The 115,343-nt window shown below is 52.8% G+C and carries 103 protein-coding genes and 3 tRNA genes (2 of these 106 cut by a window edge); 42 read left to right on the forward strand and 64 right to left on the reverse strand.

All coding sequences use genetic code 11. The annotated features are described in order from the left end of the window. The 4 genes from KK078_RS02805 to KK078_RS02820 form a co-directional block, all read right to left on the reverse strand. Window positions 1-137: the 5' portion of a hypothetical protein gene (locus tag KK078_RS02805; protein WP_254088720.1), read on the reverse strand. Its footprint begins 571 nt before the window's first position; the window shows 137 of its 708 coding nt (coding positions 1-137); its start codon is at window positions 135-137; the stop codon falls past the left edge of the window. Between the two features lie 12 nt (window positions 138-149). After that, a complete protein-coding gene (locus tag KK078_RS02810) occupies window positions 150-449 on the reverse strand; it encodes a DUF1330 domain-containing protein (protein WP_254088721.1) in 300 nt (99 codons plus the stop codon). Further along, window positions 446-1,624, reverse strand: coding sequence for a DNA methyltransferase (locus KK078_RS02815; protein WP_254088722.1), 1,179 nt, complete (start codon window positions 1,622-1,624; stop codon window positions 446-448). Before KK078_RS02815 ends, KK078_RS02810 begins: the two co-directional genes overlap by 4 nt. A 96-nt stretch (window positions 1,625-1,720) precedes the next feature. Continuing rightward, window positions 1,721-4,072: an ABC transporter permease gene (locus KK078_RS02820; RefSeq protein WP_254088723.1), complete on the reverse strand. Its 2,352-nt coding sequence runs from the start codon at window positions 4,070-4,072 to the stop codon at window positions 1,721-1,723. Between the two features lie 200 nt (window positions 4,073-4,272). Here KK078_RS02820 and KK078_RS02825 point away from each other — a divergent pair, with 200 nt between their 5' ends. Then, on the forward strand, window positions 4,273-5,310 hold the full coding sequence (locus tag KK078_RS02825) for a carboxylesterase family protein (RefSeq protein WP_254088724.1): 1,038 nt from the start codon (window positions 4,273-4,275) through the stop codon (window positions 5,308-5,310). A 33-nt stretch (window positions 5,311-5,343) separates the two neighbouring features. Then, complete coding sequence (locus KK078_RS02830; protein WP_254088725.1) at window positions 5,344-6,003, forward strand: RluA family pseudouridine synthase; 660 nt, start codon at window positions 5,344-5,346, stop codon at window positions 6,001-6,003. Window positions 6,004-6,006: 3 nt separating this feature from the next. Here KK078_RS02830 and KK078_RS02835 read toward each other — a convergent pair whose 3' ends face one another. Further along, window positions 6,007-7,146: a helix-turn-helix domain-containing protein gene (locus KK078_RS02835; RefSeq protein WP_254088726.1), complete on the reverse strand. Its 1,140-nt coding sequence runs from the start codon at window positions 7,144-7,146 to the stop codon at window positions 6,007-6,009. 138 nt (window positions 7,147-7,284) lie between these two features. Between KK078_RS02835 and KK078_RS02840 the strand changes: the two genes are divergently transcribed. Beyond that, window positions 7,285-9,741 (forward strand): TonB-dependent receptor domain-containing protein, encoded by a 2,457-nt coding sequence (locus KK078_RS02840; RefSeq protein WP_254088727.1) that lies wholly within the window; start codon window positions 7,285-7,287, stop codon window positions 9,739-9,741. A gap of 91 nt (window positions 9,742-9,832) precedes the next feature. Beyond that, window positions 9,833-10,468, forward strand: a complete 636-nt coding sequence (locus KK078_RS02845; RefSeq protein WP_254088728.1) for a DUF4136 domain-containing protein — start codon at window positions 9,833-9,835, stop codon at window positions 10,466-10,468. A 4-nt stretch (window positions 10,469-10,472) separates the two neighbouring features. Here KK078_RS02845 and KK078_RS02850 read toward each other — a convergent pair whose 3' ends face one another. Together KK078_RS02850 and KK078_RS02855 are read right to left on the reverse strand one after the other, a co-directional pair. Next, window positions 10,473-11,402 (reverse strand): TerC family protein, encoded by a 930-nt coding sequence (locus KK078_RS02850; RefSeq protein ID WP_254088729.1) that lies wholly within the window; start codon window positions 11,400-11,402, stop codon window positions 10,473-10,475. A gap of 225 nt (window positions 11,403-11,627) precedes the next feature. Continuing rightward, window positions 11,628-12,668: an NAD(P)-dependent alcohol dehydrogenase gene (locus KK078_RS02855; RefSeq protein ID WP_254088730.1), complete on the reverse strand. Its 1,041-nt coding sequence runs from the start codon at window positions 12,666-12,668 to the stop codon at window positions 11,628-11,630. Window positions 12,669-13,228: 560 nt separating this feature from the next. Here KK078_RS02855 and KK078_RS02860 point away from each other — a divergent pair. From KK078_RS02860 to KK078_RS02875, 4 genes are all read left to right on the forward strand, one after another. After that, on the forward strand, window positions 13,229-14,056 hold the full coding sequence (locus KK078_RS02860) for a helix-turn-helix domain-containing protein (protein ID WP_254088731.1): 828 nt from the start codon (window positions 13,229-13,231) through the stop codon (window positions 14,054-14,056). Window positions 14,057-14,302: 246 nt separating this feature from the next. Beyond that, window positions 14,303-14,812 (forward strand): hypothetical protein, encoded by a 510-nt coding sequence (locus KK078_RS02865; RefSeq protein ID WP_254088732.1) that lies wholly within the window; start codon window positions 14,303-14,305, stop codon window positions 14,810-14,812. A gap of 244 nt (window positions 14,813-15,056) precedes the next feature. Beyond that, entirely contained in the window at window positions 15,057-16,289 is a 1,233-nt protein-coding gene (locus KK078_RS02870) for a vanadium-dependent haloperoxidase (RefSeq protein WP_254088733.1), read from the forward strand. Window positions 16,290-16,294: 5 nt separating this feature from the next. Then, window positions 16,295-17,095 (forward strand): DoxX family membrane protein, encoded by an 801-nt coding sequence (locus KK078_RS02875; protein WP_254088734.1) that lies wholly within the window; start codon window positions 16,295-16,297, stop codon window positions 17,093-17,095. Window positions 17,096-17,232: 137 nt separating this feature from the next. Here KK078_RS02875 and KK078_RS02880 read toward each other — a convergent pair whose 3' ends face one another. After that, window positions 17,233-17,949, reverse strand: coding sequence for an outer membrane beta-barrel protein (locus KK078_RS02880; RefSeq protein WP_254088735.1), 717 nt, complete (start codon window positions 17,947-17,949; stop codon window positions 17,233-17,235). A gap of 130 nt (window positions 17,950-18,079) precedes the next feature. Here KK078_RS02880 and KK078_RS02885 point away from each other — a divergent pair. Both KK078_RS02885 and KK078_RS02890 read left to right on the forward strand, forming a co-directional pair. Beyond that, window positions 18,080-18,153: transfer RNA gene (locus KK078_RS02885), tRNA-Arg, on the forward strand. Window positions 18,154-18,964: 811 nt separating this feature from the next. Beyond that, a complete protein-coding gene (locus tag KK078_RS02890) occupies window positions 18,965-20,320 on the forward strand; it encodes a hypothetical protein (protein WP_254088736.1) in 1,356 nt (451 codons plus the stop codon). Between the two features lie 45 nt (window positions 20,321-20,365). On the opposite strand, the gene KK078_RS02895 is transcribed toward KK078_RS02890, so the two are convergent. Then, window positions 20,366-21,376 carry a Kelch repeat-containing protein gene (locus KK078_RS02895; RefSeq protein ID WP_254088737.1) on the reverse strand — a complete coding sequence of 337 codons (1,011 nt, stop codon included), beginning with the start codon at window positions 21,374-21,376 and terminating at the stop codon, window positions 20,366-20,368. 63 nt (window positions 21,377-21,439) lie between these two features. Further along, complete coding sequence (locus KK078_RS02900; protein ID WP_254088738.1) at window positions 21,440-22,063, reverse strand: dioxygenase family protein; 624 nt, start codon at window positions 22,061-22,063, stop codon at window positions 21,440-21,442. A 144-nt stretch (window positions 22,064-22,207) separates the two neighbouring features. Here KK078_RS02900 and KK078_RS02905 point away from each other — a divergent pair, with 144 nt between their 5' ends. Both KK078_RS02905 and KK078_RS02910 read left to right on the forward strand, forming a co-directional pair. Continuing rightward, window positions 22,208-23,227, forward strand: coding sequence for a sensor histidine kinase (locus KK078_RS02905; RefSeq protein ID WP_254088739.1), 1,020 nt, complete (start codon window positions 22,208-22,210; stop codon window positions 23,225-23,227). 2 nt (window positions 23,228-23,229) lie between these two features. Beyond that, complete coding sequence (locus KK078_RS02910) at window positions 23,230-23,952, forward strand: LytR/AlgR family response regulator transcription factor (RefSeq protein WP_254088740.1); 723 nt, start codon at window positions 23,230-23,232, stop codon at window positions 23,950-23,952. A gap of 1,814 nt (window positions 23,953-25,766) precedes the next feature. Here the strand turns inward: KK078_RS02910 and KK078_RS02915 are convergent. From KK078_RS02915 to KK078_RS02935, 5 genes are all read right to left on the reverse strand, one after another. Beyond that, window positions 25,767-26,765, reverse strand: a complete 999-nt coding sequence (locus tag KK078_RS02915; protein WP_254088741.1) for an outer membrane protein assembly factor BamB family protein — start codon at window positions 26,763-26,765, stop codon at window positions 25,767-25,769. A 293-nt stretch (window positions 26,766-27,058) separates the two neighbouring features. Next, the gene (locus KK078_RS02920) at window positions 27,059-28,957 is read right to left on the reverse strand and encodes a T9SS type A sorting domain-containing protein (RefSeq protein WP_254088742.1); all 1,899 of its coding nucleotides are present in this window, start codon (window positions 28,955-28,957) and stop codon (window positions 27,059-27,061) included. 145 nt (window positions 28,958-29,102) lie between these two features. After that, window positions 29,103-29,387 carry a DUF6520 family protein gene (locus tag KK078_RS02925; RefSeq protein WP_254088743.1) on the reverse strand — a complete coding sequence of 95 codons (285 nt, stop codon included), beginning with the start codon at window positions 29,385-29,387 and terminating at the stop codon, window positions 29,103-29,105. A gap of 28 nt (window positions 29,388-29,415) precedes the next feature. Beyond that, window positions 29,416-30,519: a hypothetical protein gene (locus tag KK078_RS02930; protein WP_254088744.1), complete on the reverse strand. Its 1,104-nt coding sequence runs from the start codon at window positions 30,517-30,519 to the stop codon at window positions 29,416-29,418. Window positions 30,520-30,524: 5 nt separating this feature from the next. Beyond that, window positions 30,525-30,956: a MauE/DoxX family redox-associated membrane protein gene (locus KK078_RS02935; protein WP_254088745.1), complete on the reverse strand. Its 432-nt coding sequence runs from the start codon at window positions 30,954-30,956 to the stop codon at window positions 30,525-30,527. A gap of 819 nt (window positions 30,957-31,775) precedes the next feature. On the opposite strand from KK078_RS02935, the gene KK078_RS02940 reads away from it, so the two are divergent. Then, entirely contained in the window at window positions 31,776-32,006 is a 231-nt protein-coding gene (locus KK078_RS02940; RefSeq protein ID WP_254088746.1) for a hypothetical protein, read from the forward strand. Window positions 32,007-32,141: 135 nt separating this feature from the next. Here the strand turns inward: KK078_RS02940 and KK078_RS02945 are convergent, their stop codons facing one another. From KK078_RS02945 to KK078_RS02955, 3 genes are all read right to left on the reverse strand, one after another. Then, a complete protein-coding gene (locus KK078_RS02945; RefSeq protein ID WP_254088747.1) occupies window positions 32,142-32,537 on the reverse strand; it encodes a toxin-antitoxin system YwqK family antitoxin in 396 nt (131 codons plus the stop codon). Between the two features lie 417 nt (window positions 32,538-32,954). Then, window positions 32,955-34,292, reverse strand: a complete 1,338-nt coding sequence (locus KK078_RS02950; protein ID WP_254088748.1) for a sigma-54-dependent transcriptional regulator — start codon at window positions 34,290-34,292, stop codon at window positions 32,955-32,957. After that, window positions 34,289-35,398 carry a sensor histidine kinase gene (locus KK078_RS02955; protein ID WP_254088749.1) on the reverse strand — a complete coding sequence of 370 codons (1,110 nt, stop codon included), beginning with the start codon at window positions 35,396-35,398 and terminating at the stop codon, window positions 34,289-34,291. The genes KK078_RS02950 and KK078_RS02955 overlap by 4 nt, the downstream gene beginning before the upstream one ends. A gap of 202 nt (window positions 35,399-35,600) precedes the next feature. Between KK078_RS02955 and rnk the strand changes: the two genes are divergently transcribed. Then, window positions 35,601-36,005: a nucleoside diphosphate kinase regulator gene (rnk, locus tag KK078_RS02960; protein WP_254088750.1), complete on the forward strand. Its 405-nt coding sequence runs from the start codon at window positions 35,601-35,603 to the stop codon at window positions 36,003-36,005. Window positions 36,006-36,038: 33 nt separating this feature from the next. Here rnk and KK078_RS02965 read toward each other — a convergent pair whose 3' ends face one another. The 7 genes from KK078_RS02965 to KK078_RS02995 all read right to left on the reverse strand — a co-directional run bounded on the left by KK078_RS02965 (window position 36,039) and on the right by KK078_RS02995 (window position 43,220). Continuing rightward, a complete protein-coding gene (locus tag KK078_RS02965; protein WP_254088751.1) occupies window positions 36,039-37,259 on the reverse strand; it encodes an alkaline phosphatase family protein in 1,221 nt (406 codons plus the stop codon). A gap of 124 nt (window positions 37,260-37,383) precedes the next feature. Beyond that, complete coding sequence (locus KK078_RS02970; protein ID WP_254088752.1) at window positions 37,384-37,608, reverse strand: hypothetical protein; 225 nt, start codon at window positions 37,606-37,608, stop codon at window positions 37,384-37,386. A 25-nt stretch (window positions 37,609-37,633) separates the two neighbouring features. Further along, window positions 37,634-38,833, reverse strand: coding sequence for a FecR family protein (locus tag KK078_RS02975; protein WP_254088753.1), 1,200 nt, complete (start codon window positions 38,831-38,833; stop codon window positions 37,634-37,636). Between the two features lie 181 nt (window positions 38,834-39,014). Continuing rightward, window positions 39,015-40,646 (reverse strand): acyl-CoA carboxylase subunit beta, encoded by a 1,632-nt coding sequence (locus KK078_RS02980; RefSeq protein WP_254088754.1) that lies wholly within the window; start codon window positions 40,644-40,646, stop codon window positions 39,015-39,017. An 89-nt stretch (window positions 40,647-40,735) separates the two neighbouring features. Further along, the gene (locus KK078_RS02985; RefSeq protein WP_254088755.1) at window positions 40,736-41,383 is read right to left on the reverse strand and encodes a DUF7691 family protein; all 648 of its coding nucleotides are present in this window, start codon (window positions 41,381-41,383) and stop codon (window positions 40,736-40,738) included. A 61-nt stretch (window positions 41,384-41,444) separates the two neighbouring features. After that, entirely contained in the window at window positions 41,445-42,416 is a 972-nt protein-coding gene (locus tag KK078_RS02990) for an MlaD family protein (protein WP_254088756.1), read from the reverse strand. A gap of 66 nt (window positions 42,417-42,482) precedes the next feature. After that, the gene (locus KK078_RS02995; RefSeq protein ID WP_254088757.1) at window positions 42,483-43,220 is read right to left on the reverse strand and encodes an N-acetylmuramoyl-L-alanine amidase family protein; all 738 of its coding nucleotides are present in this window, start codon (window positions 43,218-43,220) and stop codon (window positions 42,483-42,485) included. 100 nt (window positions 43,221-43,320) lie between these two features. On the opposite strand from KK078_RS02995, the gene KK078_RS03000 reads away from it, so the two are divergent. Further along, the gene (locus KK078_RS03000; protein WP_254088758.1) at window positions 43,321-46,107 is read left to right on the forward strand and encodes a putative LPS assembly protein LptD; all 2,787 of its coding nucleotides are present in this window, start codon (window positions 43,321-43,323) and stop codon (window positions 46,105-46,107) included. 249 nt (window positions 46,108-46,356) lie between these two features. Here KK078_RS03000 and lysS read toward each other — a convergent pair whose 3' ends face one another. Next, the gene (gene lysS / locus KK078_RS03005; protein WP_254088759.1) at window positions 46,357-48,084 is read right to left on the reverse strand and encodes a lysine--tRNA ligase; all 1,728 of its coding nucleotides are present in this window, start codon (window positions 48,082-48,084) and stop codon (window positions 46,357-46,359) included. 62 nt (window positions 48,085-48,146) lie between these two features. Beyond that, window positions 48,147-49,331, reverse strand: a complete 1,185-nt coding sequence (locus KK078_RS03010) for a proline dehydrogenase family protein (protein ID WP_254088760.1) — start codon at window positions 49,329-49,331, stop codon at window positions 48,147-48,149. 110 nt (window positions 49,332-49,441) lie between these two features. Between KK078_RS03010 and aroB the strand changes: the two genes are divergently transcribed. Both aroB and KK078_RS03020 read left to right on the forward strand, forming a co-directional pair. Then, on the forward strand, window positions 49,442-50,485 hold the full coding sequence (gene aroB / locus KK078_RS03015) for a 3-dehydroquinate synthase (protein WP_254088761.1): 1,044 nt from the start codon (window positions 49,442-49,444) through the stop codon (window positions 50,483-50,485). 274 nt (window positions 50,486-50,759) lie between these two features. Then, window positions 50,760-51,980 (forward strand): 3-phosphoshikimate 1-carboxyvinyltransferase, encoded by a 1,221-nt coding sequence (locus tag KK078_RS03020; protein WP_254088762.1) that lies wholly within the window; start codon window positions 50,760-50,762, stop codon window positions 51,978-51,980. Here the strand turns inward: KK078_RS03020 and KK078_RS03025 are convergent. The 6 genes from KK078_RS03025 to pafA all read right to left on the reverse strand — a co-directional run bounded on the left by KK078_RS03025 (window position 51,967) and on the right by pafA (window position 58,161). Then, entirely contained in the window at window positions 51,967-52,740 is a 774-nt protein-coding gene (locus tag KK078_RS03025) for an ABC transporter substrate-binding protein (protein WP_254088763.1), read from the reverse strand. The two genes, KK078_RS03020 and KK078_RS03025, sit on opposite strands and share 14 nt — an antisense overlap. Before the next feature lie 253 nt (window positions 52,741-52,993). Then, the gene (locus KK078_RS03030) at window positions 52,994-54,058 is read right to left on the reverse strand and encodes a sensor histidine kinase (RefSeq protein ID WP_254088764.1); all 1,065 of its coding nucleotides are present in this window, start codon (window positions 54,056-54,058) and stop codon (window positions 52,994-52,996) included. A gap of 42 nt (window positions 54,059-54,100) precedes the next feature. Next, window positions 54,101-54,613 (reverse strand): YfiR family protein, encoded by a 513-nt coding sequence (locus KK078_RS03035; protein ID WP_254088765.1) that lies wholly within the window; start codon window positions 54,611-54,613, stop codon window positions 54,101-54,103. Window positions 54,614-54,705: 92 nt separating this feature from the next. Continuing rightward, window positions 54,706-55,221, reverse strand: a complete 516-nt coding sequence (locus KK078_RS03040; RefSeq protein WP_254088766.1) for a YfiR family protein — start codon at window positions 55,219-55,221, stop codon at window positions 54,706-54,708. A 105-nt stretch (window positions 55,222-55,326) separates the two neighbouring features. Then, a complete protein-coding gene (locus KK078_RS03045; protein ID WP_254088767.1) occupies window positions 55,327-56,397 on the reverse strand; it encodes a M42 family metallopeptidase in 1,071 nt (356 codons plus the stop codon). Window positions 56,398-56,517: 120 nt separating this feature from the next. Then, window positions 56,518-58,161 carry an alkaline phosphatase PafA gene (gene pafA, locus KK078_RS03050; RefSeq protein ID WP_254088768.1) on the reverse strand — a complete coding sequence of 548 codons (1,644 nt, stop codon included), beginning with the start codon at window positions 58,159-58,161 and terminating at the stop codon, window positions 56,518-56,520. Between the two features lie 650 nt (window positions 58,162-58,811). Between pafA and KK078_RS03055 the strand changes: the two genes are divergently transcribed. Continuing rightward, complete coding sequence (locus KK078_RS03055; protein WP_254088769.1) at window positions 58,812-59,741, forward strand: S1C family serine protease; 930 nt, start codon at window positions 58,812-58,814, stop codon at window positions 59,739-59,741. A 66-nt stretch (window positions 59,742-59,807) separates the two neighbouring features. Here the strand turns inward: KK078_RS03055 and KK078_RS03060 are convergent, their stop codons facing one another. From KK078_RS03060 to KK078_RS03080, 5 genes are all read right to left on the reverse strand, one after another. Further along, on the reverse strand, window positions 59,808-61,520 hold the full coding sequence (locus KK078_RS03060) for a DEAD/DEAH box helicase (RefSeq protein WP_254088770.1): 1,713 nt from the start codon (window positions 61,518-61,520) through the stop codon (window positions 59,808-59,810). Between the two features lie 175 nt (window positions 61,521-61,695). Then, window positions 61,696-61,769, reverse strand: a tRNA-Ala gene (locus KK078_RS03065). A 78-nt stretch (window positions 61,770-61,847) separates the two neighbouring features. Continuing rightward, window positions 61,848-62,582, reverse strand: coding sequence for a hypothetical protein (locus KK078_RS03070; protein WP_254088771.1), 735 nt, complete (start codon window positions 62,580-62,582; stop codon window positions 61,848-61,850). A gap of 268 nt (window positions 62,583-62,850) precedes the next feature. Next, on the reverse strand, window positions 62,851-63,585 hold the full coding sequence (locus KK078_RS03075) for a LytR/AlgR family response regulator transcription factor (protein ID WP_254088772.1): 735 nt from the start codon (window positions 63,583-63,585) through the stop codon (window positions 62,851-62,853). Then, on the reverse strand, window positions 63,582-64,625 hold the full coding sequence (locus KK078_RS03080) for a sensor histidine kinase (RefSeq protein ID WP_254088773.1): 1,044 nt from the start codon (window positions 64,623-64,625) through the stop codon (window positions 63,582-63,584). The genes KK078_RS03075 and KK078_RS03080 overlap by 4 nt, the downstream gene beginning before the upstream one ends. Before the next feature lie 271 nt (window positions 64,626-64,896). Here KK078_RS03080 and KK078_RS03085 point away from each other — a divergent pair, with 271 nt between their 5' ends. Further along, on the forward strand, window positions 64,897-67,827 hold the full coding sequence (locus KK078_RS03085) for a TonB-dependent receptor domain-containing protein (protein WP_254088774.1): 2,931 nt from the start codon (window positions 64,897-64,899) through the stop codon (window positions 67,825-67,827). A 151-nt stretch (window positions 67,828-67,978) separates the two neighbouring features. On the opposite strand, the gene KK078_RS03090 is transcribed toward KK078_RS03085, so the two are convergent. The 3 genes from KK078_RS03090 to KK078_RS03100 form a co-directional block, all read right to left on the reverse strand. Beyond that, window positions 67,979-68,719, reverse strand: coding sequence for a copper homeostasis protein CutC (locus tag KK078_RS03090; protein ID WP_254088775.1), 741 nt, complete (start codon window positions 68,717-68,719; stop codon window positions 67,979-67,981). 232 nt (window positions 68,720-68,951) lie between these two features. Beyond that, the gene (locus tag KK078_RS03095) at window positions 68,952-69,914 is read right to left on the reverse strand and encodes an isoaspartyl peptidase/L-asparaginase family protein (RefSeq protein ID WP_254088776.1); all 963 of its coding nucleotides are present in this window, start codon (window positions 69,912-69,914) and stop codon (window positions 68,952-68,954) included. A 62-nt stretch (window positions 69,915-69,976) separates the two neighbouring features. Further along, window positions 69,977-71,548 carry an acyl-CoA carboxylase subunit beta gene (locus KK078_RS03100; RefSeq protein ID WP_254088777.1) on the reverse strand — a complete coding sequence of 524 codons (1,572 nt, stop codon included), beginning with the start codon at window positions 71,546-71,548 and terminating at the stop codon, window positions 69,977-69,979. A gap of 90 nt (window positions 71,549-71,638) precedes the next feature. Between KK078_RS03100 and KK078_RS03105 the strand changes: the two genes are divergently transcribed. After that, window positions 71,639-72,580, forward strand: coding sequence for a Ppx/GppA phosphatase family protein (locus KK078_RS03105; RefSeq protein ID WP_254088778.1), 942 nt, complete (start codon window positions 71,639-71,641; stop codon window positions 72,578-72,580). A gap of 15 nt (window positions 72,581-72,595) precedes the next feature. Here KK078_RS03105 and KK078_RS03110 read toward each other — a convergent pair whose 3' ends face one another. From KK078_RS03110 to KK078_RS03150, 9 genes are all read right to left on the reverse strand, one after another. Next, window positions 72,596-72,967, reverse strand: coding sequence for a hypothetical protein (locus tag KK078_RS03110; RefSeq protein WP_254088779.1), 372 nt, complete (start codon window positions 72,965-72,967; stop codon window positions 72,596-72,598). Then, entirely contained in the window at window positions 72,967-73,236 is a 270-nt protein-coding gene (locus tag KK078_RS03115; RefSeq protein ID WP_254088780.1) for a hypothetical protein, read from the reverse strand. Before KK078_RS03115 ends, KK078_RS03110 begins: the two co-directional genes overlap by 1 nt. Window positions 73,237-73,298: 62 nt before the next feature. Then, the gene (locus tag KK078_RS03120) at window positions 73,299-73,862 is read right to left on the reverse strand and encodes a DedA family protein (protein WP_254088781.1); all 564 of its coding nucleotides are present in this window, start codon (window positions 73,860-73,862) and stop codon (window positions 73,299-73,301) included. 1 nt (window position 73,863) lies between these two features. Further along, complete coding sequence (locus KK078_RS03125) at window positions 73,864-74,835, reverse strand: succinylglutamate desuccinylase/aspartoacylase family protein (protein ID WP_254088782.1); 972 nt, start codon at window positions 74,833-74,835, stop codon at window positions 73,864-73,866. Window positions 74,836-74,888: 53 nt separating this feature from the next. After that, window positions 74,889-75,800, reverse strand: a complete 912-nt coding sequence (gene rimK / locus KK078_RS03130; protein ID WP_254088783.1) for a 30S ribosomal protein S6--L-glutamate ligase — start codon at window positions 75,798-75,800, stop codon at window positions 74,889-74,891. Between the two features lie 26 nt (window positions 75,801-75,826). Then, window positions 75,827-76,279, reverse strand: a complete 453-nt coding sequence (locus KK078_RS03135) for an ATP-dependent zinc protease family protein (RefSeq protein ID WP_254088784.1) — start codon at window positions 76,277-76,279, stop codon at window positions 75,827-75,829. Between the two features lie 104 nt (window positions 76,280-76,383). After that, on the reverse strand, window positions 76,384-76,887 hold the full coding sequence (locus KK078_RS03140) for a DUF2911 domain-containing protein (protein WP_254088785.1): 504 nt from the start codon (window positions 76,885-76,887) through the stop codon (window positions 76,384-76,386). Between the two features lie 201 nt (window positions 76,888-77,088). Continuing rightward, window positions 77,089-78,420 carry a signal recognition particle protein gene (gene ffh / locus KK078_RS03145; RefSeq protein ID WP_254088786.1) on the reverse strand — a complete coding sequence of 444 codons (1,332 nt, stop codon included), beginning with the start codon at window positions 78,418-78,420 and terminating at the stop codon, window positions 77,089-77,091. 62 nt (window positions 78,421-78,482) lie between these two features. Then, window positions 78,483-79,676 (reverse strand): molybdopterin molybdotransferase MoeA, encoded by a 1,194-nt coding sequence (locus tag KK078_RS03150; protein WP_254088787.1) that lies wholly within the window; start codon window positions 79,674-79,676, stop codon window positions 78,483-78,485. 39 nt (window positions 79,677-79,715) lie between these two features. On the opposite strand from KK078_RS03150, the gene moaC reads away from it, so the two are divergent. Continuing rightward, the gene (gene moaC, locus KK078_RS03155; RefSeq protein ID WP_254088788.1) at window positions 79,716-80,192 is read left to right on the forward strand and encodes a cyclic pyranopterin monophosphate synthase MoaC; all 477 of its coding nucleotides are present in this window, start codon (window positions 79,716-79,718) and stop codon (window positions 80,190-80,192) included. A 594-nt stretch (window positions 80,193-80,786) separates the two neighbouring features. On the opposite strand, the gene KK078_RS03160 is transcribed toward moaC, so the two are convergent. After that, on the reverse strand, window positions 80,787-81,197 hold the full coding sequence (locus KK078_RS03160; protein ID WP_254088789.1) for a molybdenum cofactor biosynthesis protein MoaE: 411 nt from the start codon (window positions 81,195-81,197) through the stop codon (window positions 80,787-80,789). A 97-nt stretch (window positions 81,198-81,294) separates the two neighbouring features. Here KK078_RS03160 and KK078_RS03165 point away from each other — a divergent pair, with 97 nt between their 5' ends. Next, complete coding sequence (locus KK078_RS03165; protein ID WP_254088790.1) at window positions 81,295-81,495, forward strand: hypothetical protein; 201 nt, start codon at window positions 81,295-81,297, stop codon at window positions 81,493-81,495. A gap of 77 nt (window positions 81,496-81,572) precedes the next feature. Continuing rightward, on the forward strand, window positions 81,573-82,181 hold the full coding sequence (locus tag KK078_RS03170) for an AAA family ATPase (RefSeq protein WP_254088791.1): 609 nt from the start codon (window positions 81,573-81,575) through the stop codon (window positions 82,179-82,181). A 20-nt stretch (window positions 82,182-82,201) separates the two neighbouring features. On the opposite strand, the gene KK078_RS03175 is transcribed toward KK078_RS03170, so the two are convergent. After that, window positions 82,202-82,444 carry a MoaD/ThiS family protein gene (locus tag KK078_RS03175; protein ID WP_254088792.1) on the reverse strand — a complete coding sequence of 81 codons (243 nt, stop codon included), beginning with the start codon at window positions 82,442-82,444 and terminating at the stop codon, window positions 82,202-82,204. Between the two features lie 114 nt (window positions 82,445-82,558). On the opposite strand from KK078_RS03175, the gene moaA reads away from it, so the two are divergent. After that, window positions 82,559-83,551, forward strand: a complete 993-nt coding sequence (gene moaA, locus KK078_RS03180) for a GTP 3',8-cyclase MoaA (RefSeq protein ID WP_254088874.1) — start codon at window positions 82,559-82,561, stop codon at window positions 83,549-83,551. An 8-nt stretch (window positions 83,552-83,559) separates the two neighbouring features. Continuing rightward, window positions 83,560-84,315 carry a sulfite exporter TauE/SafE family protein gene (locus KK078_RS03185; RefSeq protein WP_254088793.1) on the forward strand — a complete coding sequence of 252 codons (756 nt, stop codon included), beginning with the start codon at window positions 83,560-83,562 and terminating at the stop codon, window positions 84,313-84,315. Between the two features lie 16 nt (window positions 84,316-84,331). Here KK078_RS03185 and KK078_RS03190 read toward each other — a convergent pair whose 3' ends face one another. From KK078_RS03190 to KK078_RS03200, 3 genes are read right to left on the reverse strand one after another with little or no spacing between them, the layout of a single operon-like run. Further along, on the reverse strand, window positions 84,332-85,642 hold the full coding sequence (locus KK078_RS03190) for a 2OG-Fe(II) oxygenase family protein (protein WP_254088794.1): 1,311 nt from the start codon (window positions 85,640-85,642) through the stop codon (window positions 84,332-84,334). A 10-nt stretch (window positions 85,643-85,652) separates the two neighbouring features. Then, entirely contained in the window at window positions 85,653-85,949 is a 297-nt protein-coding gene (locus KK078_RS03195) for a hypothetical protein (RefSeq protein ID WP_254088795.1), read from the reverse strand. 32 nt (window positions 85,950-85,981) lie between these two features. Continuing rightward, entirely contained in the window at window positions 85,982-86,317 is a 336-nt protein-coding gene (locus tag KK078_RS03200) for a hypothetical protein (RefSeq protein WP_254088796.1), read from the reverse strand. Between the two features lie 141 nt (window positions 86,318-86,458). Between KK078_RS03200 and KK078_RS03205 the strand changes: the two genes are divergently transcribed. Then, window positions 86,459-88,897, forward strand: a complete 2,439-nt coding sequence (locus tag KK078_RS03205; RefSeq protein ID WP_254088797.1) for a YfhO family protein — start codon at window positions 86,459-86,461, stop codon at window positions 88,895-88,897. A 198-nt stretch (window positions 88,898-89,095) separates the two neighbouring features. Continuing rightward, window positions 89,096-89,530: a hypothetical protein gene (locus tag KK078_RS03210; protein ID WP_254088798.1), complete on the forward strand. Its 435-nt coding sequence runs from the start codon at window positions 89,096-89,098 to the stop codon at window positions 89,528-89,530. Between the two features lie 106 nt (window positions 89,531-89,636). Here the strand turns inward: KK078_RS03210 and mdh are convergent, their stop codons facing one another. Together mdh and tilS are read right to left on the reverse strand one after the other, a co-directional pair. Then, complete coding sequence (gene mdh / locus KK078_RS03215; RefSeq protein WP_254088799.1) at window positions 89,637-90,566, reverse strand: malate dehydrogenase; 930 nt, start codon at window positions 90,564-90,566, stop codon at window positions 89,637-89,639. A gap of 184 nt (window positions 90,567-90,750) precedes the next feature. Beyond that, entirely contained in the window at window positions 90,751-92,076 is a 1,326-nt protein-coding gene (gene tilS / locus KK078_RS03220) for a tRNA lysidine(34) synthetase TilS (protein WP_254088800.1), read from the reverse strand. A 65-nt stretch (window positions 92,077-92,141) separates the two neighbouring features. On the opposite strand from tilS, the gene KK078_RS03225 reads away from it, so the two are divergent. From KK078_RS03225 to recN, 8 genes are all read left to right on the forward strand, one after another. Further along, window positions 92,142-93,896 carry an OstA-like protein gene (locus KK078_RS03225; protein WP_254088801.1) on the forward strand — a complete coding sequence of 585 codons (1,755 nt, stop codon included), beginning with the start codon at window positions 92,142-92,144 and terminating at the stop codon, window positions 93,894-93,896. 90 nt (window positions 93,897-93,986) lie between these two features. Further along, on the forward strand, window positions 93,987-94,694 hold the full coding sequence (locus KK078_RS03230) for a T9SS type A sorting domain-containing protein (protein WP_254088802.1): 708 nt from the start codon (window positions 93,987-93,989) through the stop codon (window positions 94,692-94,694). Window positions 94,695-95,162: 468 nt separating this feature from the next. Next, the gene (locus tag KK078_RS03235) at window positions 95,163-95,975 is read left to right on the forward strand and encodes an outer membrane protein assembly factor BamD (RefSeq protein WP_254088803.1); all 813 of its coding nucleotides are present in this window, start codon (window positions 95,163-95,165) and stop codon (window positions 95,973-95,975) included. A 4-nt stretch (window positions 95,976-95,979) separates the two neighbouring features. Beyond that, window positions 95,980-96,303, forward strand: coding sequence for a DNA-directed RNA polymerase subunit omega (locus KK078_RS03240; RefSeq protein ID WP_254088804.1), 324 nt, complete (start codon window positions 95,980-95,982; stop codon window positions 96,301-96,303). An 86-nt stretch (window positions 96,304-96,389) separates the two neighbouring features. Continuing rightward, window positions 96,390-97,589 carry a bifunctional phosphopantothenoylcysteine decarboxylase/phosphopantothenate--cysteine ligase CoaBC gene (gene coaBC / locus KK078_RS03245; RefSeq protein ID WP_254088805.1) on the forward strand — a complete coding sequence of 400 codons (1,200 nt, stop codon included), beginning with the start codon at window positions 96,390-96,392 and terminating at the stop codon, window positions 97,587-97,589. Further along, window positions 97,582-98,481 carry a type IX secretion system protein PorD gene (porD, locus tag KK078_RS03250; protein WP_254088806.1) on the forward strand — a complete coding sequence of 300 codons (900 nt, stop codon included), beginning with the start codon at window positions 97,582-97,584 and terminating at the stop codon, window positions 98,479-98,481. The genes coaBC and porD overlap by 8 nt, the downstream gene beginning before the upstream one ends. A gap of 19 nt (window positions 98,482-98,500) precedes the next feature. Next, window positions 98,501-98,725, forward strand: coding sequence for a hypothetical protein (locus KK078_RS03255; RefSeq protein WP_254088807.1), 225 nt, complete (start codon window positions 98,501-98,503; stop codon window positions 98,723-98,725). After that, entirely contained in the window at window positions 98,725-100,380 is a 1,656-nt protein-coding gene (gene recN / locus KK078_RS03260; protein WP_254088808.1) for a DNA repair protein RecN, read from the forward strand. The genes KK078_RS03255 and recN overlap by 1 nt, the downstream gene beginning before the upstream one ends. Before the next feature lie 138 nt (window positions 100,381-100,518). On the opposite strand, the gene KK078_RS03265 is transcribed toward recN, so the two are convergent. The 5 genes from KK078_RS03265 to KK078_RS03285 are packed head-to-tail and all read right to left on the reverse strand — an operon-like array spanning window position 100,519 to window position 107,025. Further along, a complete protein-coding gene (locus KK078_RS03265) occupies window positions 100,519-101,205 on the reverse strand; it encodes a YdcF family protein (protein WP_254088809.1) in 687 nt (228 codons plus the stop codon). A 17-nt stretch (window positions 101,206-101,222) separates the two neighbouring features. Beyond that, window positions 101,223-103,133: a RecQ family ATP-dependent DNA helicase gene (locus KK078_RS30605; protein WP_254088810.1), complete on the reverse strand. Its 1,911-nt coding sequence runs from the start codon at window positions 103,131-103,133 to the stop codon at window positions 101,223-101,225. A 33-nt stretch (window positions 103,134-103,166) separates the two neighbouring features. After that, window positions 103,167-103,943: an enoyl-CoA hydratase/isomerase family protein gene (locus KK078_RS03275; protein ID WP_254088811.1), complete on the reverse strand. Its 777-nt coding sequence runs from the start codon at window positions 103,941-103,943 to the stop codon at window positions 103,167-103,169. A gap of 19 nt (window positions 103,944-103,962) precedes the next feature. Next, the gene (locus KK078_RS03280; RefSeq protein ID WP_254088812.1) at window positions 103,963-106,041 is read right to left on the reverse strand and encodes a ComEC/Rec2 family competence protein; all 2,079 of its coding nucleotides are present in this window, start codon (window positions 106,039-106,041) and stop codon (window positions 103,963-103,965) included. Between the two features lie 24 nt (window positions 106,042-106,065). After that, on the reverse strand, window positions 106,066-107,025 hold the full coding sequence (locus KK078_RS03285) for a PhoH family protein (protein WP_254088813.1): 960 nt from the start codon (window positions 107,023-107,025) through the stop codon (window positions 106,066-106,068). Between the two features lie 126 nt (window positions 107,026-107,151). Here KK078_RS03285 and KK078_RS03290 point away from each other — a divergent pair, with 126 nt between their 5' ends. The 4 genes from KK078_RS03290 (at window position 107,152) to KK078_RS03305 (ending at window position 109,428) form a co-directional block, all read left to right on the forward strand. Beyond that, on the forward strand, window positions 107,152-107,925 hold the full coding sequence (locus KK078_RS03290) for an SAM hydrolase/SAM-dependent halogenase family protein (protein WP_254088814.1): 774 nt from the start codon (window positions 107,152-107,154) through the stop codon (window positions 107,923-107,925). Between the two features lie 17 nt (window positions 107,926-107,942). Beyond that, window positions 107,943-108,236: a putative quinol monooxygenase gene (locus tag KK078_RS03295; protein ID WP_254088815.1), complete on the forward strand. Its 294-nt coding sequence runs from the start codon at window positions 107,943-107,945 to the stop codon at window positions 108,234-108,236. 95 nt (window positions 108,237-108,331) lie between these two features. Then, window positions 108,332-108,416, forward strand: a tRNA-Leu gene (locus KK078_RS03300). Window positions 108,417-108,657: 241 nt separating this feature from the next. After that, entirely contained in the window at window positions 108,658-109,428 is a 771-nt protein-coding gene (locus tag KK078_RS03305) for an alpha/beta fold hydrolase (RefSeq protein WP_254088816.1), read from the forward strand. A gap of 180 nt (window positions 109,429-109,608) precedes the next feature. On the opposite strand, the gene KK078_RS03310 is transcribed toward KK078_RS03305, so the two are convergent. Then, complete coding sequence (locus KK078_RS03310) at window positions 109,609-110,508, reverse strand: archaemetzincin (protein ID WP_254088817.1); 900 nt, start codon at window positions 110,506-110,508, stop codon at window positions 109,609-109,611. Between the two features lie 555 nt (window positions 110,509-111,063). Here KK078_RS03310 and KK078_RS03315 point away from each other — a divergent pair. The 3 genes from KK078_RS03315 to KK078_RS03325 are packed head-to-tail and all read left to right on the forward strand — an operon-like array spanning window position 111,064 to window position 114,890. After that, a complete protein-coding gene (locus tag KK078_RS03315) occupies window positions 111,064-112,221 on the forward strand; it encodes an FIST signal transduction protein (protein ID WP_254088818.1) in 1,158 nt (385 codons plus the stop codon). Window position 112,222: 1 nt separating this feature from the next. Further along, on the forward strand, window positions 112,223-114,022 hold the full coding sequence (locus KK078_RS03320) for a response regulator (RefSeq protein WP_254088819.1): 1,800 nt from the start codon (window positions 112,223-112,225) through the stop codon (window positions 114,020-114,022). A gap of 49 nt (window positions 114,023-114,071) precedes the next feature. After that, window positions 114,072-114,890: a hypothetical protein gene (locus KK078_RS03325; protein ID WP_254088820.1), complete on the forward strand. Its 819-nt coding sequence runs from the start codon at window positions 114,072-114,074 to the stop codon at window positions 114,888-114,890. Window positions 114,891-114,995: 105 nt separating this feature from the next. Here KK078_RS03325 and KK078_RS03330 read toward each other — a convergent pair whose 3' ends face one another. Next, on the reverse strand, window positions 114,996-115,343 hold the final stretch of the coding sequence (locus KK078_RS03330; protein ID WP_254088821.1) for a hypothetical protein. The gene runs 1,113 nt beyond the window's last position; the window shows 348 of its 1,461 coding nt (coding positions 1,114-1,461); its start codon lies beyond the right edge, outside the window; its stop codon occupies window positions 114,996-114,998.

Genomic DNA, 115,343 nt, shown 5'->3' on the forward strand with positions numbered 1-115,343 from the left:
AGGCAGATGATAATCACGTAATGCTGGGCTTTCTGGCTACCGGGATAATGTATGGTGCGACAGAACAGATAGATGGTAAGGATGGTTGTCAGGGCAAAGATCCAGGGAACGTAGGTGGGGATTTGTGGAAGGAACATAAAATAATGGTATTACTGTATACCCTGCGCCTGGATGACCCGGCTTACCGAGGCTTGCTTTAAGTGCAAAACCTGCTCGCGGGTCTTGTCTTGTTTGAAGGCGTCAAGGTCCGCTTGGGTTGGGAAACTCACGAAATGGATCTCATACGGCAACCCGAGCGAACCACTGATGTAGGTCTCGGACGTAGGGCGGATGCGAAGGTGTAGGGTGCCGTTGTATTTCTCGATCAGCGGCATCGCGATGTCTTCAAATTGATGGAAGGCTTGCTCCTGGCCTTCATGCAGGTAGACGAGTTGGGTGATGTAAATCATGGGCCATACGATTCAAGCGTGAAGTTGTATTGGATCCCGTCGATGTCTTTGCCTTCGCGCAGGTTGGCGAGGCGCCGGGTAATGATTTCGATGGCTTCGGCACCGCTGTCGCCGGTGATGCAGGAGCGTTTCATTTTAATGGCCCGGGCGAGCGTGGTGCCGCTGCCGCCGTAGAAGTCGCCGACGAGGTCGTTTTCCCGGGTGGTGATCGACAGGATATATTCGAGCAACTGCTCCGGTTTTTTGGAGTCTTTGAAGTCGATGCCCGCTCCGCCTTCTTTGTAGATGTTCGGAACGATCTCCGTAAAATCGAGGTCGTTGGTGGGCAGCACGGGGCGACCCGCAGTAAGGGTCGATTGAAAGTATACGCCGCTGCTGCGCTTGGCCGTTTGTGTCTGGAACCAGCGGTATCCCAGGCCTTCATTTTCCAACCCCGGTACGCGCACAAGCAGGTTGTCGCCCAGCGGGCGTAAGTAGCTTTCGAAAAATTCTCCCGACCAGTTTGCCGTGGCCAGCTTTCCGGCGATGATATACCGGCGCAGGTTGTGCGCTGCGGGCGCTTCGCGGTGTATCTTATATTGACCCGGTCGGTATATCTCCACTTCCTTGCCCTGAATGATCCGTCGCTCGGGTTGGTCCGTCAGGGTCTCGATGCGATGGTCAAACTTTTCGAGGCGGGGATGTTTCTGGTCGGTATAAAAGCGGGTCTGTTTGTCTTTGCGGTAAAACAGCAAATACTCATAAACGTCGTGATAGGTGGCATTGATCATCAGCTGCCGTTCGCTATGCCGGATCTTGACAGGAAACAGACCGATAAAACATTCGGAGCCGAACACCGTGTCGCAGATGTGTTTGAGATTAAACAGCTCCATCTGGTTGATCGACAGCGCGAGGAATCCCTGCCGGCGGAGCAATTTATAGGTATTGCTTACCACCTCGTGGAGCTGCTCCGACCAGCGGGCGGACCGGTCACGGTAGTGTTTTCGCGAACCGCGTGACCGCCTGGTGTTATAGGGCGGGTCGAGGTAAATAAGTTGAAACGCCTCCGGGTAGTCGGCTATCAGGTGGTGTGTCAGGCTGGCGGCTTCCCGCTGGAAAAGTTTGTAGCGGTTCCCTTCAGTCGGTGGCGCCTCCCGGACTGCCGATCGTTGCTCCTGTATAACGTTGTCAATCACGACTGCTATTGCTGGTTGAGGTGATTGACGAAATTAACAGTTTATTTGTTACCGACAAGCTTTTGCTCAGCCTGTCCGTGGAAGCGACGGTTTGTGTTACTCGTCGCGCAGCGTGTCGACAGGGTTTATACGGGCCAGGTGCCAGGCTTTGTACCCGACGGTCAGCCAGGCGATGAGCAATAGCAAACCGATACCGACCCCATAGGTCACGATGTTCGCCGCCTGGTAATATTTCCAGATCGCGCGCATGATGACGTTGGTCCACGTGGCGCTTGCCAGGCCGCCCAGCAGGGAGGCGACGAGTAAAATTATAGCGAACTCGGTATTTACCATGCGGCTGATGGACATTGTCGAGGCGCCCAGGATCTTACGGATGCCCAGCTCCTTGGTGCGCTTGATGATGTTGAGCGACAGCAGTGTAAACAGGCCGGTGGCGGAAAGAAGCATGGCGACAATGCCCAGGAACGCATACGAGTACATAATGCTGACATTCAGCCGGTCGACTTGCTGCAGGGACGACACAAGCATACGGCCGGGGTAAAGCCGGTGGGGGAATACTTCATTCCACTGGCCGGCCAGGTAGGTGTTAACCTTCGCTACACTGCCGGCGCCGGCACTGACAACAAGTTGTTTATAGTCATCGGCTTTTACGTATCGGATCATCATCGGTTCCATTTCGTGCCACAGGCCGTGCGTGTATACATCTTTCACCACACCGACGACCGTCAGGCGAATGGTGTCGCGCCAGAGGATCTCCTTGCCGATGGGATCCGTCCATTTAAACCGGTCAGCGAATTTACGCGTGATGATAACGGACTCTTTCAGGTCTGTTTGCGAGTCTTTGCGGAAGTCACGCCCCTCCTCCAGCTTCACGTCCATGGCTTGCAGGTAATTGTCGCCTACTTCGATGATGTCGGCTTCTATGGGAAGCGTTTCATGGCGAACCGGCTCGTGCGTGTGTTCGGAGAAGATGCCGGTCCTCGCGCCCGCTATCGCCAGGATGTCTGGGTTTCCCTGCAGCGCATTGCGGTAGGTCTCAAATTCCGACTGGTCATTTACCGGAACCACGATGGCACCGCGCACGTCAAAGCCCAGGTCGTAGGCGCGCTGATACTGCGCGTTTTGCATGAACGCCACCGCGCTGATGACGGCAATGAGTGAAATGGTGAACTGCAGGCCCAGCAAGGTGCGTGTGAAATAGTTCGTGCCGGCAAACCGTAGCTTCCCCTTCAGGATCGTGACGGGCTCGAAGCGGCTGATATAAAATGCCGGATAGCTTCCGGCGACGATGCCGGTTGTCAGCAAGATAGAAACCAGAAAACCAATAAACGCCGGGTTTTGCAGGTAGTGGTTGGTCAGGTGAATGTTGTTATCGGTCATGATGTTCCATCCCTCGATCAACATATCCGTTATGCCCAGGGAAAGCATCAACGCAAGGAAGCATATGCAGGTGGTCTCGCCGATAAATTGTACGATCAGCTGTATGCGTAAGCTGCCCATCACTTTCCGCAATCCGATCTCTTTCAGGCGGCCGGTGGAAATAGCGATCGCAGTATTGGTCAGGTTAAAGCAAGCAATGAGCAGGATCAGGATCGCCATGATCACGGACCCTATGATCGCGGCGAGGGGCGGCGCAGCCCAGGTAGCGGCACGAACCTGTTCGTCGCGGTCGTCGTAGGCCAGCGTTGCGAAGGGATCGAGTACAAATTCGTGGATCCGAAAGTCTTCGCGTACGCGGTTATTGTTTTCCGTATAGGGTTGCAGCTGTTTTTGTACGCCGGCGACGCGGCCCGGGTCTGTGATCTGTACATAGAGGGTGGTTTCGTAGCGCCAATCATCGGCCCGAATGTCTTTGTACTCGTCGCGGAAGCTTTCTGCATTCATGTAGGCAGAGCCGTCGCGGCGGTGAAAGCTGGAGTTGGCGGCAGGCTCGCGAAAGATGCCCGAGATCTTTACTTCTTTGAGCTCGCCGCCGTAGACCTGCGTGATAGTCTTACCAAAGGCTTCCGACGGTGTACGGAACAATCGCACGGCCATGGACTCGCTGATAAAAACGCTGGCCTTGTCGCGTAAATCGGCAGGATGGCCCGCGATAAAGTCGAAGGAGAACATTTCAAAGAAGGCAGGATCGACGTAGGCAAGGTTTGCCGCAAAGAGGTCATTGTCACGTTTGAAGTTAGAGCCCGAGTATAAATAGCGTGTGGTGCGGCTGACATCGGGTATTGTTTTATCGATCACGTCGCCCAGCGGCAGCGGGGCATACCCCACCCGCGTGAGCTCGTTTTCGAAAGTCTGGACGGAGCTGACGCGGTAGATGCTTGTCCGATCCCGATGTATGGCATCAAAGGTGGTGTCGTATTCGAGAGCGAGGAAGGATATAATGCAACAAGCGAGGGCTATACTCAAGCCGCAGACGTTGATGATGATGAATACTTTGTTCTTCATCATGCTGCGGAGGGTTATGAGGAGGTAGGTTTTTATCATGTAGGTGGCCATGACAACAAATATGCCAGTGGACCAATGGCTAATTTAACCAGATTTATCCGCTTTTGCTTACGCAGCTTGTTCGGTGGCGAACGGGGTTGTTCGTCGGTGAACGGGAAAAATAAATTCGTACTTTATAGCACTACACGTCTAATTCCATTCCTATGTACGCTATGATCACCCGCCCGCTTTCCAACGTCCTTTTTGTGTTTACCGTCTTCATGTCCCTGGCCTTTTCCGTACAGGGGCAGGGCCTCCGCCGGCCGTATGCCGGTTATCGCGAGCATCGGCACGAGGGACTGCGGTATGGTCTTTTCATGCCGGCGGGGTACGACGCTTCGAAGCCTTATCCGCTGGTGGTATACCTGCATGGCGCGAACGACACGCTTTCGCGTGAATTAACATTGTATCGCGCGCCGGTCCAGCGTGAGCATCCGTGTTTCATACTGACTCCTAAAAGTTTGAATCCCAACGTAGGATGGGGCGATGCCTGGCACGATGCGCACAGCCCGGATATGGTGAAGGTATTGGCCGTTGTCGATTCCCTTGTGCGTGTTTATCCGATCGACAAGAACCGGCTATACCTCTATGGTATCTCCATGGGCGGGTTTGGAACCTTCTCTGTCTTGTCTAAAGAGCCCGGCAAGTTTGCCGCGGGGTATGCCGTTTGCGGCGGTGCGAGTGTGGAGGCGGCCCCACGTCTTTTACAAACGCCGCTTTGGATCTTTCATGGCACCGACGATGACATTGTGCTGGTGCGTTACTCGCGCGACGTATACCACGCGATGATCAAGCTCGGGGGTAACTATGTGCGCTATACCGAATACCCGGGCGTGAAGCACAACAGCTGGGAAAATGTAGCCCGGGAGAAGAGCTTGCTGAAATGGCTCTTTCTACAGGAGAAGGGCCGTACGCACGGCATCCCCGACGCGGTTCAGAAACTTACCGGTACTTCAACGGCTGCCGGCGTTCAACTGGATTGGCGCGCCAACACGGCGGCTGTGCCGGTGGATAAGGACGTGTGGTTTTATCGCGTGTTTCGCGACGGCGCGCAGATCGACGAAGTGGCCGGCGATGCCACGCGGTACCTGGACACAAAAGCGACTGCCGGACAAAAGCATACCTATCATGTTATAGCCGTCAATTATTTCTTTCAACCCTCGGCGGCGTCGTTGCCCGTAACGGTTGGGAGGTCCAACTGATTTTCCGTAAACTAGCGGCCACATTGACATGATATGTCCTTTCAGATCGACGTACGGCAACACCTTCTTTATGAAGACGAGCACATCCTGGTGTTGTATAAACCCGCAGGCCTGATGGTGGAGCCCGACCGTAACGGCCACCCCAACCTGTTACACCAGGTACGTCGTTATCTAAAAAGCCTTGTTCCGAAAGGCGAACCGGTCTATGCACAGCACCTTCACCGGTTGGACCGCCCCGTGAGCGGCATCGTGCTTTTTGCCAGGCGACGGGAGGTGCTGCATACGCTCAGCGATCAGTTCGCGCAGCGCACGGTGAAGAAATATTATCAGGCGCTGACCTCACACGCACCCACAGAACCTGCGGGTACGCTGGTGCACTGGCACCGAAAGGAAAAGAAAAAAGCGGTGATCGAAAATGTCGAAGCTCCGGGAATGGAACCGGTACGGCTCGACTATTCGGTGAAGCCGTATGGCGATGATCGCTTCTTGTGGGACATCACGCTGCACACCGGCAAGTTTCACCAGATCCGTGCGCAGCTGGCGCATGTCGGCTGCCCTATTATCGGCGACAGCCTCTATGGCGCTGCGCTTGCCTTTAAGCCCGATGCTATCGCGTTACACGCCTGTCGGCTACAATTCACACATCCTGTTACGGGCCTGGCATCGCTCGTCGACTCGCCGCATCCATTTTGATCATTACACCTTCTCAGGCATAAGATCCTTGCGATACTCCGTCGGCGTCTGCCCCGTGAAGCGTTTGAAGATGAGGTTAAATGTCGACTTGGATTTGAACCCCGCTTCCAGCGCCAACCCCAGGAGACTGAGGTTCTGCACATCCGGATCGGCCATGAGCCGTTTGACCTCCTCCACACGGTATTGGTTTACGAAATCATAGAAATTATCGCCGGTACCGTCGTTGATCACCTGCGACAACTGGCTGCGGCTCATGCCGATGTGTTTGGACAGCGTACTGAGCGTCAGGTCCGCATCGAGGTACGGCTTCCGTTCTTGCATGTATGTACGCACGCGGGTTATGAGTGCGGGGTCTGGCTTCAGCGAGGGTGTGGGGCCGGTGGTAGCCACGATGGGTTTCTCCGCGAGAGGCAGCGTATTAAAGATGTCGCGTTGCAGAATGCCTTTAAAGCTCAAGGCAAAGATGGACAGCGAGAATACCCCGGCCGTTGCGCTTTGCAGCCAGCCGCGGCACATATCAAACTGGATAACGGCAAACAGGCTGAAAAGAAAGAACACGTTGATAAGCATGAATACGATCAGGAAGAATCTGACCCATGCGATATTTACATCTTCTGTATTGGACAGCTCCTGGCGCATGAGCTTTTGGTGCGCGAGCCAATGCGTGTGCGTAGCATAGAGGTAGCCGGAGAACTGGATCACTACCAGTAACCAGAAGGCGGTGTGCAACAGGCGATGGTGCCCGGTGGCGATCGTCTTCCAGCCGTCGGGACGAAGCACACCGATTGTCAGCGAGAGTATGACCAGCGCAACAAAGGGTGCGAAATGCAGGAGGCCGGCGGGCGTGAACGCTACACGGCGGCCAGTGAGCTCGATGGCGTAAAACCGCAACAACGGAGCGATGAGGAAAAAAGCAGGGTCGCCGAGGGCGTACACATTGTCGGCCAGGTAGCCGGTGAAACGACCCAGGTAAAGGATCTGGGCAATGCTGAGTGTCATGGCCACCAGGAGGATAGACAGAAAAAGATTGGCGCGGCTCTTCTGCACGCTTTTATGGTTTAGCAACAGCACGACAAAGAGGCCCTGGGCCATGCCGCCATACACGAGGATTACCGAGAGCTGGTGTTTAAATTCTTCCCACATTCTGTTGGGTGCTTACGCTGAGAATATACGGACAAAAATAGTCCAGCGCCGTGTAAATCGCGTCCACAGGGGTATTAATGGACGCTTTTGGACGGCGCGGGGCCTACTTTGGGAGTGTTTTCAGCGTAAGACTTCGACATGAAAATCTTCTTTGTATGTTTTTTATGCCTGGTGGTGCAAGGCGCCCTGGGACAGATATCCGGTACCCTCACTACGTCCGGGGGTGAGCCCGTGGCCTTTGCCACCGTCCTTGTGCTGCACGCCGCCGATAGCACGATGGCAAAAGGCGCGATGACGACGGAATCGGGCGCGTTTGGGATTGCCGGGGTGGCCGAAGGGCGCTATTTTGTAAGGTATAGCGCCATCGGCTACCAACCCGTTGATACGCCACCGTTTATGTTGACGGCGGCAAACCCGGCTTACGACCTGGGCACGCAGGTGCTGGCCGAAGATGCACAAACGCTGGGCGAGGTGGTTGTACAAGGAGAGCAGCCGTTGTTTGAGCAAACGCTGGACCGGACGATCGTAAACGTGCAAAGCAGCGTATTGACGCAGGGCAGCACGGCGCTGCAAGTGCTGGAACGGTCGCCCGGCGTATATGTGGACGGGCGCAATCAAAGTCTTTCGCTGAACGGAAAAAGCAACGTGCTCGTCATGCTAAATGGCAAGCCGTTGCGGGTGCCCGGCGCGCAGGTCATGGCGCTGCTAAACGGCATGAACGGCGGCGACATTGAAAAGATCGAGCTGCTCACCACGCCGCCAGCACAGTACGATGCCGACGGGAGCGGCGGCATGATCAACATTGTCTTGAAAAAACAACAGGACACCGGCACCACGGGTTCGGTATCGGCTTCGGCGGGTTATGGTTGGGGCGAAAAGGGGAACGTCAGCGCAGGCCTCTCCCACCGCACCACGCGTCTGAACGTCTACGGCTCGTACGCTTTTTCGCACGACCGTCGTCAGGATGGTTGGGCCGCGGTAAGCACCGACAACATGCCCACCTTTGGCGGCGAGCTGCTGGTGGATGTTTCCAGTACGGAAGAAGCGACTGCCAACAACCATACGGCTACAGCAGGATTGGACATCGATCTGCCCCGGGGCAAGATGGGCGGAAGTGTTACCTTCAACAGCAGCCGCGTTTCGCGTCATATAACGAACCCCGGCACCTACACGTTGATCGCGTCGGATTCTATACTGGGGATGGATGCCCGCATCGATGGAGAGAACCGCTGGAACAACGTCGTTACAAATCTATATATCGAACGGCCGCTGCGCGCGGGCGAACAAATAAGCGTCGACCTGGACTATCTCTACTACGATCAGAACAGTCCAACGTTCGGTCGTACTACGTTCTATGATCGCGCCGGCAACGAGGGCGTGCCGCCGGGCAGTATCTTTTCCGGGCAGCAACGGGGCACGTCACATTCGCCGATCCACGTGGGGGTGATCAAGACGGACTATACCCGGGCGCTGGGCAAGGACGCGCGCGTAGAATCTGGTATCAAAGGAACGCTCACCCGCACGACCAGCCTTTCGCGTATCGAGACGCTCGTCGATGGCACCTGGACCACCAGCGCCCGGTATCGAAACGATGTGGATATGGTCGAGCGCATCGGTGCAGCCTATACATCCGTACATTGGCAGGCTGCGCCACGGTTGAATCTCGTTACCGGCGTGCGGTATGAATATTCTTATACCCGTGCTGATGCCGACAAGGAAGAGAATACGATACACCGCACCCTGGGCAAGCTCTTTCCGAGTGTGTTCGTATCGCAAAAGCTTACGGAGGACGCCGCCCTGCAATTTTCGTATACGAAACGCATCGGCCGTCCTTCTTACAACGATCTTACTTCTTACCTGCAATATAACGACCCTATGTCGGTATCGACCGGCAATCCTTCCCTGAAACCTACGGTAACACACAATCTTAAAACCGGGTTGACGTGGAAAGATCATTCCCTTTCCCTGACGGCCAGCCGCGATATTCACCCCATCGTCTATAACCAACAAAAGGAGAGCCCCGCACGGGACCTGATGTATCTCGCCCCACAAAACATGGCTTATCAGAATAGTTTGATGTTACAGGCGACACTGCCCTTTACGGTCACTTCGTTCTGGACGATGAACTACAGCCTGAGTAGCGGCTTGCGGCAGTTCAAGCTCGACCATACCCGGGAGAAACTTCGGAAGAATTACGTTGCCTATACACTCCATGGCAACCAGACCTTTTTGTTGCCGTGGAATTTATCCCTGGAAGTCTCGGGGTGGTATAACTCGTTGCAATATGAAGGATCTAAAAGGATCAAGCCGTTTGGTGTTCTGAATACCGGGATAAAGAAAACGCTGGCGGGAAATGGCGGCAGCTTTCAGTTGGCCGTCAGCGATCTGTTTCAATCCATGAAAGTGCGGGGTGCCTTTGGTACGCTGACCGAAGAGGCCTTTGCGCTGCTGGCGAACTATGTGTACCGGGCGGAGTCGGCACGGGCGCGGATCGTAAAGATCTCGTATACGCGGGTGTTTGGTAATATAACGTTGGGACAACGGTCAAGGGCGGTGGTATCAAAGGATGAGCGTGAACGGATCCGAAAGGAGTAAGTTGTCCATTTCGTTACACAATTGTGCATGATTGGGATGTCGTTGGCCTAATTTTTTTACTGTTACCCGGTAGATCAAAGACATCCTGATTATGAAAAAGCTCTTGTTTATATATTTCGTGCTGGCAGCCGGTGTTTTCTCCTGTGCGCCGGCAACGCAGGTGACGGGTTCGTGGAAAAACGATAAAGCCCCGAGTGAAAAGATCCAAAGTATTATGGTGACAGCCCTTACCGGCCGTGCGAATGCCCGACAGACTGTAGAGAACGATCTGGCAAGTGCATTGGAAAAAGATGGTTACAAGGCGGTAAAAAGTTTTGATGTGATCCCTCCTACCTTCACACAGGGAAAGTCGCCTGACAAGGAAGCCTTGCTGGCGAAGATCAAAGGCACCGATGTAGACGCGATCCTGACGGTAGCGCTGATCGACCAGGAGACTGAAAACCGGTATGTGCCGGGCAGCTATGGCTATGCGCCGATGACACGCTTTGGTTATTACGGTCGGTTCTGGGGATATTATAACACCTGGTATCCTACGCTTTATTCCCCGGGGTATTACACCGAAGACAAAATATACTTTCTCGAAACCAACCTCTACGATGCCAGGACCGAAGAGCTGCTGTGGTCGGCTCAATCAGAGACCTATAACCCTGGCAGCCTGACAGAGTTCTCGAAAGAATTTTCGTCGGTCGTGCTCGCGAAAATGGAAAAGGACGGTGCGCTGAAATAACGCGCTACTCCTGATGACGTTCGCGGCGGCGGGTGACGAGCGTCGATGCCAGCATGGAGATGACCAGCACGCCGATGATGATGCCGAGTGATAGTTCTATCGGTATCTTGATAAGATCGACGAAGGCCATTTTCGCACCTACAAATACGAGTATCACGGACAAGCCATATTTCAGGTAAATAAAATATTGCTCAATGCCGGCCAACGCGAAGTATAGCGAGCGCAGACCCAGGATGGCGAAGACATTGGAGGTGTAGACAATGAAGGGATCTTCGGAGATCGCCAGGATGGCGGGGATAGAGTCTACCGCAAAGATCAGATCGGTGGCCTCGATCAATATGACCACCAGGAACAGCGGTGTGATCCAGCGACGGCCCTCTATGCGCACGAAGAAACGGTCACCGACAAACGACGTGGTGACGGGAAAGATGGCGCTGATGATCTTAATAAACCGATTGTTTTCAGGATCGATCTTCGACTCCTTGGCCGTCAGCATGCGAATGCCCGTGAAGATCAGGAAGCCCCCGAATACATACATGAGCCAGTGAAAGCGGTGTATGAGCTCGATGCCGGCAAATATAAAGGCGGCGCGCATGAGCAACGCCCCGATGATCCCATAAAAGAGCACCTTGTGCTGGTATGCTTTTGGCACGTCAAATACGCTGAAGATCATGACCATGACAAAGATGTTGTCGACACTCAAAGACTTCTCCAGGACATATCCGGTAAAGAACTCTACGGCGAGCTCGCGGTCAAAGTGCAGGTAGATAAAGAGGTTGAACAACATGGCAAGCGTAATCCAGACGGCTGTCCAGAGAAGGGCTTCGCGTACACTTACCTCATGCGACTTGCGATTGAATACGCCCAGGTCGAGGGCGAGCATAGCAATGATAAAAACGTGAAAAAGAAGCCAGAGGAGTGTTGACTCGTTCATATAATGACGATCGGGGGGTTTGGGCGAAGATACAAATTTAATGCCGACCTCCGATACGTTCGACACATAGGTCCCACCCTTCTATAGTCGAGAACACCTCCGTCCCGTCACGGCGATATAGATTCGCGGCTTTTACGGGATGTTAGAAAGGGATTAAATTTTAAGGCCATCGCCCGCCGGGCGTACACCCGGCGAAGATCTATCGCCAGGTGTATGGGCCGGCGGTTATAAGGTCTTCATGTCGATGACAAACCGGTAGCGCACATCGCCGCGAAGCATTCGTTCGAACGCGGTGTTGATGTCTTGCATGTCTACAAGCTCAATGTCGGCTACGATATTCTTTTCGGCACAGAAGTCGAGCATCTCCTGTGTTTCGGGCAGTCCGCCGGCGCCCGAGCCGGCCACTACCTTGTTGCCGGCGGCCAGGGTGAACGACGGCACCTGGAACGGTTGCACGGGCATGCCGACATTTACATATACTCCGTTGGTACGAAGGGTTGCCAGGTAGGGATTGATATCGTGGTCGGCTGCCACGGTGTCAATGATAAAATCGAATGTACGCTGTACGGCTTTCATCTGTTCTTCGTCTCGGGTCACTACCAGGCGGCTCGCGCCCAGGCGCCGGGCGGCCTCCGCTTTGTTTGGCGAGGTGCTCAATACCGTTACGTCCGCACCAAAGGCTGCGCCGAACTTTACGGCCATATGCCCCAGGCCCCCCAAGCCGACAACGGCCAGTGTATGCCCCTTGCCGACGTTCCACCGGCGCAGTGGCGAGTACGTGGTAATGCCGGCGCACAGCAGGGGCGCCACGCCGGCCAGGTCGAGCTTTTCCGAGACACGCAGGGCGAAGTCTTCATGCACGACGATGTAATTAGCATAACCGCCGTAGACAGGTTGTCCGTTCTTGTCACGGTTGTTGTACGTCATCACGGGACTTACGCTGCAGAATTGTTCCTGCCCGTTCCGGCAATCGTCGCAGGTGCGGCAGGAGTCAACCATTACCCCCACCCCGGCCAGGTCGCCCGGCGTGTGTTTTTTTACGTGCGCTCCCACCTGCACGATCGTACCGACGATCTCGTGCCCCGGTACCATGGGAAAGATCCCGGGAAACCACTCGTTGCGCGTCTGGTGTACATCCGTGTGGCATACGCCGCAGTAGGCGATCTCGATCAGCACATCGTTTGATCCGACGTCTCTTCTTTCAAAATTCCACGGCGCCAGCGGAGTATCGGCCGCTTGTGCCGCATAGGCTTTCGCTTGAATCATAGGCTTTGCATTTTGTCGGTACAAAGCTCGCGCACGCCCCGGACGGAGACGTTAGCCAATTTGCGGGATCTCGTAGCCAAAATGCGTCGGCGCTTGTATGACACAGGTGATCGCTTCTCCGAACATCCGATCTATGTCTTCCAGCCTGGGAGGTGGAGCGCTGGTGAAAGGGCAAAAAAAATCCCGACAGTTGTTCGCCGTCAGGACTTTTAACAGTTTAAACATTGCTTTCTATGACCGATCTCTGCCCGCCTCGCTAAAATCCCTCTCTACTTACTCGTCATCAACGTGTTACGTAACCTTCCGTGACGAGCCCCCGGGGCTGATTTCGTTCCCGCCGGGGCTGTTAGAGCTGTCCGGCCGGGACTAATGTGGCGCGAAAATAATAGTTTCCGGCAGACTTGTAGCACAAAAAGAGACAGAGATGGCAAAAAAAGTGGTTCAGAGGCCGCTTTTTTGAAATGACGGCCCAATGACGGGCAAACGACGGGTGGAAATCGCCTCTACCGGCCCGCAGGCCACCGTTAAACGCGTAACATTGTGCCGATAACAAAATCGCCATGCAACAACCGGAACTGGGAAGACGTCTGACCGCTTTGCGCAAGGAAAAGAACCTGACGCAAGCCGAATTGGTGGAAAAGAGCCATGTAAGCGTGCGCACCATTCAGCGCATCGAGGCCGGCGAGGTCCTACCCCGAATGTCGACCGTGAAGATCTTGTTGGGCGCACTGGGTGAGGATTATGATTCTTTTTTAACAAAACCCGTCCCGGTTATGGAAACTACCAAAATCGCTTTGCCAACCGCGCACCGTAGCACCTTGCTTATCGCCGCCCTGGCGGGCGCTGTTTACCTGGTGGCCCAGAGCATTCTGGGCGCGATGGACATTGCCTGGATCATCAACCACACCGGTTGGGAAGTGCGGATGAATACGATCTACACGGGCCTTACCGTCGTGATGGTGATCTCGTACACGCTGTTCGCGCGTGGGTTCATCGCGTTGGCGACTGTATTCGAGCATCCGCTGTTAAAGGTGGTCAGCTATGTTCTCATGATCGCTACCGGGCTTAAAGGCATTTTTGACGTCGCTTCGTTGTCGGTCGAAGTTGCCGACACGCTATGGCTACCCTATGCTGTGATGGCCGTGCTTTTCGGCGCGTTGAGTATCCTGTTTGGCATTTGCCTCATTCGCCTGCAAGACGGTATGGGCGAGCTCTGTCGCATGGCCGGAATTTTAGAGATCATGATCGGCTGTACACTCGTAACAGTCGTGCTGTTCTTTGTTACCTACATCATTCTGATACCGGCGGTCGTGCTCGAGATCCTGGTGTTATACCGGGGGTACGAATACCTGTCACGCTCCGAGGCCTCACTGCCTGCCAGTGATTGACCGCCTATACGTTCCTTTTTCCGATTCTATGAAGCTATTCGTCTGGATGGCTGCGGGCTGGGGTGTGATCATGATCGGCAGGGTAGTACTGGGTTTGTTGCAGGGCACCCCCCGGAAATGAGCTTCGGCGTGCGGCCTGCTGGCTTTTTTGCTCATAATTTCTTAATATCGTAGCTGACTCGCCGTGATGGCCTGCAAGATAGGATGTTGATTCGGAGATCTGCCTGTGTACTCTTTTTGATCCTGATGGTGCTCAACACCGTCGGCTACTATTCCTTTCTTGTGCTGGTAAAGGAACAGATGGCGGACCGCCTCTCGCAAAGGATCGCCGCCGGTGTTCCCGAACCGGGCGGAGATATGATCTTAAAAATTCCCCTGGCCCTGCCCTACCCCACCGGCGCCGGAGAGTATAAATCTTCTGAAGGTGAATTTACCTATGAAGGCTCGGTATACCGGGTCTTAAAGCAAAAACATTATCATGACACGCTGTATATCGTGGGGATCCACGATTATCAAGCTACCAAGGTCGCTCACCAGATCAAGGACCTTTCTCATGCTTTTGCCGGCGGAGACAAGCATGCGGGAACGGGTTTAAAACTGATCGACTCGTTATCGAAATATTACTGCATCACCCAGCACGCCATTTTACCTTCCAGTGCCGGATGGTCTCTGGAGCATACTTTGTCAGAGCCTTCCCGTCATAGTCCTTGCCGTTTGGCGCAGATCGTCTTTCATCCTCCCGAAGTTACCGTCTGATGCTTTAACCGATAGGCGCCGTGCAACTACACTGCAGGCATAGCCTTATCTTCTCATTTTCATTGCTCTGAGAGCCTGATAAGGCCCATGGCGCATGGAATAATCTTTCAATCGTACCCAATCCTTCACCTCAATAATGAAAAGGTTCATCCTATCTCTCAGCGTGTGCATGCTTGTATGCTCATGCTCAACGTCTGTCGAGTACCGAACGCAGGCCAATAAACCCGATGCCTTGCACCGGTCCGTGAAGAAAATAACGGATATTATCGTTCACGACATTTTCTCTCCCCCCGTGGCAAGCCGCATTTATGCGTACACCACGGTGGCGGCATACGAAGCGGCCCGCCATGAAGATTCTACGCTGGTTTCGCTCGCCGGACAACTGAAAGGTCTCACACCCGTACCCACGCCGCAGCCCGGGATGGAGTATTGCTTCCCGCTGGCGTCCATTCAGGCCATCCTTCAAACTGGCCGGGCCTTTATCTTTTCGGAAGACAAGCTGGACGAGTTCTACCACCAGGTCATGGAGGAATACCGCAGGTCCGGCATGCCGGAAGAAGTTTTTGATCGTTCGGTTGCCTATGGTAAGGCCGTGGCCGAGCATGTCATCGCCTGGTCGTCGAAAGACAACTATAAGCAGACACGGTCCTTTCCCAAGTATTCCATTCAGGACAGTCCGTCGACCTGGAAGCCTACCCCGCCGGCCTATATGGATGCGATTGAGCCGCATTGGAACAAGATCCGGACATTTGTACTCGACTCTGCTTCGCAGTTCCGGGGCCAGCCGCCACCGGCATTTTCCATTGATAAGAACAGTGATTTTTATAAGCTGGCCTACGAAGTTTATGAGACCGGTAAGACCCTGAACAACGAGCAAGAGGAGATCGCGCGTTTCTGGGATTGCAATCCCTTTGTGATGAATGTACGCGGGCACGTCATGTTTGCTACCAAGAAAATATCCCCCGGTGGGCACTGGATGAATATCACGCATGTCTCTTGTGCCAAAGACAATGCCAATGCCTCCCGGTCGGCCGAGGCGTATGTGCGTGTAGCGCTGGCATTGGCCGACGGGTTTATTGCGTGCTGGGATGAAAAATACAGAAGCCTGCTGATCCGGCCGGAGTCTTATATCAATCAATATATCGACGAAAACTGGGCGCCGTTGCTTCAGACACCGCCCTTTCCGGAGTATATCAGTGGTCACAGTGTGATCTCGGCCGCGTCCGCCAGCGCCCTCACAGAAGTTTTCGGAGATAACTTTGCTTTTACCGACTCTACCGAGATCGAGTTTGGTCTTACGGCCAGAAGTTTCCCTTCGTTCTTTGCCGCCGCGAACGAGGCGGCCCTGAGCAGACTTTACGGTGGTATTCATTACCGTCCTGCCAATGAAAATGGGAAAACCATGGGCCTGGCAGTCGGTAGTTTCATCAACGAACGGCTGCACACCCGGAGCAAGAAAGGTATAGCAAAAGTCTAGCGGTTATGGAACCACTTTCATACCGTCTCCATTACATCTTTCGCATCGCCTGCGCCATGTGTTTTATCGGTCATGGCGCCTTCGGTATTATTACCAAGCAGGTATGGTGTAATTACTTTGGCGTTTTCGGCATCGGAGAGGCACTGGCCTACCAACTGATGCCCGTCGTGGGAATTGTCGACATTGCCCTGGGCCTGATCCTTATCGTATACCCCATCCGTGCGGCAGCGGCCTGGCTGGTCTTCTGGGGGCTATTTACCGCGTCGCTACGGCCGCTATCGGGTGAGCCCTTTGCAGAATTCCTGGAACGTGCAGGCAACTGGGGTGCGCCACTGGTCCTGCTGATGCTGTCCGGCCCTGTCGGACCAGGTATACGGCCGTGGTTCAGGAAAATAGAACCTGGCACGCCGGTATCCGAAAACCGCATGCGCGCTGTTGAGCGCTGGCTGACGATCATTGCCTGTACGCTGCTCGTGGGCCATGGCTGGCTAAACCTGATCGGGAAACAGGGATTGATCTACCAGTATACATCCCTGGGAATTCGCGCGCCGGTTTTAGCAGCATACATTGTTGGATGTATAGAAGTAGCCGGAGGTCTTTCATTACTGATCCGGCCTGTAAGGCAGGTGGTGCTGATACTCTTCGTCTGGAAAATGGCGAGCGAGCTGTTCTATCCGGCATGGGAGTTTTTTGAATGGGTTGAACGCGGCGGCAGTTACGCTACCCTCCTGGGATTGTTCATGGCTCTTCGCTATGGATCATCCCGCCACGCCATGAATATGGTGCCTGGCGGCGGCGTTGGATGATTCTGCAGATTCCACCAGTGGAACTTTCGATACCTCTGCGACCGATTTCATCGGTAACAGGCTGTCCGCAAATGTTCAAATAAAAAAGCCCTGGTTTAGGTGTGTTCCTAAACCAGGGCCTGCTATATTCTGAATAGTTAGAAGCTCGAAAGGGAAATGCCTACCGTGAAGGTGCTGAAGTCGACAGGTTTACGGTCTTGCGAGAGGCCGTCCTTAAACAGGTCGGTCATGTTGGCATAACCAAAGACGCTGAAATTTCCAACGCCGACCTTGCCGAACACGCCATAGCGGAAGTTGTTCAGACCGAAGTCCTGCTTGTCTTTGATCTCTTTCACCTCGCCATCTTCTTTGTATTTGATCTTGGCGAAGGAGTCGAACATGTAGCCCACCCGTCCGCCGATGGAGATGCGGAAGCTGCGGGCGGGGTCTTCCGGGTTTGTGCGGAAGCAAAGCTCGAGCGGTACCTCTACGTAGTTGGTGATGAGCATCGACTTTTTCAGGTTTGTGTACCCGGCCGTGGCCGGCGATACCATGAAGACGGAGTCGGCGTTGTAGGCCAGGGTGTACTCGTTTTTGAATTTAAAACGTTCCAGGCTGAAGCCGATGCCGGGAATGAAGCTGAAGCCGGACTTGAGGATGCGGATGTCGTATTGATAATAGACGTTGATGGTCCGGGATCCCCACAGACCCAGGGAGAAGTTGTCGGGAGCACCGGAGGCACGGTTTACCCCCAGCTCGAGGGTGAAATTTCCAGGAATATCCGGATGGCCTTTTCTTTTGGTGGTGGTTTCTTGCCCAAAAGCCTGGGCTCCAAGTGCGACGAACGCAATAACTACCGCAATTCTTCTGATCATGTACCTTTTTTATTCAATAAATACGTTCAAAAATACCCTTAATTGTGGTCCGGGCCAAACCAGATATTTTGTAAAGTGAATTATTTCTCTACATTTGCAGTCCCAAATCACACTGGCACACAAATAACCAGGGTGCGTAGCTCAACTGAATAGAGCATCTCACTACGGATGAGAAGGTTCGGGGTTTGAATCCCTGCGCGCCCACTTCCGGGGATCGATACGAAAACAACGTGTCGATCCCTTTTTTATTTCCAGATGCCCAGGCAGTTAGAATAGTTTTAAAGGGATTTTAACTATCTCATTTTTCTTCAAATTCATTGCGAAATCCGGCAAGGAACACTGTCCGGCACTACGGACCTGCGGGGATTCAAACCCAATAATTTGCTGATAGTCAATCACAAAAAGTCAAAGCACCCGTTTCGTATTAAATTTTTAAACCCTGGCTTATGGATAACACCTGGCGCTTATATCCGTCCAAGGAAGATAATGAGCATATCAGACACGAGACAGATCGTTGAGCAATCCGGAAAGCGATTACACAGATGAAGAGGTCCAACAGATACTGGGCTACCTATATGCGCTTGTCGAGATTCAGCATGAGTATTTACTGAAAAAGGAAGATTTGCGGATTGAGGATCGACCGACGAAGAAGGCCAAGCAACGCAAGAAAAGAGATGCTGAGTAGCCGAGTGGATCGGCGGTGTATTTCCGCCATGCCAGGTTGATTAGTTGTAAAATAGTTGTCACGCGCCGGATCATAGTCTGTTATGTCGGGAGAACAAAAGTCCGCGAATAACATTGGCGAAGACTCCTCGATCATGTCATCGAGGATATTGTTAATGTCATCATGATAATCAACAGAATAATATCCAAAGTACTCCTCATCACCTCCATGAAGTCGAGCCGTGAGTGTGTTTTACTTTAAACATGCAACGGAAAAATATTCGTATATTTTAGAGTTATAGGTAATGGAGGAAATCCTGTACTATTAAAGACAAACTCAAAGGTTTGAGATATGCATGAACAAATAGAAAAACGCAAAGAGAGTAAAAGCAGGGCTGTTGCTAATTCTGTTACTCAAAAAAAGAATAATGTGAAGCAAGGTTTTGGGTTTGTTGATAATCGGCCTACGGCTGTTGCACAAACAAAGCTGAGCGAGATGGCTAATAGTAGTCTTCAAATTTCACGTTTAAGCGCTTTTCAGGAATTAGTTAACGACAGTTCTCAAACAAAACAAGTGGCTCAATTGCAGGAAATGGCTGAACAGTATTCTGCATCTCTAGAACAACATATTCATAAAAATGAGGGACGAAATCTGGATGCGGGATTATCTAAAGGCGACTATCATTATCAAACCTCAAACCAATTAAGTATTCAAAGAATGTTGAGACGAAAGGCGGGAGGCACTGATAGCAACCAGGAAAACCCAGCGCCTGCTGAAAGTGGTAAGGCTGAAAAAACAGCAGCAAAATCTAAATCTAAAGAGGAATTATGGTTTGAAGAAGGAAGTAAAGGCCCTCTATTTATAATTGGCGAAGGCGAGCGCCTTTTTCAAGGATCCAAAGAGCATTTTGATATCACCAATCCTGATTATCGACCTTATGGAATGTATTTAGCTCGAAACCCATACCAAAAAGCGTACAAGTATGATGAAAAAAGCTTGTTCGTAAAAGCTGCTGCAAAATATGTTTTAATTGTAACGGAACCGTTAACGCTAACGCAGGTTAAAACTTATAGCAATGACGATAATAATGATAGGTTACCGAAAATGATGGAAGGTGCCCGTTCCATTGGTAGAGATGGAGTTATGGATAATTTAGGAAAAGAATCACAAATCAATGTTTCCACAGATTCGGTCAAAACAAAATTGAAATTGTCATTATCTCCAGAGATAGATGAACAAATCGCCAAATTAGTTGCAGCGAAAAACGATGGTAAAACCATCGATGAAGACGGTTCTTTCAAAGGGTTAGCAATAAAGGCAGCACGGTTAAATGATACGGAAAAAGTTGATACTGAGGCTGATTTTTCTCATTTCAACCCAGAAACAGGATGGTTTGATACAGATCGGGATGGTTTAGAAAAGCATAGAGCTAAACGAAGAAAACATCAGGAAAAGTTTAGTCATTTCAACCCAGACACAGGATGGCTTGATACAGATTGGAATGGACTTTACGAAGAAAAGCTGAAATACAAAGAGGCAAAAGCAATACCCGAGGATAAAATGATTGAAGAATTTGGAAAAGATTGGAAAAAGTTCAACCAAATCGGTTCTGAAAGCCTAACCGATAAACATGGTTACAAGTGGAACGTGGTACACTTTAATGAATTTACAAGCGAATATTTTTTAGAGCAAGTCCCGAACCGTTAGGCAAGCGGTGGACAATAAGTCGTTAGCTACCCCCTTCTTGCAAAATCATCTTGCCGGCTCCATTATCCAGATATCACCCGTGTTCGGATATCCCTTGTGCTTGCCGTTATAGAGCCACAGCTTATCCTGGAATACCGCACTATATGTACCCGTTTGTTCCCCCCAGGGCGCATGTGCTGTTTGCAGGTGCCAGGTTTTTCCATCGAAGGAGAACCACACGTCGTTGTAGTCTCTGGCGGGCATTCCGCCACGCCCTCCGTACACGAACAGCAGGTTTTCGTAGACCATTACGCCAAAATCGTTGCGGGTCTTCCAGGGCGCTTCCGAGAGCACCGGGATCCAGTTCTTCCCATCCGGGGAGCGCCATACATCGGAGCTTCCGTTTCCACCCAGCATCCACAGCTGATCTTTGTAGACCACGACATGCTGATATTTGCGCGCGGGCCACGGCGCGCGGTCTGTAACCCTGGTCCACTGCACGCCGTCATCGGACGACCAGACATCATTCAGAAAACCTTCCGGTTCGAGATCCTTGTTCACGTTTGTTGCTCCGCCGAAGAGCCACAACTTGTTATCGAATACAATCACATGGTGATCTTTTCTTGGCTGCCACGCGGCATGTTCTTTCACAACATCCCAGTTTTTTCCATCGGAAGACACCCAGATATCATTGCGAAAGCCTTGGTTGATGATCAGTCCTCCGAATATCCAGAGCTTGTTTTTGAAATACACCTGTGCCGTGCTGATGCGCTCGCCCCAATCCTTTTTTGGATAGTTGTTCCAGTGGATGCCATCCGTTGATGACCACGTCATTTTCTGCCCGGTCATCCAGATGTTGTTACCGAAAGCTACAACAGGACGGAGGCCCATCGGCCATTGGCCAGGTTTCCATTCCTCCTGAAAACCACCCGTACCGGGCGGCGCAACCTGCGTCCATTTAAATTCCGGTGAAGGCATCATCCGGGCGTCCGGCGATATGCGACCTCCTTTCTCAGGAGATACCACGTAAGCAACACACGCAATGAATGCTCCTGCTGTTATTAACAATACTTTCATGATTTCTAAAATTTAAATCCTGAATTATCGAGTCTTTGATTTATTGAATCCTGAGCCCTGAATTTATTCATAGCCCGGCACATTTAGCCCAAGGGTAATATCCCGATGTGCTATCTGCATTCCGTTGGTCCCTTTTTGAATTTTGACAATACCCTTGCCACCACGCCCCGGCTGACTGTTTCTTTCTTTGCTGGTAAGGATCGGATCATCGTCAAACAGGTATTCATCGATCCAGTATTCTTTAACACCCGGTTCTTTGATCACGGGATGGATATGCTCAGGATTTTGCCTGCCAGGATACGCCGCCGGTCGCAGTGTATAAAATTTATATTTGCCGTCGGCATTTGTCCTGATCCAGCCGCGAATGTAACCGTGCCGCTTGCCCCATCCCGTCTCATTTCCTTTTTGCGCGTATTCGCCTTGCTGATCGGTATGATAAATATAAAGTATAACATCTTTCGCGGGAGTCTTGCCATCACTCTTAAAAATGGTGCCGCTTACTTCCAGCTTGGGGCCGGGTTCGTGGAAGTCCGGGAGTGTGTCTATCCAGGTAAGTGTTTTGTTTGCATACTCATGCACAGCTTCACACCCTTCGCATCCGTTGCCCACAATACGATCGTTTTTCTGCGCGCAGGCCATAGGCCCAATGCCCGCCAAAAAGAATATAAGGATCACAGCCTTGTTCATAGTTATCTGCTTTATAAGTGAAGTACGTTACGTTTCCGGAGAAAGATCCGGGCTTCTGATGATTGGCGGGATATTCTTGACGAAACGCGGCTGAAAAGCGACAATGGCGTTAGGGCGGACTGTTGAAAACAATTAATTTCCGGTATGGAGCGCTTCTGGAAATATAAGATCGACCATGTGATCTTCTGGATCGGAACGGTGGTGTTCCACATGTTCACCCGTGTTCACCTGATCGCCAAGGCCGGGTTTGCACAGTTTCTGCTGGAGGTGCTGATTCGCAATGCGCTGCTGGGGCTTGCGATCTTCGTTAATATTTTTGTACTCATCCCGCGTTTTGCACAGCAAAAGAAGTGGGCGCTGTATATTCTTTTTTTACTGCTGGATCTGGTCTTTTATGTGATAGCAAAAAATGCACATGATGTCTATCTCTACGGATATGCGATGGGAGACCACGGGCACGTGAATTTCTTTCACAACACTTTTTACAATTTGTCCATCGCCTTGTTTTACATGACCTTCAGCGTGGCGCTGCAGCTGAGCCGGGAGTGGTATGCACAACGCGAGCTGATCCGGAAAATTGAAGTGGAAAAACTGAACACGGAGCTCGATTATCTGAAAGCACAGATCAACCCGCACTTTCTCTTCAATTCGATCAACACCATCTATTTTCAGATCGACAAGCATAATACCCTGGCGCGCGAAACACTTTCTTCTTTCTCCGAGATGCTGCGCTACCAATTATACGAATGCAACGGAAAAGAAATACCCATTGAAAAAGAAGTTGCTTACCTGCGGAATTATGTCGACTTGCAGCGCCATCGGAATGATGAAAATTATCAGATCACCTTTCAGGATCATAACCTCGGAGGGTTTACCATTGCACCGCTGCTGCTGATACCGTTTATCGAAAACGCTTTTAAACACGTATCCCATCGGCCGGAAGGCAACAGGATTGACGTGGATCTGAGCAGGCAGGGGGACACATTCCATATGAATATTTTCAATACGAAAGAGGCCCGCCATCCGGCCCGGGGAGAGCCGAGCGGTATCGGACTGAAAAATGTGCAACGGCGGCTTGAATTACTGTACAAAGATCGCCATGCTTTAAGCATCCAGGAATCGCCTGATCATTTTGAAGTAAAGCTCACGTTAAAAATAAATTGATCATGAAGCTGAACTGCCTTATTGTGGACGATGAGCCGGTAGCGCGTAAGGGCATCGCCGAATATGTGAGCGACGTTGAGTTTTTAAACTTGGCAGGCCAATGCGAGAACGCCTTGAAAGCTTCTGCCCTGCTGAGCCAGCAAACCATCGACCTGATCTTTCTGGATATCCAGATGCCTAAGATCTCTGGTATTGATTTTCTCAAAACCCTGAACCATCCGCCGCTCGTGATCTTCACCACAGCCTATTCCGAATACGCGGTAGAGGGTTATTCGCTCGATGTTGTCGATTACCTGATGAAGCCGATCACGTTTGACCGGTTTCTCAAGGCGGCACAGAAGGCGCTGGAAATATATACACTGAAACGCGCTGCCTCGCTGCATCCGCGGGAAGCACCACACGATTATTTTTTCGTGAAGTGTGACGGCAAATTCGAGAAGGTCTTCTACCATGAGGTTCGGTATATAGAAGCCATGCAGAATTACGCCGTGATCCACACGCTGAACCGTAAACTTATCACGTACATTACCATGAGCAGCCTCGAGCACCAGCTTCCGGGCGATCAGTTCCTGAAAGTGCATAAATCATTTATTGTTTCCATTGCCCGCATCAAGGCGTTGGAGGGAAACGAGATCCTGATGGGAGACACGCGTATTCCCATCAGTCGCAACCTGAAAGATGAAGTGACAAAACACATCCTGGGCAACAAACTTTTTAAACGATAAGTCTTATACTGATCCTGGCAGAAACCAAAGACGAAACTAATTCCGGCTGTTGCTTGTAGCTTGCTGTCGTTCCGGAAAATCATCCTGCCGATCTCCCACAATGATTCCCCGGGATTATTAATCGCATGATTTTGTGGCATACTAAATATTCATCTATATAGCAAGCATTTTCAAAAGTATTAAAATTATTTATCACTTTGCATACTGGCCGCTGTTGGAAACGGAGGTAGTCCTGCCACCATTTCCCCTCCTAAGCAACTCGCTCTTATAATTTTCAGATTTTACCGGCAGTTCACCGACCAAATCCGGAAAAATCCCATACCATGTCCATCAAATTCCAGGATATTCAATAGATATCCAATAGTTCATGAAGTCATTTTCAATATATATTAAACTATAATATAACTATTCAATATCCTTTGTATATAGCTATTTCCTTAAAATTTAATTTATACAATTGATTGAACGAATAAATCCATTGCCTATCTTCGGTTCAGACACCGGGCGTTAACCGCGGCTGTTGGCTAAAATCCTCTCGTTACCTTAACTAATCGACTATGCCTTTTCTCGAAGGACCTTTCGCCTTTACCGGCAAACTGGACATGCTCAGCGCGTATCGCATGCGCGGTGTAGACAAAATTGTTGTCCGGCGCAAGGGCGGCCCCAGCCGCGAAAAAATAAAAACCAGTCCCAGCTTTGAAAATACGCGGCACACCATGTCGGAGTTCGGTGGCTGCTCGCGCCTGGGCAGCTATGTGCGCCTGGCGATGCATGCTATCCGCCAGCTCTCAGACTATAACTTTGGCAGCGACATCAACAGTGTCATGCGCCAGGTGCAGCTCCGCGATGGCACGGGTGAGTGGGGCCGTCGTAAAATTACACTTTCCGAGCACGCACGCATACTCGAGGGGTTTCAGACTACCAAGAAAGCGCCCAGCTTCGACTCGATCGTACGCACCCCGGTATATTATACTATGGATCGGGCCAATCGCTCGGCGCGTGTGGAAATTCCGGAGCTGCTGCGTGATATCAACTACTTTCCGCAAAACAACCATGCGATGTTCCGCCTGACCATCACGCTGGGCATTGTACCCGACTTACGCTACGATATAGCGGAAAAAGAATATCTGCCGGCAAAATGGTATGATCAGGCTTGTTATGCAAAGGCTGTTTCGACAGCGTGGAACCCCTCACTGGAAGGGATGGGAAGCACGACGTTGGAAATAGCGATGAATGTGCTCCCACCGGAAGATGGATGGACATTGATGCTGGCGATCGGAATTCAGTATGGCGCGTTTCGGGAGAACGGGAAGATCGACGAAGTAAAGCGTTTCGGCGCGGCGAAGATCCTGGCGCTGCGCGGGAAGGAAGGTGCTTCTGCAGATGGTGTTGATGACGGTGGAGCCCCGGAGGATGAAGTGGACCTTGTGGATGAGGCTGTGACGGAGGATATCGCCCCGGCGGAGAATGCGGTGGAGCAGCGTGGATATCGGGAGCCGGAAGTGCGGTATGTGTATACGATGAAAGATGTTACGGTCGAAAAGAAGGACGCTGTTGTTTATGGCTATACTATTTCGACTTCTGATAAAAATGTAGCGCCCACAACGGATGCGGTAGTCAACGATCGGCGCCAGCCTGGAAACCTATCTTTGCAGCCTATGGTTTCGTCCACGTCGTGCCGGTTGTCCAACGGCTGCGTACAGGACGTTACCACTATACCGGACATCCGATTACATCACCTTTCACTCTATTCTGAGGATGTAGGAATGAACGCCGGCCGTGATGATCCTGATGGGCCCCTGGAGGGATTGTACTCAGTTTCTCTCTTCTACAAAGACGTCAAACGTATCCCGGAAGCTTCCTTGTCCGCCGCCAAAGGCATTCTTAACGGTGACCCGGTAATCGTGCCGGCCGTCGGACAGCACATATTGCTTTAACGGTTTCAGATAGCCCTGTAGTTCCTGGTAGGTTAAGGTTCGCTCCTGCTTTCCGGTTTCGATGTTTATGATCCGCGCGTCGTCTAAATTCGAAAAGAAGCACAAGAGCTTTCCCTGCTCCAGTTCAACATGAGGGTTGACCTCCTGCCTGGGAAATGCCGTGTCCGATCGCCACCGCTGTGCTCCCGTCCGGGCGTGGAGGGCGTGGAGATAACTCATGTTGTCGTAGTAATACACACTTCCCTTTATCAAAAAAACTTCATCGCCCCGGGCGTCGCATTGGATCTTCCAGATTCCGGCACCGGTGGTCGATTTCCGGCAGAACAGTGAATCGTTCACGAGCTGATAAGCGGTATCATGGGAAAGAACAGGAACCGGCGCCTGAACCTGTGTGCTGCCGATTTGAATGCTCTGTGCGCCTGTCGCGAAGGATATTCTGGCGTAGCCTTCCATTACGGCATCCACCAGCAGGTCGTTATTGATGGGATCGATGCGGTGTCCGCCATAAGATCCGTTCAGTTGGGTTTTCCAGATCTCGTTCCCGTGCTTGTCGAGCTTATAGATATCGCCCAGGTAGCCGCAGTAGTAAATAAAATCGCGGGCAATAACCGGTGGCTGCGCTGCCCAGCTCGTTACCGGCTTAACCCAGTCGACCTTTCCGGTTGCCAGGTTCAGGCAATAGAACAGGTTGGAAGAATCGGTGCGAAGGCCGCTGCAATAAATTTTGTCATCGGAAAATGCCTTGCCCGGGAACGAGTTATTTCTGAAATCGGATACCCAGAAGTCACCTTTCTTATAGGTGATGTCCAGGGGGACATTTTTCTGACAGTTTCCAAATACGGCGATCAGAAACAGCATGCCAATGGTACGAAGCATCGCGGGTAAGTTGTAGGGACAAATAACGTTTAAAATCCCTGCGAATGCACATCAAATAAATCCTGATGTCTTGCGATGTCAGGAATTTTTATTTTAAGCCTCCTTCTCGGGTCGTAGGCGATTACGAGGGGTTCCGCGCACAGGCTAATCCCTGCGGGTGCACGCACGAGGGATCGATACGAAAACGACGTATCGATCCCCCTTTTCCAGATATCCATCCCGTGAGGTTAGTCTTAACGGGATCAGGAAAAATCTGGCTAAAAATTACAAGCATCCCGACGTATTACGTGACCCTAATGTTCGATCCAAACCGTGCGAGTCAGTTCCTGATCGTTTAGCTGGATCTTTACAACATAGTATCCACTCGGGAAATCATCCACGGGTATGGAAATGGCTTTGCTGTTATGTTGTGCTGTATAAACAACTTCGGCTTTGCTATTCAAGAGTCTTACCGCGACAGGACTCGCGCTGAGAGGGTCCGTTACCGCACCTGCCAGTTCGATGTTGATGTGTTGGCTCGTCGGATTGGGATACACGCTTAATGCTGCATCGGGCGCACCGGGCACCCTTTCTATAATGATGCCGCAGCCCGTGTTATTGATCTGCCCGGGGCAGGGTCCTACGCGGATAGGACGCGGACCGATCACCGATGTACCACAGCTGTTTTCCGACGTCAGACTAAGATTAGCAACGCCCTCGCCAATGAACCGCTGCAGCGAGGCTGTCATTATATTATCCCGAGGCGATGAAGAGGTGAACCGGATCCTGGCCACATTGTTGTTCAAAGACCAGGTGTAGGTAGTCGCACCGGTATAGCCGACATTGTACGTGTACAGGATATCACCATCGACCATCATGCCGGGGCCTTCGATAAAAACGCCTCCCTTGGGTGGCCCCGCCCACACATAGTGCTCCGCGGTCGCGCTTCCCGGGCACCCTGGTTTCCCATTCGCTGTTACATAAACCTTCGAACCATACCCCGTCGATGACAGCGACGGAGTACTCACTGTAACATCCGGTGAGTTGGTGATGATCGGATTTGATGCGTTACTGATACTGCCATTGATGTAAATTGTTCCGTCGGAAGACGTATACCATGTATACGATGATGCATGGGCGACCGGCTCTACGGCTATGGTAGCGGCACTATTGCTGCACAACACGCCCGTATTCGTTGGAGAAAAAGCCGGCGTACTCAGTACAGGCGCGGAATATGATACATTCATGGATGCCTGATAACTACCACAGCCCAGATTGGCGGTGACTGTAACCGGCCCGGGAATTGCTCCCGCGTTTGCCGGTGTGGAGAGCGGTGTGAGTGCTATCGAGTTGGTCGTCGTTGTAATGGGACTGACCTGTCCGCCGGCTCGCCAGCCCGGGGGGAAACTCCAGGTATAGCTGGCACACGCGATGTCTGTGGCCGTGAACGTCACAGGATCGGAATCACCACACTGTACGTTATGGCTTGCATTGCCATTCGCCCGGATCACGACGGAAGGGGTTTGGCGCAATGCGATCGGGGTCGTCCATTCGCTGTATTTCAGGCCCGAACAACTGTTGATATAGGCACGTACCTGTATGGTTCCGGCTGCGCATGGCGACGTGGGAGTAATTGTAATCAGTTCTATGTTACTCACTCCCATCCAGTTATTGGGTTCGGATAACTTCCATTCGTAACCGTCGGCATCATAGACGGGAATCGTTGTTAGAAATCCTGTATTGGGCACGGACAGTCTGTCGACACCGAGGTGAAGCGTATTGATGCTGCAAACGGAAAGGGGGCCGCCGTTCTTGATCGCAAGATTTTTAGGGGTCTGATTTTTTAACGAGCGGATGGTATACGATATGGGACCGATGGAGATCGCCCCTCCGCTGCTGCACGTGGCTGTTGCTTTGAGTGTGCCTATCTCGGCGACGTCGTTCCAGTATACATTGACGGATTGCCCCCAATCTGTCTCTTTCGTTTTTTCTGAGTTCGCCCCGTTGAAGGATCCTTTATCAACCGTCCAGGTGATCCGCCCACACCCTGAATGGTTGGGAGCCTCGACGGAGTAGGCAATGGCTTCTGACGGACATACTGTACGATTATTGGGCAATGGAACGATTTGCTGGGCCTGGCAAACCATACTCGCCGAGAGCAGTGGCATCCATACGATCGACAATACTACGTGACAGGAGATTCTGTTTTTCATAACGGTACATCTTAAAGAGTTATAATTTCTGAAAAAGCTGGTTATAAAACGGCTATTTGTTATCTCTGAAATTTTCTATCCTAGTGGGTTGATACAACGCCGGCATAAGGGGGGCAATCGCTTTGCACTGCCCCCCGGCAAAAAATCAGTTCAGCGCTCCGGCAGAATGGCAACGGGGAGCCATGCAGGTTGATGCATCGGGGTTTCTTGCTAATTGCGCCACGACATATCCTTGCGGACCGGGAGGATTGTACGTGCAGATCTTCGTACAAAGATCGTCACATTCCAGCAATGGAATTTCGGTACAGAAGGTTCCATTATAGTAGAAGTTTGGATCCAGGGTGCTTTCGCTCTTCAGCAAGCTGGAGGCGAACGTTCCAAGCACGGCAAACACAAAGGCCGCGCAGCTTAGGGTTAGTCTTAGTTTCATACAATTATGGGATTAGTGGAAAATTATTTTAAAAAACGATTGACTCGGGTTTTGAAAAGTACTTCATATTCAATTCGTTAATTTCAAGGTGGTGGTCATACAATACGATGAGCCTGTCTTCCACTACCCTAAATTCCCTAAAGCTCTTACCCTCGAACTTGGGAACGTAGAAGCTGAATTGATACGTCCCGTTTTCCAGGTCGTATACATCCACTGCCGACTGCCATTTGAAAGCGTTTTCATCCTCGTTTTTTGAGAGCAGGGGTGACTTCACAAATAACAAGCCGTTCGACACACAACTGGTTTCATTTACCGTTACCGGTGGGGTGCTCATGGTGTACGATCCTTCGGAGGAGATCTTTGCGCCTGAAACTTGTGCATGGCTAACGGTATCGATCGTGTTACCACGATACGTTACATTCATACTGGTGTCCATCACGATATATTGATTCCTGTAATAATACAGGTAAATAAGCTTTCCTTCGGCTCGATCATAGTGCAGCATTCCGTCCGTACAGAATTTGCCATCAATTTGTTTCTGCAATATTCCCGGTGTGAATTTGACATAGGGACTGTCGGCTTTGATCCTTCCCAAAATTTGTTCATTCGTAAGACCGCTTATGGATTTAATCGCAAATGATCTGGCACTAACCGGAATGCCGTCGATAAAATAAGCGGCTTTGTCGAACATGAAGCTGTCTGCCTCCCATTCGTTCAATTTACCACGATATAGGCTCGGCATCACACCGTCCATAATATAAAAATATGGCTCCAGGACGCTGATCCTGGGTCTTTTATACGTTAATCTCTCCAGGTTTTTTATCTGCAATGTTATCTCTGTGCTATCGGTTATCGCTATCCCGGTACTATCTTTTTCTTTCGTATTCAAAACAAGAAGATGCAAGGGGGCTGTAACATTTGCCAAATAGACATGGCGTCTGGTGGTTCCGGCAATATAATAGGAATTATACTTGAGGTCCTTTCCACTGATACCATAAAATGCATCTTTCACGATAACCCTCAAAAAGCTATTGTTTTTTCGAATGTAATGGTTCGAAAAACCGTATAGCACCACTACCAGCAGGGAACTTAAAATGGCGCAACCCGACAAAAGAATAATAGGTTTTTTCATCTCACTCAGCTTAAAGCCACGACTACCGGTGCAATCGGTTTTACCTTTTTATAGGATATCAGAACAGCAACCGCTGCCAGTATGATGAACACTATATTAAAGATCAAATGCTCTTTCCACCCGAGCTTCTCCAGCACACCGCCGCATGAACACGGAATGTAAAGGCTCAGGGTCAGGATACACACGATGTATGTCGTAAACATCACCATCAAACTAAAGGCTGCATACAAACCCACCAGCCGCAGTCGCACAAAAACAAGCATGATGGAGATCAAAAATTCTGTTACGGGCACGATCCACGCAATCCACCCTGCAAAAGCTGTCAATAATGGAGATTGGCCTATCTGAATGCGAAATTTTTCATAATCCAGAAGCTTTGTCAGCGCAGCATACACAAATAGGATTATGAACAATGCGCAGATGATTTCGATGATCATGGTCCTTTTCATATCGTCTTAAGATTTATCATCATTTATAGAAAGCACCAGGAATTTGGTGATTTACTATAATCCGAATTGAAAAAAAGATCCCACCGGCACATTTCCGGGTGTCGCTCCTAACCTGGTGGAAATAATTTTATTAATACATCAAGTGTTACACGAACAATATATAGAATATCTATACCTATTGAAACCGATTTTAAGTATTTTTTGTCTGTCTTGTATATTATCGGCCCCGGGCAGCCTGTTTAAGGGGACAAGCGATTAAAGTACCTGAAAAATCAGGTGAGGGCGACTTTGGCGGCTATTTACCGGAGCATTCTGCTCCATTGATACTTTTCTCCCCATGTTATAGTCCTAAAAAAAGGCAAAAGATGGGCTATTGTGCAGAATATGATCTGGCACACTTCGTGCAGTTTCAGTACCAGCGATTATAAAAAATGGGGAAACGTGATCGATAACGAATTATATAAAACAACTCTTAAAAACCTGCCGGCAAGCGGCTCACTCTGCCTTTTAAACCATGTATTGATCTTTCATGCCTACACGTCCGTTTGACGGACGTCCGAATCGATTCCAGGTTTCACTGCTTCCTGATCCTGAAATCAACCCATTTTATCACAATCGTATTAACCTCGGAGTGGCCATGAAGGGAAGAAAGCTGATGAGCGTGTTCAGCTCAAAATTTGGGTCCGTTCAGAATGACAAATACATTCCGGGCTGATCGAATCGGCTTGATCTGTGTTGCCCGTGTTTGGCGATATGAACAAGCTGTTTATTGAAATATAAATACACCTATACTAGTACGATTTCACTATGAGAAAATCCAATGAAAGTCGCCCAAATAAGATGGTAGGAACGTTATTGGTCCTGCTCATCGCTATTTGTTTGCAGGATGCCTGCACCGGCCATCATAACGTGTACTGGACGTTCCTGATGGTTTGCATAATATCAATTCTTTTGCTCTTTAAATATATTGCTGATCCAAAACAGCAAAACGCCGTCGAGGTCGAAAAGGGCGTGCTGAAAAAGACGGACATCGCTTAACCCGCGATGTCCGTCTTTTCAGCTTTTCCATACAGAAACGTAACTATGTGGACAGACACAAGGTATTTTGATTATAACGAAGCCTGGAGCAAAACGGACACCCAAAAAGACAAGACTATAACAATCAATACGTAATCAACTCCCGGCTTTTCTTTCGGGAGCGCTGTCTTCATCGTGTTCAAACCCGTTGATATCCTTAACTTGAATGTCGTTGACAAAATGCAGGTTTCGTATGTTGTTTCCTTGTTCATCGTATATTTTGAAATACCCCACGCGCGATCCGCGGAAGAATTGCCCTTCACTGAGGATTTGACCGTTGGGGTGAAACGACGCATAGCGACCGTGCGAAATTCCACAGTCGTAGTTTTCCTCGATCATCATGGCCCCATTATGGTCATAGTACTCTCTCCAGACACCATGCTTTTTGTTGTTCACATAAGAGCCCTCGGCTATCAGAACACCATGTTTATTGAACTCCTTCCACTTTCCGTTCCTGACCTGATCTATCTTGATGCTTGGCAACTTTATCATGTCGGTAATATTTAGCTTCTCTAACAAAACTCACGACAGTGCCACACCCCCTGTCTTCGACCTGCCAACGTGCACGTGTCTGCCAGGTCACATGTGATGCATAAACCACGTTTTGTATGGGGGTCGTCAGGCACTTGCTCCTGGTCGAGTTGGAACAGCTCACACTGGATTATCGCCCTGGTGGAGGTCTTGCGATAAACGCACGCATCACGATGGATGCACGTTCCGCAAATCGCTCTCAGTTCCCGGGCGATAAGATCTTCGATGATCGTGTTAGTCTGCATTGTGTAGCACTTCCTCCAAGGAGGTGGTTCCAAAATGTGTACCATAAAAAATATCTGATTACCTGACGGTTTCGCAGAAACAGTCAACGGTCGTTGGAGCGAAAATCTTCAGCTGGGGAAAAACGCGCCAGTGCTATCGGTCGGTCTTTTTTAACTTTTCCCGAAGTGTCTTTCGATCAATCCCCAGGATCTGGGCAGTTTGTGAAATATTGTTCTTATTCGCGGCCAATACGTCAATGATATAATCCCTTTCCACTTCGGTCAACCTTCGACTCAGGCTCCGTGACCGGGTCGCCGAAAATCGGAACGATTCGGGAAGGTCAGGGGTATCAATCGTGTTATCATCGGCCATGATGACCAACCGGTGAACCAGGTTTTGTAATTCCCGAACGTTCCCAGGCCACGAGTACTCATTGAGGGATTTCAGCGCCTTTTTTGAAAATTGCATCGGGTCCTTACCCAGCTCACGGACATACTTTTGTAAGAAAAACTCAAGGAGCAACATGATATCTTTCGCGCGTTCACGCAGTGGTGGCAGATCAATGGCTATGATGTTCAATCGGTAATAGAGGTCTTCACGGAACAGGCCTTTTTTAACGAGCTGCATCAGATCGACGTTTGTGGCGGCTACAATCCGAATATTTACGTTAATCGGTTTTTTTGAGCCTACCATGTAAAACTCCTTTTCCTGAAGGACCCGCAAGAGTTTGGCTTGCATGGCCAGGCTCGTGTTGCTGATCTCATCCAAAAAGATGGTGCCGCCATCGGCCGTTTGAAAAAAGCCTGCGCGGGTTTCCGTCGCCCCGGTAAAGGCTCCTTTTACATAACCGAACAACTCACTTTCCAGTAGTGTATCGGGGATCCCTCCACAATTTACCGGTACAAAGGGTGCCGCGGAGGAATTGCTGCCATAATGAAGCGCGCGTGCTACCAGCTCCTTTCCTGTTCCGCTTTCGCCATTTATAAGCACCGTTGCATTTGTATTTTTGGCCTTGTTTATGATCGTGAACACCTTTTGCATTTTCTCAGAATTTCCGATGATACCGAAATTCGTATGAGAACCTGACACGGGCTCTTTTTTGTACCGCGCTGTTTTTGCCAATACGCGTTCAACAGACTTAAACAGCTCGTCGTCCGTAAACGGTTTGACAAGATATTCTTCTGCGCCGATCTTTATGGATTCAACTGCCCCCTGAATGGATGGAAACCCGGTGATGACAAGCGTTCCTACACCTTTACAGTTCTCGGCGACATGTCTTACGAGCTCCATTCCGTTCTCGCCGGGCATTTTCAAATCGGTGATTACCAGGTTGACGTTCACCGTAGCCAGCAGCGTCAGTGCGGACTGAACGTTCGTGGCACTGTAAATTTCATAGCCGACGCTTTCCAGGTTCCGTCTGATAAGCTCTATTGTTTCCGGTGAATCGTCCACCACGAGAACCGTTATCGCATGCCCTTGTTTTGTTTTCATCGTTTTTTACGCTGCTTTACCGGAAGCCTGATCTCAAATTTCGTTCCTTTACCGATGGCTGTATTCACTATTATTTGCCCGTTATGTGACTCGACAATGCCTTGAACCACCGATAAGCCCAGCCCTGTTCCCTGACCAACAGGCTTGGTCGTGAAAAAAGGCTCAAAGATCTTATTCTTAACCGCTGGGGTCATGCCGGTACCGGTATCTTTCACGATAAGGCTTACGGACTGATCCTTACTTTTGGTACTCACGAAAATATTACCTCCTTCCGGCATAGCATAGACCGAATTGGTTATCAGGTTTACCAGTACCTGGCTCATCTGCACCTCGTCTGCCGGAACTTCGGGCAGCGATGGTTCCAGTTCCTTTACAATCCTGATGCCACGACTTTGGAACCGCACATCGATAAAGTATAAGATATTTTCAACGATGTCATTCAGATTGACTTTTGTTATCTGCTGCGGCATTTGCCTTGAAAAGATCATCAGCTTTTTGATGATCTCCCGCGAATAAAGCGAGGCCTTGATGATCCTTTCCAGGTCCTCGGTTTGTTGTTCATTCAGGCTGCCTGCTTTCTTGATCAACTGCGCAAACCCAAGCACGCGCCCCAGGGGCTCGTTTAATTCGTGTGCTATGCCGGCTGACAATTCGCCTACAAACGCCAGTCTTTCTACGTGCTGTAATTGTAGCTGAAGTTTATTTCTTTCCTCTTCGATCGAGGCACGGTGAATGACCAGTGACAATTCGCGGGCAACGGTATTCAGGAGATTTTTTTCTTCCGGAAGAAAGGCTATTCTTTCATGTTTTGACGAAGGGCGTCTGTACCCGATCCTGATGGTTCCGAAATTTTGTCTGTCAAATGACAGGCTTGCTTTCATGACAATTTCCGATCTCTCAAAGCGACGGGTAGAATATGTCTGGGAAGAGACGGAAATGCTCGCTTCTGCCAGGTCAGGATGTTGCATCGCCGCCGGTAGTATCCCGAGTGTCTTTTCGATGATGACGTCCCTATCGTTCTTTGCTTCCCAGGCTATCCGGGATAGCTCGTAAAGACAATTCAATTCTTTGACGCGCTCCTGAAGCTTAGATTCATCCGAATTCATAGGCAACTTTGATATTGACTACGAACATAACTGAAAAACAGGATGTAAAGTTTAAATTTTATTACCGACTGGGGAATTTCGCACCAGTGGGGGATTTGATCCCGGAACAGCTGCCGCCGGGTGATCTCCATGGCCCGCTGCGGCGGGCATTTTTGTGGCACAGAACATGCAGCACTACACGTTCACTTGAAAAGGAGAAGCGATGGAAAAAAGAATAATTGTCACCGTGAACGATCATCAAAGATTGACAGGCTTATTGGAATTTGCGTCCCTGAAAACGACGGAGCTTACACAACGCTTGCAGCATAAGCTCAGCGCCGCCAGGATGTTAAAGCAGGAAGACATTGACGGTAACGTCGTGACGATGAATTCGCGCGTGAAGCTCAAAGACCTGACGAGTAAACGAGAAACGGAGGTAACGATCACCTATCCGCAGGACGCAGCGCCTCGCGAACGGCGTGTGTCTGTCTTTTCGGAAATCGGTTTGGCGTTATTGGGCCGGAAAGAAATGGAGGTTGTTTCCTGGCGGGTTCCGAATGGAACCGGCCTGTTTGAAATCACCAAGGTTACTTATCAGCCGGAAGCAGCGGGGGATTATTATTTGTGATATACTTCTTTGCCGATCAGTCGGCTTCTGCCACTATCTTTTTTTATAGATCTTCCTCAATACATCGGCATCTCCGTCGATCGCCGGCACGCTCAGTCCCAACAACCTGGCGATGAACGGATACACGTGAATGTTTTCGAACGGTGGCAGGGTCGTGCCCGGCTTTATATTGGGGCCGGCTGCATAGAAGATACCTTGCATGCTCTTTTCAGCATGGGGATCAAAACCGTGTGCCCCAAACGTTGTCGGCTGGGGGCCGGCACGCCGGGGTTGGTCCTGGAAATAATAACCGGGCTCTATGACCAGTAACAGATCTCCGGCGCGTGTATGATCGTAATGCCACTGCGCGGGCATTTCCGTTCTCTTGTATACTTTGAAATGTTCCTCCTTTTTCCTGAGGACTTCGTAGAGCGAATCGACTTTGGCTGTGTAGATGTGTGTTTGGGTTCCTCCGTTTACGTATACTACCGAGCTGTCGCGTGTGTCGAAGAGGTTGGGTATGGATACAAACGTTTTGGGGGTGTTGCTCAGCTCCATCATGCCATGGTCGGAGACCACGATCACGTTTACCGGTAAGGCGACCGTTTTGAGCCCTTGTACGAGCTGTCCCAGGAGGCTGTCGGCCTGGAGTACGGTTTTGTGCAGGGCTTGCGAGTAGGGGCCGCTATGGTGGCCTTCGGTGTCGACCAGGGAGAAGTATAGCGAGATGAAGTGAGGCCGCTCCGCGGGGGGTAGTTTGAGCCAGGCTATGGTCTGCCCGACGCGCTTTTCGTTGGGCACCGATTCGTCATAATCAAAATAGTAATCAGGATATGTGCCCTGTATCGGTGCTTCCGATCCTACCCAAAAGAACGACGCGGTCTTCAGGCCTTGCTGCCGGGCCAGTTGCCACAACGGTGTGCCTCCGTAGTAGACGGGATCGTGCACGGCGGCGCGGTCTCTGATGGCGTAGTATCGATGGAGGTCGGGATCGTAGAAGGAATTGTCCACCAGTCCGTGGTGGCCGGGGTAGAGCCCGGTAACGAGCGTATAGTGATTGGGGAAGGTTTTACTGGGAAACGACGGTATCAGGCCTTCGGCGGCAGCGCCTTTGCGGATAAACTCCTGAAAGAAGGGCGGCTTGAACCGTGATACGTAATCATACCGGAATCCATCAAAGGACACCAGCACCACGTAGGGTTTTTCTTTGGGTTGCGCGTAGGAGGCTATGCTTATGAGATAACCGGCAACGAAGAGCAGCACGCTTTTCATCATTCTGACCGAATACATTTAGATTCTCTGCGGCTAAATGTAATTGTCTTTCTGTGTAATTCGCAGCGGGCTGTGTTATTTGAAGATCATTTTTTATGGACGGTGGTCTTACTTTCATAAAGATGCGTCAAAAAAAACGGTTGACAAGGCCTCCCATGGCAGAACCCAGGCTATTAAAGAACCCTTCAAAAAAGCGTACGGCCAGCCTTGTAACGATCTCCTCGTGTTTCCCATCCATTCCGCCGGCTGCACGCCGGGGTCTGGCGTATTGGGGTGGCGTGATCTGATCATAGTAGCGTATGAGAAGCTTCTGGGCCCGTTCACGGTCATTATCGCTATTTTCTTTCTGCATTTTCTTACCGCTGTGTTATGGACTCCTACTCTGTCAAGCAATTCGGCAGACTGCCGCTGAGGATCACTGTATCTTTTTCAATCTTGAATTGCATGGTGGGATCTTTACCGACCCGTGACATGGTACAGAATGAATTCAGGATAAAATCCAACGAGGTATCTTTTGGATAGGCTGCTTCAATCACGCAGCTTTTCATTTCGTCGTTTGTAATTTTCAGGTGGACGTTATACTTTTTTTCCAGGATCGCTGCGGCGTCTTCCAGTCTCACACGTGGAAGAACAATCATGGAGTAGTACCAATCCACATTTGCCGGATTAAAGAGCTCGGGGTTATACCGACCGCTTTCGGTGTAGACTGTCAGTCGTTGTCCCCGTACAAGCTCTCCCAGCTTTTCTCCTTTGTAGCGTACCGCCACACGCCCATGCGCAACCGAGACGGTCAGGAACCCGTCTTTCGGATTAGCATCTACCTGGAAACCGGTGCCGAGTACTTCGATCTCTACATTTTGGGCGGTCTTTACGACGAATGGCAGCTGTGCATTTTTGGCCACGTCCAGGTAGAAGCTACCTTCTGTAACACTGAGCTCGCGACGATTATTGGTAAAGAAGGGCGTCGGTGTGCAATAGCTGGTCCCTTCCCGGATGATAGCCCAGGATCTATCCGGAAATTGCACGTACTGCGCAGGCAGCAGGACGGACTCATCGGAGCAACTTTTGGGTTTAAAATGGATATGTTTGGAAGAAACCGAGATCATGAATGCTACGAAGACGGAGGTACATACCAGCGCGGCGATCTTTCCAACCTTTCCATAGGCGGATCCAGGCTTGTTGTCTGCCGGGGGCGCTGGTGTGTCATTCGTTGACAGGCGTCTGTGAATTCTTACAGCTTCCCGACCGAGTGCCTCTTCGATTATCGATTGGCTCGTGCCGGACAGGGGGGTATCTCGCTGGAGCTCGTAGAGGCATTCCTTCCAGATCTCCAATTGCTGTTGGGTGGCCCCACCTTCGCGCAGGGTGTCCAGGATTCCATCAATGATGGCGACCATGTTGGTGACTTCCTGCTGCATGGAGCCTAGCCTGGCGCGCAGGACGGCCAGGACAATAGCGACACTCTCTTCCGGCGAAAGTCTATAGGCATGAAACTCCCTAAGCACCCGTACCTGACGAACACTTTTCGACCTGCCAGCAGTAAAATCAAACTGCAGGTCATCACTATCTCCTCGCATATGTCGACGAATTAATTAGCTAAAGTTGGGGTGGGCTCCCGGCATCGAACGATAAACATTCGTTAGCCTCTGTATAGTAAAAGAGTCAATATTACATGGAAGGTATAAGAGATTCAGCTAAGATATTGACACTTCATTTCCAACTCCATAAACACCCTTTGTGTGATAGATTTTCTTTTGTCTATGTCTGAATCACACCGGTATTGAATCGCTCTACGGTTGCGTGGTTTGCGGCCTCGATGGCGGCGGAGATCACGTTGCGTGTATCGAGCGGATCGATCACGTTGTCTACCCAGATGCGCGACGCTGCATAGTATGGGCTGAGCTGGTCGTTGTAGCGATCTGTGATCTCTTTCAATACTTTATCCTCTTCTTCTTTCGAGAGCGTCTGCCCTTGTGCCTTCATGGCGCTGACGCGAATCTGCAGCAGCGTCTTGGCGGCCGAGGCCCCGCTCATGACGGCGATCTGTGCGGTGGGCCAGGCGACTATCAACCGCGGGTCATACGCTTTTCCGCACATGGCGTAGTTGCCTGCACCGTACGAGTTACCGACGATGACGGTAAACTTGGGCACGGTAGAGTTCGCCATGGCATTGACCATCTTTGCGCCGTCTTTGATGATGCCGCCGTGTTCGGCTTTACTGCCGACCATAAAGCCGCTCACGTCTTGCAAAAACAGCAGCGGGATCTTGCGTTGGTTGCAGTTCATGATAAAGCGCGCGGCCTTGTCGGCGGAGTCGGAATAGATCACACCGCCCATCTGCATCTCGCCCTTTTTGTTCTTGACCACTTTGCGTTGGTTTGCTACAATGCCTACAGCCCAACCGTCGATGCGCGCGGTGCCGCACAACAGCGACTTGCCGTACAGGGCTTTGTACTCATCAAACTCAGAGTTGTCTACCAGGCGTTTGATCACCTCCAGCATGTCATAGGGCTTGACGCGATCACTCGGGATGATACCATATATTTCGCGTGGATCGAGCCTGGGCTCCCGGGGGGCGATGCGATCAAAGCCGGCCTTGGTGGATGCGCCCAGCTTGTCGAAGATGTTGCGTATATAATTCAGGCAGCTTTTGTCGTCGGGGAACTTGTTGTCGGTTACCCCGGAGATCTCGCAGTGCGTGGTGGCGCCGCCGAGGGTTTCGTTGTCGATGTCTTCGCCGATGGCGGCTTTTACCAGGTATGAGCCGGCCAGGAAGATGGAGCCGGTCTTGTCCACGATCATGGCTTCGTCTGACATGATGGGCAGGTAGGCTCCGCCGGCTACGCAGCTGCCCATGATGGCGGCGATCTGCACAATGCCCAGGGAGGACATCCGGGCGTTGTTCCGGAACTGACGACCGAAGTGCTCTTTATCGGGAAATATTTCATCCTGCATGGGCAGGAATACACCGGCGCTGTCTACAAGGTATACAATCGGCAGGTGGTTCTCCATCGCGATCTCCTGTGCGCGCAGGTTCTTCTTGGCGGTGATGGGAAACCAGGCTCCTGCCTTGACGGTAGCGTCGTTGGCGACGATGACGGCGAGGCGGCCTCTGATGTGGCCCAACCCGGTCACTACTCCACCGGAGGGACAGCCGCCATATTCTTTATACATGCCGTCGCCTGCAAACAGTCCCACCTCTATAAATTCCGACCCTTCGTCGATGAGGTGGGCGATGCGTTCACGCGCCGTGAGCTTTCCTTTCTGATGTTGTTCTTCGATCTTCTTTTCACCTCCGCCCAGCTGTACTTTTTTACCGCGGGCGTGAAGTTGCGTTACGAGCTGCTTGAGCTGGTCTTCGTTGCGGTTGAATTCCAAATCCTGCGCCATGGGGATGATGGGTTAACAGGCACATGTTATCGCTAAAGTTCGTCAATTCCAAATGGCGCCGCGATAATCCCGGGAGGGTGGAGCTGCCGTCAGTGAATAAACGCAACCCACTCGGTATCTTTCCCGCGGCAAAGTTGAAGGCCCTCGGAGAAAGCGGCCATGAGTTCTTGCAGTACTTCGCCGTCGTCAGACTGTTTGTCTTTTTCAGTGAGTTGAATCTTACTCAGTACCGCCAGCAGGTGATCTATTTCCGGTTTCGAATAGTGACTGATGCCGGGGAAATCATTGCTCGGCGGTATGTCAAACACATCCTTCTCGCCCCACATCCTGTCGAGGTTGACTTTCGCGCCGGCATTATCCAGTAATTCATTCAGACGCTTCCAGACCCGGCCGGCGTAAAAGATCTCCTCGTCCGGAGCAACGCGGGTACCGAGCACATCGCAGGTCAGCAGAAGCGCATAACCATATTGGTGCGCCACCTGTGGGTTGAGACCTGTTGACGGCCTGCTTTTAAAGAGGCCCAGAAATCCGTTGTTCCCGGCTTTCCGGTCGGCTGGTTTGATATACCGGAAAACCAGGTCGTCTATAATTTCATCAAAGTCAACTTCACTTTGATCGGCATATGTGTCGTACAGATCGGAGGCCTTTATTTGCTCGGCCAGTTGCTCGTCTTTCGACCCGAGTACGCGCCGTACCTTCTCGAGGTCAACAGCAAATGGCAATGCGTAATATCCCATAGAAATTCTTTATCGCTATCCTGTGGCTGCGCTCCGTGCTGCTGCTCATGAAAGCCCTGCCCTACTGCTTTTTCTTCTCTTCTTCTTTGCGTTGGCGGGCCAGGTCGCGTTCGATGGTCTTGCTGCTTTTACCCAACGGCGCCAGGAAGTGCCGGGGGTTCTTATTGAAGTGTTTCGCGAGCGAGTCGAACGATACCAGGAGTTTGTTGAGGTTCACGTAGAGCGTGTCTTCCGTCAACAGCTTGCTGGCGGTGTTGTCGCCTTTGTTGAGGCGGGCCAGCGTTTCGTTGAGCTTGGCCAGGCTTTGTTGTGCTTTCTTTACCGTATTGTTAAGCTCCATCTGCTTGAGCGAGTCCGACAGGGTGTGGAAGTTGGCGATGGTCGGCTTCAACTCTTCGAGGGTGCCGTTGAGGTTGGCGGCGACGGTTTTGAAGTTTGTGCCCAGGTCGTTGATGTTGCTGTTGGCGGTGCGCAGTGTCTGGTTCAGCAGGCCGGGGGTAGTTTCCAGTCCTCTCAACATGGTATCCAGGCGCCGGCTGTTGCTGGTGAGGCCATCGAGCAGGTGATTTACATTTTTCAGGGTTGTGGTGAGGTTGCTGGCTACCGGCCCGGCATTTTGTGCCAGGAAGTCCATGATGCCTTTGGCTACTTCTGAACGGATGGTGTCGTCGGCTTCGAGCACGCGGCCTCCGGTGCCGTGCATGTCCAGCTGGATGAACCGGCCGCCCAGCAGCTCGCCGTTGAGCATGGCCACCGAGGAGTCTGTCAGCACGATCTCCGAATCGATATCCAACTCTACCACCACGCGGTCGAGGTGCTGCTGGATCTGGATGTCGCTTACGCGGCCCACGGCGTAGCCGTTGAGGAAGACCTGGTTGGATTCGGTCAGCTTGTCTACGTTCTGATAAACGGCGTAGTACTTGTGGTTCGATGAAAAGAAGTCGGTGCCTTTGAGAAAGTTGAAGCCAAAGTACAGCAATGTGAAGGCCACTACCATAAAGAGGCCGACTTTAAATTCCTTCGATAGTTTCATGTGTCTAAAATGCGGTTGCTGTGATGTCTATGGATTCCCTTCCAGGCCGTGTGCCGTTTCCGGTTGTCAATTTAGGGATTTTATGGATTCCACTTCATTTTTGTATTCTTTGAAAGCGCGGTAGATGCCAGAGGCTACCAGCTCCTGGCCCTGTTCGGTGGCCAAAAAGTTCTCTTCGGTGGGATTGGAAAGAAAGCCCGTCTCGATCAGCACGCTGGGCATGGTGGTGCGCCAGAGCACGACAAACCCGGCTTGCTTCACGCCGCGGCTTACCCGGCCTACTTTATTTTTAAATTGTCCCTCTACCTTCTGTGCGAATTTCAGGCTGCTTTCCTGGTAGGCGCTTTGAATGAGTGTAAAGAGTATATACGATTCGGGGCTGTTGGGCTCAAACCCTTCGTAACGGTCCTTATAGTCTTTGTCCATGAGGATCACGGAGTTCTCGCGCTTGGCGACCTCGAGATTTTTTTCGTCCACGTGCATCCCCATGACGAAGGTCTCCGTGCCATAGGCCTTGGCGTTGGGGTTGGCGTTGGCGTGGATACATATAAAGAGATCGGCTTTGGCCTTGTTGGCAATGGCGGCCCGTTCGTCCAGGGGCAGGTAGCGGTCGTCCTTGCGCGTGTAGATCACTTTTACGTCGGGGACATTTTTTTCGATGTACTCCCCTACGAGCAGGGCGATCTTCAGGGCCAGGTCCTTTTCTTTTACTTTCTTGCCCCGGGTGCCGTTGTCTTTGCCGCCGTGCCCGGCGTCGATGACGACGAGATCGACCTTGGAGTCGTGCTGCGCAGAGACGGTCAAAGAATTTAGCAAGGTTATTGCTATCAGAAGCAGGGTTAATCCAATATTCCTCACAGGCCTTACAATGTTCAGTGTATTTGCAATAACTTTACGCAAAAATGTGAATTTTTCACTAAAAGCTAAAAACCTGACCTTTAACCCGGTATTTGTGCGGCATTTTAGTCTTCTTCTTTTTTTGCTCATAAGCACTGTCGCTGCCGCGCAAGTGGAACCCCGTGTTAAGACCCCGCAAGAGGTTATTAGTACTCCGAACGATTCCATTCCTGCTCCGGCCGATTCGATCCCGCCGCCGGGGGCTTTAAAAGACACACTCAAATCCGATACGGTCAAAACTCCGCCGCCCAAGGGCGACATTGAAACTACTATCAATTATTCTGCCAAGGACTCGATCCGGGCTACCCTCGACAACCAGATGGTTTGGTTGTATGGCGACGCCAAGATCAAATACGGCGAGGTCGAGCTGGAGGCCGAAGAGATCATCATCGACTACGCCAACAACACCCTGACGGCCCACGGCCGCCGCGATTCGCTCGGGCAGCGCGTGGGGTACCCGATCTTTAAAAACGGGGCCGAGCTGTACGAGACCAAAGATATTGTCTACAACTTCAAGACCCGTCGTGCGCGGATCAGCGAGGTAGTGACCACGCAGGGCGAGGGCTACGTCAGCTCCCGCGCCGCTTTCAAAAACGAAAAGAACGAGATCCTCAGCCTTCACAACTCTTACACCACCTGTAACCTCGAGCATCCGCACTTCCGCATCATTTCCAGCAAGGCCAAGGCCATCCCGCACGACAAGATCGTGTCGGGGCCTTTTTATTTTGAGTTTAATGAGATCCCTCTTCCCATCGGGTTCCTGTTCGGTATGTTCCCGTCGCCGCGCAAGAGCTCGTCGGGCATCATCTTCCCGTCGTATGGCGAAGAGCGCCGCCGAGGCTTTAACCTGCGCAACGGTGGGTATTTCTTTGATATCAGCGAATACGTCAAGCTGGCGCTGACGGGAGACATTTATTCGAAGGGCGGCCACGCGGTGTATGCCAATTCCAGCTACCTGAAACGGTATGCCTACAGCGGCTCGGTGAACTTTGCCTATTCGCGTAACTCGGACACGGACGAAAAGATCGAGACGAACAATTATACACAAGACTTTCGCCTGACGTGGAGCCACTCGCCTCAGTCAAAAGGCAATGGACGCTTCTCTGCGTCTGTGAATGCCGCTACGTCCACCTTCAACCGGAATAACTTCTTGTCGTACGGAACTCCTGCCGCTCAGTACACCGCGGCACTGAGCAATATCTCCACGAAGCTGAGCTCGAACGTGTCGTATAGCCATCGCTTTGCGGGCACGCCTTTTACCATGGCCATCAATGCCAGTCACAACCAGGATATCGTTACCAAGAACGTGGACCTGGCGCTGCCGACGCTGACGGCGAACATGACCAACATTTATCCGTTCCAAAAGAAATCGGGTGAGACCGGTCCCCTGGACAACTTTTCCATTTCGTATGCCATGACGGCCCAGAACCGCATTACCAACAACCTGGGGCGGCGTACGATCACCTCGACACAAGACAGCATCGCGCCGTTCACCCTGGCCAACTTCAGCCGCTTCTTTGAAAACGGCCGGAAAGGCATTCGGCACTCGATACCGATGTCGTATTCGTTTAAGGCGTTCAAGTATTTTACGATGTCTCCCTCCGTCTCGTTCGAATCAAAATGGTATTGGGAAAAACTTGACTATGAATACAACAGCCGGGGTCAGCTGGTGGTAAAAGATACCATCGAGGGATTCAATACCATCGAGAACTATTCGGTCAGCACCAGCCTTACCACCCGGATGTACGGCACTTATTTCTTTAAGAAAGGAAAGGTCAAGGCCATCCGTCACGTGGTGAACCCTTCGATATCGTTCGGCTATACACCCGACTTCACCACGAACAACGGTTATTTTTTCAAAGCACACCGGGTGGATAGTGTCTACACAGATGCCAACGATCAACTTGTGATGGTAGCGGCGGCCAACAGTGAATATTATAAATCCAGACACGAAGGTTCTGTTTATGGCGGATCGACCACGGGCCGTAGCGGCTCGATCGGCTTTAGCCTGGGTAACAACGTAGAAATGAAGGTACAGGGAGAACAGGACTCTGTAGCACGCAAGGTGATGTTACTCAACAACCTGTCGCTTAACACGAGCTACAACCTGATGGCTGATTCGTTCAACCTGGCTCCGATCGGCATCGCCGCCAACACCAACATTCTGGACAACCTGTTCAACCTGAACGCATCGGCCACCCTGGATCCTTATTCGTACCAGTCCTTTCTGGTTAACCCAGAGACGAACTCCCGCAGAACGATCGAGCGCCGTGTAGACCGGTATGTCTGGCGTGATGGAAAGCTCGGCCGGATCACCAGCGCCACGCTGGCCGTCAGCACGAACTTAAACCCCAAGGCGCGCGACAAGAATAATAGTTCCCGCGAAAAAATTTCCAAATCCGACCTGCCGCAACAAGAGAAAGACTACCTCATTGAAAACCCTGATGCCTACGTGGATTTCGATATACCGTGGAGCCTGAACCTGAGCTATAACGCTGCCTACTCGCACCCGGTCAACAGCGCGGAAAGGATTACGCAGACCGTTACGGCCAACGGCGATTTCGCGCTTTCGAAACAATGGAAGTTTACCTATAGCACGGGTTATCACTTCGAGGATGGTGAGTTTTCCATTACGCAGCTCGGCATTGCCCGTGACCTGCACTGCTGGACCATGAGTGTTAACTGGACGCCGTTTGGCCAGTTCCAGCAGTTCTATTTTGTGATCAATGTGAAGTCCAGTTTGCTTCAGGATCTGAAGCTGGAGAGGAGGAAGCCTTTCTTTGATAATTTGTAAGAAAACAGGCTCTTGTCGAGCCTGTTTTCTGATATGGTGGGTCATCGGTTGCCGACACGGAAGCAGTACTGAACGGGGGCGTAAAATGGACGACGGCGCCTGGAGTTGTTACGCCCTTACAGGGCTTGGATATCGTCTGTATTGGTTTCCCCAGGCCTTACAGCCTGGGCTGATGTGTTACGCCCCTTCAGGGCTCCGCCGTTCTTGCATAAGCCGTCGAAATCGCCGGGTATAGTTGGCACCCGCGCTTTATTTTAGCCAACCCTCCACTTCTTCTTGCGTGGGGTTGGCAATCTCCAGTTTCATTTTTTTGCGTGTGCCGCATACGTCGTTGAAGAGCTTGGAGGCTTTCATTTCCTTCATTTGTGCCAGTGACTGGATGCCCAGTTTTTGCAGTATGGGGATCAGCTCGGGGCGTACGCCGGCGTCTTCAAATTCTTTTGCGTCAAAGCCTGCTACGGGCTTTTCGGGTTTCATTTGGGGGAAGAACAGCACGTCCTGGATCGATGCCGAGTTGGTCATGATCATGGACAGGCGGTCGATGCCGATGCCCAGGCCGGCCGTGGGCGGCATGCCGTATTCCAGTGCGCGCAGGAAGTCTTCGTCCAGCGTCATGGCTTCTTCGTCGCCTCGTTTGCCGAGCTCCAGCTGCTCTTCAAAGCGCTGGCGCTGGTCGATGGGGTCGTTCAGCTCGGAGAACGAGTTGGCGATCTCTTTGCGGTTACAGATGGCTTCGAAGCGCTCTACCAGGCCGGGCTTGTTGCGGTGTTTCTTGGCCAGCGGCGACATTTCTACCGGGTAGTCGGTAATGAAGGTCGGCTGGATGAGGTTGGGCTCGCACTTCTCGCCAAAGATCTGGTCGATGAGCTTGCCTTTGCCCATGGTCTCGTCCATCGGTACGTTCAGCTGGCGGCAGGTGTCGCGCAGCTGTACTTCGTCCATGGCGGAGATGTCGATGCCGGTAAAGTGCTTGATGGATTCGAACATGGTGTAGCGTGTCCACGGGCGCTTGAAGTCGATGATGTTCTCGCCTACGGTCACTTGCGTGGTGCCGTGCAGGTCGAGTGCCACGCGCTCGATCATTTCTTCCACGAGGTCCATCATCCAGTTGTAGTCTTTGTAGGCTACGTACAGCTCGATCTGGGTGAACTCGGGGTTATGGAACCGCGACATGCCTTCGTTGCGGAAGTCTTTCGAGAATTCGTAGACGCCTTTGAAGCCGCCGACGATCAGGCGCTTGAGGTATAGCTCATTGGCGATACGCAGGTACAGGGTCATGTCCAGCGTATTGTGGTGTGTCTTGAACGGGCGGGCCGCTGCACCGCCATAGAGCGGCTGCAGAATAGGGGTTTCCACCTCCAGGTATTCTTTGGCGTTGAGGTATTGCCGCATCGAATTCACCAGCTGTGTGCGCTTCACGAACGTGTCGCGCACCTCGGGGTTTACGATCATGTCGACATACCGCATGCGGTAGCGTTGCTCGGAGTCTGTAAAGGCGTCGTGGCGGTGCGTGACACCTTGCTCGTCTACGGTCTCTTTGGTGATGGGCAGCGGGCGCAGTGCCTTGGTCAACACGGTAAATGCGGTGACGTGTATGGAGGTTTCGCCGGTCTGGGTGACGAAGGCGTAGCCTTTCACACCGATGATGTCGCCGATGTCGAGCAGTTTTTTAAAGACGGTGTTGTAGAGGGTTTTGTCTTCGCCGGGGCACAGGTCGTCGCGGCGCAGGTAGAGCTGTATGCGGCCGGTTTCGTCTTGCAGCTCCACAAACGAAGCGTTGCCCATGACGCGTGTATTCATGATACGGCCAGCGAGGGAGACGTCCTTGAAATTATTTTCGTCCTGTTTGTACTTCTCCAGGATCTCTTTGGCAGAGGTGTTGACTTCAAAAAGATCGGCCGGGTAGGGATCTATCCCTAGTTTCCTGAGCTCATCCAGCTTTTGCCGGCGGATGATCTCCTGTTCGCTGAGTTGCATGAAATAAAATTTTCGCGAAAATACGCGAAAAACGAGAAAAAGCGAGAAAATGAAGACGGCTGTTATGCCGATCTTCTTCGCTGCAGCTCTTTGCGGATCAAAATCAGCTCGCGGCTGCTCTGGCCGGCTACGGACGTATTTTCCTGGGCGCGGCGGAACAGGTAGGGCATGACTGACCGCACCGGACCGTAGGGCATGTATTTGGCCACTTTGTAGCCGGCCTTGGCCAGGTTAAAGGAGATGTTGTCGCTCATGCCGTAGAGCTGGGCAAACCACACGCGGTCGTCGTTGCCGGGTATGCCGTGCTGCTCCATGAGCTGTGTGAGGTACAGGTTGCTTTGTTCGTTGTGGGAGCCGCACATAAAGGCCATCTGGTGCAGATTGGCGATGCTGAACTCCAATGCTTCGTTGAAGGCTTTGTCGGATGCGGCCTTGTCGGGCTGGATGGGGTCTTCGTAGCCCATTTCGGCGGCCCGTGCCCGCTCTTTCTCCATGTACGCGCCGCGCACCAGTTTGGCGCCCAGGTGGTAGCCTTTCGCGGATGCCTCGCGGAAGGCATCTTTCAGGTTTTGCAACGTTGCTTTGCGATACAGCTGGTAGGTATTAAAAACGATGGCTTTCCCGCGGTTGTAGCGGGCCATCATTTCATATGCCAATGCGTCTACCGGTTCCTGGATCCAGGTCTCTTCGGCATCGATCAATACGGGGATGTTGCTGGCGTGGGCCAGCTGACAAATGGTATCTACGCGTTTTTGTACACGCTGGTAGGCTTCGGTCTCGGCGGGGCTCAGCGCGTCCTGGCGCTGGATCTTTTCCAGCAGCTCCATGTCGGCCAGGCCGGTGACTTTAAACACCGAGAACGGTATGCCCTGTGGGTTGCTTTTCGCTTTGCGAATGGTGCGCAGGGTTTCTTCGAGGGTCTGGTCAAAGCCTGTTTCGGAGGCTTCGCCTTCTACCGAGTAGTCGAGGATGGTGCCGACGCCGTAGCGCGACAGGGTGCGGATCTCATCGTCGCAGTTGTCTATGCTCACCCCGCCGCAGAAGTGGTCGAACGCTGTCTTTTTGATCAGCCCCTCTACCGGCAAGTGTAGCTTCAACGCCAGCCTGGTCGACCCGATGGCGATGGATGAGATCCAGGGGTGGTTGACGAGGGAGAAGATAAAGTTGGCTTTTCGAAGGGCGGCATTGGACTTGTACGAAAATGCCACCGAGGTGTCTTCAAAGGAAATCCTGGGGTGTGCCTGCATACGCTGTTAAAGTGGCGCAAATATACCCGCTTACAGACGTTAGCAAAAACGGGGGGGCCGGAGTTGCCAGGTTTTTAATAACTTTCGAAAAAAAGTTTACGCAAAGACTGATGCTGCCCGATAACATTCTGTTTTCCTCCGATCCTACCAATGATTTATTGGCAATCCTTCAGAAAAAAAATTACAGCCAGGTAGTGGTCCTCACCGACGAGAACTGCCGCCGGCATTGCTACCCCTTGCTGGAGCGGTCGTTGCCACCGCACCGGGTCATCGAGGTGAAGAGCGGCGAGGAGCAGAAAAACCTCGACACCTGCTCGTTCATCTGGCAAGCGATGACGGAGCAGGCGCTGGATCGCCACGCGGTGCTGATCGTGTTGGGTGGCGGCGTGCTGGGGGATATGGGCGGCTTTTGCGCGGCTACGTATAAGCGCGGCATCGACTTCATTCTTGTACCCACTACGTTGCTGGCGCAGGTCGATGCCAGCATCGGCGGTAAGCTGGGAGTGGATTTTCAACACCTGAAAAATCATATCGGAGTCTTCCAGGTGCCGGTGATGACGTTACTGTACAGTGGTTTTCTAAAGACCCTGCCGGCGGGCGAGCTCCGCTCGGGCTATGCCGAGGTGATCAAACACACGTTGATCTCCGACCGCGCCATGTGGGATGTGATCCTGCAAAAGCCTTTTGCCGATCAGGATTGGGATACGCTGGTCCGTCACTCCGTGGCGTTCAAGGCGCGCGTGACGACGGAAGATCCGACCGAAAAAGGGTTGCGCAAAATCCTCAACGCGGGCCACACGATCGGCCATGCGGTGGAGAGCTACCTGCTGGGCGGCAACCGACGTATTTTACATGGCGAGGCTGTAGCACTGGGACTTGTTGCCGAGGGATATATTGCCCAGGTGCGAGGCATGTTGCCGGAGGCGGATTTTCAACAGCTATACCGGTATATTCTTTCGGTGTACGGAAAGGTTGCGTTGACGGAGGAGGATATCGAGTCGGCTACGGCATTGACGTTACAAGACAAGAAAAATAAAGGCAACAGGATCTTGTGCGTTCTCCAGGAAGGGATCGGGAACGCGCGGTGGGATTGCGAGATCAGCCCAGAGGCGGTAAAAGAAGCACTTCGTTTTTACCGTTCACTTCAGATATAATAGATCTCTGAATCGTCGAAAGTCTTTTCGTCTTCTGTCTTCTGAACCTTGCGCAGGTTGACTGTATTACGGGCAACAAATTTTCTGGTTCTGACCTTACGATCGCCTGTAAGTAACCATGCTGCTAACAAGGCCCCGGAGGCCAAGCTCAAGACTGCTATTTTTGAAGATGTTCTCATACTTTGCATAACTTGAATTCATTTGCAAATGTTTCAGCAGATGGGAAAATATCCTGGAACAAGCTGTAATTTGCCCATCCAAATTTTATAGTCCATTGAGCACGACCATTCACCTGAAGCGAACGAGTGTTTTGAAGGGTACCGCTTCACTTCTTCCCGCCTCGAAAAGCATTGCCAACCGGGCGCTTATCATCAACGCCCTCGCAGGTGGCACGTCTGAACTGCACAATCTATCAGACGCCAATGATACGCAGCTCATGCTGCGCCTGGTGGGCTCGCCCGAGCCTGTCATTGACGTAGAAGATGCGGGTACAACCATGCGTTTCCTCACGGCGTATTTTGCTGTTACCAAACAACAGAAAACCCTCACCGGTACATCACGCATGCAGGAGCGTCCCATCGGCATTCTCGTCGATGCGCTGCGCAGCCTGGGCGCCGACATCGCTTACACGGGGCGCGAGGGTTATCCGCCGCTGCGCACGCAGGGCTTCTCCGGCCAACAGCGAAACGCCATCCGCATTCGCGGTGATATCAGCAGCCAGTTTATCTCGGCGCTGATGATGGTCGCACCGATGTTGCCGCAGGGCCTGACATTGGAACTGGAAGGCAAGGTGGGCAGTCGTCCCTATATTGAAATGACGGCTTCGCTGATGAAACATTTCGGCGCTTCTTCTACCCTGCTCGACGATAAGGTCATTATCCCGGCACAGCACTATATACCCGCTCCCTTCACGGTGGAGTCGGACTGGTCTGCCGCCAGCTACTGGTTTGCTTTCACGGCGTTGGCACAGGAGGCTACGGTCACGCTACCGCGCCTCTTTGAGTCGTCGGTACAGGGCGATTCTGTTGTTGTACAGATCATGGATACCCTTGGCGTGCGCGCGGTGTATGCAGGTGGTTTGCTGACACTCACCAAAAAAGAAAGCGCGGCGTCGCTGTCGTGGGACTTTACGCATTGCCCCGACCTGGCCCAAACGGTGGCGGTAGTCTGTGCTGCAAAAGGCATTCGCGGCTCGTTCACGGGGCTGGAGAGCCTGCGCATTAAGGAGACCGACCGTATTGCGGCGCTGCAGCAGGAGCTGCGGAAGATCGGTGCCGACCTGGTGGAAGACTCTACCGAGCATTGGACCCTCGTGCCGTCTCAGCAGCTGCCGGCGTCGGCGTCGTTTGCCACGTATAAAGATCACCGTATGGCGATGGCCTTTGCCCCGCTCGTTACGCTGATGGATGTAACGATCGAGCAACCGGACGTTGTCCGGAAATCATACCCCAACTATTGGAACGACCTGCGGGCGTTTGGCATTACGGCAGCGTAAGGCTGTTGAAATACGCCGGCGCCTGTATGAGCCGGCTGCCATACCACGAAAACATTTCGCCGTCCACGAGTATGCACCGGGTGGCAGGGCACAGTTGCTGCAATTCCGCCACATGTTTCTCCCGGAACGGATATGGCTCTGACGACAACATTATATAGTCCGGCTGTACTGCGGCCAGTGTGGCGGGCGTTAGCACGGGGTAACGCGGTTGCTGTACGGCGTTGATCCAGCCCAGGCGGCCGAGCAGGGTGTCGATGAAAGTACCGGGGCCGGCGGCCATCCAGGGGTCGCGCCAGATGAGGTACACCACCCGCTTTGGCGGCAGGGGGCGGATCGTAGTAAATGCCGTGTCGATGCGGTGTACGATTGCTGCTGCTTCCTGTTGGCGGGCCGTGAGCGCACCGATCCCTTGTATCATCTGTCGGGCATCCTCTAATGTGACGATATCGCTGAGCCACACGGGATATGTCTCTCTTAAGGTTACAATTCCCTCCTCGTAATTTTCTTCTTTGTTACCGATGATCAGGTCGGGCTTCAGGCGGTGGATGGTGTCGATGTGAAAGTTCTTCGTACCACCGATGATCGTTTTGGTTTTACGCCATGACGGCGGATATATACAAAACTTCGTGATACCGACCACCTGTTCTTCGAGGCGCAGGTCGGCGAGCAACTCGGTTTGCGAAGGCACCAGGGATATAATCCGTTTAGGGGTGCCGTTATATGTAGTAACAACGTTTCCTACCTGGTCGGTACACGTCATGCTGGTATAGAGTTATTAACAACGCGACTGTAAATTTAGGGGAAATGTATAGTGTAAGAAAGGTGCACGGCGAAGTAAAAAGGAACGCACAGAGCGCGCAGAGAAAAGACCCTCTCTATAAAAACTCTGCGACCCCGTGCGTGTTTCTTCGCGTGAAAGGCTCATTTGCCTTCCATAAGACCTTAAAAAACGCACAGAGCACACAAAGAAAAGACCCTCTCTATAAAAACTCTGTGACCCCGTGCGTGTATCTTCAGCCAATCCCGATGGACTGGTGTATTTGATTTGGTATTCTGACGTGGAACGTGGTTCCTTGTCCCTGGTTCGAAATTACTTTAACCTCTCCTCCCAACCGCTCCAGTGTGTCTTTAACAATAAACAGGCCGAGGCCGGTTCCTTGCGATCGGTCTGTTGCTCTAAAGAACAGATCGAAGATTTTCTCCTGGTATAAAGGGTCGATGCCGATCCCGTTATCCTCAAAGCTCATGTCACAAAACTCTTCCGTAACTCGCGCTGCAATTTTGATAAATCGGTTTTGCTTTTGCAAGTCCATGTACTTTATAGCGTTCGAAAGTATATTTGTAACGACTGTTTTTACTCTTAAACGGTCGGAATGCCATTCGCAGTCTGCGTGGATGTCCCAAAAAACATCAACGGCGTTGTCGGGGTAGAGGTTTTTAAGATTATCCCATTCTTCGAGCAGGAGCTGCTCGATACTTATTTTTTCGCGTTGTACGGCCAGCTTTTCGTTGCGATAAAAGTCATTCATTTCCTCGATAAAGGAGTCGAGGCGGAGCAGGCTTTTTTTGATCATGCCGATATACTGGTCTTTTTCGCCATCGGGCACCATCTCAGCGATTTTAACCAGTCCCAGCGCTGACATGACGGGGGCTTTGAGGTCGTGGGTGGTTTTATAGATCACCTGGTCGAGCTGGCGGTTGGAGCGGATGAGCTCGTCTTCGCGCAATTTTTTTTCGGTGACGTCGTTAAGCTTGAATATGACGCCCTGAAACTCCTGCCGGTCGAGGAGCTGGGAGGCCGAAACGTCGAAGTATACCATCTGCGCGCCGGTGCCGGGCAGCATGAATTCGTGGGTAAACCTGCCTGTTCCCTCGCGGAGGTGTGTTGTAAGATTTTCAAACTTTTCGCGCTGAATGAACTCGCGGATGTTGCGGCCCAGCAGGGAAACGGGCTCAATGCCGAGGATCTTGGCGACGGAGGAGGAAACGTAGCGGATGGTTAATTCCTTATCGGCGACGATATGGATATCCTCGGAATGCTCTACCAACTCTCTAAAAAGTCCCTCTCCCCAGTCCATCGCTATAGCAACGAATTTTTCCGCTGCTTCGTTCCCTTGGCACTAGATAAGTATTGCCATACTGCTGAGCTGTGTAGATACTTTGAGGTTAGCGGCCCCGACGGTGGCCTGATTGAGCTCAAATTTGAGCTTTCCGTCTACGACCTTGAAGTTGATGCAGCTTCCTTTTTGACCGAGACCGTTCCCATCGGTGATGGTCAGTACGGATTTCCCGGTAATGCTACCTTTAATAGTATCGAAGTCTCTGTTCTTGGATTTTCCGACATATACGACCTGGCAGTCGGCGGCTTCAGCAGGGTTGCCGAGCTTTTTGATGACGTACTTTTTGCTCCCCTTGGGTTTGCCGTCGTACCACTGTTTGAGTGTATTAAAGACGTTATCGTCGCCGATAACACCTACGACAAACTCTCCGGCCTCCCCTTCGTTCGGCCACTGTACATACTTGATAAAGTTGTACAGCATCGCAGAGTGGATCTCGTGCGGCGGGCGTTCCTGTGCTTTGGCACTGATCGCAACGATTACCGTTGCGATGACAAATAAAACAAGGCGTTTCATAGACTAAAGTTTAGGAAAATACTACCAAACAATCTATGAATTAATGAGAAAAAACCCCGGGGAGTAACCCCCGAGGCTTTCCAAACAACCCATTAAATCAATATCGCCATGGAAGAAAGCGAGCCGGAAACTTTCAGGTTTGAGGCTTCTATTGCTTTCTGATTGAGTTCGAATTTAAGTTTGTTATCGACGGTTTTGAAGTTGATGCCACTTCCTTTCTCACCTAAACCGTTCTTGTCGGTGATGACCAGTGTACCTTTGCCTTTTACTTTGGCATTGGCAGCGTCAAACTCTCCGCTCTTGTTCTTGTCTATATAAAGAACATGACAATCGGTAATTTCAGAGGCGGAGTTGAATTTCTTGATCACATACGTTTTTGATCCGCGGGGCTTGCCGCCGTACCAATCCGTGAGGGTTTTGTAAATCTCGTTGCTTCCGACTACACCAATCACAAATTCACCCGAAGCAGCCTGATCGGGCCATTGTACGTAGCGGGTGAAGTTAAAGACCATCATGGAGTATACCTCGTGCATGGGCCTATCTTGAGCAACGGCGCTTCCGCAAGCCAGGAAGGAAGCGAGTGCCAGGATCTGAATCTTTTTAATCATTCTGATAGGTTGTTTGATTTCTACAGTACAAAAATAGGCTCCCCCAGCTGCCTGGAAGAGCCTATTCAGAAGCTTACCTTAGCGATGTAAGTTTTTCGCCCAGGATTACTTAATATACCGGAAATCGTGGCCGGGCTTGAGCTGGAGGAGGAATTCGTAAATCAGGTTGATAACGTTTTCGACGTCGTCTTTATGCACCATCTCGACGGTGGTGTGCATGTACTTCAAAGGTAAGGAAATGAGCGCGGAGGCCACTCCTTCGGCAGAATATGCAAAAGAGTCGGTATCTGTGCCGGTAGAGCGCGATACGGCCTGGCGCTGGAAGGGGATTTTACGCTTCTGGGCGGTCTCGATCACCATCTTCAACACGTTATTCTGCACGGCAGGGCCATAGCACACCACGGGGCCGTTTCCGGCCTTGAGGTTGCCGCTTTCACGCTTATTATACATGGGTGACTGCGTGTCGTGCGTGACGTCGGTACAAATGGCCAGATCGGGTTTCAGGCGGCGGGAGATCATCTCCGCACCCCGCAGACCGATCTCCTCTTGCACTGCATTTACCACGTACAGGCCGTAGGGCAGTTTCTTCTTGTTCTCGTGCAGGCGGCGGGCTACCTCCGCAATCATAAAACCGCCCATGCGGTTGTCCAGCGCGCGGCCTACCAGCCACTGCTTGTTCATTTCCATGAGCTCATCTTCAAAGGTGATGACGCAGCCTACGTGTACGCCGAGGTCTTCTACTTCTTTTTTGTTGGCGGCGCCGATGTCTATAAAGATGTTCTTCAGCGACGGGGCTTCTTCCCGCGCGGCATCGCGCACGTGTATGGCGGGCCAGCCAAATACACCTTTTACCACGCCACGCTCGGTATGGATGTTTACACGCTTCGAGGGTGCGATCTGGTGATCGGAGCCGCCGTTGCGGCGCACGTAGATATAGCCGTCGTCGGTGATGTAGTTTACGAACCAGGAGATCTCGTCGGCGTGCGCCTCGATAACCACCTTGTACGTTGCTTTGGGGTTGATAACTCCTACGGCGGTGCCATATACATCCACGATCTGATCACTGATATAGGGCTTGATATAGTCCAGCCAGATCTGCTGGCCCGAGCTTTCAAAACCCGTGGGGGATGCATTGTTGAGGTACTCGTACAGGAATTCTTTGCTTTTTTTATCCATAGTGAATGTGCTGTTTCGGGCCACAAGGTAATAAATTCGGCTAAAAAGAAAGCCCGCCTGCCGTGCCGGGGGCATGGCGGGCGGGCCTGGCCGCTCGTGTCTCAGGGACCGGCGCGCCGGTTATTCAAACAGTTCTTCGATGGGCTGCCCGGTGCAGCCGCTGGGGAACTTGATGTTGAGCAGCAGCGATACGGTGGGGGCTACGTCGGTGATGGTGTGGTAGCGTGCCGATGTGCCTTTGCGGATGCCGGCTCCGTAGAACAGGATGGGCACGTTCGTATCGTAGGTATAGGGCGAGCCGTGGGTAGTACCCTGGATGGACCCCGACTCGAACCACCCCGGTTGCAGCACGATGGCGATGTCGCCGGATCGACGGGGGTTATAACCACGGATGATCATACCCTTGATGCCTTTCTCGTCGTAGGCGCCCTGGCGCAGCTCCGCCTGGGTATAGTAGTTGGCCACGCCGTCCATCGTCATGAGGTATTTGCCGATCAGCTCGCTGGCGATCATAAGCTCGATGCCCGACGATTTGGGATCTTTCTGAAAGGCGTCGTGGTTGAGGAAGACCTGCTCGTTGTCGATCGCGGCGATGATCTTGCGGCCAGGGAAGTAGCTTTCCAGGTATGTATCCAGCTTCGCTTTTGCGAACTCGTTGCTGAAGTATCCTGCCGGCATCTTGTTATCCTTTAGATATTGAGGCACGTCGGCCACGGCATGGTCGGCTGTTAAGAAGACGGTATACTTGCCGGCGCCCACTTCTTTGTCGAGGGTCTTGAACAGGTCGGCCAGGTTACGGTCCAGGCGCAGGTATATATCTTCCAGTTCTACGGCCTGAGGGCCGACGGCGTGGCCGACGGCGTCGGTTGTTGAATAGGAGATGCAGAGGAAGTCGGTGATGTCGTCTTTGCCGAGGCTCTCGCCGGCCAGGCTGGCCTTGGACATTTCGGTGAGGAAGTCGTTGGCGAAGGGTGTTACGTACAGCAGGTCGTAGCTGGTGCTCTTGCCCCTGAGCGCCGGCAGGTCGTAGGGAAATACGGGCTTGGATTTGCCGCCGATCTTTTTCTCATAGGGCGAGTCGTCGGGGCCGCTTTCGGTATACTGTGCTATGGGCAGCAGGGTATTCCACGTTTGGTTGAGGTACTGCGCGGGCAGGTTAAGGGCGTTGAACCTTGTTACCCATGCCGGCAGTTGGGTCATGTAGTAGTTGCTGGTCATGAAGGTGCCGGTCTTGCCGTCAAACCAGTAGGCGCCGTCGGCCATGTGGCCGGCCGGTAATACCGCGCCCCGGTCTTTGAAGGAAATGCCGATCACTTTCGCGCGTTTCTGCGTGAAGAGCTTTAGCTCGTCGGTGATGGTGGTCGACACCATGCGCCAGGGCGACACGTCGCCGTTGCCGGCTGCGCCGACGGCTCTGCGTGTTGTGTCTTCCACGCAGTTGACGCTTTTGCGCAGGTCCTTGTCGTAGAAGTCGTTGCCGATGATGCCGTGTATGGCGGGTGTCGAGCCGGTATATACCGATGCGTGACCGGGGCCTGTTACTGTAGGAGCGTAGTTATAGTGGGCGTTGCGCAGCATGAAGCCGTCGCCCATCAGGCGCTTAAAGCCACCTTCACCAAATTTTGCATAATAACGAGAGAGGTATTCCTGACGCATCTGGTCGACTACAATACCCACTACCAGTTTGGGTTTTGTCGTCACGCCCGGTTGTGCCCACGCTGTATGAGCCCAGGCAACCAGTACAAGTATAATGATTCTTCGCATGCATGATAAGTTCATGCGGCAAGATAGAGAATCACCCTAATACTGGCATTAAACTTTTATGAACGGATTGTTGCGTCTGATCAAGCTCAGTGTATGCGCAACACCCGATACAATTTATAAAGAATGGGGCAAGACCGTTTAAAAAATCATGATGGCGAGCAGCGCCATAGAGATTACAGAGCTTGCAAACATGAGCACCAGGCCCAGAAAATGATAAACATTAATCTGCTTCATAGCTAGGTAAAAAAGGTTAGGTCTAAAAAATAAATATTACGCGTGCGCGTATGACCAAAGCAGAGACTAAAGACATGAAGTGATCTGGACCGCGGTGCTGCAGCATTTTTCCTGCGCCATGCCTTATAAAGCCGTAAGGTCATACACAGGTTTAAAACACTATCGTTTGCAGCACTTGTCGCAAACCATTGCAAGATAGAAAAAAATCAATATGACACGTTATTTCTTCCCGAAATTTTGAGGAAAAAGAACCCCGTTTTGTGCCTGGCATAAAAAAACCAGGTCAATCTGTCGATTGCATCGCCCGGTGCGGACGGCCAAAGTGGCGTAAAGGGGCGCAGGTACTGGCCATTCTTTCCGAAAAATGCTGCTGGCGGTGAATTTGACGCCCCTCTCCCACATTTATGTAATACGATATGGATGCTTTTTCGACAATGATCATCGACGCCGTGGAGAAGACTAAAAATGCCGTGGTCAAGATCGATGTGTTTAAGCGCGACGCGCAGGGCATACTGCGGGCCGCAGGGTCGGGATCGGGCTTTATCTTTTCGTCGGACGGGCTGGTGTTCACCAACAGCCATGTCGTAGACGGTGCCGAAAAGATCATGGTAAGCCTGCTGAACGAAAATGAGATCGAGGGCTTTTTAATCGGCAAGGATCCCGATACGGACCTGGCCATTCTCAAGATCTATAGTGAAGGATATTCGGTGGCGCACCTGGGCGATGCGCAGCAATTGCAGATCGGCCAGTTGGTGATCGCCATCGGCAATCCGTATGGATACCAGCATACCGTCACCACCGGTGTGGTCAGTGCATTGGGGCGCACGTTGCAGACGCAATCCGGACGGTTGATCGACAATGTTATTCAATCGGATGCCGCGTTGAACCCCGGCAATTCGGGAGGGCCGATGATCACGACGGAGGGCGACGTGATCGGTGTCAACACCGCGGTGATACAAGGTGCGCAAGGACTCAGCTTCTCTGTCGATATCAACACGGCAAAGGAAATAGCCCAGCAGCTATTGCGCGATGGCAAGGTGTTCAAGGCGTACCTGGGTGTGATGTTACAAGAAGTGGCGTTGAATCCTAAAGTGAAACAACACCACAACCTGCGCAATAAGCGTGGTCTGTTCGTTACCCGCATCGAGCCTAACTCGCCGGCGTCACGCTCGCAGTTACAAGAGGGAGATATCCTCATTGCGTTTAACGACCGGGAGATCAACAGCTCGCATGAGCTCTTCAAGGAGCTGAGCCATCGCGCTATCCTGACAACTACAAACGTATCGGTGATCCGGCACACGGAGCTACTGCACTTCAGCGTTTTTCCCGCCGACCGGAAGGCGTAAAAAAACAAAGCGCGCTGTCTTGTGGACAGAGCGCTTTGTTTTATGCAGGATCTATACAGCAGAAGGTTACCACCGCTTCTTTTGACCCGAACGGGGGGCTCCTTTTCCGTAGCCACCTTTTCCATAGCTGCCTCTGCCTTTCTTAAACGGCTTACCGCCGTCACCGCCGCCGGAGGATTCCTTACCGTCAGTCACCTCTACGCGCACGGGGCGGCCTTTATAGGTACCTCCGTTAAGCGCCTCGACCACGCGGTCGGCCTTATCTTTTTCCACCTCAAAGAACGAATATGCTCCCTTGAGATCGATCCGGCCAATGTCTTTTTTGCCCAGGCCGGCGTGCTCGTCTACGAGCTCGATGAGGCGAGCCACATCCAGGCCATCCATCTTGCCGAGGTTGATGAAGAGGCGCGCGCCTGTCATGTATTTCTCTTCGCCGCCCTCTCCTTTTTCGCTTTTAACGTTCAGGTCGGGTGCATTGCGGTAGTAGTCGAGGAAGCGGTTAAACTCGATGGAGGCAAACCGTTTGATGAGCTCTTGTTTGGTGAGGTCATTCAGTTGCTCTTCGATGGCCGGTAAGAATTCGGCGATCTCTTCGTCGTTCACCTTTACTTCGTGCACGCGGTTCATCAGCGCCAGCAGTTGCTTCTGGCAAACCTCTGCGCCGGTGGGGATCATCATGCGCTTAAACGGCGACTTCAGGATCTTTTCGATCTGCTTTACTTTGCCGAGCTCGCGTTTGGAGATCATCGCGATGGATACACCTTTTTTACCGGCGCGTGCGGTACGGCCGCTGCGGTGGGTGTAGAACTCCATCTCGTCGGGGATGTTGAGGTGGATGACGTGCGTGATATCGTCTACGTCGATGCCGCGGGCGGCGACGTCGGTCGCCACCAGGATCTGCAGCGTACGCTGACGGAATTTGATCATGACGCGGTCGCGCTGCTGCTGGGTCAGGTCGCCGTGCAGGGAGTCGGCGTTGTAGCCGTCTTTCATCAGACTCTCGGCGATCTTCTGTGTGTCGATGCGCGTGCGGCAGAAGATGAGGCCGAAGATCTCGGGTGTGTAGTCGAGGATGCGCTTGAGTGCCGCGTAGCGATCCTTTTCCTGTACGATAACGTATTGGTGCTCGATGTTGGCGTTGCCGGTGTTCTGCTCGCCTACGGTCAGCTCAAACGGGTCGGTCATGTAGTTTTTCATGATCGCCCGCACTTCGCGCGGCATGGTGGCGGAGAACAACCACGTCGATTTTTCATCGGGTGTAAACGACAGGATCTTGTCGAGGTCGTCTTTAAAGCCCATGTTGAGCATTTCGTCGGCTTCGTCGAGTACGACGTAGCGTATAGTGCTCAGGTTAATAGCTTTGCGGTCGATCAGGTCGATGAGGCGGCCCGGGGTCGCTACGATGATCTGTGCGCCTTTCTTCACTTTACGGATCTGCTCGCTGATGCTCGAGCCACCGTAAACGGCGACAATATTAAAACGCTTGAATTTTTCGGAGAAGTTTTCGAGGTCGTTGGCGATCTGCAAGCCGAGCTCGCGTGTGGGGGCGAGTACGAGGGCTTGTGTGTCGCGGCTGTTGTCGTCTACCAGGTCGAGCAGCGGCAGGCCGAAGGCGGCGGTTTTGCCGGTTCCCGTTTGGGCAAGCCCTACAAAATCGCGGTTTCCGCTGAGTAGGACGGGAATTGCTTGTTCCTGTATGGGAGTAGGTGTTTCGAAGCCGATTATTTGCACCGATTCTACCAGTCCCCTGGACAGGCCCAGGGATTCAAAAGATTTCATTTATTTTTCTACAGTAAGCAGCAAAGGTACGGCTATTAATTGACAATTCAGGGAAAAGCTGTTTTGTGCAGGTTGCGCTGGCAGTTGCCGAAATAAACGCGGGACGGAACGAGCCGGCACACGTATTTTATTGGGGGTATGGCAAAAAAAAAGAGGTCCTGGGACCTCTTTTCCGTGGAGAATATCGGAGTCGAACCGATGACCTCTTCCATGCCATGGAAGCGCTCTAGCCAGCTGAGCTAATCCCCCGAAACGACGCTTTCCGGAAAAAGCGAGCGCAAATATATTTTAATTTGGCTATCTGCCAAAATGCGCGGGCGTTTATGGTCAGGTTTTCTTTTGGGGTTTCTTCAGCCTACTTGTTTTGGCGGGGGCGGGACTGTCAAATTTGCCTGCCAATACGAACTTCATGGCTTTGCTGTTTGCCTCGCAGGGGCTATTGCGTTCGTATCCCTCCAGCTTTACGCAGAGCACGAACTGTACGGCGTCGGCCGGGGCGGCAAAGGTATGTTTCAACGCTGTCGGGGCGGGTTTGCGGAGCGAGCAGACGGGCAGTGTTTGAAAGTCGGTTGACACTATTTCTTTCCTGTCGTTGAAGTATAGCACCAAGAGGCTAAAGCAATAGCCATCGATGTAGCCAAATTTTTTAAAGTCAGGGTGCCGGGCCGGCAAGTTCAGCGTGTATGTTACTTTGCCGGCCTCGTGCCGGTATGTTGCCCGAAGGGTTGTCAACCTCTCCAGACGAAGGTCGTCGTGCAAGTCGAGGCCGACCAGCCTGCTGTGGTCATATATGCCCTCTTTCACCATTGCTTTGTATACTGTTACCAATCTTGACCACGATTGTCCATAATAGAAGTCCTGCCGGTACGGGTCGACTGCCTGCTTGATCTCACTTGCCATCCGGGCACCTTGCGTCAGTTGTTTGCCGGACTCTTTCATGGCATTGTTTACGGGGCCTGGCTTACGCTTTTTGCGCGTATGCTGGCCGTAGGCTTCGCTCTTGACAATTATTTCGTCGTCGGGGACATCCCGCGGATTGATCTTTTTCTTTGATTTCGCCATAACGTATCGTGACCGGCTTTAACGTTACGAGCAAGATAAATATACTCTTCAGAACGCCTGTTACCGTTTGTCGCTTTTAACGGCCTTCGGCAGTATTCGTGCGTTCCTTGTATTGCGGCCAGTCATTATACTATGTACGGTATAACTTTGCCATGGCTTATCCCTGGCTTCGGTATGGCTTTGGTATGGCTAAATATCGCTATAAGGTCTCTATAAGGTCACTGTAAGGTCGCTAAAAGGTCGCGATAAGGCGGGCAATATGGGATGATCACATCATCTGGTTCCGGTCCGTGAAGTCCTTAAACTGCTTTCGATACGAATCACTCACGGGTAATGTCACGGTGCCAATCTGCACTTCGCCTTTGTGAACGACGTCAATGGCATCGACGGCTACAATATACGAATGATGGATCCGTATAAACTTATCGGCCGGTAATTGTTCTTCCAATGTTTTTAAGCGCTGCAGGGTGACGATCTTTTGCTGGCGGGTGTGGATGGTGACGTAGTCTTTTAGTCCCTCTACGTACAGTATATCTGCCCAGCGTACTTTCACCAGCTTGGTACCGTCTTTTACAAATACAAAGGGTTGCTGCTCGGTGGGCTCGGCGCGCGGTGCTGGTGTCGGGGTTGTGGGCGGCGCGGGCGGGGTTGTGAGGCGCTGGCCGGCTTTTTCGACGGCGCGCAGGAAACGTTCAAATGTGATGGGCTTTAACAAATAATCCACCACATCGAGGTCGTAGCCTTCCAGGGCATACTCGGAGTACGCGGTGGTGAGCACTACCAGGGGGCGTTTCTGCAGGGTGCGCAGCAGGGAGATGCCGGTGATCTCGGGCATCTGGATGTCGAGGAAGAGCAGGTCGACGGGGTTGGCGCGGAGCACTTCGATCGCGGCCAGAGGGCTGGCGCATGCCTGGAGCAACTGCAGCGAGGGCACTTTGCCGACGTAGTCGGTCAGCAGGTTGCGTGCCAGGGGCTCGTCGTCGACGATCAGACAGGTGATCATGCCACATCAATTTTTAGTGTGAGCGCGTAGCGGTCGGCGGTTTGCTCGGTGGTGAGTGTATGGCGACCGGGGTAGCTTAATGCTAATCTACGTTGAACATTCTGCAATCCAATGCCTGACTTGCCCTGTTCGCCGGCGGTGACGGCGTGGTTGCTATTCTCTACCGTATAGATGCATTCTTTGCCGCTGACGCGGATGCTGACTTTGATCCAGGCGTCGGCAGGGTTTGCGCCGATGCCGTGTTTAAAGGCGTTCTCTAAAAACGTGATAAAGATGAGCGGCGTGATGCGTACATCCTGTACGTTTCCCTGTACTTCAAAGCCGATGGGAATCTGGCCGTTCAGGCGGAGGCGTTCCAGGCTGATGTAGTTTTCCATGTATTCGATCTCCTTCATCAGCGGCACGTCGGCATGGTTGGTTTCGTAGATCATGTAGCGCATCATCTGCGAAAGCTTGGCGATAACCTCGGTGGTGTTGGGTGACTGCGAATAGGCCAGGTAATACAGGTTGTTGAGCGTATTGAACAAAAAGTGGGGATTGATCTGCTCTTTGAGGAAGTTGAGCTCGGAGATGAGCTTTTCGTTTTCGATGGCCTTTTTGCGCGACTCGAATTCAAACCATTCCTGTACAAAGCGGAGCATGGCCACGAAGATGACGACGAAGAGACTCGTGGCCGCAACTTGCACCACAAACGTTGTACTGTACAAATAACCGGCTTTGTGTGTATAGCCATCGGCCAGGTAGCGCTGCAGGTGTACGCGTCCGAAGGTGAGGATGGCGAAGGGGACAAAAAATTCCAGTAAGTATTTCCAGGTATTCTTGTGTTTGAGAAACCGTGGCAGAACAATAAAATAGTTGAAGTAGGCGACGGTCATATTAAACGCCACGTGGAAGCCTGAAAGGGTAAAAACTTCCAACATCTCAACTTCGCGCTCGCGGTGGCGAAACGATGAGAACTGGTAAATGAAGAACGACAGGTAGGCGCACCAGAAGGAAAGGTGCAGCAGGAGAACACGGTTGCGTTGAAAGAAGGATTGCATGCTGCGGGTTAACGGAATAAATTTACGGCATCGTACGGCGCGGGCACGGTCTTTTTCACATTTTTCTACCGTTGGCGGAAATTCATCGACCGGTGCGCCGGGTTGTCCGTATTTTTGGGGAAAGTCGAATTTTTACCCGAAATGTCGAAGCAATCAGCCCATTGGTATAATACGTATCGGCAGCCGCTAACAAAAGATTTCCTTTGCCGTTGACCTATTGACAAACGGAATTCCCACATTCTTTTTTAACTATTTACCTGAGAGATTCAATATGAAAAAAGCACTTTTTTTCCTGGTGATCACTATGCTTTATGCCGGTGTATTTGCGCAGGGCCACGGTGGAGGCGGTGTAGCGGTTGGGGCCGGCAAACCTGTTGCCGGCAGCAAGATCACCGGTACTGTGCTGGACGCCGAAACCCAACAGCCGGTCGAATTCGCGACGGTCGCGCTGGCTGCTGCGGGCACTGAAAAACCGCTTGACGGGGCGGTCTGCGACGACAAAGGCAAGTTCACCATCAGCAAAGTAAACCCGGGCACGTATGACGTGATCGTTTCCTTTATCGGTTACGAAACGCAAACGGTCAAGCAGGTGACTGTGCCGGAAAAAAAGGACGAGGTCGACCTGGGTGTGATCAAGCTCAGCACCGGCACCAAGGTGCTGAAGGAAGTGGTCGTGGAAGGTCAAAAGGCGCTGATCGAAGAGCGCGTCGACCGCACGGTATATAATGCTGAAAACGACCAGACCGCCCGTGGCGGCGACGGTACGGATGTGTTGAAACGCGTGCCGATGCTGTCGGTTGACCTGGACGGTAACGTGAGCATGCGGGGCAGCTCGAATGTGCGGGTGCTGATCAACAACAAACCTTCTACCATTATGGCTTCCAGCGTGGGCGATGCGCTGAAACAAATTCCTGCCGACCAGATCAAATCGGTGGAAGTCATCACCTCTCCTTCTGCTAAATATGACGCGGAAGGTTCTGCCGGTATCATCAACATCATTACAAAAAAGAATACGCTGGAAGGTCTGACGCTGGGGGTTGACGCCGGCGTGGGCACGCGTGGCTCCAACCTGGGCCTGAACGGTAACTTCCGTCGCGGCAAGATGGGTTTTTCGCTAGGCGGCTGGGGTCGGGCAAACTATAATGTAAAAGGAAGTTTTGAAAGCGACCAGATCACCCGGTCCGACGAGGGCGCTGTTACCAACCTGCAACGCGCCGACACGCGCAACCGCGGGTTGTTCGGCAACTACAACCTGGGCTGGGACTATGACATCAACGACAAAAACTACATGACGGCGTCGGTACGTTTTGGCGCCCGGAACGGCAACAACTACCAGGACAACCTGTTCAGCCAGATCACCAACAGCCAGGGCGTTACCAGCAGCTTACGCGACGCTACGTCGGAAGACCATTCCAACTCGATCGACGCAAACGTAACGTTTACGCACTTATATGAAAAGCCTCAGCGCGAGCTGAGCATCATGGGGAGCTATGGCATCAACAATCGCACGAACTTCTTTGAAAACATTCTGCGCGAGCAGGATGGTGTCGCTACGCGGTCGGGCTTTAAGAACGACAACGACAGCTATAACGAGGAGATCACTTTCCAGGTAGACTATCAAACTCCGATCAGCACCAATCAAATGCTGGAGTTCGGTGGAAAGGATATCATGCGTAAAGTGTACAGCGACTATACCTACCTGATCGACACCGAAGGCGACGGCACCTACATCCCGTCGGCCAGCGCTTCGCTGTCCAACAACCTGAACTACGATCAGAACGTTGTGTCGGGGTATCTGTCTTACACCTACACGACGCCCAGCAATTATAGTTTCAAGGGCGGCGCCCGCTACGAGTATACCACGATCGACGCCTATACGCAGACCGAGGACAACATCGACATTCCCGCGTATGGCTCGCTGGTGCCCAGCATTAACGTATCGAAGAAATTTGCCAATGGCAAGACGGTCAAGGCGGCCTACAACCGCCGGATCCAGCGGCCGTCGATCCGGTTCCTGAACCCCAACATCCAGGCGTCAAACCCGTACGATATCACGGAGGGTAACCCGGCGCTGGACCCGGAGTATACCAACAACTACGAGTTATCGTATAGCACCTTTATCGGCGGTACGTCGCTTAACTTCTCGACCTTCTGGCGTAACACCAACAACGCTATCCAGGATGTACGCAACGTGATCGGTAATGATCCTTCCGACCCCGATACGGTTCGCACTACGTACCGCAACATCGGTCAGGAAGATGCCGTCGGTCTGAACTTCTTTGCGAACGTAAACATCGGCAAGCTGTCGTTGAACGGTGGCACGGACCTGTTCTATTCCATGTTGAAAAACCGGACCAACGACGCGCAGTCGAATGCTACCAACTCGGGTTGGGTGATGGGCTATCGCTTATTCGGGAGCTATAATCTTTCCAAAGGGTGGGGCTTCCAGTTCTTTGGTTTCTACCGCGGACGTCAGGTACAGCTGCAAGGCACCCAGGGTGGCTTCGGGATCTATAGCCTGGGTATGAAGAAGGAGTTCAACAACAAGAAGGGAAGCGTGGGCTTTGGTGCCGAGAACTTCTTTACGCCGGAGTTTAAGATTCGCAGCGAAGTGCATACACCTACGATCGACCGCAACAGCATGACCAGCATGCGCAACATGAGCTTCCGCGTCAACTTCAGCTACCGCATCGGCAAGATGAGCGTGGATGCGAGACCGAAACGCCGTCGTTCGATCAATAACGACGACCTGAAAGAAGGTGGTGGCGGCGACGGTGGCATGGGTGGTGGCGGCATGCAAGGTGGTGGCGGCGGCGGCCAGGGTGGCGCCCAGCGTGGTGGTGGCAACGTAAGCGCAGCTCCGGCTAAGCCGCTGGCGCCGGTCGATACGGCTGCGAAAGTAGATGCCACGGGTACGTGGAACTATACCGTTGAATCTCCGCAGGGGGGCGAGGGCACGCTGGTGATCAAGAAAGAGGGCGAGGTGTATAGCGGTACGATCAATAACAAACGATTCAATAAAGAGCTGCCGTTGTCTTCGGTGAAGGTGAATGGTAATGAGCTTTCGTTTGAATATGAAGTTTCGTTTGGGGGAAATACGATGATGGTGCTGGTGAAGGCGATCATTAACGGTGATGCTTTTAGCGGGAATATGGCTGTGGGGCAGTTTGGGACTTTTCCGATTCAGGGGAAGAAGAATTAAGCTGCTCGGCTTATCCAATAAAAAAGCGGTGTCGATCTATTCGGCACCGCTTTTTTATTGTTGGCATTTCGGAAGAGACGGCAGTTGCAAACTGCCGACAGTCGCGGCACAAGTTTCCGTCCCGAGACGGGACTCAAACTTGCGCCAGGTGCTATACTTTCTCCGCCAGTGTGCGGAGGTTGCGGACGATTTTGGGGTCGACGGTGCGGAGTTTGAATTCGGAGCCTTCTTCGGAGCCCATGCCGGCAATGGCTTCGTTGCGATATTCCATGGCGCTGCTGGTGTAAGCTACGGCAGCGGAATGGATCTCCTGTGCGCCGGATTTGCGTACGATGTCTTGTACGGTCTCTTCATTTACGCCGGAGCCGGGCATGATGGCTATGCGGCCTACTGCACGTTTTACCAGCTCACCGATGAGGTCCGCGCCCTGCCAGGCCTTGGGTTGCTGGCCCGATGTAAGGATCCGATCGAAGCCTGCTTCGATACAATCTTCGAGCGCCTGAAAAGGATCGCGGGTCATGTCGAATGCACGGTGACATGTTACCTTGAGCGGCCGTGCTTTTTCAATCAGCTCGCGGCAGCGTTTTTTGTCGATGGTGCCGTCGGGGTTCAGGATACCGAATACAACGCCATCGACACTGAGCTTCTGGCATTGGGAGATATCGCGCTTCATGGCGTGGTACTCGTAGCTGTTGTAGTGGAAGTCGCCGCCGCGCGGGCGGATCATGACAAACACGTCGATACTCACGTGCTGGCGTACTACTTCGATGGTTCCGTATGACGGCGTGGTTCCTCCATCGCCCGGGCTGTCGCACAGCTCAATGCGGTCGGCGCCGCCTTCCTGCGCCTTGAGGGCAGAATCAATATTGTATACTACGATCTCGATCTTCATATATGTCGTTTTGCTGGGGTGCGAAAATAGGGAAAAGCGGGCAGGCTGGACAAAAAAATAAGAGTCCCCGGTTACGGAGACTCTCTATAGAACTAGGTTTAGGTAAAACGAAATTTTGACTGGCGCTACTTTCGATGAGCCAGTGTTCGTTTGGTTTCTAACGAACTTTACCAAAGATATTTCTTTTACCGTTACCTTCAAACTCCCGCACCGGATTTTTAAGGCTCCTCGGTTAAAAGTGGCTCTGTCCGTCAAAAAGCTTATTGCCTTCCTGGGTGTGGACGGCGTAGGTGAAGCCTTTTTGCAAACAGTATGCGCCGTATTCGCCTTGCTTGTTCAAGGCGAGAAATCCTACCTGCACCTGTTTTGCCTTCTCGGGATTCTTTTTGAGAATGCGCTCTACGGCCAGGCGGCATGCATCCTGCGGCGAATTGCCTTGCCGCATAAGCTCTACCACCAGGTGACAGCCCACGATGCGGATCACCTCCTCGCCTACGCCCGTGGCGGTAGCAGCACCCACTTCGTTGTCGACGTACAAGCCCGCGCCGATGATGGGCGAGTCGCCCACGCGGCCGTGTAATTTATAGGCCATGCCACTGGTGGTGCAGGCGCCGGACAGGTTGCCGGCGGCGTCCAGGGCGATGATGCCGATGGTATCGTGGTTTTCGATGTTGACTACGGGCTTATATTCTGCTTTTTTCAACCATTCCTTCCACGCTTTTTCCGACTCTTTTGTCAGGAGCTTTTCTTTCTTGAAGCCATTGGCCAGGGCGAACTGCAGCGCGCCTTCACCGACCAGCATGACGTGTGGCGTCTTTTCCATGACCTTGCGCGCAACGGAAATGGGATGCACGATGTGTTCCAGGCCGGCGACAGAACCGCAGTTGCCGTGCTCGTCCATGATGCAGGCGTCGAGTGTTACGTGACCGTCGCGGTCGGGTAATCCACCCAGGCCGACGGAGGTTTCTTTGGGGTCAGCTTCGGGCACCCAGGCGCCGGCCTCTACGGCGTCGAGCGCGCGGCCTCCGGCGGAGAGGATCTTCCAGGCTTCCACGTTGGCGCCCAGGCCGAAGTTCCAGGTCGAGAGTACAATGGGCTTTGCGCCGGCGGTCGGTTGGGCCAGGGCGGTTTTTGCAAACGGCAGGGTGGCTGCCCCGAGGGCCGTCAGTTTAATGAATTTTCTACGTGAGGTCATAGACTCTTGTTTCAGTATAGGATTCGTATGTTCAAAACGACTGACGCCCTGCGGTTATAACCTTACAGCGGTATATTTCCGTGTTTCTTTTTCGGCCGGTTCACGACTTTGTTTTCGAGCATGGCAAATGCGCGGATCAGCTTCTCGCGGGTCTCTTCGGGGTAGATCACTTCGTCTATATACCCGCGGTGCGCTGCGCGGTAGGGATTTGCAAACTTCTGCGTGTACTCTGCCACCTTTTCATCGAGCTTTGCTGCGGGATCTTCTGCTTCGGCAATTTCTTTTTTGAAGATGATCTCTGCCGCGCCCTTGGCGCCCATGACGGCAATCTCGGCCGTGGGCCAGGCGTAGTTCAGATCGGCGCCGATATGTTTGGAGTTCATGACATCGTATGCGCCGCCGTATGCTTTGCGGGTAATGACCGTTACGCGGGGTACGGTGGCTTCGGAGAAGGCGTACAGCAGCTTGGCACCGTTGGTAATGATGGCGTTCCACTCCTGGTCGGTACCGGGCAGGAAGCCGGGCACGTCTTCAAATACCAGCAGCGGTATATTAAAGCAATCACAGAAGCGTACAAAGCGTGCTCCTTTTACACTGGAGTCGATGTCGAGCACACCCGCCAGCGATGCCGGTTGGTTGCCGACAATGCCGATGCTGCGGCCGGCGATGCGGGCAAAGCCCACGACGATATTTTCGGCAAAGTTCTTATGTACTTCGAAGAACGTGCCGTCGTCCACCACGCCGGCAATCACTTCGCGCATGTCGTAGGGCTGGTTGGGGTTGGCGGGTATGAGGTTGTTTAGCGCGGGGCGTTTTTCATTGCCGGGCGTATAGGGAAGGCGCGGCGCGTCGTCCTCGCAGTTCTGCGGAATATAGCTCAGCAGCGTTTTGATATAGGTGATACACTCTACCTCGTTTGCACAGGCGAAGTGGGTCACGCCGCTTTTGGAGCTGTGGGTGAAGGCTCCGCCCAGCTCTTCGGATGTAACGTTTTCGTGGGTCACGGTCTTTACGACGTTGGGACCGGTCACGAACATGAACGACGTCTTTTCGACCATGAGGATAAAGTCGGTAATGGCGGGGGAATACACGGCGCCGCCCGCGCAGGGGCCCATGATGGCGGAGATCTGCGGAATGACGCCGGAGGCCAGCGTGTTGCGGTAAAATATATCGGCATAGCCGCCGAGTGAAACGACGCCTTCCTGAATGCGCGCACCGCCGGAGTCGTTCAGGCCGATGACGGGGGCTCCGTTCTTCATGGCCAGCTCCATGATCTTAACGATCTTTTCGGCGTGGGTTTCGGAAAGCGAGCCGCCGAAGACGGTAAAGTCTTGCGAGAACACATAGATCAGGCGGCCGTTTACGGTGCCGTAACCGGTTACGACGCCGTCGCCGAGGTAATATTCTTTATCGAGGCCAAAGTCCTTGCTGCGGTGCATGACGAATTTCCCCAGTTCCTCAAAAGAGCCTTCGTCTACCAACAGGAGGATGCGTTCGCGTGCGCTGAGCTTTCCTTTGGCGTGTTGTTGCTCGATGCGTTTTTCGCCACCGCCGAGGAGGGCTTCCTGATTTTTGCGTTCGAGCTCGGCAAACTTTTGCTGGAGGGAGGGTTCTTCAATTAGTTGCTTTTGCATGTGCGTAGGTTAATTCCCTTAAAGATAGAAAAAGTAGTGTGTCCAAGCGTATAACCGGAAATTCGTATCTTCACGCGCTTCTAACCAGCCATGTACGCAAAAATTGCGATTATCGATATGGGAACGAACACGTTCCACCTGCTTATGGCGGGGGCGGACGACCGCGGCTACCATATTCTCTCGCGCGACCGGCTGGCCGTGAAGATCGGCATGGGCGGCATCAACGAGGGTTACATTACCGAAGCCGGCATTCACCGCGCCCTGCTCGCCATGCAAAGCTTCAAGAATATTATCGACGAAGCGGGTGTGCAAAAAGTGTATGCCTTTGGCACCAGCGCGTTGCGCAATGCCCGCAACAACCACGAGGTGGTGGCCCGTATCAAAGCGCTGACGGACCTGGACGTAGACATTATTTCCGGCGACCGCGAGGCGGAGTTTATTTACTATGGTGTGAAGTCGGCGCTGCACCTGGAGCGCGAGAAGTCGCTCATTGTTGATATCGGGGGCGGCAGCGTAGAATTTATCATCGGTGACAACGATACGATCTTCTGGAAGAAAAGCCTGGAGATCGGCGCGCAACGCCTGCTGGAGAAGTTTCATCAACACGACCCTATCACTCCTGCCGATATACAAGCGCTCGATGTTTATTTCGACACGATGCTGGCGCCGTTATTTGAAGCCCTGGAGGAATACCCTACCCGCGTGCTCGTCGGATCGTCGGGCACCTTTGACACGTTGAGCGATATTTTCTGCATCCGCCACGAGATCCATAAAACCGCGGAAGAGATTGAAACACCTTTGTCCCTGGAGGGCTTCTGGGAGATCTATGACGAGCTGATCCATAAAGACCGCGCGGCGCGTATGCAGATGCCCGGCATGATCGATATGCGGGTGGATATGATCGTGGTGGCTTGCTGCCTGATTCGCTATTTGCTGGAGCGTCATGACTTTAACCGCATTCGAGTTTCGACGTATTCGTTGAAGGAAGGGGTGCTGGCGTCGTTGATTCAGGAGATGAAACTGTTAGCGTAAGCTATTGCTATCAAACTAAGCTATCTTCTTGATAACATATGTATCAAACCATTGAGGCACTTCGCTTAGAATAGCTCCCAGATATCCATAAGCTATCTTCCCTGCCCGAATTATCAGTGTATTCTTCCGGATTATTAAATGGTTGGCCAATTCAGAAACGTCTTCCTTAAGACTAAATCCCGAGTTTATAATGGATTGCTTGAGTTCAGATGTCGTTATTGTAATCCCATAAGGGTCAAAACTCATTTGTCCCTTTTCCCGAAGCGTCTGCTCGATCACATCGGCGTTGATCAGATTTCCTATATTATATCTCTCAGAAACTAATTTCTCAATACTAGATTTCCCAGATCCGTTCGGGCCTGCAAAAAGGCGTAGTCTTTTTGTCACTACATTTTGATGATTCGTTTTACTACTCGTACTTCGTCAGGAAGCCGAGCTAAACGTTCTTTACGGCCATCGGGGTATATTTTATACACAAACCCTCGTTCTGCTATCGCTACGGGAATATTGTTGTCAGTGGCCTTTTTAATTGCCCATTGACCTGTTTTTGTTGCAAATGTCGCTACATTCTTTTCGCGGATAGCACTGGCAGGCACCTTTCCTTTGTTTTTCCTGGTCTTCCCCCTCATTCTCGCTTTTTTATTTGCCACTTCCATACAACAATCTTTATTATCTCCACTAATTTAACATTATTTCACCAATCTGTCAATGCCAGCTCCTACGGCGTGTGCATCTCGCGCATGGCGAGACGCTTTACCGTGTAGCCCACCAGCAGTCCAAAGGCTGCGAAACCCAGCACGATAAAAAGTATATTCTCTTCAAATGCCTCGGTAGTAAGATTTAAAAAACGGCCCACGAGGTAGCCCACGGTACTCACCGTTGTAGCCCATAATAAGCCGCTCAGGACGCTATATAGCAGGAACTGCGCGGGACGAACGTGGCTCATGCCGATGACGACGGGGATCAACACGCGGAAGCCGTAGAGGAAACGATATGTCAATAAGATCTGGAACTTATGCCGGGCAAAGAATCTCTGTACGGGGGCAAAACGCTCCTGGAGCTTGGGGCGGTGGGCGATGAAGTATTTGCCGTTCAATCTTCCGATCATATAGTATACCCAGTCGCTGATGAAGGAACCGGCAAAACCGAAGAACATGGTATAGGGACCGGCGAAGAGACCTTTGTGAATGAGCGACGAGGCGACGAGTATAGCGGTCTCGCCTTCAAAGAAGGTGCCGATGGTCAGGGCCAGGTATCCGTATTTGTCTAAGAACTCCTCCACGTCAGTCGTCTCCTATGCTCTCCAGCTTACAGAATGTATCGGTGCCGATGTGCATCAACGCATCGCCGGCGTTGATGACGGGTATATTGTTCAGGCCAATGACGTAGCCGGTCTCGATGGCCAGGATCTTTTCCTGGAACTCGCCAAACGGGTCGGTCACGGTTCCTACCCAGTCGCCCTTTTGTACCTGTTGTCCGCAGATGACGTTGGGTTGAAAGAGGCCCGGCGTTTTCGCGCGGATCCATCCGGTGCTCCAGATGACTTTGTTCTCTACTTCGGGGTTCGGCGCCTCGTCGATCATGTTGAGGTGCTTCATCAACCGCAGCGTGCCGGCAATGCCTTCTTTGATGGCATGCTGATCAAACCGCAGCGACTCGCCGCCTTCGTATACAATAATGTTCTTGCCTTTGCGCGAGGCTTCCTTGCGCAGCGAGTTGGGCCGGAACGGTGCGTCGATCGTAAAGGGCGCGCTGAACGCCTGGGCCAGCTCGAAGTTGATCTTGTCTTTCAGCTCGGCGCGTACCTGCGGGTAGTTGGCGCGCATGGCGCCACCGGTATGGAAATCGATACCGTAGTCGATGATCGGCACGACTTCGCGCATCATGTGATAGGCCACGCGGCTGGCCAGGGAACCGTTGCGGCTGCCGGGGAACGACCGGTTTATATCCTTTCCGTCGGGCACTTCGCGCGAGTAGTTCAGGAAGCCGTACATGTTGATGATGGGGATACACACCACGGTGCCACGTTTGGGCTGATGTAAACCGCTTTCCAGCATCCGGCGGACAATCTCCATACCGTTTATCTCGTCACCGTGCATACCGGCCATCAGCGCCAGCACGGGCCCTTCTTCGAGGGCGCGCGATACATAGATGGGCGTGTTGATGACGGTGTGCGACGGAAGCCGGGCGATGTTGATGTTGATGGTCTTTGATTCGCCCGCCGGAATGGTATGGTCTGCTATTGTGATGTCCATCGACCGTAAGATAGCAAATATTAGCGACTCACCCCCCGTTATGGGGCACACGGTCAGGCGTTCACGCGATCTTTCTGGATCTTCTTCTTGAGTGCATTCTTCTCCAGGTAATGAAAGATCTTACCGGCGATGTCTACTTTGGTAGCACCTTCGATGCCTTCCAGTCCGGGTGAAGAGTTCACTTCGATGATGAGCGGCCCCCGGTCGGAGGGCAACAGGTCTACACCGGCTACGCCCAGTCCCATCTTTTTGGCGGCCTTGAGCGCCGCCGATTTCTCGGCGCGTGTGAGCTTTACCACGGTGGCTACACCGCCGCGGTGGAGGTTGGAGCGAAACTCGTCTTTGCGTGTTGCCTGGCGGCGCATGGCCCCTACCACTTCGCCGTCTACGACGAACGCGCGGATATCGATGCCGCGGGCTTCTTTGATGAATTCCTGTACGATGATGCGGGCATGCAAGCCATGGAACGCTTCGATGACCGATTGCGCTGCCTTTTCATTTTCGGCCAGTACAACGCCCAGGCCCTGCGTACCTTCCAGCAGCTTGATCACCACGGGCGCACCGCCCACGGCTTCCAGGATGCCTTCTGTGTCGCGCGAGTAGTCCATGAAGATGGTCTTGGGCAAATCGAGCCCCGCCCGCGAAAGAATCTGCAGGCTGCGCAGTTTATCGCGCGAGCGGATGAGCGCCTGTGACTCCACGGCGGTGAATACTTTCATCATTTCGAAGTGTCGTACAACGGCTGCGCCATAGAATGTCACGGAGGCGCCGATGCGGGGAATGATCGCGTCAAAATAATCGAGGCGGCGCCCCTGGTATAACACCACCGGTTTTTTCTTTTCGATGAACAGCACGCATTTCATGTGGTCGATGATCTCGACTTTGTGCCCGCGTGCTTCCCCGGCCTGTTTGAGGCGTATGGTGGAATACAACTTCGGGTTGCGCGACAATATGGCAATATTCATAGGGGGAATCGGTCTAAAAAAGGAAACTAGTCGTTTTTCTTCTGCTTCAGGGCACGTTGCAATCGCCGCTTTTCACGGTACGAAACATTCTTTTGTTTAACGTCTATCAGAAAGCGGTCGCGCAGGATCTTTCTTCCTATCAAGATCGGAAATTTAAGCGAACCCCGATTGCTCAGGGAGAACTCGGTTGTTATTTCTTCGTTAAAAATTTTAAGCGTTGTAACAATCACAAAACGTCGTTCCAGGTCGCCAAAAGAATTTTTGATGTCACGTTCCTCGAAGTCGGCCATTGAAAATTTCATGCCCGTAAATTCGGGGTGTTCTTCGTCGAGGAGAATAAATTCCAGTCGTCCGTCTACCACGCGTGCCTGGTGACAATGCAGGCAACTGGTATACGCACCGGTGTCGATCTTCGCATGAATGTTGGTCAGTCCTAACAGGGGTAGGTCGACGCGATCATAGCGGCCCAGAATCTTCATGTATAATTGTACTGGCTTAAATATAGCGGGGTTGCCGGATAAAAAAAAAGCCCGGAGCGTGTGCTCCGGGCCGTGAATTTGTCTGGTTGTCGGAAGGGCCGGTGTTAGCCTTTCACTTTTACGGGAACAGCTGTGTTTTCCCACTTCAATACGATCTCGTCCTTGCCTGTGCTGATGTTGAAGGTCTCTACAAAGGCCGGTGTTTTGGTCGGCTTTACTTTTACGCGCAACAGGTCGTCTTTTTCGTTATACTTATACGCTCCCCATTGCTTGGTTTCCTTGTTCAGGATAACGGTCCATTCGTTTTCACCGGGGATGGTGAACAATGCATACTTGCCGGCGGGTACGTCCTTGCCTTCGAATTTTACAGGCTTGTCAAACTCCACGGTAGTTGCCTCGTTCGCACCGGTTCTCCAAACTTCACCATACGGAACAAGACCACCCATAATCTTGCGGTTGCGGGCAGAGGGTTGGCAGTATGTAATTTTTACGGTGGCGGCACCTACCTTACCAGAAGTTTCTGCCTTGGGGCTGGCAGGCTTGTCCTGCGCGCACGCAAGGGACACGACGGAAAGGAAAGTGATCATTAAAAATGCTGCTCGTTTCATAAAGCTGTAGTTTTTGGTGGGTAAAGGGTTTAAAACTCGGTTTCAAATATGTAAAAATGCCCCCGCTAAGCGGAGGCATTTTCTTAACTATTATAGAAATATTACCTGTAAACTATTTTAGAGAACGCGATGTGCGCGTAAAAGTTTCCCTAAGCGGTTAATTTAATATGTTAATTTATGTTAAATCTCCGCGGTCAATGTCTACCGTCCGAATGGATTCAGGGCTGAAAGCGCCCGTTTGCCACCGCCCATTTTGTTCATGGTCTTCATCATTTTGCGCATGTCGCTGAACTGCTTCAGCAACTGGTTGACCTGCTGCACCGATGTGCCGCTGCCCACGGCGATGCGGTTCTTGCGGCTGGCGTTGATGATGTCGGGGTTCTCGCGCTCGCTCAACGTCATGGAGCGGATGATGGCTTCGATGGGTTTAAAGGAATTATCGTCGATGTCGATGTCTTTAATGGCTTTGCCCATGCCCGGGATCATTCCCAGCAGGTCCTTCATATTACCCATTTTCTTAACCTGCTCGAGCTGCGACAGGAAGTCGTTAAAATCGAACTGGTTCTTGCGGATCTTTTTGTTGAGGCGGGCGGCTTCTTCCTGGTCAAAGGCTTGCTGCGCTTTTTCCACGAGGGTCACCACGTCACCCATGCCGAGGATCCGGCTGGCCATACGATCGGGATAGAAGCGGTCGATCGCATCCATCTTTTCACCGGTGCTGATGAACTTGATGGGTTTATCTACCACGCGGCGGATGGACAGGGCGGCTCCCCCGCGGGTATCGCCGTCCAGCTTGGTCAATACCACGCCGTTGAAGTTCAGGCGGTCATTGAAGGCCTTGGCGGTATTTACCGCATCCTGACCCGTCATGGAGTCGACGACGAACAGGGTCTCGGCGGGGTTGAGGGCTTCCTTCAACCGCGCGATCTCATCCATCATCTGCTCGTCTACGGCCAAACGGCCGGCGGTATCGACAATGACTATGCGGTGGTTGTTCTTTTTGGCGTGCTCGATGGCCGCCTTCGCAATTTTCACTGCGTCTTTGTTTTCAGGCTCGGCATACACCTCCACCCCTACCTGCTCGCCCAGCACTTTCAGCTGGTCGATCGCGGCGGGACGATAGATGTCGCAGGCGGTCAGCATGACCGAGCGGCCCTGGCGCTTCAGGTAGCTGGCCAGCTTGCCGGAGAATGTGGTCTTACCCGAACCTTGCAGACCGGCGATCAGGATGATGGCGGGCGAGCCGTCGACCTTGATGTCTTCGCTCTGGCCGCCCATGAGGCCGGTCAGCTCGTCGTTCGTGATCTTCACCAGCAACTGCCCGGGCGACAGCGAGGTCAGCACGTCCTGGCCCATGGCCTTTTCCTTGATCTCGTCTGTTACTTCCTTGGCTACTTTATAGTTAACGTCGGCATCGATCAGGGCCTTGCGGATCTCCTTCACGGTGGCTGCTACGTTGATTTCAGTGATCTGGCCCTGCCCTTTCAGGGTCTGAAAGGCTTTATCGAGTTTGAAACTTAAATTATCAAACATGGAGGTATCGTTTTACAATTAAATCGGGGGGCTAAGGTAAGCAAAATGTTGGGGAGTCCGCATCAGGCGCGAAAAGGCCAATACGGAAATACTTCTCCTGCCTCAAACCGGGTCTGTTCGAGCGGCAGCTCCAGGAAGCCCGTCACGTTCTTGAGGTTGGCAAAGTCGCCCGAGCCGCCACCGGCGTCGGGGTAGGCCATCAGCCGCCCCTGCTCGTTGCGCACGCTCACTTGCAAAAAGTGCGTCAGCCTGGGCGGGAACGAAAACGGCTCTGCCAGCACGGCATAGGCCGGTGCCTCCTGCACTCCGAGGCTTTGCAACAGCCAGGGTCTGACATACCGCTGAAAACACAGAAAGGTCGACACGGGGTTGCCCGGCAACGCAAAGACCGTTTTGCCGCTGGCCGACGCCCCGAACCAGAACGGTTTGCCCGGCCGCTGGCTTACCTGGTGAACATGTTTCACGACGCCCAGCGACCCGAGCACCTCGGGTACAAAGTCGAACTTGCCCTTCGACACGCCACCCGACAAGATCATGACATCGTTCGCCTCCACCATGTCGCGAAGCTTCGTCTGCAACACATCTTTATTGTCGGGCAAATGCGAAAGCGATGCATGTACCCCGAGTGATTCGAGCGCCGCCACCAGCGCATGGCCGTTCGAGCGCCGTACCTGGTGCGGCAGCGGCGTTTCCACTACGTCCACCAGCTCGTCGCCGGTAGAGACCACCGCCGCGCGCGGCGGCGCAAAGACGTTTACAAAAGGCTTTCCCACCGAGGCTAGTACAGCCACTTCTGCGGGTGACAGGACGAGGCCGGGTTCGAGCAAGCACGAATTCTGGCGGGCATCGCTGCCCTGGTAGTGAATGTTCTGTCCGCGTTCCACCGTCGGGGCGTTGATGGTCGCCGTGCCATCCTGAATTGTTATGTCTTCGTAGCGCACCACGGTATCGGTACCGCCGGGCAGCACGGCGCCGGTCATTACTTCCACGGCGTGTGTGGCATTCTGAAGCGCCTGGGGGGGCATGCCGGCAGCCTGCAGGCCGGTTACGGCAAAGGTACGCCGGCCTTCGTACCACGCCTGATAGGTTATGGCAATGCCGTCCATGGTGGCGCGGTCAAATGGCGGCAGGTCGCGGTCGGCCGTGATCTTTTCGGCCAGCACGCGGCCGTTGGCCTGCGCCAGGGGAATGCTTTCGACGCGCGGTGTATACAGTGCCTGCAAAATGCGGGCGGTGGCTTCCTGAACAGTTACCATAGCAATTATCGTTACCTTTGTTTTCGATCCGAAAGTTACATGCCTAAAAAACAATTTACACATATCGATGATGCGGGCAACCCGCAGATGGTTGACGTCAGCGCCAAAGCGGTGACCCGCCGCACCGCCCGTGCCCAGGCCGTGATCACGGTGGGCAGCGCCATTCTCAAACAGATCAGGAACAACGAGCTGATCACCAAGAAGGGGCCGGTGTTCCAGACGGCCATCCTCGCCGGCGTCATGGGCGCCAAGAAGACCTCCGAGCTCATACCTTTCTGTCACCCGCTGGGCCTGGAGGACTGCCAGGTAAAGATCACCACCGCCAGGAACAAGATCGTGATCACGACAGAAGCCACCGTTACCGCCAAGACCGGTGTCGAAATGGAAGCGCTCACCGCGGCGTCGGTAGCGGCGCTTACCGTATACGATATGTGCAAGGCGCTGTCACACGACATGGTCATCGGCGAAGTACAACTGCTCGAAAAAACGGGTGGGAAGAAGGACTTCCGCCGCTGATGCAGAAGTGTCGGTCTTTGCAGGAGAAAACCAGCAAGTCTTTTCGGTGATTTTATAGTAAAAAATGCTCGCCTCCCGGGTGACCTTACGTCTCCTTTCCGGAATGTATGCCGCGACCGTACAACGCCCCTCAAAATTCAGGTCTGCAAAATGCCGCGCCGGAAAACGAAAAAAACATCGTTCGGAAATACTTTTTATCGCATTCGCTAAACAACTATAAATCAGCCACTGATCCACTACGGGATACGTTGCAGCGCTGGGGTATGGCTACCATTGATCGAAACAAGCTATCGGCGTCGCGCACATTTTCAGCAACCCGGGTGCAACATTTCAGAAGGCCGTGATCATGAAAAGAAATATTTATGGGGAATTATTACGCGCCTGGCCGGGATAACTTTTTACCAAACTTTTATCGCGATGCGTACAGTACCTTGGGGCTATAATTTTACTGTGTCATGAAACCGCTTATCAAGCTTAGCATCAATCCGATTCATCGCGACCTGGCCATTGTGCTGCTGGCGAGTTTGCTCGTCGCCGTACTGATGGTATCGATGGCCATTATGATCTTCGGGTAATACCGGGGTAACCTGCCGGTCAGGGATGTGCCGAGATCCACTCTTCGCCGTCTTCCAGCACTTCCTTTTTCCAGATAGGAACGGTCTCTTTCAGGGTATCGATTATATACTCACAGGCAGCAAACGAGTCGGCCCGATGCGGTGTCGACACGGCCACCACGACAGCCGCTTCGCCCGGCTGCAACACGCCCACCCGGTGGCTGATGGCCCATCCTTGTAACGGCCATTTCGCTGCCGCGGCCTCCACGATCTTTTTTATTTCGGCGATCGCCATGGGTTCATATGCTTCGTACTCCAGGCGCAGTACGGCCTTGCCTTTGGCGTTGTCGCGTACGGTGCCCACAAAGACGTTTACCGCGCCGGCTTTTAAACGGGTGGCGGTTTGTATGGCTTGCTGTACATCCAGGGACGTTTCAGAAAGGGTGATCATGTTTCAAAAATGCAAAAAGGTTATGAGAGGGAAATGGGGTGTTGGAATTTTAAGTATCTTTGGTTTGTTAAGGTCATAGAGTAAAAACAAACGTTATATGGAAGCTAATCCGCCGATTGATCCGAACTTTGAACCAAAGGAAGCCGAAATTGATCCCACGAAACTGGAAGGTATCGAGTTGTTCCTTTATCAAACGAGGGAGGCAAATAAGATTGCATCCAAGCTCAGGCATAAGCCAGTAGATCATATAGTTCTACCTACCCCAGAGGAGTGCGAACCTTATCTTTCACCACTCTGAGCAGGGCCATTTTCCTTAAAATTTTACACCTTTCCAGTAATCCTTGAAATCGTTGTTCCAATTTAATCTTACTACCGTTGGCTACTCTTTCGATTATTGCCGGTCCCAATGGGGCTGGAAAATCTACTTATAGCAAAAATCTCCTTGCCGAACTTGGAATTGACGCCTTTGACTTTGACAAAGAGTTCGATCAACGATGGCGTGTCTTCTCGTATGACCCAATCGTAAAACAAGGCATTCGAGACGCTACGCAAGAGTTTTTTATCACGCAAAGAGAAACGGCCCTTTTTACACGGTCCAACTTCGCTTTTGAAACAAATTATCATGCCGAAGCCATTATAGCTACCATTGAAGCTTTTAAGGAGCACGGTTTTAAGACTAAGCTACATTATATCTTTTTGGAAAATATCGACCTCTCCATTCAAAGGGTAAAGCAACGAGTTCTTGAGGGCGGACTGGGCGTAGATAATAACACTATTCGGAAGCGATTTGTAAACGGTTTGCGTTTGTTAAACACAACCTTTCAGTTATTTGATACAGTTTCATTACGCTGCTCTTCCGAAGGTATTCTGAGAAATATCGCTGACATCCAACCGAAAACAAAAAGAGCTATTTTATTTAACGAGATACCCGCAGCGCTCACCCCATTCATTCCAGACCTTTATCAATTTATACATCAGAAATAATCACTGCCCGGATAATATTCTTACCCCCCGCTTACCGGCGGTATCAACGCGATCTCATCCCGCTCCTCGAGCAACACGCCATCCCCGGCGTATTCGCTGTTCACCGCGATCATCAATGACCGCAGTCCGGCCAGCGCGGGATACCGGCTTACCAGGGCCGTGCGAAGGGCAGCCACCGTGTTGCCCGGTAGCTCGATCTCGCACTGCCGTCCGCCCAGGATGTCTTTGGCGATGCCAAACGCCAGTACGGTGTATTTTTTCATATTAGTGTTCTTTTTTATGCTGTTGGACCGTTTCAGATCGTTTTCCAGCCGGATCCCTACTGGAACCGATCGTATCCACAAATTTGTTCGTAATTTGAGCTTTTCTTTTGACATCTGACACTGTACGACAACCATAACAGGCCCCTGACCTACGTACGGCTGGCTGTAACCGACCGGTGCAACCTGCGCTGCTTTTATTGCATGCCGGCAGAGGGAATTCAGTACCTGCCCAAGCGGGAGCTGCTAACGTTTGAGGAGATCAAACGGACCATCGCCCTGCTGGCACGCCTCGGCATCAGCAAGGTGCGCCTGACCGGCGGCGAACCTTTCGTGCGCATGGACCTGATGCGCCTCATCCGCAACCTGGTGGAGATCCCGGGGGTCAACGACCTGCACATCACCACCAACGGGGTGCTGACCGCGCCCCACGTAGCCGAGCTTAAACGCCTCGGTATTGCTTCCGTAAATCTCAGCCTGGATACACTCGATGCGGAGCGGTTTAAGCTCATCACCCGGCGCGCCGAGTTCGGCCCCGTGATGCGCACGCTCGAGCTGCTGCTGAAGCACGACATTCCGACGAAGATCAATGCGGTGGTCATGGAGGGAAAGAACATTGACGACATTCTCCCGCTCGTTCAGCTGACGCAGCAACACGCCGTAGATGTGCGTTTTATTGAAGAGATGCCCTTTAACGGCGAAGGCAGCCACTACCCTACGCTGCACTGGAACTACGCGCGCATCCTGTCATACCTGAAAGAACACCATCCCGGCCTGTACAAGATACCTGACCCCGCCAACGCCACGGCTACGGAATACGCCGTTCCAGGCTATAAAGGTACGGTGGGCATCATCGCGGCGTTCAGTCGTACCTTCTGCGGCACCTGCAACCGCATACGCATTACGGCGCAGGGCACGCTGAAGACCTGCCTGTACGACGAGGGCGTACTCGACATCCGGCAGCTGTTACGGTCGGGCGCGAGCGACGACGTTATTACCGAAAAACTTTTACAGGCCTTTCGCCAGCGCCCCAAAGACGGCTTCGAGGCCGAGGCGTCGCGCAGCAACCACCTGCCCGCGCACGAATCTATGTCAACCATCGGTGGATAGACCGCACCATGGACAGCAACATCCTCGTTCTCACGACTGCTTTTTTTCTCATTGCCCTCATCTATGCCTCCGTCGGCTTTGGCGGTGGCTCCAGTTACCTGGCGCTGCTGGCACAACCGCTTTTTATGCTGACGCCGGAGGTTATACGCCCCACGGCCTTGCTTTGTAATGTCATTGTCGTGACGGGTGGTGCGCTGATCTTTTATCGCGAGAAGCAAATTGTCTGGAAGGAGGTCTGGCCGTTCCTGGTGGCCAGCATCCCCCTGGCCTATCTCGGCGGCGTGTGGAAGTTGAAAGACGACACGTTCTTTATCATCCTGGGCGTCACGCTGTTCATTGCTTCGGTATTATTGTGGATCCAGCCGGAAGAAATACCGACGGACAAACGGAAGCATAACACTACCCCCTCGAATATTCTACTGGGTGGAGGCATCGGCTTTCTTTCGGGGCTGGTCAGTATCGGTGGCGGGATTTTCCTCTCTCCCATTCTCCATTTACTACGGTGGGGCGATGTGCGGCGCATTTCGGCGCTGGCCAGTTTGTTTATCCTCGTCAACTCGGTCAGCGGCCTGGCCGGCCAGTTCTCCCAGGGTGTGCCCGACATCCAGCTGCGCTTTCTCGTTCCTTTGCTGTTGGCCGTGGGCGTGGGCGGGCAGATCGGCTCGCGGCTTGGGGCACAGCGATTCAATCCGATCTATATCAAACGGATCACGGCCGTGCTCATTTTACTCGCCAGCATCAACATCCTGCGCGATCATCTGTAACGCCGCCGGTGCCGGTCTAATAGGTGCCGTCGGAAAAAGGACGTGAGCCTAAGAAGAAGAACGACGCCAGGATATAGCGACGGCCGCGTGTGATGGGGCGGGCGCCATGCAAATAGCCCAACAACCCGGGGTGTACGGACGCATAGCCCACCTGTTCAGGCTTGATCAGTTTTTTATACTTGGGAAAGAACGTTCCGCCGCCGTCGTAGTCGAGGTTCAGCGTCACGATCAGCGATACATAGCTACCATCGTTATGCAGCCCGAGGTGTCCCTGGCGCTCGGCCAGGTACCGTACGATGAAGTTCTGTGACGTGAGGTTTTCCCAGCCTTGTCCGTGTAGGTGGTATTTATGAAACAGCAACGGATGCAGGTATTTGCGGAGGGCCTGGTTGAACACCTCGTCCAGCCCGAACGAGCTTAGCTTGATGTCGATGGGATCGCCGTCTTTTTCGCGGTAGTTAGTCCACTCGCCAAAGTGCTCGGCTTCCTCGATCACCTCCTGGCAAAACGCCGGCGTGAAGAACGGAAAGGCGTAGACGTTGTCGATCGGCTCGTCGCAGATCAGGTCGAACTCGCGGTGCACCAGCTGGGGGTTGACATACCGTTTTACCCAGGCTGCCTCGTGCTCGCCGAACGCCTGGTATAACTGCGGATGCAACGGTATATATCCACCGGCGGCTTGCAGCGATGCGTGCCAGTTGCCGTCCGGCGATATAAAGTTCTTCATCGGCGCCAGCACGTCGAGCCGCCCGGTATACGCTTCCTTCACTTCACGGTCGGGGTGCTGGCCGCTGAGGGCGCTGAACAGTTCGCCCGCGGGTATGATCTGTTCGGCAAAACCTGAAGCGGTCAGGATCTCGAGGCCGCGTCGGTTGAGCCGGTAGGCGAAGGCGCCCTGGCTATACCCCGGACGTACCAGGCCACCGGTGTTGGCCGGTCGGTCGCCGTCGCTGGCATACCGCCCCAGGTACAGCAGGTCTGCTGTCTCGTCGGTGTCTAAAATATGATAGTGCGTGCCGGTGGGCACAAAGTCTTCTTCCAGCACCACGACAGACTGTCTTCCTTCCTGCAACGCCTGGTGCCACACGCGCCAGTGGCCCATGGCCAGACTTACATCTCGCTTGTCGTCGGGATTATACCCTTCCATCAGTTTCAGACCGGCTGCATTCAGTGCGGCCAGGGCATCGATCTCGCGCGGCACCTCCACGACTTCGAGGGGTGTATTTTCCGGCAGTGGCAGCAACCGCAAGCGCTCGGCAAAGAGCTTTTCTTTGTTCGCGTCGTTGCCGGGAAATGCGAGGATATAGACTTTCTCTGTCGTGATCATAACGGGTGTATTATGCCGCTGCACGAACCGAAAACAACCTGTAGGCAAACATAAAGAAGCCTACCATGAAGGCGACGGCACCCAGATACGCCAGAATCTGAAAAGGCACTCCCACCATCGCATACCGCTCATAGTCGTTGTCAAAGAAAAAGACGCCGACGGCAAAAAACAGACCACACACGAGTCGCGCAAAACCACCAAACACCATCAGCCCCGTGGCAATCGACGGTTGCCGGCTGATGGCATACACGGCAGTGCCCAGGATCACCACGTTTGCGAGGGAGCCGATCAGCTGCGGGAGAAGCATAAGAAGTTGATAACTATCCATAATATGTGTTGTTAGAAGGAGGCCCGTTTTCTCAGAGCACCGTATACGAAGAGTAAAAAACCAAAGGCAAACGCCAGCGAGGCCAGGAACGAAATGGCACCGAAGAGCATAAAGTAACGGGTGATATTTTCTGCGGGCATATTTAAATTTATACCCCAGAGATTCCACCACGTCGAGAAAAACACACCCGGCAAGCCCAGCACCGCACCGATCAGCATCAAATAAGCTGGAGCTGTCGGCCGTTTGGAGATACAATATATCGGAACGATCAACATCGCCAGCTGCAGCACGACATTAAAAAGCACCGGCAACATGCTCAACACACCTTCTGAAATAATTTCTTCCATAACGAAATATTGACATTCGGGCGAATATAACGAAAACCCCTAATGTACCCACGACCAATAGGCAAACCCATCCGACGAACCTGTCAACGGGGGCTGGGTTTTTAGCTAATCCTTCCTATTTTGCACCGATAATCCGCCTGCATGAAAAAAATCAACTTCGCCCGGCACGTTCTTCCACATCTCGTTGCCATCGCGGCATTCCTACTGGTTACGGTCGTGTTCTTCAGTCCGTTCTTCTTTGACAACAAGGTCTTGTCGCAATACGACATCCAGCAATGGGAGGGCTCATCCAAAACCCTGCGCGACTATCGCGAAGCCACCGGCCAGGAAGGACTCTGGGCCGACAATATGTTCAGCGGGATGCCGGCATACCTCATCAACCTGCATTGGAGTAACTACGGCATCGGCCTCTTAAAAAGAGTGCTGTCGCTCGGACTGGCGCACCCCTATGCCAACATCTTCATAGCATTCATTTCCTATTACATCATGCTGCTGGCTTTCCGCGTACGGCCCTACCTCGCCATCGGCGCGGCCATTGCGTTCGGGCTTTCATCGTATATGATCGTCGGGCTCGCGGCCGGCCACAACGGCCGCATCGGCGCTATCGCGTTTATGCCCCTGGTCATCGCCGGTATACACCTGGCCTACTCCGGCCGGCGCCTGCTGGGCCTGGGCATCACCACGGCCGCCGTGGCCCTGCAACTGAAAGAGAATCACCTGCAGGTAACATTTTACCTCCTGCTCATTGTGCTGATCTACGGACTGGTTCAATTCATCTACGCCCTGCGTGAAAAGAAAGTAGCGGGCTTCTTTGCCACAACGGCCATGCTCCTCCCCGCGGCCATCATCGGTGCCTGCACTTTTATCGGCCAGCTGTGGGGCGTTACCGAGTATGGCGCGTATACCATTCGCGGTAAGTCAGACCTTGCAGCCCCCTCGCAAGCTGTCAACGGTCTTCCCCGCAGCTATGCGTTCGACGCCAACAACGGCGTCTGGGAACCGTTCATGATGCTGATGCCCAACTTCTACGGAGGCAGTGCCGCAAACTACCTGGTGCGCGATCAAAAGAGCGAAGTATACCAGGCGTTGACCCGCTCGGGAGACGAGCAGACCGCCAATCAACTGGCCCAGTTCACCTCTGCTTACTGGGGGCCGCAGTCGTATACCGTTCCCTATTACGCCGGGGCGACCATCATCTTTTTGTTTGCCGTCGGCCTGGCCTTTGCCGACCGCAAATACATCTGGTGGCTGGTGCCGGCTGCCGCCCTCGGCATTATGCTGAGCTGGGGCGCGAACTTTTCTGCATTCAATTACTTCCTGTTCGACCACGTGCCCGGCTTTAACAAGTTCCGGTCCGTGACCTTCGCATTGATCATCACGCTCTTTACGCTGCCCCTGCTGGGTGTGCTGGGTGTTGAAAAGCTCATGGATACCGGCCTGGACAAAGCGGCCAAAAAGAAACTGCTCATCGTCTTTGGCGCCACGGGGGGGCTGTGCCTGCTATTCCTCCTGTTCGCCGGCGCGTTTGACTTTACCCGCGAGGGCGAAGAACAACTGCCTTCGTGGTTCATCGGCGCGCTGATCGACGACCGCAAGAGCCTGTTCCGCGGCGATGCATTCCGGTCGCTCGCGTTTATTGCCGCGCTCTTTATCATGCTATACTTTGCCGTATGGAAAAAAGTGCCGGCCGGCTTTTATGCGTTCGTCGCCATCATGATCGTGTTTGACGTCAGCCTGGTAGACCGCCGTTATCTCACAAAAGACAACTACGTGCGCAAGCGCGAAACCACAGCTCCCGAAATGACACCGGCCGACCAGGCCATCCGGCAGGACACATCGTATTACCGCGTGTACAACATTCAGCCGGGCGCCTTCACCAGCGAAGCGCGTACCGCCCATTATCATTACTCCGTAGGCGGTTACCACGGCGCCAAGCTGCGCCGCTACCAGGACCTGTACGACTCTTGCTTGTCGCAACAAACCGTCGCGTTGATCCAGGGCATCCGGGCCGGTGATTTGAACTTCCGCCCGTACGGTGTCATCAACATGCTGAACATAAAATATATGATGTACGGCCAACAGGCCAACCAGGTCATACCCAACGGTAGTGCTAATGGGCCGGCATGGTTTGTTCGCGAGGTAAAGAAGACCAGCTCTCCGGCCGAAGAACTGGCGACACTGTGCGATACCGACACCAAGGTTACCGCGGTGGTCAATACCGCGGCCGTTACCGTGCCGGAGTTTGGATACGACAGTGCGGCCACCATTTCCATCGTCACACACAAGCCGCCCTATCTCAAATATCAAAGCCACGCTGCGCAAAACGGCCTGGCCGTATTCTCGGAAATATATTATGCCAAGGGCTGGCGCGCCTTTATCGATGGTAAAGAAGCTCCCATCCTGCCCGTGAACTATGTGCTGCGCGCGCTGGCCGTACCCGCGGGTGATCACACCATCGAATTCCGCTATGAACCCGCTCCTTATGTGGTCGGTAACAAAGTGATGATGGCCTCTACCTGGCTAACGGTATTGATACTGCTCGGCAGTCTGGGCTGGAGCCTGCGCCGCGAAGATGTATAACAGTCATCAGACCGCCGTTTTGTACAACTGAACTCCAAATATGTACAAATGACGTTTTCATTACATACGGCAGGTGAGGTTTGTTAAGACAAAAATATAGCCCTTCACGGGCTATATCTTTGTCCTATAACCAAATAAACACTTTATCCTGTCATGAAAAAATTCTATTCAATCCTCTCTATTGCAATCGCATTCTCTATGCTTGCTCTTACGACTTCGTGTAGCGATGACGATGACAAGGGTGTCAACAAAACAGAGCTCCTAACCGCTAAAAAATGGTCGAAAACAAAACATGAGATCGAACTTCAAGGCCAACGCGAAGATTTTGGCGATATCGACGAATGCGACGAAACCAGCTACAGCACATTCTCGACAGACAAAGTATATACTTTCGTAGACATTTGCTACGGTGATGAAGACAAGATTGTCGGTACATGGGAATGGAAGAACGGCGAGAAAACGCTGTCATGGACTGAAGATTGGGGCGCTGACGGCATCGACACAGAAGAATTCGAGCTGGTTAGTATCACTGCCACAGAGCTTGTGCTGAAGAAACTCAACGAGGATTTCAGCATGGAGATCGACGGAAAAACATATAATGCTTACGACATTTATACGCTCACTGGCAAATAACTCGCTAAGCGATTCTAATCAAAAGGTCCTTGAAAGGGCCTTTTTTTTAGACAATAAAAAAGGAGGCTTGATGACCTCCTTTTTTTTATGACCAATACTGGCAGTATTAGCCCAATTTCTCCAGCACGTCCATCACCTCTTTCACCGCCTTGCGGCTGGCTTCGAGCAATGCTTTTTCTTCGCCGTTCAGGTCGAGCTCGAGAACTTTCTCAACACCGTTCTTACCGAGGATCACCGGTACGCCCAGGTAGCAATCTTTAATGCCATACTCGCCTTCCAGCTTGATACAAACCGGGAATACGCGACGCTGATCTTTTACAATGGCTTCTACCATTTGTGCAGCCGCCGAACCGGGTGCATACCAGGCCGAAGTGCCCATCAGCTTCACCAGCTCGCCACCACCCACTTTTGTGCGCTCCAGGATAGCGTGCAGCTTGTCTTTGTCGATCAGCTCGGTTACCGGAATACCGGCTACGGTAGTATAGCGGGGCAGCGGCACCATGGTATCGCCGTGGCCACCCATCAGGATCGCCTGGATATCTTTCGGCGATACGTTCAGGGCTTCCGCCAGGAAGGCACGATAACGCGCTGTATCCAGGATTCCGGCCATACCGATCACGCGGTTGCGGGGGAATTTCGAGGTGAGGTGTGCCTGGTATGTCATAACGTCCAGCGGGTTGCTGACCACGATAATGATGGCATTGGGTGAATGCTTCACGACATTCTCCGTTACCGACTTCACGATGCCGGCGTTGGTTCCGATAAGGTCGTCGCGGCTCATGCCCGGTTTGCGCGGCAGACCGGAAGTGATCACGACCACGTCCGAGTTAGCCGATTTCGAATAATCGTTGGTGGCGCCGATCGTGCGGCTGTCATACAGGTCGATCGGAGCTTTCTGCCAGATATCCAGGGCCTTGCCTTCGGCAAAACCTTCTTTGATATCTATCAGCACGATCTCGTTAGCCACCTCGCGGTAGGCCAGCACATCGGCACACGTAGCGCCCACATTGCCAGCGCCTACTACTGTTACTTTCATATGAATATAAATTTTAGTGTTGGAAAATCGATGAGATCCACGCCGCTGATCCGGGTGTGAAACGGGGATTGATGAACCAATATCGCTTTGAGGGTCAGCACGTTCAGGGATAAAGGCAGGAATTATGCTCTAAATAAACCGGGGGCGAATTTATCACTCCACGCGCCAAAAGAAAAAGGTTATTCTATAAAATGTGCGGGCGGATCGTAAACGTCAGCACCTGCCGGGTAGCCGTCGTCACTTTAAACCGGTCGTCCAGCCGGTGGCCCGCCACCCAAACGATCTGTCCGCCGGCCTCCAGCACGGTTACATCAGCCTTGTCTGCTCGCGCTACCTTGCGGTCGATCAGAAAGTCGCTGATCTTTTTACCCTGACTCATACCCAACGGATGGAACACGTCGCCGGCCCGCCACCGGCGCCAGGTGATGGGAAACGTTATACGGTCGGCATCCACCGTAGCCTGCCACACTCCACCGGCAAGGAGCTGGCCCGCGTCACGTCTCTCTACGGCCAGTACCCAATCGCCTAATATTACCTGGTCGTGCTCCGTCGCCAATGTTACCGCCTGCCAGTCCGCTGTGCGCGGAAGCAGGATCAGCTCTTCGCGATCGATCATGATCGTATAGCCCGCTGCCAGGAACTGCTTGCCGGGCTGTCCTGTCAATGCCCGCACCATGTCCTCACACTGCCCGTAGTGAAAGCCGAAGGGACGCAGGTAACGCGCCAGGATGGCGGTGGCGTGAGGCGCCGTCGCGAACGTTTTGCGTATAGCGATACGGTTTCCTTTTACGGATGTATACATTTCCTTCCAACGTTCGAGGCCATCCCCGGCCAGTGACAACACTCCCTCCATACCGGCCAACCCGCGCTGCACCGTCTGCTCCAGCGATGGATTTAATTCTTTCAGACGCGGCACTACCTGGTGCCGTATAAAGTTGCGTGCATAATCGTCCGTCTGATTGCTGGCATCCTCGCGCCAGGGAAAGCCTTGGGAGGCAGCATATACTTCTATGGCCGCGCGCGTGGCAAACAACAGCGGCCGGATGACGACACCCTGCCGTACCGGTATACCGGCCAGACCGTCGGGGTTCGCGCTCCGGGTCCAGTTCAGCAAGACCGTTTCCAGGGCGTCGTTCAGGTGATGCGCCGTGGCGATACGGTCAAACCCCTCGCCTCTCCGTACCTCCTCGAACCACGCATACCGCAGCGCCCGGGCGGCCAGCTGGATCGACAGGCCTTCTGCTTCCGCATAGGCGGTCGTGTCCATACGTTTTACAAAACAGGGCACCGCCAGGTCGCGGCACAGGGACTCTACAAATCGCTGGTCACCGTCCGAAGCCTCGCCCCGCAGTTGAAAATTGCAGTGTGCCACGGCCACGGGCTGCCCGGCTTCGTGAAAAAGCCGTAGCATGGCAACCGAGTCAATTCCCCCGCTTACCGCCAGCAAAATGCGATCGGTCGGGCCGCATAGACGGTATTCGTGAATATGGTTCAGAAATTGCTCTAGCATGGAAACTCAAAGGTACGATTATAGTTATTCGTGCCCATATGACAGATCATTTGTAGCTTGCACCCATGAAAAACTCGGAAAGCGTCGCCCGCAGCGGGTCCCGGATCGTCTGGTTACTGATAGCAGGATTCCTGCTGGCCGGCGGACCGCTGCTGGCCCAAAAACGCGTCCACCTCAAACAGGCCGACAAGCTCCGCGGTGGTCGCATGGGCGACGAACGTTTTGACCGTCTGCTGGGCAATGTCATCATGACCCAGAACAACACCACCATCTATTGCGACTCGGCCTACTTCTTCAAGAAACGAAACTTTGTAGAGGCCTTCGGCCGCGTGCGCATCCTGGAAGGCGACTCCGTTACCATCACCGGCCGCAAGCTGGAATACGACGGCAACACCAAGCTGGCGCGCCTGCGCAACAATGTAGTCTTCACGAAGCTGGCAACCGCCACGCTATACACCGAGTACCTCGACTTCGATCGCAACCGGAACCTGGCCTACTACAAAACCGGCGGCCGCCTGGTCGACAGCGTCAACACCCTTACCAGCGTGCGTGGGTATTACAACGTCAGCAACAACCTGGCGTCGTTCAAAAAGAACGTAGACGTTAAGAACCCCGATTATACCATGACGGCGGACAGCCTCCAGTATAATTCGCGAAGCAAGATCATCTACTTCGTCAGCCCCACCAACGTGGTGCGGAGCGACAGCAGCACCATTGTATACGAAAGCGGTTTTTACGAAACCATCACCAAACGCTCGGACCTCAAGCTCGGCCAGGCCGAGACGCAGGACTATACCCTCGATGCCGAAGACTATAAGCTCGACGACTTTCGCAAACGCTACCTCTTCCGGCGCAACGTGGTCATGACCTATAAAAAGGAAAGCCTCGTCATTTACGGGCAGGCCGCCGATTATTATCGAACCAAAGGTATCGCCAAAGTATATAACAACGCCTACCTCGCCAAAGTGGCCGACAACGGCGACACTCTTTTTATGTCAGCCGACACGTTGGTATCGATCGACAGCCCCGATCCTTCCAAAAAAAGACTGCTGGCCTACAACAACGTCAAAATCTACAAGCGCGACATGCAGGGCCTGGCCGACTCGGTCGAGTATCGCTCTATCGATTCTACCCTCTACTTTTATGAAAAGCCGGTACTCTGGTCGGAAGGCAACCAGATGACGGCAGACTCCATCCGCGCATTGATGAAGAACAACACCATCGACCGCATCTACATGGTGGCGAACTCGTTCGTGATCTCGCGCGATACGTTGATAAACTTCAACCAGATCAAGGGGCGGCTCATGACCACGTACTTCCGCAACCAGCAGATCAGTCACGTCTACGTCGAGGGCAATGGCGAAAGTCTTTATTTCCTGCTGGACGAGAAGACCAACAAATCCTCGGGCATGAACAAGATCATCTGCAGTAACATCATGATCCGCTTCAAAGAGGGTAAAGTGAATAATCTCACGTTTTACAAAAAGCCCGAGGCGAGCGTCATTCCGCCCCACGAGCTCAAGATCGAGGACACCAAGCTGAAGGGCTTTCAATGGCGCGGCGACGAGAAGCCTACGCGCGAAGACGTGGTAAAACCACAGGTACCGTCCACCAATAACAAAAAGACGACCAGTGCCAGCAAAAAAGAATGGGTGAAACCCGGAACCGAACGCGACACGACGGGAACAACAGGCAAAAACCCGATGCGCGACGGCATGCTCAAACTCCCGGCAGACTCCGTTGTGAACAAAATAGACGTGATAAAGCCACACTCCCAACCTGACACTACTGCGACGACAGACGACCGAAAACGTTTGTAATTTAAAATTTCGCAAAGCCCAACGAAAAAGTTGTCCGGCTAGTATGAGATTCCCGTATAATGTTTAACTTTTGTAGACGATGCGGGGCCTATGAGAAAATTTCTATTGCTGACGACCTGTGTGCTGCTTGTCCGGTTTGCCGCCGGCCAAAGCTTTGAGGTTGTCGCCCTGCAAGAAACATATCGCGGCCTTATCGGCGAAACCATCAAAGCGCCCATCCGTTTCAAGAACACTTCCGACAAGCCTATTACCCTGATCATCAGAAAGATCGACAGCCAGATCGGCAGCACCCAGAAAAACTTCTTTTGCGTCGGTGAAAACTGCCTCGAACAAAAGGTTGAAGACTACATCATCAAAGTCGAGCCGGGCCAGACCCTTGGCAGCCTGCAGGTTGCGCTGGAAGCCGGACTCGTGCCGGGGATCAGCTCCGTACATTACCTGGCCTTCAGCCGTTCCAACCCCAGCCATACAGTCGAGTTTCGCGTCAACTTCGCCGTAGACGAAAAGCCCGAGAAGCAGGACCTGTATTCATCCCATTTTATCACGATCCATGACGTCTACCCCAATCCCGTTACCGACAACAACGCCTATATCGAGTACAGCCTCGTCAGCGAGCAGGTAAAAGCCAAGATCATCATGCACAACCTGCTGGGCAACCCGGTAGGCAACTACCCCCTCTCCAGCGCAGAGAACCGCCTCCGATTGCGCACCGACGAGCTGAGCGCCGGTATCTACTTCATCACGCTCTACCTGGAAAACGAGAGCGTCATGACCCGCAAGCTGATCGTGAAGAAGTGATCCGGGACAGAGATTACCCGTATCAACCCCCAGGATTACCCGTATCAAAGCCATACCAAAGCCGTACATCACCCGTATCAAAGCCATACTAAAGCCGTACACTATCCCATCTGGCGATTTCTATGGTTTATACAAGGGGATCGGCCAGGGCGTAATACAACAGCCCAGGCTGAAGGCCTGGGGATTCCAGTGCATCCAAAAGCCCAGTCCTGAAGGGGCGTAACAATTCAAGGCGCGCACCGGCGCTGGTCTTATCTGGTCCAAGATGCTGTCATACCCGTATCATACCTATCCCAAAACCGGGGCTGACTTATGGTAGCCTCCTGGTAAAGCCATCCTGATCGCCGCTGAAACATCACAAATCTGTAAAATCGCTTCAAAAAGAACTTTTTCCCGTTTTCCCACATCTTAAAACGGGCGGAAAAGGCGTTTTTCTGTTCTGATCACTTGTATTATATTTGCGGGCTTATGCGAAAACTATCAGTAGCGTCATACTTTCTCGTCATTCTTCTGGCCACTGCGGCATGTAGCAAGTTCCGGAAAATTGAAAAAAGCCCGGACTGGCGGGTGAAGTACGAGGCCGCCATGGTTTATTATGACAAGAAAGAATACTACAGGGCTTCGGTGCTGTACGAACAGATCCTGCCGGTAGTACGGGGTCTACCCGAAGGCGAAAAAGTGCAGTTCTACCTGGCCTATTGCCAGTTTTATGACAAACTGTACCTTCTGGCCTCCGAGCAGTTCAAGACCTTTTACGAGACCTACGGCCGAAGCACGCTGGCGGAAGAGGCGCGATACATGTACGCCTATTCGCAATACGCCTCCTCGCCCGATGCGAACCTGGACCAGACCAGCTCGGTCAACGCCATGGCCGCCATGCAGGAGTTCCTGAACCGGTATCCCAACAGCGCGTTCCGCGACAAGGCCGTAGAGGTGATCTTCACCACGCAGGCCAAGCTGGAAACCAAAGGCTTTAACAACGCGTACCAGTACTACCGCATGCGCAGCTACAAGGCCGCGATCGTGGCACTGAACAACTTTAAAAACAACTTTCCCGATTCGCACTACCTGGAGCAGGCTTCGTTCCTGGTCGTTTCGGCCGAATACAAACTGGCGCAGCAAAGTATCACCTCCAAGCAGGCGGAACGGTACAAGGCCGTGGTCGAGCACTACAAAGAGTATATCGACAAGTATCCCGAGGGCAAATACCTGCGCGATGCCGAAAAGCTCTACACCGACAGCCTCGAAAAACTTAGCAAATTCAAAAATACAAATACGTAATACTATGGCAGTTCAATCATCCATCATTACCCGCGACGTAGAAAAGATCGCTGCACCGACCGGCAACCTGTACGAGTCTGTAGTAGTTATTTCGAAACGCGCCCGTCAGATCGCCATAAACATGAAAGAAGAGCTCAACAACAAGCTTGCTGAGTTTGCGACGACCGTAGACAACCTCGAAGAAGTGTTCGAAAACCGCGAGCAGATCGAGATCTCCAAGTTCTACGAGCGCATGCCGAAGCCGACCAACATCGCTACCGACGAGTTCCTCGATGGCGACCTGAGCTTCCGTCGTCGTGGCAGTGACGCTGACTTGAAACTAGACTAAGCGCGAGCCGTTAATCGTTATCTGTTGATTGTAACACAATAGCAGCCGTTAACGGATAACGGTCAACCTGTAACGAGACCTGGCGCATGCAAGGCAAAAAAATTGTACTCGGCGTGAGCGGCAGCATCGCCGCCTATAAATCGGCGATGCTTACACGCCTGCTGGTGAAGGCCGGCGCAACGGTAAAGGTCGTCATGACCCCAGCCGCCGGCGATTTCATCACCCCCCTGACGCTCTCCACGCTCTCCAAAAACCCCGTTCTCACGAGCTTCGTTCGTGACGAGACCGGTCAGTGGAACAACCACGTCGACCTGGGCCTGTGGGCTGACGCCCTCGTCATCGCCCCCGCCAGCGCCAACACCGCAGCCAAAATGGCCCACGGTATCTGCGACAACCTGCTGCTGGCGGTATACCTCTCCGCACGCTGTCCCGTCTTCCTGGCCCCTGCCATGGACCTGGACATGCTGCAGCACCCCGCTACACAAGGCAACCTCGACAAGCTCCGCTCCTATGGCAATATCATTCTCGCACCGGGCTATGGCGAGCTCGCCAGCGGCCTGACGGGGCACGGCCGCATGGCCGAACCCGAAGAGATCTTCGACGCGCTGCAAAAGTTCTTTCAGGCTACGGGCCGTCTCCATGGCAAATCCGTGCTGATCACTGCCGGCCCGACCCAGGAGGCGCTCGACCCCGTGCGGTTCATCAGCAACCACTCTACCGGTAAAATGGGCTTCTCCCTGGCGGAAGTCTTCGCCCGTGAAGGTGCCCGTGTAAACCTGGTCAGTGGGCCCACCCAGCAACGCGCGCAACATTCCAACATCAACGTAATACCGGTTGTATCGGCAGAAGAGATGTACCAGGCCAGCGCCTCGCTTTTTTCCGAAAGTGACATAGCCGTGCTGGCCGCGGCCGTGGCGGACTACCGTCCCGTAGAGAAGGCTGAACAGAAAATCAAGAAGACCGACGGAAACCTCACCCTCGCCCTGACCAAAACGCGCGATATTGCAGCGTCGCTGGGAAAGGTAAAACGCCCCGGGCAAGTCATGGCCGGTTTTGCGCTGGAAACCGAAAATGAGCAGCAGAACGCTTTGAAAAAGCTCGACGCCAAGAATTTTGACCTCATTGTGTTAAATTCACTCAACGACAAAGGCGCCGGCTTCGGACACGACACGAACAAAGTCACCATTCTCGATCATAAACACGGGGTGCGAACGTTCGAATTGAAGGATAAGAAGGATGTAGCGCGGGACATTGTCAATGCCATTATTGAAAAGCTGCATGATTAAAAAAGCACTCCTGGCAGGTTGTATTCTTTGGGCCGTTGTCGCACAAGGCCAGGAACTGGACTGTACCGTCGCCGTTAACGCCACGCAGATCCAGACCAACGACCGCACCATTTTTCCCGACATGAAAAAAGCGATCGAGCAGTTCATGAACACCCGCAAGTGGACAAACGATACATACAAGAACTACGAACGCATCGCCTGCAACATTCTCATTACGATCACAAAAATGAACTCACCGACCAGCTTCGCAGCCTCGGTACAAGTACAGTCGGCCCGCCCTGTATACAATTCCAACTACTCGTCGCTGGTCTTCAACTTTGCCGACCGCGACTGGGAGTTTGAATACGTCGAGTCGCAGCCCCTGGAATACAACGACAATACCTTTACCAACAACCTCACCTCCATGCTGGCGGTGTATGCATACCTCATCATCGGCATCGACTACGATACCTTTAGCGAGATGGGCGGCACGCCGTTCTTCCAGCAGGCACGCCAGGCCGTGAACAACGCGCAGCAATCCAACCGCCCGGGGTGGGACGCCATGGGCAGCAACCGGAACCGCTACTGGATCGTCGAGAACCTCAACAATCCGCAGATGAACGACCTGCGCAAAGCGGTATACGCCTACCACCGCCTGGCCCTCGACATCTTCGACAAAGACCCTGACAAAAGCCGGGAGATCATTCTCAAAGGGTTAAAAGATATTAAAAAGGTACGCGACGTAAACCCCACGGCCGTGCTGCTGACCAGCTTCTTCGACGCCAAGGGCAAAGAGCTGGTGAACATCTTCTCGTCCGGCAACCTGCCCGTGCGCCGCGAGGCATACGACGTCATCCAAACGCTCGACCCCTCTTCTACACGAGCCGACTACGCCAAGATCATCCAGAACTAAGCCATCCGCGCCGACATCCATGGGGACCAAACAACTTCGCCTGAGCGATCCGGAGCAAATCCGGAAAAGAATCGATGAATTTGTGGGCAAACAAATTAATATTGTGCTGACGGACAGCACGGTTGTATTCGGCACCGTAGAGCACGTAAACGCCACCGGCATCACGCTGCGAAACATGCGCCAGAAGAAGACCACCCATCCGTTTGTTACCCTGACAGAAATCTACTTCGATACGAACGCCTGATGCTGAAGCACCTGACCATTAAAAATTACGCCCTTATCCGCCACCTGGAGCTCGAGCCGTCTGCCCACCTCAACGTGATCACCGGCGAAACCGGCGCGGGCAAGTCCATTATGCTGGGTGCCCTCGGCCTGCTCATGGGCAACCGTGCCGAAAGCAAAGTGCTGTGGGACGAGCAGGAGAAATGCGTGACCGAAGGCGTCTTCGACATCCGCCATTACCGGCTCAAGTCATTTTTCAAAGCCGAAGACCTCGACTACGACGATACCACGGTGATCCGCCGCGAGATCAGCCCCGGCGGCAAGTCCCGGGCATTCATCAACGACACCCCCGTTACGCTCGAAGTCATGAAGAAGCTGGGCGGCCTGCTCATGGACGTGCACTCCCAGCACGAAACCCTGGCGCTGGGCAACCAGGCCTTTCAACTGCGGTTGATCGATGCCTATGCCGAGAACACCACCCTCACCGACAAATACGCCGAGGACTGGTCCGCCTATACCAAAGCAAAAAAAGCATACGAAAACCTGCGCGACGAGGCAGACACCCTGCGCCAGGAAGCCGACTATATCCGCTTCCAGCTGGAAGAGCTGAACAAAGCAGCGCTGGACGAGGACAACGAGCAGGAAAAGCTCGAGTCAGAGCTCAAGATCATGGAGCATGCCGAAGAGATCAAGAGCCGCTTCCAGGGTATCCTGTCCGTGCTCTCGACATCCGAGTATGCCTCGCGCAACGGCCTGCGTGACGCCCGCGGCCACCTGCAGCACATCGCCTCCTACTCCGAGTCGTATAACGCACTGTTGCAACGCCTCGACAGCGTCATCATCGAGCTGGACGACATCTTAAACGAAGTAGAACGCGAAGAGGAGAACATCGAATTCGATCCCGAGCGCTCCGAGCTCATCAAAGAGCGTTTGAGCCTGTTCTATCGCCTGCTCAAAAAGCATGGCGCGGCCGATGTACCGGCGCTCATCGCCTTGCGCAATGGTCTCGAAGAAAAGAACAGCATTACCGGCAACCTCGACGAAGCACTGGCCAAAGCCAAAGCAGCCTTTGAAGCGGCTGAAAAGAACGTGCGGGCTACCGGCGCCAAGCTGAGCGAGTCACGCCAGAAAGTATTCACACCGCTGACAACACAACTTGTCAAGCTGCTCCAGGAGGTCGGCATTCTCAATGCCACGCTCGCCGTAGACCGTCAGCCGGCCGAGCCCACGCCCGCCGGCATGGATAAGATCGAGCTGCTCTTCAGCGCCAACAAAGGCATAGCACCGCGCCCGCTCGCCCAGGTAGCGTCGGGCGGCGAATTCTCGCGCCTCATGTTCTGCATCAAATACGTCATGGCCGAAAAGACGGCCATGCCCACACTGGTGCTCGACGAGATCGACACCGGTATCTCCGGCGAAGTGGCCATCAAGTTGGGCAATCTCATGAAGAGCATGTCCAAGAAACACCAGCTCATCACCATCAGCCACCTGCCCCAGGTAGCCGCCAAGGGCGACGCACATTACTTCGTGTATAAAGATCACTCGGCCGCCAAAACCATGAGCAGCATCCGCGAGCTTAAAGCCCAGGACCGCGTACAAGAGATCGCCAAGATGATCGGTGGTGAAAAGCCTTCTAAGATTGCACTCGAAAACGCCCAGGAGCTGCTAACGCAGTAAAGTATGCTGTTGCTGGCGCAAGTTTAGCACCGATCCGCCAACCGGCGGAGAAGGTGCGTAACCCCGATAGCTATCGCGGGTGCCTGGAACTGTCGGCAGTTTGTAACTGCCGTCGGCTTCCTCTGCCCGCCAGCCACGTCACTGGCCCTTCTTCGCTTCCTCCTCCTGACGAACTTCTTCCTTAATACGTTTACCCATCGTTCCCCGGAAGCGTTTCCAAAAAGACTCCCGCTCCATAATCGAAACAAAGTCGGGCACATACAACGTAGCCGTGTCGATGACCGGCAACGTCTTACCTTCCAGGTCAAGAATCTCCGTCACCACGGGCACCGACTTCACCCCCGGACAATATTTCCGAATAAAGCTCTTCAACATAGCCGACTGAAACGGATCAGTCGCCAGTGCAATCTTCTGAAAACCCATCCCCTTCGCCAGCTTCCATGAATAGTATATATTTTCTGTACTATGCTCAGCTTTCGTCTCCGCAAAAGTGTGCTCTGGCGGAACACCCAGCGAGTCGGCAATCATCTTCATAGCTTTGCCTTCTACAAAGTGGCTGTACACGGCAGACCCCGAAAAGATAATGTTGCGGGTATAGCCGCTGTCGTATAAATGCTTGGCCCAGAAAATGCGCATGTTCATCACGCGCGTCGTGCGCTCCTTCTCATACGGCACACCGGGCACGATCACTACATCAAAGGGTTTCTCTTTGGCCGCTTCCGCATAGAGCTTACGCGCCTGTCGTTTAAAAGAGCAATGCGTCAGCAACATGGTGATACCGAGAAATACCGGTAGTGTTAATGCGATCTTGAGAAGTCTTTTCATGCATTCAAATGTAATCGTTACCGCGCGTGGCGCAGTTTCCAGGCCTCGTCATACACCAGTCTGCCGCCGTCCACCAGTTCGCGCACGATATCGACGAACAGCTCGCGGTCGCGTGGGGCAATGCGCTCTTCCAGCTCTTCCATGCTCATCGGCGCGGCGCGGAGTACGTTCAGAACTTCCTCGTGCAGCTCTTCCACCGCCGAGGCATCCTGCTCCTTGCGCTGTGCCAGGCAGACATCACACAGACCACATACGCCGATAGCTTCTTCACCAAAGTACTCCTGCATGACCACCATGCGGCAACGCTCGGTCTGCTGGGCATAGTGCGTGATGGCCTGCACCTTGTCCAGCGCCAATTTCTTACGCGTCTCTAACCGCCCGAGGTCGAGCGGCAGACGGTCCGCATCCTGGCGCGGCAAAATGAACGTTACCTGCGGCTTATCCTTCAACGGTTGGTATATCACCACCTTCAGCGAATCGAGGTGTTGCAATACCGCCCGTGTATCTCCTTCGCGGGCGCTCATGGCCCGGGCCACGAACGCTTCGGATATACGCACAAAGCCTGTGAACAGCTCGCCGCCGTAAAGCCGCAATAACATCTTGATAAACGGATCAAACCGCGCGTTGGCGATCTGAAACTCATACAACCGCGTCTTATCCATCAGGAAGTGGAGGTGCGACGGGTTGTAAAAGCTCTCCGTAAACTGGATCAACCCCTCCTCTTCCAGCTTTTTCAACGCCACATATACCTCCGCCTGCTGAAATTGAAAGCGGTCTGCAAAGTCGTGCAGGTCAAAGTCATAGCTCTGTCCCTCACCGCTCCCGATCGCCAGCTGGTAATAATTCGCCAGCGCCTGGTATGTACGGCGAAGCACTTCCGGCGGCGGATGGTTCTGCGTCACCTTAAACTGCAAACTCGTCATGTCACCATCCTGGTACAATATGGTGGCGAACGAGCGCTGCCCGTCGCGGCCGGCACGGCCGGCTTCCTGGTAATACGACTCGATGTTCTCCGGCAGGTCCAGGTGCACGACCAGCCGCACGTCGGGCTTGTCAATGCCCATACCAAAGGCGTTGGTCGCCACGATCACCCGCGTACGATTCTTGATCCAATCATCCTGCCGGCGACCGCGCTCCTCAAAGTCCAGCCCGGCATGGTAATACGACGCCGAAATGTTCCGCCGCACCAGCCACTCGCTGATCTCCTGCGTCGCCTTGCGCGAGCGTACGTATAAGATGGCCGGACCCGGCACCTTTCGCAAGATTTCCAACAGCTTCTGCTCTTTGTTTTCTGCCTTCCGCACAACCAGCGACAGGTTGGCCCGGGCAAAGGACTGTTGAAAGACACCCATCGGCTGCCGGAAGGCCAGCTTCTCTACAATGTCCTGCCGCACGATGGGCGTAGCCGTAGCCGTCAGCGCAATGACGGGCACCTGGGGCAACAGCTCCCGCAAACCCGTGATACGCATATATGACGGACGAAAATCATACCCCCACTGCGAAATACAATGGGCCTCGTCCACCGCGATCAGCGAGACCTTCATTTGTTTCACCCGCGCCACGAAAAGCTCGGTATGCAACCGCTCCGGCGAAACATATAAAAATTTGATCTGCCCGTAAATACAGTTATCCAACAATATATCGATCTCCGCCTTCCGCAGGCCCGAGTGAATGGCAACTGCCTGGATCTCGCGCTTCCGCAGCTGCTCCACCTGGTCCTTCATCAACGCGATCAGCGGCGTGATGACAATACAGATGCCGTCGAGTACCAGCGCCGGCACCTGAAAGCAGATAGACTTGCCGCCACCCGTCGGCAAGAGGGCCAGCGTATCGCGTCCCTCCAGCACCGAGGCAATGATCTCCTCCTGCCCCGGGCGAAAACCGGGGTACTGCCAGTACTGTTGTAATATGGAAAGAGCTTGTTCCACCGCAGGAAATATAGCAAATGAGGCGCGTACGCGCTACCAGAGGATCTTCTCCTTGTTCAAAAAGGCGTCGATGCCGCGCCGGCAGTCGGCCGTTGCCCGGGCATCGGCATTGCGTTCCGCCGCAAAGGCCAGGGCCGCCTCCAGGGGCATCTCGGGCACCCGGGCCATCATCTGCTTGGTCAGGGCCATGGCGCTCGCAGAGTTCGTCCGACACAAATGCTGCGCCAGCGCCATCACCTCTCCCGCCAACTGATCGGCCGATGGCACCACCGTTGTCACCAGGCCCACGCGACGCGCCTCTTCGGCACTGATCAGATCACCCCGCAACAACAACTGACGGGCCTGCGCCTCGCCCAGCTTGCGAAGCAGGAACACCATGACGATGGCCGGTATAAATCCTATTTTCACTTCCGTATAACCAAACCTCGCTTCCGGCACGGCATAAACAAAGTCACAGACACCCGCCAGTCCACAGCCACCCGCCAGCGCGTGCCCCTGCACCTGCGCAATGATCACCTTGGGCAAGGTATACATCTGCAGGTATAGTTCCTTCAGGTGTGTGGAGTCGGCCACATTCTCGGCATGTGTGAAGTTCCGCAGCTGTTGCAAATACGCCAGGTCGGCACCCGCGCAAAACGCCTCGCCGGCAGCCCGGAGAATGATGACCTTGACAGCGTCATCACCTTCCGCCTGTCGAAACGAATCCTTTAATTCAGTGATCAGCTCACGGCTTAGCGCATTGCGCTTGTCGGGCCGGTTCAGGGTGATCGTTGCGATACGATCGGCAACCGAGTAGTCTACATACTGCATAAGTATAGAGGTGAGTGGTTTATCCTGTTATCTCCTGAAATGCGCCGCGATGCCACACCGAGTGCACCCGCAACCCGAGCGGCACAGCATCCTGCAGGAGCCTGGCAGCAAAATAATACGTATTGCTGCTGTCCAGCAAGATCTGCCCGGCATCGATATGCGCCGCCAGCAATTTTATATCTTTTATGGCATTATTGGAAATGATCAGGTAATCGACCGACAGGTGCCCCGGCATCCGGAACTCCGGCCCCTTGATCTGCAGGATAGTTTTTTTGCGCCACACCAGCAGCCGCGCACCCGGCACCGCGTCGTTCCGCTCCACAACGTCGGCTACTACCTCGCCTGTCGCCCCACAACGTTGATGATTGGGTTGTATATGGAACCGCCGCTTCCGCTCGTCTAACGCAGCGTCGGCATACAAACGCACACGTCCGTCGGCCGCCAGGTCCCAGGCACTGTGTCCCGGCACCTTGTAAACGGTCATCCGCGCCGGCCGTACTTCGCGAAAGATATAGTGCCAGCGGCTCGCCGAGAACAGCATGGCCAGGCATAGCATCGCCACCCCATAACCATAGTGCCGATGCTGCAGCCACACCGCCCCGAAAATACCCATTGCCAATAACAGCCAGCATTGCAGGGGCGTGAGGTATACATTGTTCCATACGCTGAAAGGAAACGCTGCCACCGTCGTCACGATACCATTCAGCACATGGATACACCCCGTCAGAATATATCCCAGGACGCCGGCCACTCCGGGCACTGCGCTGCACGCCAGCAACACCAGCCCACCCACCAGCACGATCGAAGACCCCGGCACCAGCAGGAGATTCACAAGCAAAAAGTAATTCGGAAATTGATGAAAGTAAAATAATACCACTGCCGTCGTCGCCAGCTGTGCCGCCAGTGTCACGCAGGTCATCTTCCAAAGCTCATCCCACACCCGGCTGGAGGGCTCCCACAGATTGTACAACCAGGGCTGCAGGTATACAATGCCCAGCACCGCCAGGTAGGAAAGCTGAAAGCCAACCGACATGATCAGATACGGATTGTATAACAACAGAAAGAAGGCCGACGCTGCCAGCATATTATATACGTTCCCCTGCCGGTAAAAAGCCTGCCCCACTACCACGAACGAGAACATCGTCACCGCCCGCAGCACCGACGGCGACAATCCCGTCACAAAAGCATACCCCCACAGCACAATCAGGCTCACCGCCGCCAGCACCACGCGCCCATAACGGAATGCCTGTACGGGCTTCAATGCCCACCCGAGAATAAGAAAAAGAATAGAAACGTGCAGTCCCGAAACCGCCAGCACATGCACGACCCCGGTGGCAGAATAGGCGTCGAGCAGATCGCGGTCCAGATCGTCGGTCATACCCAGCACCAGCGCCGAGGCAACCGCTTGTTCCTCCCGGCCGTCGATATAGGTTGCCAGTATGCCGGCCGCCCATCCGCGCACCCGTAAGGCATACGCCCAGACCCATGACGGCGGAGCATGTCCCATGTACATTACCTGTCCCTTTTGTAAAAATTGCTGGAGGTGGATATTCTGAAATTGCAGATACCGCCGATAGTCAAACTCACCGGGATTCGCCGGCGGCGGCACAGCGGCTGGAGTGCCTTTTACCAATAACACATCGCCGTACGTCGGCGTCGCCGGCAGCACATCCGGCCGAAGGTATAACAACACTTTCCCCGTACGGGGGCGCCATACGCCGGTATAGGCCCGGTCCACCTCCACCGTTACTTTCCACGCCCGCTCACGCGGCACGGGCTGGCGCACCACCCGGCATTGATAATATTGCACGGAGTCACCTGCCTGCCACACATGGTCGTCCCGGCGGCTTTCGGTTTTATACCCTACCTGTAAATAGCCCGTCAGAAAGAGCGCCAGCATCGCCAGCACACCCTGCCAGGTGGGGCGAAAGGAAGCGCCGGGCCAATACAGAAAAAGGAGATAGGCAAAGACTACCCCTACCAGGGTTGCCAGGGCAAGGCCGGTAGTGATACAGTCGGGCACATGGATCGCCAGCAAGATACCTACCGACAAAAACACAACCATTCGTACGAATGCATACGGAATCCAACGGTACATGCTGGAAGGTACGCAAAAAATGCGTTACTGCGGCTCGTCGCGGCGATAGGCCTCGATGATGTCGCGCACCAGGCGGTGACGCACCACGTCCTTTTCGTTCAGCTCGAGGATACCGATGCCCTTTACATCCGCCAGGATGCGGGTCGCCTCTTTTAAGCCGGACTTCTGCCTGGACGGCAGGTCGATCTGCGACACGTCGCCGGTAACGATCATCTTCGAATCCGGCCCCATACGCGTCAGGAACATCTTCATCTGCATGGGCGTAGTGTTCTGCGCTTCGTCCAATAGGATAAAAGCGTTGTTCAGGGTCCGGCCGCGCATGTAGGCCAGGGGGGCGATCTCGATGATCTCGCGCTCCATGTAATACCGCAGCTTTTCAAACGGGATCATGTCGTGCAGGGCGTCGTAGATCGGCCGCAGGTAGGGATCGATCTTCTCCTTCAGGTCACCCGGCAAAAAGCCCAGGTTCTCTCCCGCCTCCACCGCCGGCCGCGTGATGATCAACTTTTTGACCTGCTTATTCTTAAGCGCCCGCACCGCCATGGCCACGGAAATATAGGTCTTGCCGGTACCCGCCGGCCCCAGCGCAAAGACCAGGTCATTATCCCTTGCCAGGTCGACCAGTTTCTGCTGGTTGACCGTTTTCGGCTTGATCGGTGCCCCCTTGGTGCCGTACACAATGACGTCGTCCCCATTGCCATTGGCGGAATGTTCCGGAAGCATACGCTCCTGCTCGTGGTCGATATAGTTCTGCACGTTCTCTTCGGTCACCTTGCCGTATTTATGGTAATGCTCGACCAGGGAATTCAGGATATCATCGATCTGCACGATTTCGGAGGTCGTGCCTTTGATATGGATCTGGTTTCCACGCGACACAATACGGCTCTTGGGAAAAGCCGCCGCCAGCGAATCAATGGTTTTGTTCTCTACCCCGAGAAAATCGATCAGGGAAATATTATCAAGAGTTACTGTTTTTTCGATCAAATGAAATCTGGTGTTTAAGTACTAACAATACAGGAATTGTCCGAGCAAAGTTCATTTCCGCGATATGCGGTAAAAATGCTTACTTTGCCTCATCAAATTTAACGAATATCCGCCGCAGCATCAACCATGGCCATCGTCACCCTTCTTACAGATTCAGGCGAAAGTGACCATTACGTGGCGGCGATCAAGGCACGCATTATCAGCGTCAACCCTGGCGTGCGCATCGAAGACATCAGCCATAAGATCAAACCGGCCGACATCGGCCACGCCGCCTTTGTGCTCCGCGCAGTCTTCCGCGATTTCCCCAAAGGCACCGTCCACCTCGTCGGCGTCGACGCTACCGGCAACCGGGGCGACGTTCCCATCGCTCTTCAGCTCGAAGACCACTTCTTCGTCGGGTGTGATAACGGGCTGTTCGGCCTCGTTACCGACAAGTCGCACCAGCAGCTGGTCGAGCTGAACGCGATCAATACTATCAGCACCACCTTTCCCGAGCGCGACATCTTCGCCCCCACCGCCGCCAAACTGGCCAGTGGGGTGTCGATCACCAACCTGGGCAAGCCCCTGGCGGCATTTAAAAGGATGATCGACCGCCAGGTAAAGGCTACCAAAAAGCAGATCTCCGGCAGCGTGATCCGCGTCGATGGCATGGGCAACCTCATTACCAACATCCCGCGCGAGGCCTTCGAGATCCTCAGCCGCGACAAGGTATATACTATCCAGTTCGGCGGTGAAAAATTCCGCCGCATCCACACCCAGTACAACCAGGCCGACGACGGCGAGTGTTTTCTGGTATTCAACAGCCTTGGCCTGCTGGAGATCGGCATTTATAAAGGCAACGCATCCGAGCTGCTCGGCCTGGAGTACGACAGCGCCGTCAACATTATCTTCGAGGAATAACCCCCCAAGCGTCTGCCATGATCATCCGCATTGTCCGCATGCACTTTACGGAAGCCGGCGTCGCCGAGTTTCTGGAAATTTTTAATCAGAACAAGGAAGCCATCCGCCATTTCCCCGGCTGCCGCCACCTCGAGCTGCTCAAAGACGCCACCAGCCCCCACATATTCACCACGTTGAGCCATTGGCAGGAAGCCGCCGACCTGGAGCGATATCGCACCTCCGACCTCTTTGCCAACGTCTGGAGACGGGTAAAACCGTTGTTTTCAGGGCGTACGGAAGCATTTTCACTCGAAAAATTTATCACGGTCTGACAGGTTGCATCCCAGGGAAAGATTCCACATATTTGCAACCCATTTGCCAAAAGGGTGTAGGGAACAGGCATTAAAGTCTAGGCCCATCACGGAATGCCTGAGTGGCGGAATTGGTAGACGCGCTCGACTCAAAATCGAGTGCCGCAAGGCGTGCCGGTTCGAGTCCGGCCTCGGGTACCAAAGGGCTTGTCAGCGACAAGCCCTTTTTTGCTTTTATGGCCTCTGTTTACATCCTCTTTTCCAGAAAGCTGGATCGATTTTATATGGAAAGTTGTAACGATCTCAGTATAGGGTCGAGCAACATCTCCATAAGGAATTTGCTAAAAGCTTTACGGCTCAGGCTGATGACGGGGTGTTATTCTTCTTTGTCGATCATCTGCAGCATGCCCAGGCAAGAGCGATAGAGGAGCATATTAAAAAAATGAAGAGCAGGGTCTACATTCAAAATCTGAAAAAATACCCTGAGATCTTCCAGAAGCTTGTTACGAGATATTTTCTAAGAATTGACATGCGTCCTATTTTACTACTTCATGGAGCACTAGGCTCAAAAAACCAGCTTGATCCGTTGAAAACCGCTTTGGAAGAAAGTGGACACAAGGTTTATGCTCTGAATTTCTCCGGTCATGGTGGTAAGCCCTTCCGTGATCCTTTTGGTATTGAAGGTTTTGCGGAAGATGTTTTGCATTTTCAAAAAGAAAACGGATTAAGGATCACGGAAGTTTTCGGCTACAGCATGGGGGGCTATGTAGCCCTCTGGCATGCGCATAGACATCCGGATAGTGTAGGCAAGATTGTAACGTTAGGTACAAAGTTTGACTGGTCTCCGGGCGCTGCAGAGCGGGAAGTCAAGAAGGTGAATCCGGATAAGATAGAGGAAAAAATACCAGCGTTTGCGCGAGTATTGCAGGACCGTCATGCTCCTAATGACTGGAAAGAGCTCCTCCATAAAACCGCTCAAATGATGACGCAACTGGGGGCCAGACCTTCGCTGACAATTGAGATATTGAAAAACATTCCGCATCAGGTATCTATCCTCCTGGGGGATCTCGATGACACTGCAGACTTGACATTCTCTCAAAGCGTAGCCGAAGCTCTTCCCTACGGAAAATTCTCATTGCTTGAAAAAACTCCTCACCCGCTTGAGAGGGTGGACGTAAAGTTGCTAGAGAAGAGAATACTCGATATTTTTTAATCCCCTTTGGTTTCCTGGTAATGCGCCGGGCTTTACCCTTTCTTTCTTCAAGGGTCGTGATGTCGTCCGTGATTAATACATTTACCGCATCGCTCACGCCCTGAATGGTCTGTCCGGTCAGAGGTATGATTGTCGTCTTTCACGCGCCCGAATAATTTTGGATACTATCCGCAAAAAAGGTCATTGAGTTTTCTGTTTGATCCGGGCGCAGTCTTTAGAAACGGCACGGTGATCCTGGGACAGTTTATGCCTCCTAAAGAATTGGTCCAACGCCAGGAGCCTTTCAGGCACATCGAAGCCCAGGTTCCAGCATAACTTCATATGACATTCCGAGCACAGGCGGTTCGGGCGCCCATCGGACTCCGACAGACTATTCGATCCATTCATCACACAAATGGCATGAGTGCAATGCTGACAGGAGAACATATGACCGATCTCGTGCGAGGAGGTCTTGATCAAACGCTCGAGGCATACAGGATACGTCATTGAATCCATCACCGTATCCGTAAATCGATAAATAGACGACACCCCTACCCGTTTCTTCGTTGAAGCCTGACCAAATACAAAATTCCAGGAATCGGACGGGTAAAGGTCTTTTGCTGTCACAGCCATCACCACGATAGCATCTGACGGTATGTTTTTCTCCAATATATCGTATAGAATATAGCTGGTGAGCAGTTGCTCCCCTGTTTCCCGGTCCCGGCGTGCACGTGCCGGTATGACGCTGTCGCTTATCGGTTCGGCAATGATCGTTTTCAGTCCAAAGAAGATCTGCAGGTATTCGGCGGTATATCGCAACACCTCCTCCTGTATAGGTGTCAGCGCACCGATGGGCTGGAGATAAATATACCTGCGGGTTCCATCCGGCGACACCGGCTTGGATTGCCTGTAGGCCTCAAATGTCTGACCCGGTTCAGGATGCTCAAAAAGCCACTCACCGGATCGGGGCTTTTCGAGAACGACGTCCAATGGCTCCAAATACCGGATCAGCGCTAAATTTTGTTCGAGCTGATCTCCGGGTGAGCATCCGAAGACGAAAAATATAATAAGCAGCAACAACCGCAAACAAATAAAACGCATGAGACTTTGATCCGTCTCAATTTACGATTCTCACCTCCAACAACCAACAAACGCCCCCCATGCTTCTGGCTCGATCATTATTCTTATAATCTTAACGGGGCTTTATTTCTACGTTCTGGTAGAAACTCGTAACTTGTATACAGGACTGCGCCATCAGCCCATCCTGGCGCCCCAACCGTCGTGGGGGGTGTTTTGGAAAATAGATGCGCACGCTGCCAAGTTAGTTACCCGAACTAATCTCCGTTTCGACTTTTGAGGATTGTGAATCAATCTCTACCGGAGGATTTGATCCTCATTCAAAAATCCCCAACCAGATCTTTTCGCATGATACATCGGACAGCCTAGTGGTAGCCTCCAACCCGTAGGTTACAGGTTGTTCATATACAAAAGCATAAAAATCATTTATACACTTTACCGGCGATACATCTGCCACAAGGTGGATAGTTCGAATTTTGTTTTCTGAAATTATTAAAATCCATTATCTTAAATGTCGTACCAGCCGGTACGCTTGCAAAGTCTGTTTACCTGAATAACCGTTGAATTCTCACTTAATCCATGAAATACCATTTTATGAAGATCAAGCAATACCAATACATGGGCGGGCAATGGAAAAACAATTTTACCACGTCCGGCTTTGATGCGAAACAAGCACAACTGATCCTTGTTTTCGGCGAGCCGGGGTTGATCACCCGGCAGGCATCGTTCGATGAGATCCGGAAATTCTTTCCGAAGGGAAACATTGTTTCCTGCTCTACCGCGGGGGAGATCATGGACGAAGACGTATACGACAACAGCATTGCCGTTACGGCCATTCAATTTGAAAAGACGGCCATCAAATGCTGTGCTACCCACATCGACCAGCATGACAACAGCTACGAAACGGGTAAATACCTGATGCGGGAATTGCTGGCTGACGGTCTGAATACGGTGCTGGTGATTTCCGATGGCACGTATGTCAACGGAAGCGAGCTGGTGAGCGGCCTCAACGAGAATAACCCGGACAACATTCCCGTCACCGGCGGGCTGGCGGCCGATGGTGACCGGTTTAACAAAACCTTTGTAGGCCTCGACCAGGTGCCGGAAGAAGGCACGGTCATTGCCATCGGTTTTTACGGCAACGATCTCCACATCGGTCACGGCTATTTCGGCGGCTGGGATGAGTTCGGCCCCCTGAAGAAGATCACCCGCGCGGAAAAGAATGTGCTCTATGAGATAGATGGAAAAAATGCCCTCGACCTGTACAAGGAATACCTGGGGCCCTATAAGGACGAGCTGCCCGGCTCAGCGTTGCTGTTTCCACTTTCGATGCAGGAAGAAGGCTCGAATGAGCCTGTGGTGCGAACGATCCTCAGCATCAATGAACAAGATAAATCGATGGTGTTTGCCGGCAATCTGCCTCAGGGCAGCACGGTACGACTCATGAAAGCCAACTTCGACAAATTGATTGATGGATCGTCGCTCGCCGCCCAAAGTGCTTTTACAAACCTCGCCGGAAGTAATCCCGAGCTGGCCTTATTCATCAGCTGCGTGGGTCGCAAGCTCATTCTGCAGGCGCGCACAAACGAAGAAGTAGCCGCGGCCAAAGATATATTCGGCGAAAACATTCCCGTAGCCGGCTTTTATTCTTACGGGGAGATCTCACCCTTTGCCCCGCTGACACGCTGTGAGCTGCACAATCAAACGATGACCATCACTACATTCTCCGAATCATAAAATGTATCATAGTCTGCTCGAGAAACAGATCAAGAAATTACTGACGGAACAACAACTGCAGGACGAGTCGTTATGTCAATTGCTGAACGTGGTCAGCAACACGTACCAGGCTTTCGAACGCGACAAAAAAATTTCAGAGCATGCCTTCGAAGTAAGCGAAAAAGAATATCGGGAGCTGAGCGAGGCGTTGCTTCGTGCCAAGGAAGAGGCCGACAGGGCCAATAATGCTAAAACAGTATTCCTGGCCACAATGAGCCACGAAATACGTACCCCGATGAACGGCATGCTGGGCATGGCCTCGTTGCTGGCCGGAACAATGCTGACCGCAGAGCAGCGCGAATACACCGATACGATCATCACCAGCGGCGATGCACTGCTGACGGTGATCAATGACATCCTGGATTTTTCAAAGATCGAATCCGGTAACCTGGAACTGGACTTCCAGACTTTCGACCTGCGGCAATGCATAGAGGAAGTGATGGATGTATTCTCCATGAAGGCCGCGCAAAAAGGACTGGACCTCGTCTACCAGATCGATTACCAGGTATCGGCACAGATCATATCAGATCGGTACCGCCTGCGCCAGGTATTGCTCAACCTCATCGGCAACGCCATGAAGTTTACACACCAGGGCGAGATCTTCGTGCGGATAGACCTGATGAGCGTAGCCGGCAGCGAGATCGAGCTGGCGTTCAGCGTTAAGGATACGGGCATCGGTATACCCGAAGACAAGGTTTCGAAATTATTCAAGCCTTTTTCGCAGGTCGACTCTTCCACCACACGCCGGTATGGCGGCACCGGCCTGGGCCTGGCGATCAGCCAGCGCCTGGTAGAGCTGATGGGCGGCACGATAGACGTAGAGAGCCAGCCCGGCGTCGGCACCACCTTCAGCTTTATGATCAAGGGCAGGATCAGCCAGGAATCCGTGCGGCAATATGTGCACTGCAACACCGTGGGCAACGAAGGCAAAACGGTGCTGGTCATCGATGACAACGCGACCAACCTCACCATCTTGAAAACGCAGCTCGAACAATGGAAACTTACGCCAACCCTGGCGATCTCTGCCCACAAGGCGTTGGAGATCCTATCGTATCACGACGAGTTCGACCTGGTGATCACCGATATGCAAATGCCGGATATGGACGGCACGCAGCTGGCGCAACGCATCAAAGCCAGGCATTCGCGCCTCCCGATCATTTTATTGAGCTCGATCGGCGACGAAAGCAAAAAGAAATACCCCGACCTGTTTAACGAGGTGCTGAATAAACCGGTAAAGCAACAGCAGCTATGCCGGGCCATACAGGCATCGCTCAGACCGGGCATCGTGAAAGTGCCTGTGGTCGCCACAAGGCCTGACCAGGTACTGTCTGAAGAGTTCGCCAACAAATATCCACTCAGGATCCTGATCGCCGAAGACAACGCCGTAAATCAGAAACTCGCCCTGCGTGTGCTCGACAAGCTGGGCTACCACAACGTCGAGATAGGTCAAAACGGACTGGAGACCGTTCAGAAATTTTCCAGCGGGTTTTACGACGTGATCCTGATGGATGTACAGATGCCCGAAATGGACGGTCTGGAGGCAACGAGGCGCATACGGGCCATGAGCGGGCGGCAGCCGGTCATTATCGCTATGACAGCCAACGCTATGCAGGGCGACCGTGAGGAGTGTTTGAACGCAGGTATGGACGACTACGTCAGCAAGCCGGTCAAGTTGGAAGTAGCCGTGAACGTGCTTGAACGGTGGGCACTGGAGATCCAGGCAAAACGGGAGGAGGTCCACCCCGATATCAAACCCCGGTAACCCAGGTCAGAGGTAAGCCGTTTAGACGTCTATACCATCACGCACTCTTTTGAAATACATAGTCTTTCTAGCCGTACTCACAGCAGCCGTGTTCCTGACCGTTGCCACCCAGGTCGGCGGCATCATCTATTTAGTATCGTGGATAATCTATCTCCTGGTCCGCAAACGCATGGCCAAACGATACTGGAGGATCGCCACGCGGTACGCCATCTTCATCGGTCTATACCTGATCACCATTTTCCTGGTAATGCCGCCCATCGCTAAAAAGTACGGGCGAGTGCCACTTCCCTTTACCGAGACCCACCACGTAAAGCCCTTAACGATTTGGACGGCCTTACTCAACCGGAACTACGTACGCCCCGAGCTGCGGACCATCACGTACGCGGTAGGCGACGAAATGAACAAAAAGTATCCAGGCACCGTCGTTAACTATATGGATGCCAACTTCCCCTTCCGCAACGGGTACCCACTCCTGCCCCACATCAGCCACAACGACGGCCGGAAGCTGGACGTCGCCTTCCTCTACACCGACAAGACTACCGGCAGGCAAAGCAACGACAACCCTTCTCCCATCGGCTATGGCGGTTCAGAGCCGCCACACAAAGGCGAACCCGACAGACCGTCTATCTGCGCGCCACAACATTGGCAATATAGCTTTATGTATGGGTGGATGCCGCTGTCCGACCATTTGGAATTCGACCGGGCTCGAACGCAAGCCATGATCAATGCCTTTATAAACCAACAAGGCATTAACACGCTCTACCTCGAGCCACACCTGAAAAAACGCCTCCGCCTCAAGAGTAAAAAGATCCGGCTGCACGCGTGCTACTCCGTGCGCCACGACGACCACGTACACGTGCAACTCTGATTCCAAAACGAAAACACCGGTACCCAGCGTTGCTTTTAAGAGCCCATCTATGAAGCCATCCGCTGAGACCGGAGTAATCGTTTAAAAGGGTCGTATAGTCAACTACTAATCTTCGTCGCTATCCTTCTTCAATCCCAGCAAATCACTGATGACAGCCGGCCGGAACGTTAATGCAAAAAACCATTTTGCATCGCCATACTTCTTGTTGGATAGCTTCAGCGCGTCCTTCACTGAAGTGATTTCACCGATATCGATCTTACCACTTTGTATAGTGTTGTTCCATGTCGCGCCACCGTTGATCGTAAAATTCTTAGAAAGGTCATAAGCAGCTCCCAAGTATATATTATCCAGTGGTGCCAGCGATAGGTTCATCCCCACAAACACACTCAACCGCCGCAGGAAACTATTCTCCTTGTCGTACTTGAACATCTCTGGGCTATAGTCCCCCGTGCG

Origin of the sequence: Dawidia soli (assembly GCF_018598185.1) — a bacterium.
Lineage (GTDB): Bacteria > Bacteroidota > Bacteroidia > Cytophagales > Cyclobacteriaceae > Ohtaekwangia > Ohtaekwangia soli.

What these genes read in the sequence shown, in the direction of transcription:
- KK078_RS02865 (WP_254088732.1), top strand. Translation starts at nt 14,303, where the DNA reads ATGGTGCTCAACACCGTCGGCTACTATTCCTTTCTTGTGCTGGTAAAG.
- KK078_RS03040 (WP_254088766.1), bottom strand. Translation starts at nt 55,221, where the DNA reads ATGATTAAAAAGATTCAGATCCTGGCACTCGCTTCCTTCCTGGCTTGC.
- KK078_RS03075 (WP_254088772.1), bottom strand. Translation starts at nt 63,585, where the DNA reads ATGATCACCTGTCTGATCGTCGACGACGAGCCCCTGGCACGCAACCTG.
- tilS (WP_254088800.1), bottom strand. Translation starts at nt 92,076, where the DNA reads ATGCTAGAGCAATTTCTGAACCATATTCACGAATACCGTCTATGCGGC.
- KK078_RS03175 (WP_254088792.1), bottom strand. Translation starts at nt 82,444, where the DNA reads ATGAAAAAATACACCGTACTGGCGTTTGGCATCGCCAAAGACATCCTG.
- KK078_RS03310 (WP_254088817.1), bottom strand. Translation starts at nt 110,508, where the DNA reads ATGCGTTTTATTTGTTTGCGGTTGTTGCTGCTTATTATATTTTTCGTC.
- KK078_RS02930 (WP_254088744.1), bottom strand. Translation starts at nt 30,519, where the DNA reads ATGAAAAAACCTATTATTCTTTTGTCGGGTTGCGCCATTTTAAGTTCC.
- KK078_RS03305 (WP_254088816.1), top strand. Translation starts at nt 108,658, where the DNA reads ATGAAGAGCAGGGTCTACATTCAAAATCTGAAAAAATACCCTGAGATC.
- KK078_RS03320 (WP_254088819.1), top strand. Translation starts at nt 112,223, where the DNA reads ATGTATCATAGTCTGCTCGAGAAACAGATCAAGAAATTACTGACGGAA.
- KK078_RS03200 (WP_254088796.1), bottom strand. Translation starts at nt 86,317, where the DNA reads ATGGAAGAAATTATTTCAGAAGGTGTGTTGAGCATGTTGCCGGTGCTT.
- KK078_RS03140 (WP_254088785.1), bottom strand. Translation starts at nt 76,887, where the DNA reads ATGAAACGAGCAGCATTTTTAATGATCACTTTCCTTTCCGTCGTGTCC.
- KK078_RS02830 (WP_254088725.1), top strand. Translation starts at nt 5,344, where the DNA reads ATGTCCTTTCAGATCGACGTACGGCAACACCTTCTTTATGAAGACGAG.
- KK078_RS02880 (WP_254088735.1), bottom strand. Translation starts at nt 17,949, where the DNA reads ATGATCAGAAGAATTGCGGTAGTTATTGCGTTCGTCGCACTTGGAGCC.
- KK078_RS02905 (WP_254088739.1), top strand. Translation starts at nt 22,208, where the DNA reads ATGGAGCGCTTCTGGAAATATAAGATCGACCATGTGATCTTCTGGATC.
- KK078_RS02965 (WP_254088751.1), bottom strand. Translation starts at nt 37,259, where the DNA reads ATGATGAAAAGCGTGCTGCTCTTCGTTGCCGGTTATCTCATAAGCATA.
- KK078_RS03280 (WP_254088812.1), bottom strand. Translation starts at nt 106,041, where the DNA reads ATGTACCGTTGGATTCCGTATGCATTCGTACGAATGGTTGTGTTTTTG.
- ffh (WP_254088786.1), bottom strand. Translation starts at nt 78,420, where the DNA reads ATGTTTGATAATTTAAGTTTCAAACTCGATAAAGCCTTTCAGACCCTG.
- KK078_RS03095 (WP_254088776.1), bottom strand. Translation starts at nt 69,914, where the DNA reads ATGACCTCACGTAGAAAATTCATTAAACTGACGGCCCTCGGGGCAGCC.
- KK078_RS03025 (WP_254088763.1), bottom strand. Translation starts at nt 52,740, where the DNA reads ATGACGTGTACCGACCAGGTAGGAAACGTTGTTACTACATATAACGGC.
- KK078_RS02945 (WP_254088747.1), bottom strand. Translation starts at nt 32,537, where the DNA reads ATGATAAAGTTGCCAAGCATCAAGATAGATCAGGTCAGGAACGGAAAG.
- KK078_RS02910 (WP_254088740.1), top strand. Translation starts at nt 23,230, where the DNA reads ATGAAGCTGAACTGCCTTATTGTGGACGATGAGCCGGTAGCGCGTAAG.
- KK078_RS03290 (WP_254088814.1), top strand. Translation starts at nt 107,152, where the DNA reads ATGGCCATCGTCACCCTTCTTACAGATTCAGGCGAAAGTGACCATTAC.
- KK078_RS03105 (WP_254088778.1), top strand. Translation starts at nt 71,639, where the DNA reads ATGTACGCAAAAATTGCGATTATCGATATGGGAACGAACACGTTCCAC.
- lysS (WP_254088759.1), bottom strand. Translation starts at nt 48,084, where the DNA reads ATGCAACTCAGCGAACAGGAGATCATCCGCCGGCAAAAGCTGGATGAG.
- KK078_RS02975 (WP_254088753.1), bottom strand. Translation starts at nt 38,833, where the DNA reads ATGCGAGGAGATAGTGATGACCTGCAGTTTGATTTTACTGCTGGCAGG.
- KK078_RS02810 (WP_254088721.1), bottom strand. Translation starts at nt 449, where the DNA reads ATGATTTACATCACCCAACTCGTCTACCTGCATGAAGGCCAGGAGCAA.
- aroB (WP_254088761.1), top strand. Translation starts at nt 49,442, where the DNA reads ATGCTGCCCGATAACATTCTGTTTTCCTCCGATCCTACCAATGATTTA.
- KK078_RS02955 (WP_254088749.1), bottom strand. Translation starts at nt 35,398, where the DNA reads ATGAATTCGGATGAATCTAAGCTTCAGGAGCGCGTCAAAGAATTGAAT.
- KK078_RS02840 (WP_254088727.1), top strand. Translation starts at nt 7,285, where the DNA reads ATGAAAATCTTCTTTGTATGTTTTTTATGCCTGGTGGTGCAAGGCGCC.
- KK078_RS03225 (WP_254088801.1), top strand. Translation starts at nt 92,142, where the DNA reads ATGAAAAACTCGGAAAGCGTCGCCCGCAGCGGGTCCCGGATCGTCTGG.
- KK078_RS02990 (WP_254088756.1), bottom strand. Translation starts at nt 42,416, where the DNA reads ATGAAACTATCGAAGGAATTTAAAGTCGGCCTCTTTATGGTAGTGGCC.
- KK078_RS03295 (WP_254088815.1), top strand. Translation starts at nt 107,943, where the DNA reads ATGATCATCCGCATTGTCCGCATGCACTTTACGGAAGCCGGCGTCGCC.
- KK078_RS03055 (WP_254088769.1), top strand. Translation starts at nt 58,812, where the DNA reads ATGGATGCTTTTTCGACAATGATCATCGACGCCGTGGAGAAGACTAAA.
- KK078_RS03165 (WP_254088790.1), top strand. Translation starts at nt 81,295, where the DNA reads ATGGAAGCTAATCCGCCGATTGATCCGAACTTTGAACCAAAGGAAGCC.
- KK078_RS03195 (WP_254088795.1), bottom strand. Translation starts at nt 85,949, where the DNA reads ATGCTTCTCCCGCAGCTGATCGGCTCCCTCGCAAACGTGGTGATCCTG.
- KK078_RS03240 (WP_254088804.1), top strand. Translation starts at nt 95,980, where the DNA reads ATGGCAGTTCAATCATCCATCATTACCCGCGACGTAGAAAAGATCGCT.
- KK078_RS03080 (WP_254088773.1), bottom strand. Translation starts at nt 64,625, where the DNA reads ATGCAATCCTTCTTTCAACGCAACCGTGTTCTCCTGCTGCACCTTTCC.
- KK078_RS02985 (WP_254088755.1), bottom strand. Translation starts at nt 41,383, where the DNA reads ATGGGATATTACGCATTGCCATTTGCTGTTGACCTCGAGAAGGTACGG.
- KK078_RS03190 (WP_254088794.1), bottom strand. Translation starts at nt 85,642, where the DNA reads ATGATCACGACAGAGAAAGTCTATATCCTCGCATTTCCCGGCAACGAC.
- pafA (WP_254088768.1), bottom strand. Translation starts at nt 58,161, where the DNA reads ATGCGAAGAATCATTATACTTGTACTGGTTGCCTGGGCTCATACAGCG.
- mdh (WP_254088799.1), bottom strand. Translation starts at nt 90,566, where the DNA reads ATGAAAGTAACAGTAGTAGGCGCTGGCAATGTGGGCGCTACGTGTGCC.
- KK078_RS03185 (WP_254088793.1), top strand. Translation starts at nt 83,560, where the DNA reads ATGGACAGCAACATCCTCGTTCTCACGACTGCTTTTTTTCTCATTGCC.
- KK078_RS03135 (WP_254088784.1), bottom strand. Translation starts at nt 76,279, where the DNA reads ATGAAGATTCTGGGCCGCTATGATCGCGTCGACCTACCCCTGTTAGGA.
- KK078_RS03265 (WP_254088809.1), bottom strand. Translation starts at nt 101,205, where the DNA reads ATGAAAAGACTTCTCAAGATCGCATTAACACTACCGGTATTTCTCGGT.
- KK078_RS03035 (WP_254088765.1), bottom strand. Translation starts at nt 54,613, where the DNA reads ATGAAACGCCTTGTTTTATTTGTCATCGCAACGGTAATCGTTGCGATC.
- KK078_RS03150 (WP_254088787.1), bottom strand. Translation starts at nt 79,676, where the DNA reads ATGGTAACTGTTCAGGAAGCCACCGCCCGCATTTTGCAGGCACTGTAT.
- KK078_RS03030 (WP_254088764.1), bottom strand. Translation starts at nt 54,058, where the DNA reads ATGGACTGGGGAGAGGGACTTTTTAGAGAGTTGGTAGAGCATTCCGAG.
- KK078_RS02860 (WP_254088731.1), top strand. Translation starts at nt 13,229, where the DNA reads ATGCAACAACCGGAACTGGGAAGACGTCTGACCGCTTTGCGCAAGGAA.
- KK078_RS02850 (WP_254088729.1), bottom strand. Translation starts at nt 11,402, where the DNA reads ATGAACGAGTCAACACTCCTCTGGCTTCTTTTTCACGTTTTTATCATT.
- KK078_RS02950 (WP_254088748.1), bottom strand. Translation starts at nt 34,292, where the DNA reads ATGAAAACAAAACAAGGGCATGCGATAACGGTTCTCGTGGTGGACGAT.
- KK078_RS02900 (WP_254088738.1), bottom strand. Translation starts at nt 22,063, where the DNA reads ATGAACAAGGCTGTGATCCTTATATTCTTTTTGGCGGGCATTGGGCCT.
- KK078_RS03210 (WP_254088798.1), top strand. Translation starts at nt 89,096, where the DNA reads ATGCTTGCTCTTACGACTTCGTGTAGCGATGACGATGACAAGGGTGTC.
- KK078_RS02980 (WP_254088754.1), bottom strand. Translation starts at nt 40,646, where the DNA reads ATGGCGCAGGATTTGGAATTCAACCGCAACGAAGACCAGCTCAAGCAG.
- moaC (WP_254088788.1), top strand. Translation starts at nt 79,716, where the DNA reads ATGCCTAAAAAACAATTTACACATATCGATGATGCGGGCAACCCGCAG.
- KK078_RS02895 (WP_254088737.1), bottom strand. Translation starts at nt 21,376, where the DNA reads ATGAAAGTATTGTTAATAACAGCAGGAGCATTCATTGCGTGTGTTGCT.
- KK078_RS02890 (WP_254088736.1), top strand. Translation starts at nt 18,965, where the DNA reads ATGCATGAACAAATAGAAAAACGCAAAGAGAGTAAAAGCAGGGCTGTT.
- KK078_RS02875 (WP_254088734.1), top strand. Translation starts at nt 16,295, where the DNA reads ATGGAACCACTTTCATACCGTCTCCATTACATCTTTCGCATCGCCTGC.
- KK078_RS02835 (WP_254088726.1), bottom strand. Translation starts at nt 7,146, where the DNA reads ATGTGGGAAGAATTTAAACACCAGCTCTCGGTAATCCTCGTGTATGGC.
- KK078_RS02970 (WP_254088752.1), bottom strand. Translation starts at nt 37,608, where the DNA reads ATGCAGAAAGAAAATAGCGATAATGACCGTGAACGGGCCCAGAAGCTT.
- KK078_RS03255 (WP_254088807.1), top strand. Translation starts at nt 98,501, where the DNA reads ATGGGGACCAAACAACTTCGCCTGAGCGATCCGGAGCAAATCCGGAAA.
- KK078_RS03115 (WP_254088780.1), bottom strand. Translation starts at nt 73,236, where the DNA reads ATGGAAGTGGCAAATAAAAAAGCGAGAATGAGGGGGAAGACCAGGAAA.
- KK078_RS03125 (WP_254088782.1), bottom strand. Translation starts at nt 74,835, where the DNA reads ATGGACATCACAATAGCAGACCATACCATTCCGGCGGGCGAATCAAAG.
- KK078_RS02940 (WP_254088746.1), top strand. Translation starts at nt 31,776, where the DNA reads ATGAGAAAATCCAATGAAAGTCGCCCAAATAAGATGGTAGGAACGTTA.
- KK078_RS02915 (WP_254088741.1), bottom strand. Translation starts at nt 26,765, where the DNA reads ATGCTTCGTACCATTGGCATGCTGTTTCTGATCGCCGTATTTGGAAAC.
- KK078_RS03060 (WP_254088770.1), bottom strand. Translation starts at nt 61,520, where the DNA reads ATGAAATCTTTTGAATCCCTGGGCCTGTCCAGGGGACTGGTAGAATCG.
- KK078_RS03205 (WP_254088797.1), top strand. Translation starts at nt 86,459, where the DNA reads ATGAAAAAAATCAACTTCGCCCGGCACGTTCTTCCACATCTCGTTGCC.
- KK078_RS03230 (WP_254088802.1), top strand. Translation starts at nt 93,987, where the DNA reads ATGAGAAAATTTCTATTGCTGACGACCTGTGTGCTGCTTGTCCGGTTT.
- KK078_RS03085 (WP_254088774.1), top strand. Translation starts at nt 64,897, where the DNA reads ATGAAAAAAGCACTTTTTTTCCTGGTGATCACTATGCTTTATGCCGGT.
- KK078_RS02845 (WP_254088728.1), top strand. Translation starts at nt 9,833, where the DNA reads ATGAAAAAGCTCTTGTTTATATATTTCGTGCTGGCAGCCGGTGTTTTC.
- KK078_RS02820 (WP_254088723.1), bottom strand. Translation starts at nt 4,072, where the DNA reads ATGATGAAGAACAAAGTATTCATCATCATCAACGTCTGCGGCTTGAGT.
- recN (WP_254088808.1), top strand. Translation starts at nt 98,725, where the DNA reads ATGCTGAAGCACCTGACCATTAAAAATTACGCCCTTATCCGCCACCTG.
- KK078_RS02935 (WP_254088745.1), bottom strand. Translation starts at nt 30,956, where the DNA reads ATGATCATCGAAATCATCTGCGCATTGTTCATAATCCTATTTGTGTAT.
- KK078_RS03010 (WP_254088760.1), bottom strand. Translation starts at nt 49,331, where the DNA reads ATGCAGGCACACCCCAGGATTTCCTTTGAAGACACCTCGGTGGCATTT.
- rimK (WP_254088783.1), bottom strand. Translation starts at nt 75,800, where the DNA reads ATGAATATTGCCATATTGTCGCGCAACCCGAAGTTGTATTCCACCATA.
- KK078_RS02920 (WP_254088742.1), bottom strand. Translation starts at nt 28,957, where the DNA reads ATGAAAAACAGAATCTCCTGTCACGTAGTATTGTCGATCGTATGGATG.
- KK078_RS03100 (WP_254088777.1), bottom strand. Translation starts at nt 71,548, where the DNA reads ATGCAAAAGCAACTAATTGAAGAACCCTCCCTCCAGCAAAAGTTTGCC.
- KK078_RS02855 (WP_254088730.1), bottom strand. Translation starts at nt 12,668, where the DNA reads ATGATTCAAGCGAAAGCCTATGCGGCACAAGCGGCCGATACTCCGCTG.
- KK078_RS03315 (WP_254088818.1), top strand. Translation starts at nt 111,064, where the DNA reads ATGAAATACCATTTTATGAAGATCAAGCAATACCAATACATGGGCGGG.
- KK078_RS03160 (WP_254088789.1), bottom strand. Translation starts at nt 81,197, where the DNA reads ATGATCACCCTTTCTGAAACGTCCCTGGATGTACAGCAAGCCATACAA.
- KK078_RS03275 (WP_254088811.1), bottom strand. Translation starts at nt 103,943, where the DNA reads ATGCAGTATGTAGACTACTCGGTTGCCGATCGTATCGCAACGATCACC.
- porD (WP_254088806.1), top strand. Translation starts at nt 97,582, where the DNA reads ATGATTAAAAAAGCACTCCTGGCAGGTTGTATTCTTTGGGCCGTTGTC.
- KK078_RS03235 (WP_254088803.1), top strand. Translation starts at nt 95,163, where the DNA reads ATGCGAAAACTATCAGTAGCGTCATACTTTCTCGTCATTCTTCTGGCC.
- KK078_RS02925 (WP_254088743.1), bottom strand. Translation starts at nt 29,387, where the DNA reads ATGAAACTAAGACTAACCCTAAGCTGCGCGGCCTTTGTGTTTGCCGTG.
- coaBC (WP_254088805.1), top strand. Translation starts at nt 96,390, where the DNA reads ATGCAAGGCAAAAAAATTGTACTCGGCGTGAGCGGCAGCATCGCCGCC.
- KK078_RS03090 (WP_254088775.1), bottom strand. Translation starts at nt 68,719, where the DNA reads ATGAAGATCGAGATCGTAGTATACAATATTGATTCTGCCCTCAAGGCG.
- KK078_RS02825 (WP_254088724.1), top strand. Translation starts at nt 4,273, where the DNA reads ATGTACGCTATGATCACCCGCCCGCTTTCCAACGTCCTTTTTGTGTTT.
- KK078_RS03045 (WP_254088767.1), bottom strand. Translation starts at nt 56,397, where the DNA reads ATGGATAAAAAAAGCAAAGAATTCCTGTACGAGTACCTCAACAATGCA.
- KK078_RS03070 (WP_254088771.1), bottom strand. Translation starts at nt 62,582, where the DNA reads ATGGCGAAATCAAAGAAAAAGATCAATCCGCGGGATGTCCCCGACGAC.
- rnk (WP_254088750.1), top strand. Translation starts at nt 35,601, where the DNA reads ATGGAAAAAAGAATAATTGTCACCGTGAACGATCATCAAAGATTGACA.